This window comes from Streptomyces yaizuensis, from assembly GCF_034961445.1.
Taxonomy (GTDB): domain Bacteria; phylum Actinomycetota; class Actinomycetes; order Streptomycetales; family Streptomycetaceae; genus Streptomyces; species Streptomyces yaizuensis.
Window position 1 is genome coordinate 169112 of record NZ_BSBI01000012.1, and the last position, 115343, is coordinate 284454.

The following is a 115343-nucleotide window of genomic DNA, read 5'->3' on the forward strand; positions in this document are numbered from 1 at the left end:
ACGCCCGGGGCGTCCATGTCGTCGGCGGCACGATCGCCCCCTACGCGGGCCACCCCGGCTACACCGAGGCCCGCGAAGCCGTCCGTCAGGCGGTGAACCGCTTCATCCGGACGAGTCCGCTCTTCGACGGGGTCGCCGACTTCGACGCCGCCGTCCGCGACCCCGCCCGGCCGAACCGGATCCTGCCCGCCTACGACCCCGGCGACCACCTCCACTTCAACGACGCCGGACTCCAGGCCATGGCCGACGCCGTGGACCTCGCCGACCTCCGCCTGCACACCTCGGCACTCCGCACGCCGGCCCTCCGCGCCGCAGTCCTCCGCGCCGCGCGCTGAGCCCCGCCCGGGGCCCGTGCGCGAACCCGGGCCCCGGAACGCCGGGGGAGTACTCAGCCGGGCAGCCCCCAGGGCGCGGCGGGCCCGTTCGGCCGCACCGGCGCGATCCGCAGCGCCGGCCGGTCGCCCGCCCGGGTGATCAGCGCCGTGTCCCCGCGGCCGAGCCGCAGCCGGATCGCGCCGTCGCCCGTCCCCGCGTCCTCGTGCCGCAGCGGCCGCCCGCGCCGGTCCCGCACTTCGACGGGGCCCTCGATCCCGTGCCGTACGACACAAGGCGCCCCGGCCTCGCTCCGCAGCCGCACCCAGCGGGTGCGCCCCTCCTCCCGTACCGCGCTGAGCAGGAACGCCCCCTGCGTACGGAAGTCGTGGACGGTCACCTCCCGCCAGGCGGCGGGCAGCGCGGGGAACACCCGGACGACCCCGCCCCAGGACTGGCAGACCATGTCGTGCAGCGACTGGGACGCCGACAGCGGCGTCTCGATCACCGGACCCGACTCCTGGTAGAGCGTGTTGGGCCGGATGAACCGGCTCAGCAGCCGCTCCAGGTGGCGCAGCGCGTCCTCGCCCTTCCCCAGCAGTGCGGAGATCGAGGCCGCCCCGGTGAAGGTGTAGCCCTGGAGGGCGCCCTCGAAGGCCACCCAGTGCCTCAGGGAGCGTTCGATCAGCGCCCGTTCGTCGGGGGTGCGGCCGGTGATCTCGTACAGCGGATACACCGCGAGCAGATGGGAGTAGTGCCGGTGCGACCTGGCGAAGGGCACCCCCGCGCCGATCATGAAGCCGCCGGCGTCCACCGGATACGGGGTCAGCCGGGCCAGGACCTCCCGCCAGCGGTCCGCCAGCGGGTCCACGACCCCCAGCTCGGCGGCCGACTCCAGCAGGGTGCGGCAGCCCCAGCGCAGCAGCATCAGATCGTAGTTGCAGTCCGGCGCGTCGACGCCGTACTCCGGTGAGAACGTCCTCGGCAGGTGCAGCTTCCCGTCCGGGCCCGGCGCGAGGAAGTGCAGGTAGTAGCTGACGGCCCGGCGCAGCAGCGGGAAGAGGGTGTCCCGCAGGATCGACGCGTCCATGGTGTGGCGGTACGAGAGCCAGACGTTGTGCAGCGCCCAGGTGAGGTTGCCGACTTCGGGGGTGGGAGGGTTCTGTCCGGGTATGCCCACCCCGTAGCCCTGGCCGGAGGGCGTGGCTCCGCCGTTGACCAGCCGGGTGTCGGTGGTTCTGGGGATGCCCGCCGAGTCGGCGCGGTACGCGGGCGCCACCTCGGCCGTCAGCTGGTCCCGGAACTCGCCCAGCGCGCGGGTGACGGCGTCGAGTTCCAGGTGGTTGGAGCCGTGGATCAGCCAGTACGCCAGCTGGACGTTGAGGTTCCACCAGGTGGCGGGCCAGGGCGTGGGCTCCAGCCACGGCCCGCACGTCGCCATCACGGGCGCGTCGCGCCGGGCCGCCGACGCGGCCTTGTAGAGCTGGATCCAGTGGAAGCGCTGGAGCCGGGCGTCGGGCAGCGAGAGGAAACTCCTGCGGTAGTAGCGGTCCCACCAGGCCCGGTGGGGGGCCATCAGCACGTCGTACGGGACCGCCGACGCACGGCGCACCGTTCGCAGCGCGCGCTGTCTCGCCGTCGTCCGGGGGAAGGAATGCGCCACCGTGACCTGAAGGGTACGGGTACGGATATGGCCGTCCGGGCCGGGGCGACGCGTGGTCCGCTCCCGCCAGGCCGTGACGTGCTCACCACCGGCGAGCAGTGGCTGCACGGCGGCGGTGACCTCGCCGTGCCGCTCCACGACGGCCGGGGGGTTCGCCCGGTAGCCCTCCGGCAGGGGGCGGAAGGCGGCCCGCGGGCTGACGGCCACCGCCGGGTGGAAGACCCAGCGGGCGGCGCGCTCGCCGTCGTCCGGGGTCAGCTCGACGGTCAGCACCGGCGTGGTGGAGTGGACGAAGGCCCGCAGCCGCAGGGTGCCGGCGGTGGTGGTCAGGGTGCCGGTCAGCTCGGCGCCGCGCAGCCGCAGCCGCCAGTCGACCGCGGTGACGGTGCCGACCGGCTCCAGGGTGAAGTGCCCGACGGGGAGCCGGGCCAGACCGAAGAGGGAGCCGAACTCGGGGCGGTGGTCCTGCACCTCGGAGTGCTGGACGGTGAAGCGGACCGCCGTGCCGCCGGGCTCGGCGTAGACACCCGTACCGAGGAATCCGTTGCCCAGGAACGGGCCCTCGAACCAGGCCGTCGGCAGCCGCCGCCAGACGAGGTCCGCGTCGTCCAGGACGGTACGCCAGCTGTCGGCGTACGCCGTGACCTCCGTGTCCGCGGTGTCGGTGCCGTCAGTGGGGGAGGGGTGGGCCGGTGCGGCGGTCCCGAGCGCCAGGGCGCCCCCGAGCGCACTCCCGAGCGCGGTTCCGGTGGCGAGCACCCGTCTCCTGGTCGGGTCGGGCTGCGAAGGCTGGGGGGACGGCCCCGATGGCTGGGACGGCTCGGACGGCTGGGGTGGGGGTGATGGTGCGGGTGCCATGGCGCCTCCCGGGTGGCTCACGGAATTCATCCGAGCTCTCACCTGACGGAAGGTAAGAAGGCGGCTTCCATCCGTCAATACGGGCCAAGAGATCCGAGGGGTATCCGGGTATCTAAACCGGATTCAGGGAGGAAGGCGAGCGGGAGCCTCCCGGCGGCACCCCCGGGGTACGGGCGGCTCAGCCCTTGACGACCACCACCAGCCACGCCGCCGCCACCAGCAGACAGGCCAGCAGCTCCACCAGCGCGCCGGTGCCGCCCTCGCGCATCACCGCCCGGGTCGCGGCGGCCGCCCGCCCGTGGCCGCCGAGCCGCCGCCGCTCCGCCACGTACACACCCCCGACGAACCCCGGTACCGCACCCACCACCGGCAGCAGCAGAAAACCGGCCACCGCGCCGAATCCGGCCCAAGGCGCGATCCGCCGCGTCATTCCCCCGCCGCGGCCGCCCTCCGAGGGCAGCAGCCACACCACCACCTGGTCGACCAGCAGCAGCACGGTGGCGGCGACGAGCAGCACCCAGGCCACGCCGGTGCGTTCGGCCAGCGACCACCACAGCAGCGCCGCCCAGACCAGCCACCGCCCGGGAACGCCCGGGACCACCGCCCCGACCAGGCCCAGGGCCATCACCAGGCCGACGAGCAGGAGCTGCCACACGCCCATCTGCCCAGGGTGCCGGACGGGGACGGCTCCCGCAGCCCGGCGCGGCCGCGCCGGATCCCCGGGAGGGGGCGGACAGGCGGTCGGCTACGGAAGCGGCGCGCCCGGTTCCCGCGACACCCAGCCCCGTGCGTACGCGTGCCAGCCGAGCTGGAGCCGGGTCGTCACCCCCGCCAGCTCCATCAGCCCCTTCACCCGCCGCTGCACCGTCCGCAGCCCCAGGTCGAGACGTTTCGCGACCCGGGCGTCCGTCATCCCCGCGAGCAGCAGCGACAGGATCTCCAGATCGGTGGCGTCCGGCCCGTTCGCCAGCTCCTCGAACCCCCCGGTCGCCGACCGCAGCGGCAACGCCTCCCGCCACACCGCGTCGAACAGCCCGACCAGCGCGTCCAGCAGTCCGCAGCCGTGCACGACGAGCGCGGCGGGCTCACTGCTCCGCGCGGTCAGGGGCACCATCCCGAGACTCCGGTCGGCGACCACCAGACCGCCCGGCACCCGGTCCACCACCCGCAGCTGCGCGTCGCGCTGCGACAGCACGGAGGACGGCGTGGCGGCCAGCGTCTCCCGTTCGATGACCACCCGGAGCGCCACCCCCGGGCGGGTCCGCACCGCATCCGGGTGCGGCGGCTCGGTCAGCAGGGCGCACACCTCGTCGACCGCGCCCAGCTGGAGCTGCGCGAACCGGTGGGCCACCGCGCCCGCGCCGGTCACCAGCTCCACCAGGTCGTGCACGGCGGGCTCGGCCGCCTCCGCCCGGTACTCCTGCGCCAGGGATGCCGCCGCCAGCTCCGCCCGCTCCAGCTCCTGGCGCTGCTGGGTGAGCAGGGCCCCCAGCGCGACCCCGGGCGGGGCCGCGACCCACCGCCCCCGCCGGGCCGACGAGCGCGAGGCCAGCCCCTGCTGCTCCAGCCGGCGCAGGGCGCGTTCCGTGTCGGTCTCCGGCAGGGCCAGCCGATGCGCCAGATCCGCGACCTCCGCCGCGCCGAGCGCGACCAGCGCGCGGTACGCGGACTCCTGACCCGCGTCGAGACCAATCGCTCCCAGCACCCCAAGACCCTCCCATTCACGCCTCGCACATCATCCCCCGGCCCGGGCACGGCTCCCCGCCGGGGGACGTCCGGTGACGGGCGCGGGCCCCGGGCCGGGGGTGTACGCGTCCGGCCCGCTGACTCTTTCGGGTAACGATGGAGCGGTCCGTGGGGATTCGTCGTCCCCCTCCGGTGTGCGCCGGAGCGGAACCCCCGGGCGGAGCGCACGCCGGTGACACTTTCCCAGAGTCCGCTTCCCGCCGGGTGACAGGGCGATTTCCGGCGGTGGCGCGAACGCGCGCCTGAGTGTGTTTCATCCGATCGTCACACTGATGGGGCGCTTATCGCTTTTCGGCGCGATCTGTTTCCCGGAGGGGAGCGCGGTGGACAATACGCGCATGACGCAGCAGGCCGAAGACAACTGGTGGAACCGGCTGTACGAGGAGCCCGCCCAGGACCCCGCCCCGCCAGGGGCGCCGGACGCCACCCTGGACACCCACTTCGACTCGGCTGTCTCGGCCATCCACGAGCCGGCGCCTTTGCCACCGGATCCACCGACTGCCCCCGCCGCGTCCTTAACATCGGCGGTCCCGGCCGCGTGGGAACTCCCCCTGCTGCGCTCCGAATCGGCCACCCGGGCCCGGCCCGCGCCCCAGGAGCCGGCCCGCACGGCACCCGTCTCCCGGGTCCGCCCCTGGGCGGTCCCCCACCCGGGCACCCCCACGCCGGAGCGCGCTCCGGTCGGCACGGGGCGCCCCGGCGCCCCCCTGCTGACGACCCTCACGGGCGTCACGGAGGCCGCCGAACCGGTCTCGCCGTCGGCGGCGTGGGAAGGCTCCGGCTCCGACGGTGAACGGGACGGCGGGGCGCCGACGGTTCGCAAGGACGCGGCCGAGCCCGCGGCGCCGCGCTCCATCCGTGCCCCGGAACCGGCCGGCGGCGCGGATGCCGGAAGAACTCCGGCAGGGCACCCCTCCGGTGGCCCCGGCGGCTCGGGCCGCCCGTCGGACCCGGTGGACGCCGAGGGCGTACGGGATTCCCGGCACGCCACGCGGGGCGACACGGAGCCCGCCGCCCGTACGGAGGAGGCGACCGGGCCCGCGTCGCCTCGCACATCGGGCCGCCCCACGGCACGGGATTCCCGGCGCCCGGCCCCTGCCCCGGCCGACCCCGACCCCGACGCCGGGGACGGACGGCATACCGGCAGCGCCACGCCGGCGCCGCCCGGGGCAGGGCGTGCCCCGCGCGGCCCCAGCCTGTCGGACCGGCTGGAGGCGGGCGCGGGCGCAGACGCCGTCGATCCGGCGGAGTCGGCCGTGCCGGTACGTGGTGCTGATTCCCGGGGCCGGGCCGGTGTGTGCGAGTCCTCGGGGTCGGGTGCCGGTGGGGCGGGGGTGTCGCCTGTGAGCGGTGTACCGGGGGTCCCTCCGCAGGGTCCGAGTGTGTCCGACCGGGCCGGGGCAGGTACGGATGCCGTCGATCCGGCGGAGTCGGCCGTACCGGTACGTGGTCCCGATCCCCGGATCCGGGCCGGCGCAGACGAGTCCTCCGGGCCGGACCAGGGCGGCGCGATCGCGCCACCCGTCACCGGTCTACCCGGGCGCTCGCCCGATGGCCCCCGGGCTTCGGGCCGGGTCGACCCCGGATCCGGCCGTCGCGCGGACGACGGCTTCGGCGGCGGAGGCGCACGCGGCCCGGCGGAGCGCCGGACCGGGGCCCCGCCCCCGCCCCTGCCCCCGGACGGCTCCGGCGATCCCGCCGTCCCGGACGCAGCCAGCACGCGTCCCCGTACGGAAGAGGACCGCGCCGACGCCCGCCGGGGCACGGTCGGCGTACCGGGACCCCGCGTACCGGAGGCCCCCGCTCCGGGCCGCTCCGGACCGCCGGTGATGCCGCTGGCGCGCGCCCCCTGGGAGCCGCCCGAGGAGCTGCCGCGGCCCGTGCCGCCCGCGCACCCCGCCGTACCGCTGGACCAGGCCGTACCGCCGCCGGACCCGGGCGGCCGTACGGGAGCCGTGCGGGCCGCCGCGCACCCCGGCCACATCGGGGACCGGCCGCCGACCTACGACCCGGAGCCCACCGCGCTGCCCGCCGCCACCCCGGAGAACCTGGCCCGGCACACCCCGGACACCGTGCTCGACGGCGCCCGCTGCGGCACCGCCGTGCTCCGCGCCGCCTCCGTCCGCGGCGACTCCGCGCGCTACCGGGGCGAGCCCCGGCACGACGCGCTGCTCACCGCCCGGTTCGGGAAGGGCTCCGCCGCGCTGGTGCTGGTGGCCGTCGCCAGCGGGGCGCGTGCCGCCGAGGGGTCCCGGCTCGCCGCGGCCGACGTCTGCCGGTGGATCGGCGGTGCCGTGGGCCGCAGCCACGCCCGGCTCGCCGACGACATCCGCGCCGAACGCAGGGGAGACCTCCGCTCCGGGCTCCACCGGCTCACCGACCGGGGCTTCGGCAGGCTCCGTGCCACCGCCGCCGACCTGGGTGTGGCGCCGGAGGAGTACACCGCCGGGCTGCGCTGCCTCCTGATCCCCGCCGACCCCCGGTGCCGCGTCCGGGTCTTCTTCGGCGCGGGCCCCGGCGGGCTCTTCCGGCTCCGGGACGGCGCCTGGCAGGACCTGGAACCCGCCGGGACGACGCTGCCCAAGCCCACCGAACCGTCCGCTGATGCGGACGCGCCGCCGGGCGAGCCGTTCCGCTTCCGCGCGCTGACGGCCCGTACCGGCGACACGCTCCTGCTGAGCGGCGCGGGCTTCGCCGAACCGCTGCGCGGCGAACCCGCGCTCGCCGCCGAGCTGGCCGCCCGCTGGGCGGACCCCGCCGGACCCCCGGGCCTCGCGGCCTTCCTCACCGATCTGGGCCTGCGGGTCAAGGGCTACGCGGACGACCGCACCGCCGCCGCCCTCTGGGAGGGCTGACCCGCCGGACGCACCCGGGCTGCGGTACGGCGCTCCCCATGGGTTGATGGACCTGCGAGCCGCCGTGTCACCGAGGCGCGTGCCGCCGTGCCACCGCGTCGGTGACACGGCGCACCGGCGCCGCCGTGCGCCCGCCCGCGCCCGTGCCCGCGCACAGAAAGGGTGTCCGATCCATGGCCAGACAGAACGTCGCGGAGCAATTCGTCGATCTGCTCGTCCGCGCCGGTGTCGAGCGGATGTACGGAGTCGTCGGCGACAGCCTCAACCCCGTCGTGGACGCGATCCGCCGCACCTCCGCCATCGACTGGATCCAGGTCCGCCACGAGGAGACCGCCGCCTTCGCCGCCGGGGCCGAGGCCCAGATCACCGGGAGGCTCGCGGCCTGCGCCGGCTCCTGCGGCCCCGGCAACCTCCATCTGATCAACGGGCTGTACGACGCCCACCGCTCCATGGCCCCGGTCCTCGCCCTCGCGTCCCAGATCCCGTCCGGCGAGATCGGACTCGGCTACTTCCAGGAGACCCACCCCGACCAGCTCTTCCGGGAGTGCTCCCACTACAGCGAGCTGATCTCGAACCCCCGGCAGATGCCCCGGCTGCTCCAGACCGCGATCCAGCACGCGATCGGCCTCGGCGGGGTGAGCGTGGTCTCGCTCCCCGGCGATGTCGCCTCCCAGCCCGCGCCCGTGAAGGCGGCGGAGAACGCGCTGGTCACCAGTCGGCCGTCGGTACGCCCCGGGGACGCCGAGATCGACCGGCTGGTGCGGCTGATCGACGACGCCGACCGGGTGACCCTCTTCTGCGGCAGCGGCACGGCGGGCGCCCACGCCGAGGTGATGGCCTTCGCCGAACGGCTCAAGGCCCCCGTGGGCCACGCCCTGCGCGGCAAGGAGTGGATCCAGTACGACAACCCGTACGACGTGGGGATGAGCGGACTGCTCGGTTACGGCGCGGCCTACGAGGCGACCCATGAATGCGATCTGCTGATTCTGCTGGGCACGGACTTTCCGTACAACGCCTTTCTCCCGGACGATGTGAAAATCGTGCAGGTGGACATCCGGCCGGAGCGGCTGGGCCGCCGGTCCCGGCTCGACCTCGCGGTCTGGGGCGATGTCCGGGAGACCCTGCGCTGTGTCACGCCCCGGGTGCGGGCGAAGGCCGGCCGGAAATTCCTCGACCGGATGCTGAAGAAACACGCCGACGCCCTGGAAGGCGTCATCAAGGCGTACACCCGAAAAGTGGACAAACACGTTCCGCTGCACCCGGAATATGTCGCCTCCGTCCTGGACGACCTCGCCGCCGACGATGCCGTTTTCGCCGTCGACACCGGGATGTGCAATGTCTGGGCGGCCCGATATCTCTCGCCCAACGGGCGCCGCCGGATCATCGGGTCCTTCAGCCACGGCTCGATGGCGAACGCGCTGCCGCAGGCCATCGGCGCACAGTTCGCGGACCGGGGACGGCAGGTCGTGTCGATGTCGGGCGACGGCGGCTTCGCCATGCTCATGGGGGACTTCCTCACCCTGGTCCAGTACGACCTCCCGGTGAAGGTGGTCCTCTTCAACAACTCGGCTCTCAGCATGGTCGAGCTGGAGATGCTGGTCGCCGGGCTGCCCTCGTTCGGGACGACCAACGTCAACCCGGACTTCGCCGCCGTCGCACGGGCCTGCGGCGCCTACGGCGTACGGGTCGAGAAGCCCCGACAGCTGGCGGGAGCCCTGAAGGACGCCTTCCGGCACCGGGGCCCCGCCCTCGTGGACGTGGTCACGGACCCGAACGCGCTCTCCATCCCGCCGAAGATCAGCGCCGAGATGGTGACCGGCTTCGCGCTCTCCGCCAGCAAGATCGTGCTGGACGGCGGGGTCGGACGAATGGTGCAGATGGCGCGTTCCAATCTGCGCAATGTGCCCAGACCCTGAGACGGCCCCTCCTGCCCGGGGCGGGTCGGCACTGCGGCGAAGTACGTAGCCGCCGTCCGCGCCCCGTACCAAAGCAGTCGCTTTCCCGGAGGGTTGACGGAGTGATAGGTATGCGTTCCGCGCGCGCCGGGCAATCCTGTCCTTGACAGCTTTCGACACACGGGGTCAACGGATTCGGCCGGGCCGGTTCCCGGCGTACGGGTGGGGATGATGACTGGGCGTCAGGTCGGGGCCGGCAGCGGAGGCCACGGGGGCCACCATGGCGGACACGGTACGGCCGTGGGACACGCGGCACAGCGCGAGCGGCGGATGTGTCAGGAGGGGCCCGTCGAGCACACGGCCGCCAGGGTCCCGGCGAGAGCGCCCGGCACGGTCGCCGGCCGTCGCCGCTTCCATCGCCGATTAGGCCGCGCGGATCTGCACGCGGTCCCCGAAATACGCCGTGAGCTGCGGGAATTACTGGGGCAGTGGGGCCGGTGCGACAGCACCGACGTGGCGCAGCTGCTCGCCAGCGAGCTGGTGACCAACGCGCTCGTCCACACCGAGCAGGGGGCCGTGGTCACCGCGGTGGTCGCCTCGTCCACCCTGCGGGTGGAGGTGCGGGACTTCATCACCGGGCTCCCGGCGCCCGGACCGCCGGGCCACCTGCGGCAGGATTCCCTCGACACCAACGGCAGGGGACTGTTCCTCGTCCAGAGCCTCGCCGACTCCTGGGGCATACGCACCCAGGGCATGGGCAAGGTCGTCTGGTTTGAACTCCACCGGCCGGGCCGGGAGCACGGCGAAAGGCCGGTCTGATCATCTCGGACCGGCCTTTCGCCGTGTGCCGGTGCATGTGCACCGGGCCGTGCGTCCTCATGCCGTACGCGTTGCGCGGCCGCAGAGGGATCCTCAGCCGAACTGCTTCTCCAGGTCGGTCAGTTTGCGCTCCAGGGAGTCCAGGCGCGGCAGGGTCTGGGTGTCGTCCTCGGCGGTCAGATCGACCATGATCGGTTCACGGTCGAAGGCGGTCGAGTCGGCGGACGGGAGCGAGGCCCGGGACGGAAGAGGCTGCCGCTCCTTTTCTATGGCAGGCTCCACTACGGGCGCCGACCCCTCGGGCAGCGCCTGGGCGGAGCCGCTCTGGCCCCCACCACCCCCGGGGGGGACGGACCCCGCGCCGGCCAGCGCGGGCAGCTGGGGATCGCGCAGCACCCGGCCCCGGCCCCAGGCGCGGTGCTGCCGGTTGAGCGCCTTGATCCGCGCCCGGTCCAGCTTCGCCTGCTCGCGGGAGCGCAGCTGCGCCTCCTTCTTCGCCTGCCGGTCCTCGCGGACCTCCTCGACCGCCTCGTCCAGGGTGCGCACGTTCTCCAGGAGCATCAGCGACCAGGCGTTGAAGGTCTCACGGGGCGCGCGCAGCCAGCGCACCACCCGGATCTGCGGCAGCGGGCGGGGCACGAGACCCTGCTCGCGCAGTGCGGCCCTGCGGGTCTGCTTCAGCGCGCGGTCGAAGAGCACGGCCGCCGAGAGCGACATGCCGGCGAAGAAGTGCGGGGCGCCCGCGTGGTCCACGCCGCGCGGCGCGTGCACCCAGTTGAACCAGGCCGCCGCGCCCGCGAAGGTCCACACCAGCAGCCGCGAGCCGAGCGCCGCGTCGCCGTGGCTGGCCTCACGGACGGCGAGCACCGAGCAGAACATCGCCGCGCCGTCGAGTCCGAACGGGACGAGGTACTCCCAGCCGCCGGAAAGCCCGAGATTCTGCCGGCCGAAGCCGACGAGACCGTGGAAGGAAAGCGCGGCGGCGACGGCCGCACAGCAGAACAGCAGCACATAGGAGGCCGTACCGTATATGGCTTCCTTCCGTCTGCGCCGCTCCTCGCTGCGTTCCCAGGTGTCCTCCTGCTTGGCCGCCTCGGCGCCGGCCTTCTTGCCGCGCGTGAGGACCACGACCGCCACCAGGATTCCCACAACCATGACGCCGCCGGGAAGCAGCCAACTCAGCGGTATGTCTCTCATCTTGGTGTCCCTTGCGTCTGCACCGCGGTAAGGCGTTCGGCCGCCATAGTGACCGAAGTCCGGGCGATCCCAGGCGGGTTTGTGGCAAGAGAACGCCAATGGGGCCATTACGGCACGCGGATAGGTGGGTTTCACTCGGACTGCCGTACGGGCAGCGGGAGTTGCGTACGATTTATATCACCCGCACGCGGGGCGTGACATCCACAGCGGCGCAATCGTAGCGGGTCGACGGCAGGGTCGTGACCGGGCAGGGTCAACGGCCGTACCGTACACGGGTGGAAGCGGGCGGAAGCCCGTCCCGGAAGCCCGAGGGCGCCCGGGGAAGCCGGGGGAATCCGGGGCGGGGGCCGGTCAGGCGCCGGGCAGCAGGCGTGCGACCCGGTCGGCGTCGGGCGTGCGCGGGCACGTGACGCAGGTGTCCTCCGGCCGCAGCGTGTAGAAGAGGCAGCAGCTCGCCCGGTCCCTGGTGGGCAGTTGCTCGCCCTGGGGGCCCGTCAGCTTCCGGAAGCCCGGCAGGCCGACGAAGGGCCGCAGGGCGCCGGGCAGCAGGCGCTCCAACTCGGCGACGGCCCGGTCCTCCTCGCCGAGCAGACTGCCGATGTACCACAGGCCCTCGACGAAGTCGTCCGTCGCCATGCCCCACAGCGCCCGCTTGCCGCGCCGCATCCGGGTGGCGAAACCGTCGAGCAGCGGCCCGGCCAGAGCGGCGACGGCCGCCCGCACCTCCGCCCGCAGGGCCTCCTCGCCGTCGACGACCCGGGCGCCCGGGAGGGCGGCCGCGGGGTCGCCCGGCAGACAGGCGAAGCCCGTCACCCGTACCGTCATCCGCCCCAGGGCCCGCTGGAAGGAGACGTCCTCCGGCAGGATCGCGGGCACCCGGTGGCTCAGGAACCAGGGCACGGTGATCAGCAGACAGGCGGGCCAGGCGAACCGGTGCAGCCCGAAGCCGGCGATCACGTCGGGCCGGGCGCCCTCGCCGTAGTCGCGCCGGACCTGGGCGCGGTCCCAGTCGAGGAAGGCGTCCAGCGCCGGGCCGCCCGCCGCCAGTTCGTCGGCGCGCACCCAGCCGTCGCCCGAGGGCAGCGGCTCGCCCGGAGCCGTCTCCCGCACGGTCAGGTGCGGGAAGACCTCGGTCAGACGGGCGTAGGCACCCGTCACCGGGGACGCCGGGGACGCCGGGGACACCGGGGCGGGCAGGAGTGCGGGAAGGGTCATGCCGGACCACCGTATCGCGATCGTTAGCAGGTTAGCCTTACCTTATCCGACGGCCCCGGTGTTTGACCTCGTCCCCCGTCCGCCTATCGTGCAGTCAGGCCCCGGGAGCAGCCGGCCGGCCCCGGCATCCGGCCCCGGACCGGCCCGAGGAGGACCCGAGTGGACCAGGCACGACCGTGTACGACGGCTTCGTCGCCGCAGTCGTACCGGCCCCCGGCCGCCGCGCCGGGTTCCGAGCCGCAGCCGGAGCCGGATCGCGTGCCGGCGCGCATCCCCGGACAGACCCGTGGCACCTCCGCGCCCGACGCCGGACCGCGCCCGGTGCGCCGCCACTCCGTCCGCGAGCAAGTGCTGCGGGAGCTGCGGGCCGCCCTGATGGACGGCTCGCTCGCCCCCGGCGGGGTCTACTCCGCCCCCGCCATCGGTGAACGGCTCGGCGTCTCCGCCACCCCGGTCCGCGAGGCCATGCAGCAGCTCGCGACCGAGGGCACGGTCGAGGTCGTACCCAACCGGGGCTTCCGGGTCGTCGTCCGGGGCCCCCGGGAACGCGCCGAACTCGCCGAGGTCCGCGCCCTGGTCGAGATCCCCGTGGTGCTCCGGCTTGCCGGGACCCTCCCCGCCGCCCGCTGGGACGAGCTGCGGCCCCTCGCCGAAGCGACCGTCACGGCGGCGGCCGGGGGCGACCACGCCTGCTACGCCGAGGCGGACCGTGCCTTCCACCGCGCGCTGCTGTCCCTCGGGGGCAACGAACAACTGGTGGCCGTCGCGGGGGACCTGCACCGCCGCGCCCAGCGGCCGCGCACCGGCTCACCCTCCCTCGCCGCCGACGCCGCCGAACACCTCGCCCTCCTGGACGCGCTCGCCGCGGGCGACCTCCAGGCCCTCCCGGCCCTGCTCCAGTCCCACTTCGCCGCCCCGGACTCCTGACGGCACGGCGGCCGGCGCGCCCCGGGGCGAGGGTGGCTGTTCAGCCGGGTGCAGGGCCGCCGGGGCGCCGGGCTACGGCCACAGCAGGTGGCGCTGCCACGGGCCGGCAGGGCCGGGGCGTTCGTAGCGCAGCCGCTTGTGGAGGCGGTCCCTGTCCGCCTGCCAGAACTCGACATGGACCGGGACGAGGGTGCAGAGCGTCCACTCGGGGTTGACCAGGGCGGGATCCGACTCGACGCGGGCCAGCGCCTCCCGAAGGGCCCGCTCCCGTTCCCCGGTGTCCTCCAGATGATCGCTCTGGCGGCCCAGCTCCACTTCGGCCCGGGCGGAGGCGGACCGGGCCAGCAGGTCCGCGGCGCTCCGCTCGGGGGACGCCGGCTCGACGGTGCCGCGCACCCGCACCTGGCGGCCGTGGAGCGGCCAGTAGAAGGTGAGGGCCGCGCGGGGCAGGCCGGCCAGCTGGCGCCCCTTGGGGCTGCGCGCGTGCAGGGCGAACTGCCAGCCGTCGCCGTCGACGTTCTTGAGCACGAGGACCCGTGCGTCGGGGCCCCCGTCCCCGGCCACGGTCGACAGCGTCATCGCGTGCGCGTCGGGCACGCCGGCCGCGACCGCCTCCCGCAGCCACTCCAGGAACAGGTCGACCGGATCGGCGGGGGCGGCCCCGGGGTCGAAATCCGCCAGGGGGCCCGCGAACACCTCCAGCCCGCGCAGCCACGCCCGTACGTTCCCGACCTGCCCCGCACCGTCCCTGCCGTCCACCGAGCCCCCCTCGACCGGATCTCTGCTCCGACCTTATCCAAGCCGGCCCGAGTAGGTCCCGCGACGGCGCCAGGACGCGGAACCGCCCGGCGAGCCGGGCCGGGAGCGGCGGTTCAGGCCGCCGGCCCGGGGTGGGCCGGGAAGGCCAGGGCGGGGGCCAGCCAGACCGGGACGCCGCCGAGGAGGCGGAAGATCCGGGCCGCCTCGGCCCGCAGCCGTCCGGCCTCCGGTTCGGGTTCGCAGTCGGCGAGCGCCGCCAGCACCGCCGGTGTGCCGATCAGATGCCCCAGCTCGACCCGGATGCGCAGCGCCTCCGAGAAGCCGTGGCGCGCGTCCGTCAACGCCCCCTCCAGCAGGGAGAGCCGTGCCTGGTGGTACCACGTGGCGGAGAGCAGCAGCACATCGCCCCGCTCCTGCGCGCCCTGGTGCGCCCTGCTGTAGGCGGCGCGGGCCGCCTGCGGGGCCTCGCCGATGTACTCCGCGACCAGGCCCCGTTGGAAGTCCAGCAGCGGTCTCCCGGCGGAGCCGGGGGCGAGCAGGGCCGCCGCCCGCCCCAGGGCCGAACGGGCCTCGTCCGCCCGGTCGCGGACCCCGAGCCGGGTCGCCGCGTACGCCAGCCGCCCGCGTTCGCACGCCGCCGCGCCGCGCTCCTCGTCGCTGCCCGCCGCGGCCTCCGCCGCCCGCAGGGCCTCCTCGGCGTCCGCCCAGCCCTCGCCGGTGAACAGGCACCGCTCCACCAGGAGTCCGGCACGCTCCAGCGTGATCGCCGGGTCCTCCGTACCGGGGGTGAGCAGTGCCGCCGCTTCGGTCCAGCAGCCGCGTGAACGCAACCGCCGTACCGCGCTCCGGAGGGGATCGTCACCTGCTGTGGTTCCCGAACCAGACACGGCGGTATGCGCCACTACGGCCTCCCCGAGCACGCCATCGAGCTGATGAGTAGAGGGCATCTCAGCATGGAACGACCCACCGGGCCAAGAGGTTTGGTGAATTGTTTCACAATCTCTTGTGGCCGACCGGGGCCGTGATCCACCCGCCGCCGGGGGTCTCATGTGCCGTCAGGCGCCGGTTGCCGGGGCTCGCCCGGTGGCCGGAACGCCGACGCGCGGAACCAGCTGTTTCCAGTCAATCCCGTACGGCGGCCGTCCCCCTGGCGCATGAGGTACGGGGGCGCACTCCTTCCGGGCTCCGGCCGCCGCGCGCGCTCCCGCCCGCGACGGCCCGGCGCGTACCTCCCGCACGCCCCGGCGCACCGGTCCGGCCGTCCCGCACACCCCCGGCGCGACGGTCCGGCCGGGGATCAGCGCTTCTTGCGGCGCCGTTGCTGCACGGGCGTCCACGGGCCCCGGTGCAGCTGGCAGCGGGAGTAGCCGATCATCGCCTTGTTGCGGCAGCGCCCACCCTCCTTGGTCGGCGCGCCGCACAGCATCTGCCGGCCCATGGAGCCTCCCCGGTCCGTCGCGGATGTCCGGGAGAATCCCTGACCGCCCCCGTGCCGGGGCATGCCCCGGGGGCGCGGCATGTCCGGTTCCCTGCCCGGAACGGCGGAAAGTCGTGGAGAGTCAAGGAAAGCCGGGGAACAGGGGCGGCGGGAACCGGACACCCGGTCAGCCGGGCGGACGGCGTGCGCGGCGGCCCGGAAGGGCACGGTCCGCCCGCCGCGTACTCCCGCGTACCGGCCGTACTCCCGCGTACCGGCCGCCCCTTCCGTACATCCGTCTTCAGTTCATCCGCGTTCAGCTCATCCGCAGCGCCAGGAAGAAGTCCAGCTTGTCCTCCAGCCGGGACAGGTCCCGCCCGGTCAGCTGCTCGATCCTCCCCACCCGGTACCGCAGCGTGTTCACATGCAGATGGAGCCGCTGCGCGCACCGGGTCCACGAACCGTCGCTCTCCAGGAACGCGTCGAGGGTCGGGATCAGCTCCGCCCGGTGCCGCCGGTCGTACTCGCGCAGCGGGTCGAGCAGCCGCGCCGTGAACGCCCGCCGCACGTCGTCCGGGACGAACGGCAGCAGCAGCACGTGCGACGCCAGTTCGTCATGGCCCGCCGCGCAGACCCGGCCGGGTCGCGCCGCCGCCACCCGGCGGGCGTGCCGGGCCTCCTCCAGCGCCCCGCGCAGCCCCTCGGCGGAGCTGACGGGCGCGCTCACGCCGACCGTCAGCCGGCCGTCGTCGCCGAGGCCCGCCGCGAGCGGGTCGCCGACCGCGCTCAGCAGCGTCGCCGCGTCCAGTCCCGCACCGGTGGCGGGAGCGGCCCCGGCGGTGTCCGCCGGCGCCCCGGCCACCGGTGCCGGGAGCGGTACCAGGGCGACCGCCTCGCCGCCGGTGTGGGCGACCGCGATCCGGTCGCCGATGTCCGTGCCGGCGCCCGCCGGGTCGGCGAGGATCTCCTCCAGCAGCGACTGGGCGATCCGCCCGGCGCCCGGGGCGTCCCGGGGGGTGTCCTCCGCCGCGTCCTCGCCCCAGGCGACCCGGGCCACCACGACCTGCCAGTGCGGCGCGGCCCCGAGCCCCGGCAGCAGCACCGGCGCGGCGACCCGCAGCCGGGCCGCGATCTCCGCCGGGGCGGCGCCCGTCTGCACCAGTTCCAGCACCTCCTGGGCCAGCCGGCGCCGTACCGTGCGCGCCGCCTCCCGCCGGTCCCGCTCCACCGCGATCAGCTGGGTGACGCCCTGGAGCAGGTCGAGCCGTTCGGCGGGCCAGTCGCCCGCGTCCGCCTCGACCGCGAGCAGCCAGTCGGAGAGCACATCGGCGCGGACGTCCGCCGCTTCCCCGGCAGCGGCGGAACCCACCGGGAAGAGGGAGTACGTGGTGGTGCCGGCCGTCACCCGGTAGGGCGCCCGCCGCCCGGCCCGGGTCGCCGCCAGATGCTCGCGCGCCAGGTCGGCGCCCGCGCCCGGGGGCAGGTCGCCGGCCGAGCCCGCGATCAGCCGGCCGGTGGGGGAGAGCACCCAGGCCGGCAGGTCGAGATCGGAGCTGAGCAGATCGAGCACCGCGTCCGGGCCGCCGCCCGCCGGACCGGGGGTCATCAGCCGCCGGTGCCGGTCCACGACCGCCGCGAGATCGCCCGCCCGCTCGCCCGAGACCTGGCGCACCACGTACTCGGTGATCGTCGCGAACGCGACCGACTCGTGCACCGCGAGCAGCGGCATCCGGTGGCGGGCGCACGCCTCGACCAGATCGTCCGGCACGGCTCCCAGCTCCGCCTCGCCGGCGGCCAGCGCGGCCACCTTCGCGGCCGCGAGGATCCGGACGAAGGGCTCCGAGTCCTCGGGCGAATGCCGCCACGCCAGCCCCGTGAGCACCAGCTCCCCGCCCGACAGATACCGGCTGGGGTCGCGCAGATCGGTGGTCATCACGCCGCGTACACCACGGTCCAGCTCGTCCCCGCCACCGAGCAGCCGCAGCCCCAGCGCGTCGTTCTCCAGCAGTGCGCGCAGCCGCATCTCGTCCTCGCCGATCCGTCTCGTCGTACTCGTCGTACTCGTGGTTCTTGTCGCTCACCGGGGCCCCTGGCCGCGGTGTCCTGGGCGAACGGTGCCATGACCGCGTCCCACTTTTCGTTCGAATCTACAAGATGACCCGGACGACCAGCCAACTCTTTCATGTCATCAGTGACTGCACTGCGGCGCGGACCGGCTTGTGTACTGGCCGGGAGGGCCCGGTCGGGTCCGGGAAGGAGCCCGGGAAGGAGCCCGGGAAGGCGCTGTCGTACGACTTCGCGGGACCCGCGTGCGCCTGCCGCGACGCACCACCGCACAGCGCCTAACGTGACCCACGGCACCATCAGGACCACTGCCGCCCCGCGCATCCGCGGCGAAGCAGCAGGCACCCGGCGGCGGACCACGCCGCCGACGGGCCCGGCCCCCCCCGGAGCCCGTCCCTCACGACGGCCGGAGGAGAACGCTCATGGACTTCCTTCGGCCCGCGAGCTGGGCGGAGGCACTGGCCGCCAAGGCCGAGCACCCCGCCGCCGTCCCCCTCGCCGGCGGCACCGACGTCATGGTCGAGATCAACTTCGACCACCGCCGCCCCGACCACCTGCTCGACCTCGGCCGGATCGGCGAACTCGCCGACTGGGAGACCGACGGCGGCACCGTGCGCCTCGGCGCCTCGGTCCCGTACACCCGGATCATCGCGGAACTCTCCGGTCCGCTGCCCGGTCTCGCCGTCGCCGCCCGTACCGTCGCCTCCCCGCAGATCCGCAACCGGGCCGGTGTCGGGGGCAACCTCGGCACCGCGTCGCCCGCCGGGGACGCCCACCCCGCCCTCCTCGCCGCCGGCGCCGAGGTGGAGGCCGAATCCGTACGAGGGGTCCGGCTGATCCCCATCGACGCCTTCTACACCGGGGTCAAACGCAACGCCCTCGCCCCCGACGAACTGATCCGCGCGATCCGGATCGACCGCGCCGACGGGCCCCAGCAGTACGCCAAGGTCGGCACCCGCAACGCCATGGTGATCGCGGTCTGTGCCTTCGGGATCGCCCTGCACCCGCGCCGAGGGACCGTGCGGACGGGGATCGGATCCGCGGCCCCCACCCCGCTGCGCGCCACGGTCGCCGAGGAGTTCCTGACCGCCGCGCTCGCCGACGGCGGCCTCTGGGAGAGCCGGGCCCCGCTCGACCCGGGGCTGACCGCCGAGTTCGGCCGGCTCGCCGCCGCGGGCTGCCGCCCCATCGACGACGTCCGGGGCACCGCCGCCTACCGCCGCCACGCCGTCGGCGTCCTGGCCCGCCGCACGCTCACCTGGACCTGGGAGTCGTACCGTGAGGAGAGGAGTGCCCCGTGCGCGTGAAGGTCACGGTCAACGGCCGCCGACACCAGGCCGACGATGTGTGGGAGGGCGAGAGCCTGCTCTACCTGCTGCGGGAGAGGCTGGGCCTGCCCGGCTCGAAGAACGCCTGTGAGCAGGGCGAATGCGGATCGTGCACGGTCCGTCTCGACGGGGTTCCAGTCTGTGCCTGCCTGGTCGCCGCCGGTCAGGCCGAGGGCCGGGACGTCGTCACCGTCGAAGGGCTCGCCGACCACGCGCGGCGGCGGGACGGCGCCACGCCTTCCGACCCCGGCGGCACCCCGCTCGCACAGGCCCGGCGCTGGACCCCCCGCGAGGCCGGGCTCTCCCCCGTACAGCAGGCGTTCATCGACGCCGGGGCCGTCCAGTGCGGATTCTGCACCCCGGGTCTCCTCGTCGCCGCAGACGAACTCCTGGAACGGCTCCCGGAGCCCTCCGACGCCGATATCCGGGAGGCCCTGGCCGGCAACCTGTGCCGCTGTACGGGGTACGAGAAGATCCTCGACGCCGTCCGGCTCGCGGCGGCCCGCCGACCCGCCCCGGCCTCCGCCCCGGCCCCCATACGGGGCGGCGGCCCGGGTGGCGGAACGACCGGCGGTACGGGTGGCGGAACGACCGGCGGCACGGGCGGCGGAACCGGCCCGCGCGGGGACGGCGGTGCCCGATGACCGTCCCCCGCGTGACCGTCCCCCGTGCCGCCGCCGCACTCACCCAGACCTCCCCCACCCGGGGCGGCATCGGCGAGTCCACCCTCCGCCCCGACGGCGTCCTCAAGGTCACCGGCGAGTTCGCCTACTCCTCCGACCTGTGGCACGAGGACATGCTCTGGGGCCACACCCTGCGCTCCACCACCGCCCACGCCCTCATCCACTCCATCGACATCTCCGCCGCGCTCGCCACCCCCGGCGTCCACGCCGTCCTCACCTACGAGGACCTGCCCGCCCGGCAGAAGACCTACGGCCTGGAGATCAAGGACACCCCCGCCCTCGCCCACGGCAAGGTGCGCCACCACGGCGAACCCGTCGCCCTCGTCGCCGCCGACCACCCCGAGACCGCCCGCCGCGCCGCCGCCCGCATCCGCGTCGACTACGGGGAACTGCCCGTCGTCACCGACGAGGCGTCGGCCACCGCACCCGGCGCACCCCTCGTCCACGAACACCGCACCGACCACCACGCCGCCCACGTGCCGCACCCGAACATCGTCCACCGGCAGCCCGTCGTCCGCGGCGACGCGACGGCCGCCGCCGCCCGCGCCGATGTCGTCGTCCGGGGCGAGTACGTCTTCGGCATGCAGGACCAGGCGTTCCTCGGGCCCGAGTCGGGGCTCGCGATCCCCGCCCCCGACGGCGGCGTCGACCTGCACGTCGCCACCCAGTGGCTGCACTCCGACCTCGGCCAGATCGCCCCCGTCCTCGGCCTGCCCGAGGAGAAGGTACGGATGGCGCTCGCCGGCGTCGGCGGTGCCTTCGGCGGCCGCGAGGACCTGTCGATGCAGATCCACGCCTGTCTGCTCGCGCTGCGCACCGGACGCCCGGTGAAGATGGTCTACAACCGCTTCGAGTCGTTCTTCGGCCATGTCCACCGCCACCCCGCCCGCCTGAGCTACGAGCACGGCGCCACCCGCGACGGCCGCCTCACCCACGTCCGCTGCCGGATCGTCCTCGACGGCGGGGCGTACGCCTCCTCCTCGCCGGCCGTCGTCGGCAACGCGGCCTCCCTCGCCGTCGGCCCCTACGCCGTCGACCACGTCGACCTGGAGGCCCTGGCGCTCTACACCAACAACCCGCCCTGCGGGGCGATGCGCGGCTTCGGCGCCGTCCAGGCGTGCTTCGCGTACGAGGCCCAGATGGACAGGGTCGCGGCCCGGCTCGGACTCGACCCGGTGGAGTTCCGCCGCCGCAACGCCATGGAACAGGGCACCCTGATGCCCACCGGGCAGCGCGTCGACTCACCCGCCCCCGTCGCCGAACTGCTCCGCCGGGTCAAGGCCAGGCCGCTGCCCCCGGAGCGCCAGTGGGAGAGCGCGGACGGCACCGTCGACCCGCGCGCGCTGCCCGGCGGGGTCTCCAACACCACCCGGGGCGAAGGCGTCGTCCGGGGTATCGGCTACGCCGTCGGCATCAAGAACGTGGGCTTCTCCGAGGGCTTCGACGACTACTCCACGGCCCGGGTCCGCCTGGAGACCGTCGGCGGCGTCCCGGCCGCCACCGTCTACACCGCGATGGCCGAGGTCGGCCAGGGCGGCATCACCGTCCACGCCCAGATCGCCCGTACCGAACTGGGCGTCGGCCAGGTCACCATCCGGCCCGCCGACACCGGCATCGGCTCGGCGGGCGGCACCTCCGCGTCCCGCCAGACGTACGTCACCGGAGGCGCGGTGCGCCACGCCTGCGAGGTGGTCCGCGAGAAGGTGCTCGACCTGGGCCGGGTGCGCTTCGGCCCGTACCACCCCGCCTGGGCCACCGCCGAACTGCGCCTGGAGGACGGCCGGGTGGTCACCGAGGGCGGCGAGGTGCTGGCGCCGCTCACGGAGGTGCTGGACGGCGAGGCGGTGGAGGCCGAGGTGGAGTGGCGGCACCGGCCGACGCGGCCCCTGGACCGGGTCAGCGGCCAGGGCGACGGCCATGTGCAGTACTCGTTCGCCGCCCACCGGGCCGTGGTGGAGGTCGACACCGAACTCGGCCTGGTGAAGGTGGTCGAACTGGCCTGTGCCCAGGACGTCGGCAAGGCCCTCAACCCGCTCTCCGTCGAGGGCCAGATCCAGGGCGGCACCACCCAGGGCCTCGGGATCGCGGTCATGGAGGAGATCGTGGTCGACCCGGTGACGGCCCGGGTCCGCAACCCGTCCTTCACGGACTATCTGATCCCCACCATCCTCGACACCCCCGCCATCCCCGTCGAGATGCTGGAACTCGCCGACGACCACGCCCCGTACGGGCTCCGGGGCGTCGGGGAGGCCCCCACCCTCTCCGCGACGCCCGCCGTCCTCGCCGCGATCCGGTCCGCCACCGGGCTGCCGCTCGACCGGGTGCCCGTCCGCCCCGAACACCTCACCGGCGGCTGACCCCGTCGCCGTGCCGGCCCTCGTGCCGGCCCTCGTACCGGCCCTCTGCGGCAGGAGAGGAAGCAGGAGAGGAGACGCACATGCTGGAACTCGCGGGCGCGCTGCGCGACTGGCTCCGGCAGGGGCGTGCCTTCGCCGTCGCCACGGTGGTGGCCGTCGACGGCAGTGCCCCCCGGCAGCCGGGCGCGGCCCTCGCGGTGGCGGGGGACGGCACCGCCGTCGGCTCCGTCTCCGGGGGCTGTGTGGAGGGCACGGTGTACGAGCTGTGCCTGCGGGCGCTCGCGGACGGCCGGGTCCTGCGGGAGCGGTTCCGAGCCGGTGACGAGGACGCCTTCGCGGTGGGGCTGATGTGCGGCGGGACGATGGAGGTGCTGATCACACCGGTCGCCGCCGGGCCGGGCCGCGGACCGGGCGCCGGGCCGGAACCGGTGGGCGATGCGACGGTCATGGGGCAGGACGCCGTGCTCGCCGCCGCGCTGGAGATCGCCGCGGAGGGTGGGACCGCCGCTCTCGCCCGGGTCGCCGACGGGCCCGGGGAACTGATCGGCCGGGCCCTGCTGGTCCACCCCGACGGCCGCCGCGACGGCACCCTCGGCGGCCCGCCCGCCCTCGACCGCACGGCCGCCGCCGAGGCCCGCGCCCTCCTCGCGGCGGGCCGCACCGGCACCGTCACCGTCGGCGCGGACGGCGGCCGCTGCGGCACGCCGCTGACCCTGCTGGTCGAGTGCAGCGCGCCCGCCCCCCGGATGATCGTGTTCGGGGCCATCGACTTCGCCGCCGCGCTGGTGACCGTGGGCAAGTTCCTCGGCTACCACGTCACCGTCTGCGACGCCCGGCCCGTCTTCGCGACCGCCGCCCGCTTCCCGGGCGCCGACGAGGTGGTGGTGGAGTGGCCGCACCGCTATCTCGCCGCCACCCGCACCGACCCCCGTACCGTGCTCTGCGTCCTCACCCACGACGCCAAGTTCGACGTCCCGCTGCTGACGTACGCCCTCACCCTGCCCGTCGCCTACATCGGCGCCATGGGGTCCCGCCGCACCCACGCCGACCGCGAACGGCGCCTGCGCGAGGCCGGTGTCGGCCCGGCCGCCCTCGCCCGGCTGCGCAGCCCCATCGGGCTGGACCTCGGGGCCCGTACCCCCCAGGAGACGGCCCTGTCGATCGCGGCGGAGATCGTGGCCACCCGGCACGGCGGCAGCGGCGCGGCGCTGACGGGCGCGCACATCCCCATCCACCACGACATCCGCCACGACGACCTCCCGCGCCCCGTGCGCCCCGCCGTCCACCGGGGGCCCGCGGCCTGAGGGCCCGTACGGCGCCGGGCCGCCGACGGTCAGCCGGGGCGCCGGGCCAGCACCAGGCGGCAGCGCGGCGCCCCGTCCGGGCGGCGGCCCGCCGCAGCCAGCGCCCGGGTCTCCACCGCGAAGCCCGCCGCGCGCAGCCGCGCCGTCACGGGGGCGAGCCGGAAGGTGCGGTAGTACATGACGAACGGCGGCCGCCACACCGAGTTCCGGACGCGCATCGCCGCGTCGAACGCCCATAGCCGCGCGTACTCCCGGGAGCCGACCGGCGGCGGCGCGGGCAGCGGGAAGGCGAAGAGGCCGCCGGGGCGCAGCGCCCGGTGGATCCCGGCGAAGAGCGCGGGATGCTCGGCGGGCAGGAAGTGCCCGAACGCCCCGAAGCTCACGGCCAGGTCGAAGGCGGCGGCGAAGGGGAGGGCACGGGCGTCCGCGCGGACGAACGAGAGCCGGGGCGGGGCGGGTTCGGCGCCCGGGGGTCCGGTGGGCGACGGTTCGGTGGGTGACGGCGTGGGGGACAGCTCGGGGGGCAGCGCGGCGCGGGCCCGCGCCAGCATCCCCGTACTGAGGTCCACGCCGGTGACGCGCTCCGTGCACAGCTCCCGCAGGACGGCGGTCGCGGCACCGGTGCCGCAGCAGACGTCGAGGCCGGCCCGGAAGGGCCCGAGGGACGACAACTCCCGGCCGACCGCGTCGAGCAGCGGTGCCGGGGTGCGGTAGGGGGTGTGGTCGAACTTCGGCGCCAGCAGATCGTAGCCGCGCTCCACGGAGGAGAGGGCCTGGACGGCGAGTTCGCGGAATGTGGGGCCAGAGGAAGTGAACATCACCTTCACGGTACCGGCACAGTCGAATACGGGTCGCTCGCCTGAATGCCGAGCCGCTCGCCGGAGCGCTTGCCGGATCGTTTGCCTGCCGAAATCGGCGTGCCCCGGGAGAAATGCGACGTGCGGTCTTGAGGGCGACTGGAGTGGAGAATTCATTCCCGTTCGTATCAGTCCGGTGGGTCCCGCTGCCCGTAAGCTGGTCGTACGAGATGCTTTCCCCGGCCGGTCGGCCGTACGGCGGCGGCCGGGGCGGCGGACGTGGCGGACGGGCGGGTACGCCGGGACCACTCCCGGGGCACGGGGCGCGAGTGCGCCGGAGGCGCCCCCCCGTGCAGCTGCCGTGCCGCCGCCGTGCCGAGCGGGGCGGACGACCCTCGAAGCCGTCCCCGGGCCGGTCCGGTGGCGAGCGGTGCGCCGCGTCCGGAAGGTCGGCGCACGGCATCGACGCAGAGGGCGGCACTGATGAGAGAAGATCGCATCGGCACAGCTTTTCCCCGCGGCCTGAGGCGGCCCCCCGCCGTCGTCCGCACGTGCGGTGGCGAACCACGGCCACGCACCGCCGACATGGGGCCCGACCGCCCTCGGTCCCCCCGGGCCCGGCCTGTTCTGCCGCGATGTCGATCAACTGTTCGTCGCCCAGGGCGGCGAGAGGGTCCAGATCCGGCCAGAAATGGGATGAAGACTCGGTAAACGATAAGCAAATGCGAACATCAAGTCGGGCCCTGGGGTTACCGTTCAGCCCCATGAGTCCGACTGAGGTTCGCCACCCCGGCGCGGGCCGGGACGGCCCCCGTCCGGGCGCCGCCCGCCGGCCGTGTCACCGGCTCCGCCCCCCGGCGGCCGGGCCGGCTCCCGGAGGCCGCCGGAACCCGAGGGGGCGCGCGGCCGTCTGACCCGTACGCCCCCGGGCGGCACCACCCGGGAATTCCCTTCAATTGCCCAGGGGAGAACTGACGCCTTCGGTGAAGCGCATACCTTTCCAGAAGACCGAATCAAGTCGACTCCGGCCGCCGGGCGGTGTGTTGGACACCACGCGCCGGCGGACGGCACCGGCTCCGGTTCAGGTGACCCCGGCGGGCACCGCATTGGCGCGGTCGCTCCGTCCGGCCTTATGGTTCGGTAGCGCTGAAAAGTTCGGTCAGCAACACGTAGCGTTGACAGCAGGGGCAGAAATGACCAACGAGCCGGCAATTCCAGTACAGCTGGGCAGGCCCGAGCGCATGTGGGAGCGCGCCGTCGTACTCGTACTGATCGCGGTCACCAGAATTGCGAGGCCCGGATTCCGGTTAAGTGACTGCGAGCTGTCCTGCTCCCATTCCAATGGTGGCTGGACCCTGGCCCTCCGGCCGGAGGGGAAAGCGATCTTCTACGGCCAGGACGCGGATTGCAGTGACACCACCTACCAGGGCGACAAGCCCGTGGATCTCCTCGTCAACGCACCCCACTGGCTCCCGCTGGACCGGCTGAGGGAAATGAACGACGGCTATGAGCTGGGCTATGTGTACTGGTGGGAGGAGGGGCGCTGGCAGCGCGCCCCGTACCCGGACTACGTCGGCGACGACGGCCTGGCCGCCTCCTGCGACGGCTATGCCGGGATCTTCGACGACCGCTCCCTCGCGGACAGCTTCGCCGACGCGGGCTACCGCGACCGGGCCGCCGCCGAGCGGTTCATCGCCCGGGTCGCGGCCGGCACCGTCAACGAGTCGGCGTTCAAGGACCTGATGGACTCCGCGACCGAGCCCGGCCCGGTGCCGCGCGAGTCCCGGCTGCCCACCGCCATGGAGTGGGCGATCCGGCTCGGGGTGGCCGAACGGGTCCCGGCGGGGCGGGCGTTCTAGACGGTCCGCGGGTCCGGGGCCCGTCGCCGCGGTGCGGAATCTGTGGCCGAACGGTGGCGCGGTCGTTGCCCCGTGGTGTCCGGCGGGGTGTGCCATGGCCGCAGCGGTGCCACGGAAACCCGGCGCCGGACAGCGGGGCGCGCGGACGGGCCCGTACCCGCCGAGCGGGAGTCCGGGGGAGGACGGCATGGACGACGGCAGAGACGACGCCGGCGGGGACGACGGCGGGAGCGGTGGGACGGGCGCGAGGGGCGGGAGCGGCGAGGGGGTCCCCGGTGGTGCGGACGGCCCGGGTACGGGTGGCGGCGCGGACACCCCCGGTCACAGACCCGCCGTGGAGGAACCCCGGCTGGCCGTCCGCCGCCGGCCGACCACCGCCTGGTCCCGGCGCGGATTCCTGCTGGTGTTCTGCCCGCTGCTCGCGGCGGTGCTCACGGGTGTCACCGTGCTCGGCACCTCGGGCCACGCCCTGCTGCCCTTCGAGCGGGTCGTCACCCTCGAAGGCAAGATGGCGTCCAAACGCGACTTCTTCGAGGACGAGAAGGTCCGCCGCATTCTGCTCAAGCACCATATCCGGATCCATATCACCAGTACCGGATCGCGTGAGGTCGCCATTCGCGATCTCTCCTCCTACGACTTCGTCTTTCCCTCGGGGCAGCCCGCCGGTGACCTGATCACCCAGGAGCGCGCCCGGACCAATGAGTTCACGACCGTCCACCGCCCGTTCGTCAGCCCCATCGTGCTCGCCACCTACCGCGCGTACGCCGAGGCGCTCCAGGGCGCCGGAATGGCCACCGCGCACCCCGCGCCCGACGGCGGAAAGCCCCTCTACTACTCCCTGAGAACACGCGAGTTCCTGAAATCCATCCACTCCGGCCGGCAGTGGAGCGACATCGGCATCCAGCGGTACGGAATCACCAACACCAACCGTATCCTCGCGCAGAGCCCCGATGTCTGCACCGCGAACTCGGCGGGCACCTATCTCGCACTGGTCGCCTTCACCTGGCGCGACGGCGGCCGGGAGGTTCCGCGGACCGAGCGGGAGGCGGAGGAGCGGGCCCGCACCGTCAAACCACTTATGGAACAAGGGCTTCCGCATGCGGATGTCTTCCGTACCTACGTCTCCCCGGAGGGCAAGGGGGTCGCGCCCGTGGTCGTCGCCTACGAGCACCAGTACCTCACCTACCAGGCGCGGTTCCTGGCCAAATCCGGGACGCCGGACGAGGACCGCGTCCTCCTCTACCCGGACAGCCAGTTCGTCACCCAGCCGCAGTTCATCGCGCTCAACAAGGACGGCGACCGGCTGGGCGAACTGATCACCCGGGACCCGGAGTTACGGCGCCGCGCCATGGAGCTGGGATTCCGCATCCTGGACCCGACGGGCGAGGTCGCGGGGGACCAGCTCACCCGGTTCCTGGAACGCAACGGCATCCCCGTACCCCCCGCCACCGACGGCACCCGGACCGCGATGCCCCGGCTCCGGCTCCTGGAGCGCATGATCTCCATCGTCGGGGACTGCCCGCCCCAGGAAGCCGGATGAGCCCGCGGCGCGGCCGCCCGGTCCGCCCGCCGGCGCCCGCCCCCACCAGCACCCGCCGCCCCGCCCTCGCCGGGGCCCTCCGCCCCGCCCTCCGCCCCGCCCTCCGCCTCGCCCTCGCGGGGGCCCTGCTCGCCACCCTCCTCGCCTGCACCTCCGACCGCCCCGCCCCCCTCACCCTGCGCGTCCTCGCCGGCTCCGAACTCGCCGACATGGGCCCCCTCCTCGACGACCTGCGCGAGGAGACCGGCATCCGACTGCGCATGGAGTACCGGGGCACCGTCGACGCCAGCCGGGAGCTGGTGCCCGGCACCTACCGCCACGACCTGGCCTGGCTCGCATCCGACCGCTATCTCCAGCTCCGCCAACGGGCCGCCGGAGCCACCACCGAACCACCCCTCACCACCAGCATCATGCGCTCCCCCGTGGTCATCGGCATGAAGCCCCGGGCCGCCGCGCTGCTGCGCGCCCGCTCGCCCGACCGCCAGATCTCCTGGGCCGACGTCGCGGACGCGGCGGCCGACGGCAGCATCGCCTTCGCCATGGCCGACCCCCGCCACACCAACAGCGGCCTCGCCGCCCTCATCGGCGTCGCCACCGCGGCCGCCGGCACCGGCGGTGTGCTGCGCCCCGCCGACGTCTCCTGCGACCGGCTGCGCGGCTTCTTCAGCGGACACGCCCTCAGCGGCACCTCATCCGAGCGGCTGGCCGAGTCCTTCGTCCGCGCGCAGGACGGCCTCGACGCCCTCGTCACCTACGAGGCGGAGCTGCTGTCCCTCAACCGCTCGGGCGTGCTCCGCACCCCGCTGGAGATCGTCCACCCCCGCGACGGCATGCTCCTCGCCGAATATCCGCTGCTCCTGCTCGACCCGGGCAAGCGGGCCGCCTACGACCGGGTCGTGGCCTGGCTGAAGACCCCCCGCGTCCAGAAGAAGATCATGGAACGGACGCTGCGGCGGCCCGTCGACCCCACCGTCGCGCGCGCCCCCGTGCTCAGCGCACCCATCGGCAACGCGCTCTACTTCCCCGACCAGCAGGCCGTGGTCGACCGGCTGCTCGCCGACTACGGCGCCGCCCGGCGCGGCGGGCCCGCCCAGGTCCTGTTCCTGCTCGACTTCTCCACGTCGATGGCCGGCCGCCGGATCGGGGAACTGCGCGCCACCTTCGCCGGGCTGAGCGGGGCGGACGACTCCCGCTCGGGCCGCTTCGTCCGCTTCCACCGGGGCGAGAGCCTGACCGTGCTGCGGTTCGGCGGCCGGATCCTGGCGGAGCGGACCGTCACCTACCGCGGCGAACGGGACCTGGCCCGGCTGCGCGCGTTCGTGGCGTCCGACGACTTCGACGGCAGCACCGCCCTCTGGTCCGGGCTGGACGCCGCGTACCGCAGGGCCGCCGGGATCCTGCGGGAGCACCCCGGACGGCCGCTGTCCATCGTCCTGATGACCGACGGGCGGAGCAACGCGGGCATCGGCCTCGACGCGTTCCTGAGCGCCCAGCGGCAGCGGACCGGCCCGGTCCGGGACGTCCGTACCTACGTCATCCGCTACGGCGACGCCGACGCGGGCCCGCTCCGCAGGGCGGCACGGGCCACCGGCGGCCGGCTGGTCGACGCGGCGGCCCGGCCCCTGCTCGACGCGTTCAAGGAGATCCGCGGCTGTGTTCACTGAGGAGTGGTGGAACGTCTGGTGGCCCTGGATGCTGCTGTGGCTGCTCACGGCGGCGGGCCTGGCCGCCCTGGTGGCGCTGGCCGCGGTCTTCCTGCTCACCCGGGGGCGGCGCGGCCGGGACCGGACGCTCACGTACAGCATCTGCTTCTACCTCCACGACCGTTCGGTCATGGACCACTACCAGATGCGCAACCACACCGCCGCCCTGCGCAAGGAGGTGGAGCAGCGCACCAGCGACAGTTCGGACGGCACCATCCGGGCGAAGGTCTTCGGGGTGAGCGCGGGGAGCGGCAAGAAGGACAACAAGGAGATCGTCAGCCGGTATCTGGAGGTCGCCGAGCCGATCACGGTGATCGGCGTGATCATGGACGTGCTGGAGGCGGGCGACGCCATCGTCCATGTCGACCTGGTGAACCAGTCGGTCCGGCGCAACGCGGCGCTCGCGAACGCCCAGGCGGCGACCGGGCGCCCGGGTCCGGCACCGGGTCTGGTGCGGCTGCGGGACATCGAGGACTTCGTCCTGATCCGGGGCCGCTTCCGCAAGATCAGCGAGTCGGCGGACTCCACGGTCCTCCTCGCTCCCTACGGCGATCCGGAGGACCCGTCGAGCGGGCCCCGGGTCCGGGTCACCTGCGCGACGGAGGGGCTGCGCAACGAGGTGCCCCGGGGGACGTTCTCCGCGCGCTGCCTGGGCAAGGTCCAGGACTGGAACGCGGCGGACGCGGTCCTTGAGGTGCAGGCCATGGCCATCTTCCGCTGAGGGCGGGGATCGTGGGGTCGGCCCTCCGGCGCGCACCCGTGCTTGCGCTGCATACCCCTAGGGGGTATAAATATCTCCATCGGATACCCCCATGGGGTATAAGAATCAGGGAGGTTCACCATGGCGTCCTACAGCACCGTCTACCGCGTCGGCGGCGTCCACAGCGGCCACTGCAAGGCCATCGTCAGCGAGGCCCTGCGCGGACTGGACTCCGTACGGACCGTGCGGATGGAGGTCTCCACCGGTCTGCTGACCCTCGACACGGTCACCGAACCCGATGACGCGCTCGTCTCGGAAACGGTCGAGGAAGCCGGCTACGACTACCTCGGCCGGGCCGGCTGACCGCGCCCCGGGGCCGTGATACTGCCGCCCGAACACCCCGGTGACCAGGGCTCCCGCCGCTGCCACCGGGTCCGGGCGGCCGGGGCGCCGTCCCGCCGCCGTCCCGCCCGGAGCACAATCGGCGCACCCGGCGGGGACGCGTCCGTGCGCCTCCGCACCGACGGAGGAGGCACGACGACCGTGACGGCATCCGCGAGCACGCCGCTGACGGACCGCGACGACACCCCGGGCCGGCCCCGGGTCCTGGTGATCCAGCACGAGGACGGCACCGGCCCCGGACTGGTCGGGGCCGAACTCACCGCCGCAGGACTCGAACTGGACCTGGTCCACCCCTGGGCGGGCGGCCGGCTCCCCGCCTCACCGGCCGGCCACGCCGGGCTGCTCGTCCTGGGCGGCAGTCCCGGCTGCGACGACGACACGGCGGCGCCCTGGCTCCCCGAGGTGCGCGCCCTCATACGGCGGGCGGTCGCCGGCGGCGTACCGCTCCTCGGTATATGCCTGGGCGGCCAGCTCACCGCCGCCGCGCTGGGCGGCCGGGTCGCGCGGGGGCGCCGGGGCCCGGAGACGGGCGTGGTCCCGCTGCGCCGGCTGCCCGCCGCCGACGCCGACGCGCTGTTCGCGGCGGTGCCCGACGGCGCCCCGGCCGCCCAGTGGCACTGGGACGAGATCGTCGAACTCCCGCCGGGGGCGGTCGCCCTGTTCACCGGCGACGACTGCCGGCACCAGGCCTTCCGGGTGGGGCCGAGAGCCTGGGGCGTGCAGTTCCACCCGGAGGTGACGGCCGCCGACGTCGCGGGCTGGGCCCGGCTGGACGGCCCCGCCGTGGCCCGCGCGGGAGGCGACCCGGAGGCGGCCGTGGCCTCGGTCCGGGCCGCCGAACCCGTGCTCAGGGAGGTGTGGGGCCGTACCACGCGTGCCTGGGCCCGGGTCGTGCACGCCCATCACGGCCGGGGCGGACCCGCCGTGAACCCCTGAACGAGGGGGTCCTCTTGACAGCCGGCCGATGGTGCGGGCCCAAAGGTCAGCCGGGCCGCCGGAGCGGTTTGCGGGGTACGGGACCCCGGTCGCGGCTGTGCTTCCCGCACAGCGGAACACAGTGCTCCGGCGTGCGCGGCGCATGAGATCCGCACACCCGGGCGCATGCCCGAGTGATGACGGCGGCGACTGTCTCGCCTCCGGTCCGGTGTGGCACCTTTCCCAACGTCAGCCCACCGGACCGAGCGAGGGGAATGCGGGTGAATCCCGAGTACGCCGCGTACTGCCAGGCGGATCGCGACTTCTACGACGCGCCCTACCGCCCCTCCGCGGCCGGCGGCACCCGGGACGGCTCCGCGGCCGGCGACGCGGCCGACGGCCTGTACGCCACGGCCCGCACCCCCCTGCCCGAAGGGTGGGAGAGCGCCCGCAACGGCGGCTGGTTCAGCTGTCACCCCAGCGGCCTCGACCTCCCGCCCCAGGGCTGGAAGATCCATGTCTCCGCCGCGCTCGACAACGCGGAATCGGTTCTCCGGCGGGTGGCCGACCACTGTTTCGCCCACCGGCTGTCCTTCAAGTTCGTCCCCTCGCCGGGCCTGCTCAAGCTCCGCAACGGCAAGTACGCGGACCGCGGCGCCAGCGGCAAGTTCATCACCGTCTACCCGCCGTCCGAGGACGCGTTCCCCGCGATCTGCACCGACCTGATGGAGCTGCTGGAGGGCGAGCACGGCCCGTACATCCTCAGCGACCTGCGCTGCGGCGACGGACCCGTGCACGTCCGCTACGGAGGCTTCAGCGCCCGGTTCTGCGTCGGCCCCGACGGCCGCCCGGTGCCCGCCGTCAGCGACCCCTCCGGCACCCTCGTACCCGACCCGCGCGGCCCGGTGCTCAGCATTCCCGAGTGGGTCACCCCGCCCGCGTTCCTCGCCCCCCACATCGAGGCCCGCAACGCCGCCGGCACGGGAGAGCTGCCGTACGAGATCCAGGGCGCCCTGCACTTCTCCAACGGCGGCGGCGTCTACCGCGCCCGGCACACCGGGACCGGCGAGAGCGCCGTCCTCAAGGAGGGCCGCCCGTACGCCGGGCTCGCCGGCGACGGCGCCGACGCCATCGCCCGGCTGGAGCGCGAGCGCGCCGCACTGGAGCAGCTGGCCGGACTCGACTGCGTCCCCCGCGTCCTGGGCTTCCACGCCGTCGGGGACCACCGCTTCCTCGCCCTGGAACACATCCCCGGCCTCCAGCTCAACACCGTCTTCGCCCGCCGCTTCCCGCTCTCGTCCGCCGCGCCCGGCCCCGAACGGCTCGCCGAGCACACCGCCTGGGCCCACCGGATGTACGCGATGGTGGAGCGCGCGGTGGCGAAGGTGCACGAGCGCGGCCTCGTCTTCGGCGATCTCCACCTGGGCAACATCGTCGTCTCCGAGGACGGGTCCCGGATCGTCCTGATCGACTTCGAGGCCGCGACCCCGGTGGACGGGAACCACCAGCAGATCGTGGCCAATCCGGGCTTCGTTGCCCCCGCCGACCGCCGGGGCGCCGACATCGACCGCTACGCCCTCGCCTGTCTGCGCCTCGCCCTCTTCTTCCCGCTGACCGCGCTGTTCACCATCGACCGGGGACGGGTCGAACGCATCGCCCGGGACATCGTCCGGATCTTCCCCGTCACCGAGGACGAACTCGCCCCCGCCGTAAGGGAGATCCTGCGGCACACGCCCCAGCCGGGTGATCCGGCCGTCACGGAGCCCCGCCCGTCCGCGACCGCCGTCACGGAGCCCGGGTTACCGGTGACCGCTGTCACGGAGCCCCGTCCGTCCGCGACCGCTGTCACGGAGCCCGGGTTACCGGTGACCGCCGTCACGGAGCCCCGGCCGTCCGCGAACGCCGTCCCGGCGGCCCGCGTCCCCGCGAACGCCGTCCCCGAGCCGCACGAATGGCCGGACAGCCGCGACTCCATGGCACGGGCCATCCTCGCCTCCTTCACCCCCGAACGCGACGACCGATGTTTCCCGGGCGACATCGCCCAGTTCGCGGGACCGGCCGGCGGCCAGTCCTTCGGCTACGGCGCCGCGGGCGTCCTGTACGCCCTGCGCGAGACGGGGGCGCCCCCGTGCCCCGAGGCCGTCGAATGGCTCCTCGCCCGCTCCAAGCAGCCCGGATCCGGCTCCTCGCCCGGCTTCTACGACGGACTCGCCGGCATCGCCTGGACCCTGCACCGCCTCGGCCACCCCGCACAGGCCGCCGAACTCGCCCGGATCGTCACCGAGCAGCAGCTCGAAGCCCTCGCCCCCGACCTCCACGGCGGACAGGCCGGCATCGCCCTCGCCCTCGACGACCTCGCCCGTGACGCCACCGGAGCGGAGGCCGCCCGCCTGCGGGACGCCGCCGACCGCTGCACCGCCGCCGCCGCGCGCTCCCTCACCGAGGGACGCCCCTCGTCCCACACCGGCCTGCTGCACGGCGCCACCGGCCTCGCGCTGCTCTTCGTACGCCGCTACGAGACCACCGGCGACCCCGCCCTGCTCGATCTGGCCGCCCTCGCGCTCCGGCGCGACCTGGACCGCTGCAAGCCCGCCGCCGACGGGGCCCTCCATGTCCTCGACGGCAAACGGACCATGCCCTACCTCGGCAGCGGCAGCGCCGGTATCGCCCTGGTCCTCGACGACTACCTCGCCCACCGCGACGACGACGGCTTCGCCGCCGCACGGGCGGCGATCGAACCCGCGCTGCGCTCCTCGTTCTACATCCAGCCGGGGCTCTTCCGGGGCATCGCCGGACTCGTCCTCCAACTCGCGCGCACCCCGCTCGGCGACCGGTCCGAACGCGAACGGGCGATCCGCCGCCACTGCGACCTCCTCGGCACCGAGGCCACCCCCTACGCGGGCGGTCTCGCCTTCCCCGGCGAGCAGTTGATGCGCAGGTCCATGGACCTCGTCACCGGCACCGCCGGTGTTCTGCTCGCCCTCGGCGGCGCACACCACTCCACTCCGGTGTCCCTGCCGTTCCTCCCGCCGCTGAAGCGGCCCACGAACCGGCCCCACCCAGGGGCCGCACACCAATGAAGTACCCGTCCCCAAGGAAGGAAGCCATCATGGCTCTGCTCGACCTCCAGGCCCTTGAGACCCCCGCCGACGAGAGCTTCGGCGACGTCGAGGCCGGCAGCACCGTCAGCCTGATCCTCTGCAACCCGCACAGCAACGTGAGCCTGACCGTCTGCTGACGCCTGGCCGGGGCACCCGCCGGTGAGACCACCGGCGGACCCCGGCGCCCCGTCCGGCCCCGGGCCCCGAGCCCGGGGCCGGACGCACTCTGCCCGGTTCCCGGACCGGACCGGAAGGAGCCCCGCGTGACAAGGAGCCCCGTGTGACGTGGAGCAGGCCCGCGGCGCAGTCCTCCCGGCCGCCGGCGGCCTCCGTCCGGACCCCGGGCGCCGGGCGGGCGCGGCTGCTCGTCCTCGCCCTCTGCGCCACCGGCGGCACACTCGCCGCGCTCGCCCTGCCCGCCGTCCTCGGCTCGACCGTCGACGACCTGGTGGCCCGGGGCGACATCGTCTGGACCGGACTCCTCTGGTGCACCGCCCTGACCGCCGCCGAGGTCGCGTTCGACGCGGTCGTCGCCGTCGTCGGCGGCACCACCACCGCGCAGCTCACCGCCAGGCTCCGCACCGCCGCCGTCGACCGCGTCGTCCGCTGCGACCCGCGCCACGGCGAGAACGTCACCGCCGGCGACCTCACCACGCGGGTGACCGCCAACGCGGCCGAGTCGGCGACGGTCCCGGTCGCCGCCGCCACCGCCGTCCCCGCCGTCCTGCTGCCCGTCGGCGGCGCCGTGGGACTCCTGCTCATCGATCCCTGGCCCGCGCTCGCCCTGCTGGTCGCCGCGCCCGTCCTCGTCGTCCTGCTGCGCACCCTGGTCAGCGACACCGCCCGCGCCTCCGCCGACTACCAGGGCGAACAGGCCGAGATCGCCGGCCGTCTCACCGAGGTGCTCGACGGCGCCGCGACCGTCCGCGCCGCCCACACCGCCACCCGCGAACACGCCCGCATCACCGCACCACTCGCCGCACTCACCGCCCACGGACACGACACCTGGCGCGCCCAGGGCCGCGCGGCCGCCGGTGCCGCCGCGCTGCTGCCGCTGCTGACCGCCGTGGTGCTCGCCGTCGCCGGAATCCGCACGGCCGCCGGGGCGCTCAGCATCGGCGACCTGCTCGCCGTGACCCAGTACGCGGTACTGGCCCTCGGCTTCGGCCCGCTGACGGGGACGCTCAGCACCATCGCCCGGGGCCGCGCCGCCACCCGCCGCCTCGAACCGATGCTCGCCCTGGAGCCGGTGCCGCACCGTTCGCTCACCCTGCCGGCCGGCGGCAGCGGCACGCTGGAACTGCGCGGAGTCGACGTCGTACGGGACGGGAAACGCCTCCTGCACGGGGTGGACCTCACCGTCCCCGGCGGCACCTGCGCCGCCGTCGTCGGCCGCTCCGGATCGGGGAAGTCCCTCCTCGCCGCGGTCGCGGGCCGGCTCACCGACCCCGACGCGGGAAGCGTCACCCTGGACGGCGTACCGCTCGACGGCGTCGACCCGGTCCGGCTGCGGGACCACGTCGCCTACGCCTTCGCCCGGCCCGCCCTGCTGGGGACGACGGTCGCGGACGCCGTCGGGTACGGCATGGACCGGCCGTCCGGGGAACGGATCGAGGCGGCCGTACGCGACGCCGGCGCCGACGCGTTCGTCGCCCTCCTGCCGCACGGCGCGCGCACCGCGCTGGACCGGGCCCCGCTCTCCGGGGGCGAGTACCAGCGCCTCGGCCTCGCCCGCGCCTTCGCCCGCCCGGCCCGGCTGCTGATCCTGGACGACGCCACCTCCAGCCTGGACACGGTCACCGAACGCCAGGTCCAGCGGGCCCTGGCCCACCGGGCGGGCACCGTCACCCGGCTGCTGGTCGCCCACCGGGTCTCCACCGCCGCCGCGGCCGACCGGGTCGTCTGGCTCGACGGGGGCACGGTCCGCGCGGTGGCCCCGCACGCCGTCCTCTGGCGCGACCCGGCCTACCGCGCGGTCTTCCTCGCCGACCCCACCGACCCGGACCCGGACCCCGACCGCGACCCCGGCCCGGGCCCCGACGACCCCGGCCCGGGCTCCCCGGACACCCCCGGACCACGCCCCGCCGCGAACACGGCTCCCCCCTGCGGCGAGTGGGCGACGACCCCGACGACTCCCGCGGCCCCGGCCGCCCGTGCCGTCCCTCCGCAGGCCCTCGCGGGCTTCCCCGGAGCGGAGAGCGGCGTTACGGGGGAGGGCGCCCGCCGGCCGCGTACGGCTGCCGGGGGGAGTGGTGTCAGGGGCGGCGCGGGGCTCCGGTGGTCGCGTTCGGCCGGGAGTTCCGGGGCGGCTGCGGTAGCGGTGGGTGGGGCCGTGTTGGGTGGTCACGGTGTCGCGGCGGGTGCGGGGGTGTCGGCGGACGGCCGTGGGGTGGCGGAGCCGGTGGCCGGGGTCCCGTCCGCTCACGGGGGTGAAGGGGTCGGTGAGCGCGGCGAGTGGTGCGGTGATACGGGCGTGCTCCCGGGCGGCGGTGTGGGCGGCGCGGGCGGTGTCGCTGACCAGGGTGCGCAGCAGGACGACGAGGACGGGCGCGACGACCAGCAGGGCGAGCGCGGGCCAGGGATCGATGAGCAGAAGTCCCACAGCGCCGCCGACGGGCAACAGGACGGCGGGGACGGCGGTCGCGGCCGCGACCGGGACCGTCGCCGACTCGGCCGCGTTGGCGGTCAGCCGCGTGGTGAGGTCGCCGGCGGTGACACTCCCGCCGTGGCGACCGCCGTCCCGCACGGCGGTTCGGGGAAGCCGCCGGCGCCGTCCACCGGGTTGGGCGGGCGCGCGGTGGCCCGGTACGCGGACGCGGGCCGTCATGCGGAGGACCGGCCCGGGATGTTCCCCGGCCCGAGCCCGGCGTGCGGCGAGGGGGAGCCGTCCACCGGTCCCCGGCGGGCCCTTCGGGATCGGCAGGGGCAGGGGTACGGGTCCGAGCCGCCGCGTGCCGAGGCCCGCCGGGGCCCGGTGCCGCCCGGCGACCCCTTCGGGGACACCACGAGCCGGGGTGGTCCGGGCGGCCCTGGCAGCCCGGAGTCCCGGGCGCGGAGGGACGCGGACAGCCGGTGGCCCGCGCCCCCGGGGGATCCGGACGAGTGGTGGACCGGGGAGTGCGCGTGACAGCGGAAGCGGACCGTGACGTGGGCGTGGCGGCGGAAGCGGATCGGCACGTGCGCGGGACGGCGGAAGCGGACCGGGAAGGGCCCGTGCCGGCGGAACGGGAGCCCCGCACCGCGCTGGGGCGGGTCACCAGGGAGGCACGGCCCTTCCTGCGGGCCCGCACCGGTGCGATCGTGCGGCTCGGCGGCTGGTCGCTGCTGGAGTTCGCGCAGACCTTCGTCGGCGGGTTCGCGGTCGCCCGCGCCCTCGACGACGGGTTCCTCGCCGGCTCCACCCCTACCGGCCTGGCCTGGCTGGCGCTGGCCGCCTCCGCCGCGCTGCCCGCCGCGCTCGCCACCCGGGGCGTCTTCGCCCGCCTCGCCGACCTGGTCGAGCCGTTGCGGGACGGACTCGTGCGCCGGGCGTCGGCCCGCGCCCTGCACACCGCGCTCACCGGCACCCGCACCGGGGGCGGCGCGTCCACCGGGTCCGTCTCCCAGGTCACCCACCAGAGCGAGATCGCCCGCGACGGCTGGGCCGGACTGGTGCTGGCCCTGCGGTCGTTCGTGTTCACGGCGGCCGGCGCGCTCGCCGGACTCGCCGCTCTCTCCCCGCTGCTGCTGCTCGTCGTGGTGCCGCCGCTGGTGCTCGGTATCGGGCTCTTCCTCGCCACCCTGCCGCCGATGGCCGCGCGTCAGCGCGACTACCTCGGCGCGGACGAGGACTTCGCCGCCCACGCCGGGCGGACCGCCGCCGCGCTGCGGGACATCGCGGCGGCCGGGGCGGCGGACCGTACCGTCGCCGAGGCGGAGGCACACGCCCGGCGGCAGGCGGCGGCGGCCCGCTCCCTGGCCCGCTGGGCGGCCGTACGGATCGTCGCCCTCGCCGTCTGCGGGCGGCTGCCCGCGCTGCTGCTGCTCCTCGCCACCCCGTGGCTGATGCGCAACGGACTCACCGGCGGCGCGCTGGTGGGCGCCTTCACCTACCTCGGGCACTCGCTGGGGCCCGCGCTACACGCCCTGCTGACCCTCGTGGGTACGGCGGGCGGGCGCCTGGTGGTGGTCCTGGACCGGTTCACCGGCCCCGTACGGCTCCCCGTGCCCCCGGTACCTGCCGCAGCGGCCGGGGCACGGGAGGACGGACCGGCGGGCACCCTCGACGGGCTCCCCGGCCGTTCCCCGAAGGCCGGCCGTCCGCAGGCGCCGGGCCGCCGTCCCGCCCCGGCCACCGCCGAACTGCGGTCCGTCAGCTTCGCGTACGGCCCCGCCGCCCGCCCGGTGCTCGACCGGCTCGACCTCACCCTCCGGCCGGGCGACCGGCTCGCCGTCGTCGGCCCCAGCGGCAGCGGGAAGTCCACCCTCGCGGCCGTGCTCGCCGGGGTGGAGACCCCGACCGGGGGAGAGGTGCGCTGGCTGGGCCGCCCCGCCCGGGAGCTGGCGCCCACCGCCGTACGGACCCTCCTCCCGCAGACGCCCTACGTGTTCAGCGGGACGCTGCGGGAGAATCTGCGCTATCTGCGCCCGGAGGCCCGGGACCGGGAACTCGCGGCGACCGTCGCGGCGATCGGGCTCGACCCCGTGGTGGAACGGCTCGGCGGGCTCGACGCGCCGCTCGACCCCCGCCGGCTCTCCCCGGGCGAACGCCAGCTCGTGGCCCTCGGCCGGGCCCATCTCACCACGGCTCCGCTGCTGATCCTGGACGAGGCGACCAGCGAGCTGGACCCGGCGGCCGAGGCACGGGCCGAGCGGGCGCTCGCCGGACGCGCGGGCGCCGTCCTGATCATCGCCCATCGGATCGGATCGGCGGACCGGGCCGCGCGGGTCCTCGTCATGGACGGTACCCGCACCGTCGAAGGGACTCCGGCCGAACTCCTCGACCGTTCGGCGCTCTTCCGCGACCTCGCCGGCCGCTGGTCCCGCACCCCGGGCTGAATCCGGCCGCACCCGACGGCTCCGGCCGTCGTCCCTGTCCCCCCGTCCCCGCTGCCGCTCCCGGTGGGGTCGGTGGGGTCGGTGGGCTCGGTGGGCCGGCCGCTACAGCCAGCCGAACTCCCTGGAGAGTCTGATGGCGTCCAGGCGGTTTCTCGCGCCCGTCTTCCGGATCGCCGCCGCCAGATAGTTCCGTACGGTCCCGCTCGCCAGATGCAGCGCGTTCGCTATGGACGACACCGACTCGCCCTCCGCCGCCAGCGCCAGCACCCGTAACTCCCGTGCCGACAGCGGCACCTCACTGGCCTGGAGCAGACCGAAGGCCAGGGACTGGTCGATATGACGGCCCCCGGCCGCGACCTTCCGGACCACCTCGCTCAGGTTGTCCACCGGGCCGAACTTGTCTATGTAGCCGCGTGCTCCCGAGTCCGACGCCCGGCGCAGATCACCGGCCCGGTCGCCCCGGGCGAGCACCACCAGGGCGGTCTTCCGGGCGGCGCGGCCCGTTAAGGACTCCACATAGGTCAGGACCTCCACGGAATCCGGACAGTCCAGATCGGTGACGAGTATGTCGGCGGGACACCGCTCCATCGCCGAGCGCACCCCGCCCTTGTCGGTGGTCCGTACCGTCAGACCTTGGTCCTTGCTCAGCAGACATGCCAATGAGGCCCGCCATAGGGACACCGCGTGTACCAAGAGAACCGACGTCATGGGCTGCTCCTTCTGGCTCATGTCAAACAGCTGGCTCATTCGAGCCGTGTCACCGGGCGTACACGTGCCGTTCGTTTCCGTGTGCAACAGACACCAGTTCACCGCAGTCGGGCCGGGTATCACTGACGATCTGCCTAATACCCGGGACATGCCGTCGCGAGAGGGGCGCGCGAGGGCACAAAATGTGCGCCTGTGCGCCCCTCTTGGCCAACTTCACTGGTGTTTCACAGGTTTGAATCGCCGAGCAGCCGGAAACGGAGGCCCCTCGCGTGTGCCCCGCCCTACCGGCCCGGTGTCTTCTTCCCCCAGGCCGAAAGGGCAGTCGTGGCTGTCGGCGTCCACCGCGCGCGGCCGGCGGCGGGTCGGGGCGGCTCGGTCACGTCGGCGGCACCGTGCGGCAACGGGGACGTTGCGCGGGCACCTGTTCGCGGGAATTCCGGTCCGCCGGATCGTGCCGCCCCTCTCCCGCCCCACCGGCGGGCGGCATGCTGCTGGGCATGCAGGATCCGTTCACGTACGCAGTGGCCTTCCCCCCGCCGGGTCCCCGGTACGGCCCGGGTGCCGTACCGCGGCCCCGGCGCGGTTCAGCCGAGTCCGTCCGCCCGGCCGAGGAGCCGGGCGGCGGCCGGGTACCGCAGGTGGGGCCGCAGCCGGCGGCGCATGGCACCGAGCCGGCGGGTGGCGCGCACGGAGTCCAGTGACGGATAGGCGTCCAGGAAGGCGTCCCAGTGGGGGAGCGCCTCGTCCAGGTGCCCCATGCCCCACTGGGCCTCCGCCAGCCGCGCGTGCGTGAGCACCCGGGCATGCCGCTCGCCGGGCGCGCGGGCGCGCAACGACGCCGTCAGGGCCCGTACCGCGCCGCTGCGGTCGCCGAGTGCCGACAGAGTCTGGGCGCGCTGGTAGTGGAGCGCCCCCAGCGAGTACGCGGCGAACGGCCCCGATGTCCCGGCCTCGGCCCCGGCCCCGTTGTCGTCCCCTCGCAGCCGCTCCGCCCGGTCCAGCGCGGCCAGCGCGGCACGCCGGTCGTGCCGGGCCTGGAGCACCGCGAGATGGGCGTGGGTGTACGCCTGGACCACGGGCGGCGCGTGCCGGGCGTGCTCGCAGGCCCGTTCGGCGAGCCGCAGCACCACCGGCCCGTGGTGGCCGAGGTCGTGGGCGTGGGTGGCCATCGTGCGCAGCGCTATCGCGAGGGTGGCGTGGTCTCCGGCGTCCGCCGACAGCCGGGCGGCGACGAGCTGGTAGTGCTGGGCCACCGCGTCGTCGCCGCCGTCGGCACAGATCCGGCCGAGCAACAGCGTGAGCTGGGCGGCCCGGGAGAGCAGCGGTGCGCGGACGGCGTCGGACGACGGCGCGTGCAGCCGCGCGGTGACGTCGTGGGCGAGGTAGGCGGCGAGGGGTGCCCGCACGGGTCCGCCGCCCAGCCGGTCGGCGGTGGTGGCGAAGACCTCGGCCATGGCGTCCATGCGGGCCGCGTCGGCGGCGCCGGTCCGGTCCCTGCCCGGGGCCCGGCGCTGCGGGCCCGGCGGGCCGACGGGCAGCAGCTCCGGCACGGCGAGGGTGAGCGGGCTGAAGAGCGCGGACGTGAGCAGGGTCCGCCGCGCGGGGTCCAGTTCGGCCCCGGTGAGCAGGGTGAGCGCCCGCAGCGGGGCCGCCTCCCAGGAGACCGGCGGCATCCGCTCGGGTGCCCGGGTCAGCCCCGCCTGCCCGGCGGTGACGGGCCGGTCCAGCCGCCGGGACAGGGCCTCCAGCAGGAACTCCGGCGCGGGCGGCCGGGGTCGTGCCCCGGCCAGCCAGCGGGAGACCGAGGAGCGGTCGCAGGCCAGGGTGGAGCCGTGCTCGGCCGCCACCTGCCCGATGGCGCGGGCGAGTTGTGCGGCGCTCCAGCCGGCGGTCTCCAGGAGCAGCCGCAGCCGGAGGTTGGGGGTGGCGGGCACGGCTTCCTCCTCAGGGGGCGCGGGGTCCCTCCTCGGGGGACGCGGGACCGGCCGCCGACACCTGGTGAGCGGATTCACAACCGGGCAAAGTCGCACGGTGTGCTCCGCCGCCGCCCTCCCCGGTCCCTTGTGCGGGCCATGGAGCGGACGGTCCAATGTGATGACCCGGCAGTCGTCCCGGTGCACAGGATAGGAGCCGGGCGGCGTTCCCGGGGGCAGGTGTGAAAGGTGGGCCCCATGGCGGCGATGCCGGTGGTGACAGCGGCGACTGCGGCGACTGCGACGACCGTGGTGAGCGCGACGGCGGCGGTGGCGGCGGCGAAGACGGTGGCGACGGTGGTGACAGCGGCGCGTACGTTCCCCGCGTGCTCGTCCGCGCCGGGCCGCCGGGTGCGCTGGACGCCGCCCGCAGCGCGGCCCTCCTGAGCCGCCCCGTGGTGGAAGGACGGGATCGGGTGGAACCGGGCGGGGCCCGGAGTCAGGGGGAGTTCCATGCACCAGCACACGGATCGCGGACGCCGGGGGGACGCCCCGTGCGCCCGTGACACGGGTCACCGCCCACCGGGGGCACCGGCGATTTCCGGACACCTGTCCGAGGGAACAGGCGGCATCCCCCCGGCCGGTGGGCCGGACGGCACGGGTGTGCCTCCGGGAGCGGCCGCAGCGGCAAGCGCCGCTCCGGGAACCGCCGCTCCGGTAAGCGCCGTTTCCGGAACCGTTGCCCCGGTAACCGCCGCACCGGAGACGACCGTTCCGGGCGCTTCCCCGGGGACGAGAACCCCGCACACCTCCCTGCCCGACGGTGACCCGCCGCCGGCCGCCGGCCCCGGCGCGACCCCCGGCAGCGAACCCTGGGTACGTGCCCTGCTCGCCCGCCACTGGGGCCTCGACCCCCGAACCACCGGCGTGCGCCCCCTCGTCGTCGACGGCGCAGCGCCCCTCAGCCACACCGCCGGACTCTGGCAGATCCTGGAACCCGGATCCCGCCGGGTGCTCAAGGTGCGGCGATTCCCGGAGGCACTGCGCCCGCCCGCGTTCCACGAGGTCAAGGAGCGCGTCGCCGCGCACTGCCGCCGCCACGGCGTCCCGGCGGGTGCGGCGGTCCCCGCGCTCGACGGCCGCACCGGAGTCCGGTGCGACGGCACCGTCAGTGAACTCGCCCCCTGGTACGAGGGCGCCCTCGCGGCCCCCGCCGACCCCGCCCAGGCCACCGCCCTCGTCCACTGCGGCCTGCGGCTGCGGCGCGCACTCGACTCCGTCCCCGGGGAGCTGCGAGCCGAGCTGGCCGCCGCGACCGCGCAGCCGGCCGGCGGCGATGAGGACTGGTCCACGGCGCTCGTCGACGCCGCGCGGCTGCTCGAACGGGCCGGCCGGCGGGACGACCCCTGGTCCCGGCTGGTGGCCGACACCCTGCGGCCAGCCGTCGCCGCCGGGCCGCTGCTGTACGACCGGCTCACCGCCCCCGGCCGTCCGACCCGCCCCCCGGCGGTGATCCACAGCGACCTCCATCCGCACCACTTCGTGGTCTCGCCCCGCGCCGGCGACCCGTCCGCCACCGGCACCGCCTACGCCGTCAGCGCCGTCCTGGACTTCGACCACCTCCATGTCGGGGACCCCCTGCTGGACCTCGCGTGGCTGGCGGAGGCCGCCGGGCGGGTGACCGGATCCGTCGCCCGGCGGCGCGCCCTGGCCGCCTTCCTCAAGGACGCGGTCCGCCTCGGTCTGCTCCGCCCCGGCGAGGAGGTCCTGCTGATGCCGCTGCTGCTCGCGCACTCGCTGCCCGTGATCGTCCGCATCGCCCGGGACATCCTGGAGAACGGCGTCCGCAGCCCGCAGTGGCCCGGCTACTTCGCGCTGCTCTCCCCGGAGCGCAGACTCGCCGTCCACCGCCGCCTCGCCGTCGCCGGACGATCCCTCTGACGAAGACAGCCGAGCGCAGCCGAACACAGCCGAACACAGCCGAGCACCGCCGAGCGCATCCCGCGCCCGGCCCGCCGCCTGCCGCCCGTACCCGCGTCCGCGCCCCGCCCCCGTACCCGGCACTGTGCCCCCGTACGGATACGGCCCCGGCGCGGTTCAGCCAAGCCCGTCCACCCGTCCACCCGTCCGCCCGCCCACCGACTCCCTCGACTCCCGCTCGGTCCACGGCATCCGGCCCGGCGGCCTCCGTGAACACGACTGCTAACGGGCTCATTTCGGCCACCACCCCCGTGCCGGAATCAGACGTGGCGGACATCCGGGTGCTGTCGCCGAGGTGCCGGGTCCCGTGGTGCCCCGCCCGTACAAGTCGCCCCACAGCCAACCCCGTTGGAAGCCGACCCCGCCGACCCGCCCCTTTGCGCGGGATGACGCGTACCGGCCAGAATCGGCGTGTGACAGCCCTTCCGCCGAACACGGCCACCACCCGGGTCTGGGACCAGCAGAGCGTCTGGTCGCAGACCGCCAACCACCTCAAGGTGTCCGTCGAACGGGCCCGGAGCGGTGCCCTCGGGCTGGTGCTCGTGGCGGCCGTGCTCGGCACCGCCGCCAGTCAGACCATGGACGTCACCTCCTGGCTCGGCCCGCTGCTCGCGTTCGCCGCCGCCTGCGCCGCCGGTGCCGCGCCCTTCGCCGCCCAGCGCGGCGGCCCCGCCCGGCTCAGCGACTGGATCCGGGCGCGGGCCGTGTCCGAGGCGCTCAAGGCGGAGGTGTACCAGTCCCTCACCGGCGTCGGCGACTACCAGGACCGGGACGGCGCGGGCGCGCTCCTCGCCGAGCGGGCCGCCCGCTACCGCACGGACGCCACCGACCTCGTCCGCCACACCACCGGCGTCGAGCCCGTCACGCGGCCGCTGCCCGCAGTCACCGGCATCGACTCCTACGTGGAGCAGCGGCTGCGCCGCCAGATCGACACCTACTACCGCCCCAAGTCGGCCTTCATGCTCCGCCGGTTCGAACAGATCTCCCGCGCGGAACTCGCCCTGGGTGTCCTCGGCGCCGTGCTCGCGGCCGCCGCCGGTGCCTTCGCCGTCGACCGGATCGCCGCCTGGGTCGCCGTGGCCGCGTCCCTCGCCATCGCCGTCACCGCCCACGGCATCGCCCAGCGCTACGCCTACCAGCACCTGGAGTTCCTGCGCACCGCCGAACAGCTCGAACGACTCCTGGAGGAGTGGACGGACCGGCCCGTGCGGACCCCGGAGGCCGCCGCCGACCTGGTCACCGCGTGCGAACACGCCATCTCCATCCAGAACGAGTCCTGGATGATCCGCTGGGTCGTGAGCTGAGTGGACGGTGGGGGAACGGCCCGCGCACAGCTGGCGGAGCTGCTCCGGTCCCTCCGCCCCGGTTCCCGGCAGGCCACCGCCCCGCGCCGGGCCGCCGAACTCGCCGCCTACGAGAGCGGTGAGCGGATCCCCGGCCCCGACGCCATCCGCCTCTACGCGTACCTCCCCGGCGCCGACCGGGACCACCTCTTCGAGCTGTGGGAGCGCGCGGTCGCGGAGGAACGCCTACAGGAACAGCAACAGGAACAGGAACGGGAACGGGACCAGGACTTCGCCCGGCGGTACGCGGCCGAATGCGCCGCGTCGCACCCCCTGACGGGACCCGACGGCCCACCCGCCGGGTACGTCCACGTCGGCCTGCGCGCGATCCCCGACCCGAGCGGCCACCCGGAGGAGCCCCCCAAGGAGACCGCCGAGGAGCCCGCCGAGGAACTGCACGAGCGGCACCGGCGGGTGCTGCTGCGCGGGGCACCCGGCTCCGGCAAGACCACGACGCTCCGCCACGTCCTCCACCGGGAGCTGGCACGGCCCGGGGGACGACTGCCCTTCCTCCTCCCGGTCCGCGCGCTGCTCGCCGGACCCCGGCCGCCCGGCGCGGAGGATCTGCTGAGCGCGTGCGGCTCCGCCCTCGCCGGCGAGGCACCCCCGGGCTGGACGGAACGGATCCTGCGGGCGGGCGGCGCGCTGCTGCTCGTCGACGGGCTCGACGACGCCGGCGAGACACGACGGGAGGACCTGCGTCCCTGGCTGCGGTCCCTGCTCGCGCTCCACCCCGGCAACAGGGCCCTGCTGACGGCGCGTTCCAGCGCCCGCCACCTGGACTGGCCGGCCGAGGAGGGCTTCGCCGCGTACCGGCTCGCCCCCCTGGACCGGGAGGGCGTCCGGGCGTTCACCGAGCAGTGGCACCGGACCGGCGGGCCGCCGGGGCAGCGGGCGCGGCGGGCACTCGACACGGTGCTGGAAACCGCCCCCGGTATCCGCCGGCTGGCGTCGACACCCCTGCTGGCCGCCGCGTTCTGCACCTTGTCCGTCAACGGGGAGTGGGTGCCCCCGCTGCACCACACCGCCTTCCTCCGGGCCGCGCTGACGCGACTGGCCACCGGTGAACCGGATACCCACGACCCGGGGGAGCCCCTGGGATCGCGCGAGACCGTGGACCTGGCGCAGTCCCTCGCCGTGTGGCTCCAGCGCAACGCCCTCACCGAAGCCACTCGCGAGCAGGCCGTCCGGCAGTTCGAACGCGCCCTGCCCCCGTCGGCCCTGCTGGACGTCAACGCCGAGTTCCGGCTGTACCGGCTGCTCGACCGGGGCGACCTCCTCGTGGAGGACGCCCCGGACCGGATCACCTTCGCCGACCCCGAACTCCAGGCCTATCTCGCGGCACGGGAGCTGGTGGAGTCGGACGCGCTGGCCGAGGTGGTCCGGCACGCCCACGAGGACCGCTGGCGACAGGTCGCGGTCTACGCCGCCGGCCACGCACGGCAGTGGGAGGCGACCACCCTCGTCGGCGATCTGCTGGACCGCGCCGACGCGGAGTCCGGCGGCGGGCCGAGGGCCGCGCGGCTGCGGCTGCTGGCCGTACGGGCCCACTGGGAGGCGGCGGTGCGCCAGCCCGTACGGGACCGGGTGACGGAGGCACAGGCCCGGTTCATCCCGCCCCGGAGCGCCGAGGAGGGCGCCGCTCTCACGGCCGCCGGCCCCTGGATCCTGGAACTGCTGCCGGACCCGGCGGGGCTCGACCCCGCCGACCCCACCACCGCGCTGCTGCGCCTCGCCGTCGGAACGATCGGCGGCGAGCGGGCCGAGCGGTACGTCCGCGACATCCCCGACCGGCCCGCCCCGCCCCCGCCGGACACCGCACGTCCGCGCCCGCTGCCGGACCGCCCGGTCGCCTCCCCGCTCCTCGTGACGAGCCGGCCGTACGAGGAGAGCGGCCCCGAATCCGACGGCCCCCGGACCGTCACCCTCGGCGGCGGCGAACACGCCCGGGACCTCGCCCCGCTGGCGCCGACCGTGCGCCGCGCCGTCTGCCGGGGACCCGTGGACCTGGCCCTGCTGCGGGCGCTGCCCCTGCTGCACAGCGTCACCGTCGAGAACCATCCCGGACTCGACCGCCTGGACGACCTCACCGGACTGCCCCGGCTGCGCTCCCTCGCCCTCTTCGGCTGCCCCCGCCTGGACGACCTCACCGCGCTGAACGGAACCGGGGTGATGTTCCTCGAAATCTCCCCGGCCCCCCGCCTGTCCGTCCTCGCGGACCTCGCCCCGATGCCACGGCTGCGGGCACTCTTCCTGCCGACGGCGGACGTCCGGTACCTGGAACTGCTGGAGCCGCGCCTGCCGGGCGTCACCCTGCTGCCCGGTACCGCGCTGAGCGCGTGAAGCGGAGTGCCTGAGACAGAGCGCCTGAAGCAGAGCACCTGAAGCCGTCCGCCGAAGATCTGGAACAGGGCCGCGACGCGGCCCGCGCAGGGCACAATGAGCGCCGGGCCGGACACGTGGGCGCGCGGGTGCCCGGGTGCGCCGGTCCGTGGAGGAGAGCCGTGGAACTGGAGTACACCAAGGAGTTCGACCCCCTGAGGCCCCGGGTGACCGCCGCCGCTCCACAGGGCGCCGGACCTGCGGGTGACGGATCTGCGAGTGACGGACCTGCGGGCGACGGCGGACGGACGAGCGCGAACGACGACGAGTGCGCCACCGACGACGGGTACGCCACCGACGACGAGGTCTACGTCTTCGACGACGAGAACGTGGTCCTCGCGGTCAACGTGGCCCTCAAGACCGGCCGCCCGCTGCTGCTGTTCGGACCGCCGGGATCGGGGAAGTCCTCCCTCGCGCCCAATGTGGCCCGCGTCCTCGGCTGGGAACACCACGCGCACGTCGTCACCGCCCGCACCGAACCCGAGGACCTGCTCTGGCGGTTCGACGCCCTCAGGCGCCTCAACGACGCCCAGGCGCAGCGCCTGGACGAGAACATCGAGCGCTACTACACCAAGGGGCCGCTGTGGCGGGCCTTCGCCGCCGCCACCGGCCGCCGCTCCGTCGTCCTCATCGACGAGATCGACAAGGCCGACCCCGATCTGCCCAACAGCCTGCTTGGGCCGCTGGGTTCGCTCTCCTTCCCCGTCCCGTGGGACGAGCGGAAGCACGTCTCCGCCCGCCCCGACCTGGCCCCCTTCGTCGTCATCACCACCAACGACGAGCGCGAGCTGCCCCGGCCGTTCCTCCGCCGCTGCGTCGTCTTCGAACTCGCCCCGCCCACCCGGGCCCATCTGCTGCGGGTCGCCCGCACCCATCTGCGCGGCGAGTACGACGACGACCTCGCCGGCCGGGTCGCCGACCACATCCTCGCGGTACGGGAGCAGATGACCGACCCCGCGACCGGGCCCAGCACCGCCGAGTTCCTGGACGCCCTCAAGGCGTGTCTCCAGCTCGGTGTGGTGCCCGGTTCGGCGGCCTGGCGGCAGCTGGAGGCGATCACCCTGCGCAAGCGGCGCGGCGGCGGGCCGGAGTCCGCGCGGTGAGCCCACGGGGGGAGGTCTGTCTCGGGGACCTGGCGCGCGCGGTTGCGGTGCTGCGGCCCGCAGACGCCCGGTCCACCGCCGCTGTGGCCCGGTTGCTCGGCTTCGCGCCACGGACTACCGACGGGCCGGGGACACGCGAGCCCGAACCGGTGGGCACCCGGGCCGTCCCCCCGTCCCCGGCAACGGAGTTCGACGGGCCGACGGCGCCCGACGGGCCCGCGCCCGTCGCGCTCCCCCGCGACCCGGTGCCGGTGCCGGCCCTCGCCGGGGCCCGGCCCCCGGTGCCGGTCCCCGCCCCCGGGCCGGAGCGCACCGACACCACCCCCGGGGAGCGTGCCGCCCGGCTCGCCGAACGGCCCCTGGACTTCTCCCTCACCCCCGTCGACGGCCTCCTCGGCACCACCCTCACCACGGCAGCCCGGGACGGCGACGACGGCGGTGACGACGGCGGTGACGGCCCGTCCGCGTCCGGACTGCTGCGGCGCACCGGCACCACCACGACCGCGCTGCCCCACGAACCGCCGTGGAACCGGGACTGGGCACGCGGCGTGACGGTCGCGGCCGTCTCCACCCCCGTCGAGAGCCGCGAGTTCGACGAACGCGCCCTGCTGCGCTCGGTGGCCCGGCAGAACGCCCTCGTCTCCGTACCGCGCAGGGCCCGGCTCACCGCCCGGCGGGGCGTCCAGCTGCTCCTGGACCACGGCCCGGGGATGGCGCCCTTCCAGGACGACCGCGACTGGCTGCGGGAGCTGGTCGCCAGCGTCGCCGGCCGGGACCGGGTCGAGGTGCTGCGCTTCCGGGGCACCCCGGCGCGGGGCGTGGTCCGCGACGACCCGCTCACCCGGGAGCCGTACCGGCCGCCGCAGCCCGGTACCCCTGTGGTCCTCTTCTCCGACCTGGGGCGGCTGCGGCCGCCGTTCACCGGCCGCACGGCCGCCCGCCCCGGCGAGTGGGAGCGGTTCACCGACTCCGTGACGCACTCCGGCTGTCCGGTGGTCTGCCTCACCCCGTACCCGGACACCGACTACCCGGCCGCCCTCCGCCGTACCGTGGCCCTCGTACCGCTCGACCGCTCCCTCTCGCTGGGACACGCACGCGAGATCACCGCCCGGGTGCGCCGGGCCCGGGAGCGGGCGTGAGCGAAGACCCCCCGGACCCGGAGCAGGAGCTGGGCCCGTACTCCGATCTGTCGCCGGACTTCGTGCGGGACTTCGTGCGGGAGTTCGCGCGGGACTTCGCGCCGGACTTCGTGCGGGAGTTCGCGCCGGACTTCGTGCGGGAGTTCGCGCGGGACCTCGCGCCGGACCTCGCGCGGGACTTCGCGGCGGACTTCGCGCCGGACCTCGCGCCGGCCCCCGTCCTGCACCCCGTCCCGTACCCTGATCCGTCGCCGGACTCCGCGCCGGCCCCCGTGTCGGACTCCGCTGCGGACCACCCACCCCCGTACAGCGCCGCTGCCGTCCTCGTCGCCGAACTCGCCCGCGAGCGCCCCGACATCGTCGCCCTCGCCGAGTGCCTGTGCCTGGCCGCCGGAGTCGAACGCCCCTTCCTCCGCCGGGCCCGGCTCCGCTTCCTCCCCCGGAGCACCGCCGGACTGGAGGCGGATCTGTGGTTCTCCCCGCTCGTCGAGGCGGCCGGCGACCATCTGCTCCTGGACCCCGGCGCCGCGACGGTGCTCCGCGAACGCCTGGCGCGCGGGCCGAGGGAACGCGCCGAGGCGGTCCGGGCGTTCACCGAGGAGACCCACAGCGGAGCCGCCCCCCTGGTGCGCTGGTTCGAACAGCTGCTGTGGGCCGGTCTCTTCCCCACCGCCGACAGCGGCGCGCTGGTCGGCCGCGAACTGCGGCGGGTGCTGACCGCCGTCACCGCGTCCGGCCCCGACGCCGACGACATCGGCCGCTGGGCCCTGCACTATCTGCCCCGGCTGCCCGCCGGAGTCCTGCGCCACGACGACGCCTGGCGCATCCAGGTCGCCTCCTCCGAACGCCTCGGCCTGGAGCCGCCCCCCGACCCGGGCGGCGACCGGCGGCCCCCCGGAGCCACCGCCGAGGCCCGCGCCCTCGTCCACCGGGAGCGGCTGATCGGCGTCGAGGCCCGCTCCGGCGGGGTGGTGCTCACCCGCCCGCCCGCTCCCACCGCGCGCCCGCTGCGCGCCCGGGGCCTGTGGCGGGTCCGCCTGGACGCGGTGAGTGCCCTCACCCCCCGGCCCGTTTCGGCCATACCTGTACGGCTGGAAATCGGTGAACGGGAGCGCCTGGAACTCCCCTTCACCGTCCTCCAGCGCCTCGATGCGGCGGGCCGCCCCGTACTGAGCGTCGCCCACCCCGGAACCGCGCTCGCCACCGTGATCGCGGGCGGTGACCCGGACGGGCCGGGCGTCCGGTACGCGGTGCTCCTGCCGGACGGCGCGATCGCCCTGCACGACCGGGCCGGCCGGGTCACGGGCACCCTGCCCGCGTCCGGTACCCGCCGGGACTCCCTGACCCTGTCCGGCGACGGCACCCGGCTGGTGTGGATCGAGGGCGACGCGGTCCACGAGTACTCCCTGGCCGAGCAGACCGGCTCCAGCACCCGTATGCCCGCGGACGCGGGCCTGCGGATGTGGTTCGCCGGGGACACTGACACCGAGCTGGTGTGGGTGTTCATCAGCGGCGACGGACTGGTCCTCGGCCCCGCCGCCGGATCGGTCAGCCTCCTTCCCGCCGCCCCCGACGCCCGGGACCTGTGGCCGGTCCGTGACGGGAGCGGTCTCACCGCCCCCACCGCCCTCGTCGCCCTCGGAGCCGCCGGAGAGCTGAGCTACCACGCCCGTGGCCGGAACCGTGCGCGCCGGCTCTCCCGGCACATCACCGCCGCCCACGCCCGCCCCACCCGGACCGTCGCCGGGGCCCGCGAGGACGGCACCGTCCTGCTGTGGATCCGGGCCGGTGGCCGGAGCCGGAAACACCGGGTCATCGGCACCGCCCCCTGGCAGGTCACCGGAGTCGCCCTCAGCGACGACGAGCGGTGGCTCGCCGCCGTCGGCGGCGACACCCGGCTCCTGGTCTGGCCCACCGGCCGGGACCTGGGCCCGCCCCGGGAGATCCCCCTCGCTTTTTGCGCCGACCGGGTCCACGCACTCCCCGACGGCGGCTGGGCCGTCTCAGGCAGCGGCGGCCCCACCGAGCTGACCTGCGAGGACGGCCGCCGCCACCAGGTGACCCCGGCCCGGGAGCCCGCCCCCGACGACCTGGTGCCCGACTGGATCCGCGAAGGCGTCCTCGCGGAGGTCGACCGCTCCGAGATCCCCTCCCTGTTCGCCGGAGACCCCGGTGGGGACGAGGGCCGGGACCAGGGCGAGAACCAGGGCGAGGACAAGGGCCGGGGCCAGGGCCGGGGCCGGGGAGCGCTGCCCCGTCTCGCCGCCGCCGGAGTCCGCGTCCTCGTCGTCGGCCCCTACACCCCGCCCCCACTGGACGAGGCCGGCCTCACGGCGGACCACGACGAGGTCACCGCCCTGCGGACCGAGGCCCACCGGCACGGCGTCCGGGTCGTGGTGGACCTGCACCCCGGCGACCACGGCACGGGCACCGCCGACCCCGCCCGGCAGGCCCGGCTCCTCGACTGCGTACGCCGCTGGCTCGACCACGACGCCGACGGCATCCGCGTCAGCGCCGCGAGCGACATCGGCGCACGGGAACTCGGCGACCTGCGCCACCTCCTCGACGGCTACGACGGACGGATCCTCGTCCGCAAGAGCCTCCAGGCCCCCCACGCCGTGCTCCTCTTCGACCTGGAGGACATGGGCGCCCGGGGCGACGACTGCGACATGGTCGTGCCGTCCTCCCTGGCCACCGCGCTCGCCGGCGCCGTCCGCGACGCCGACCTCCACTTCTACGGCGCCCAGTTCATGGACGCCCAGTCCTCCCTGGACTCCACCGGGCTGCGCGCCCGCTGGGGCCACTGCCTGCCCGAGCTGATGGCCGGGACACAGCGCCGGCTCGCCGCCGCCGTCCTGCTCGGCCTGCCCGGCTCCCCCTGCCTCCCGCTCGACCTGCTGCGCGAACCCGGGATCGCCGCCCTCCTCGAACTCCGCCGGGGCCACCTCGCCCTCTCCCGGGGCGACTGCCGGATCCTCCTGTACGACCGGCCGGAACTCCTCGGCGTCCTGCGCGGCCACGGCGACGAGACGGTCCTGTGCCTCACCAACTCCGCCACCCGGCCCGCGACCGTCCCCCTCACCCCCGCCGCACTGCACACCGCAGGACCCCTGCGCCTGCTCGACCTGCTCGACGGCACCACGGTCGGCTGCGCCGACACCGCCCCCGCCGAACCCGCCGTCCCCGGCCTCGGCGTCCGCTGGTTCCTGCTGCTGCCCGGCCACGGCGCCGACGGGCCCGGGGAGTGAACGGTGAACCGCCCCCGGATCTTCCTCAGCCACAGCTCGTCCCCGTGCGCCCAGGCCGGCTGCGACTGCCGGGACTACCTGCTGGCGCTGGAGGACCATCTGCGCGACCGGGGCTGCGAACCCGTCGTCGACCGGCACGTCCTCGCGGGCGGCCACGAGTGGAACCCCACCGTCCTGCGGCACGTCAAGAACTGCCACGGGCTGATCCTGCTGCTGTCGCCGCACGCCCTCGGCTCCTTCTACGTCCTCCAGGAGGTGACCGTCGCCATCGCCGAACACGCCGCGAACGGGCACTACCTGGTCCTCCCGGTGCTGCTGCCCGGCGTCCGGCGGCGCCACCTCGACGGCAGCATGCTGGAGAAGCTGAACCTCGGCCGCTTCGACATGGTCGACTGGCCCGCCGACGCCGGGCCCACCGCACCGCCCGCCCGGCTCGACCGGACCATCGGCCCCCTGGTGGAACGCCTCGGCGGGGTCCGCCACCCCGAGGTCACCGACTACGTCGCCGGCCGGCTCACCGAGGTCTCCGACGCCGCCCTCGCCCGTACCGCCGGCATACTCGGCCTCGCGACCCTCGCGTACGCCACCGACCACACCCGCCATCTCGTCGCCCAGGGGCTCCTCACCGAACGCCCGGTGGACTCCTTCGGCGACCCCTGCGCCCTGCGCCTGGCCCTCGCCCACGTCCTGCCGCAGGTACGGACCCCGGAACACCGCGCCGACATCGTGGACCTCGTCGTCCCCTTCGCCCGCGTCCCCCGCGACGACGCCGAACTCCTGCGCCGGCTCGTCCACGACGGCGGCGACCGGGTCGTCCTCCTGCGGGCCGCCCTCAGCGAGACCCCGCACCTGTACATACGCAGGGCCGGCGAGACCCCCGACTCCTGGGTGGTCCGCACGGCGGCGCCCCGCCCCGACGGAACAGGCTTCGCCGAGAGCCTCGTGGCCGCCGTCCGCGACCTCCTGTACGAGGAGATCGCCATGGGGATGCCCTGCGACGCCGAGACCCTGCGCAGGCTCCTCGCCCGGCACGAGAGCGAGTCCGGGCCCTTCACCGTCGTCCTGCACCAGCGGCCCGACCCGTCCCTGGTACGGGCGCTGCTCACCGAATTCCCCCGGCTGCTCTTCCTCTTCGCCCATCAGGCGCAGCCCGCCGCCGACATCTCCGGCGGGCCGCTCGCGCTCCGGGGAATGACCCACGAGCAGGAGCTGGACATGGTCGGCACCCACCGGCGGTTCCGCGCCTGACGACCCGCCCGGCCCCTCCGCCGGGGCACCGGCCCGTCCGCCGGGCGACCGGGCCGCGCGCACTGTCCGACCGGTCTCGTAAGCTCCCGCCATGAGCGGCGGGGAGAACGCACAACAACGGGTCGTCGACGGACGTTTCGCGCTTGAGGCGCGTCTCGGCGGTGGCGGCATGGGAACGGTATGGCGCGCCCGGGACCTGGTCCTGGACCGGGCGGTGGCGCTGAAGGAGGTCCGGCCGCCCGATCCGCTGCTGGCCGAGGAGGACCCGGAGGGCGCGCGCACCCTGCGGGAGCGCGTGCTGCGGGAGGCGCGGGCCCTCGCCCGCGTCGAGCACCCCAACGTGGTCACGATCCACCACGTCGTCGAGAGCGGGGACAGCGGCTACCCCTGGCTGGTGATGGAGCTGGTGACGGGCGGCTCGCTCCAGGACCGCCTGGCCCGGGGCCCGCTGGCCCCCGTCGAAGCGGCCCGCCTCGGCCGGGAGGTGCTGGCGGCCCTGCGGGCCGCGCACGCCGCCGGGATCCAGCACCGCGATGTGAAGCCGGCCAATGTGCTGCTGCGGCCCGACGGGCGGCCCGTCCTCACCGACTTCGGGATCGCCGCGATCCGCGAGTCGACCGCGCTGACCACCACCGGATCGCTGATCGGCACCCCCGACTACATGGCCCCCGAGCGCATCACCGGCGACGACGGCGGCCCCGGGGCCGACCTGTGGTCGCTGGCGATGATGCTGTACGTCGCCGTCGAAGGACACCACCCGCTGCGCCGGGCCACCACGATGGCCACACTCGCCGCCGTGCTCAGCGAGGACCTGCCGGCCCCGGCGAACGCCGGGCCGCTGACGGGACTCCTCGCCGCCCTGCTGGTCAGGGACCCGGCCGCGCGGCCCGGCGCGGAGGCCGTGGACGGGATGCTCGCCGCCGTGCTGCGCGGCGAGGAGAGCACGCCCCCGCCGCGCGCACCGGAGGCCACCTCCTACCGGCTGACCCCGCCGCCCGTGCGACCGCCGGTGTCGCCCGCACCGCCGGCGTACGAGCCCTTCACCGGCCCGGACCCGTACCCGCCGTACGACGCGGTACCGCAGGACGCCTCCCGGCACCTGGGCCCCCGGGCGGGCGCTGCCGACCCCCGGACCGCCCATCCGCAGCCTCAGCAGCAGCAGTCCGGTGGGCGGCGGCGGGCCGGTGCCACGGTCGCGGCCTCGGTGCTCGGTACGGTTCTCGTCGGCGTGCTGGTGTGGTCGCTGCTGCCCGAAGACGGCGCGAACCAGGCGGCCGAAAAGCCCTCCGCCTCCGCATCCACCCCGGCCCCGGGCTCCGGCTCCACCCGCCCGGAACGGAAGACCACCCCGCCCGCCGCACCGGCCGCGGACGCCCCGCAGACAGCGAACACGGGGGACACGGCGGATTCCGGCAGCGGCGGCACGGAGACCGGCGCACCGCCGCAGACACTGCTCAGCCCGGCCGGCATCCGGCTGGCCATCCGCGAGGTGACCGCGAAGGCGGGCACCGACCTGGTGGCGGACTTCAGCGTGTACCCGGAGTACGCGAACGTCCAGACCATCGTCAAGGGCAGCACCAACCGGTACGACTCCTACACCTACCGGATCGGTCAGGGCGTCAGCGAGAACGAGATGATGAGCGGCACCATGATGTCGATGCACAAGGCCGTACGGCTCTCGGAGTACGACTGGGACGCGCTTCCCGGGCTGATGCGCCGGGCCGAGAAGGAGCTGAAGGTGGAGAACCCGACCTCCCGCTACCTCTCCGTCGACAACCCCAACACCCTCCTCGGATCGGGGCCGGGACTCTCCCTCTATCTGTCGGACAAGTACGGCAGCGGCTATCTGAAGGCCGACCCGCAGGGCAAGGTGACCGATATCTACCCCGCCGGCTGAGCGCGCCCGGCCCTCTGAGCCCCGCGTACGTCGTTCAGCGGCGGAGCGACACCTCCCGCAGATACGCGTCGAGGGTGTGCGGGGCCCGCCAGCCCCGCCCCCGGGCCCTGGACACGTCCAGGACGACCCCCCGGGCGAGCTGGGCGACGGCGTAGCGGGTCAGCCACGGCTCACGGCCGGGCCGCAGCCGGGCCGCCGTCTCGGCCGCCCGCGCCACCGCACGGGCCACCGGCTCCGGCAGCGACCCGATCCGCGCCCGTACCCCATGGGCGTCGAGTACCGCCCGTATCGCCTGGTCGCGGCGGTACGGGACGGGGTCGGCGATGTTGTACGCGCCCGGCGGCCAGCCGGCCGCCGCCAGCGCGGCATCGGCGAGGTTCGCCACCGACGTCAGGCTCAACTCGCCGTCCCGGCCCGGGAGCAGCAGCCGTCCGGCACGTACCCGGGAGAGCAGCCGGGGCACCAGATGCGGGTCCCCGTCGCCGTAGACGGCACGCGGCCGCAGCACCACCGCGCCCGCCGCGAGCGCCAGGGCCTCACCGGCGGCCTTGGTCCGCCCGTACGCGTTCACCTGGTCCCGCACCGGGTGGTCCTCGCCGATCCGGGACCCCGGCCCGGCGGGCGCGTACACGCTGGCGCTGCTCACCCAGACGACGGGCCGCCCGGCGGCGGCGGTCAGCAGCCGGGCCGTGCCGCCGACGTTCACCGTGTGCATCGCGGCCTCCGCCGACGACCCGGGCACGGGGTCACCGACCGCCGCCGCGCAGTGCACCACCACATCGGCCCGCCCGAGATCGGGCACACCGTCGGAGGCGTCCCAGAACACCTGCCGCCCGACGGGCCCCGGCCGCCGGCCCACGCAGACGACGTCCATCCCCCGGGCGGCCGCCAGGGCGGCGATGTGGGAACCACAGAACCCGGCGGCCCCGGTGACGGCCACGGTGGTCATCGGCTCTCTCCGCTGCGGCACGGGACGCATGCCGCCGGCGGTCCGGCGCGCCGCGCCGGTCGCGGGCCGTGCGGTACGGAGGGGAACGCGGGCGGTGGTCCATGGGGTGCGGTCGGGGCCGGGATAGTCATCCGGTTCCTCCGGTGTGGTCGGTGCGGGCGGGGGGTCCCGTGGACGGGGTGGTGGTTCCGGCCACCGTTGTCTCCGGGCGGCCGGATGGTGCCGCTGCCGGTGCGGACGGGGGGCCAGTGGGCGAGGTGGTTCGGTCCGCCGGTCCTCGCGGTGGTGGCCACGGGTGCTCGGTGAGGGTCGGTGCGGCGGCTGGCCCCGCTCGGGGACGGCCGGCCGGTGGACCTGGTGGCGCCGGCCCGCGAGGTGTCGGGGGCGACGGTCCGCGCACTGCTGGGTGCCGGCGCGGCACCCGGCGTCGGCCGCCGTTCGGCTGACGGAACTGCTCGTACCGGGCGGCCGGGGCGGGGTTGCGGGCAATGCTCGCGGTCGCCACCGTCAACACCACGGTCGCGGCGCTGCCGAGGGCCGCCGCCTGGTGCGCCGACGCGGGGGTTGGGCAGGGGGCTCGTGTGCGGGGCGGTGGTTCCGGCCATCGCTGTCTCCGGACGGCCGGATGGTGCCGGTGTCCCTGCCGGTGCGGACGAGGGGTCGGTGGGGGCCAGTGGACGGGGTGGTTCGGTCCGCCGGTTCTCGCGGTGGCGGCCACGGGTGCTCCGTGAGGGTCGGTGCGGGGCGGCGGTCCGGTGACCGGATCCCCGGGCGGCCGGATACTGCCGGTACCGCTGCGGTCCGGCGGATCACCGGTGTCCACGGGCCCGGGTGGGCGGCCGTCACCGGGCCCCCGGTGCGCGCGGTGTGAACGGCACGAGCGGCACGAGCGGCACGAGCGGCATGAACGGTGTGTGCCGGTCGGCGGGGGAGTTCCGGGGGGTCACCGGGGCCCGCCCGCGCGGATCGTGAGGGTGCGCCAGCCCGGGAGGGCGGCGCGGCGGTCCACGCGGGAGCGGACCACCGTCGGGCGGTACGGGGCCAGGGCCGCCAGCAGGTCGTCCAGCTGGGCGTGGGCCAGGCGGGCGCCGGGGCAGGTGTGGGGGCCCGCGCCGAACACGAGACGGGCGACGCCGGGCCGCGCCGGGCCATGGGCGTCGGGGGCGTCCCGGTGCGCCCGTGCGGCGTGCCGGGCCACCAGGAGCAGCCGGTCCCCGGCCCGTACCCGGCGGCCGCAGACCACGGCGTCCGCGGCGGCCACGCGCGGCAGCACCGGAGAGGCGGCGGTCACCCGCAGCAGCTCGCCGACGAGCGCGGGCCGCAGCCGTTCGTCGGCGGCCTGCTCCCACAGCTCCGCGTCGGCGCACCAGGCGGCGGCCCTCGGCAGCGCCGCGACCGTGGTGTTGACGGTGGCGACCGCCAACATCGCCCGCAGCCCCGCGTCCGGATCCTCCCCGTCCCCGCCACCCGGTGCGAGCAGTTCCGTCAGCCGGGCGGCGGCCGACGCCGCCGCCCGCGCGGCGCCGGGGCGACGGGGGCCCGGCAGATGGTCGCGTACGGCCGTCGCGGCGGCACGGGCGGCGGCGTCGGCCACGGCGCCGGGCTCCGCGCCGACACCCAGCAGTGCGCGGACCGTCGCCCCCGACACCTCGCGGGCCAGCGCCACCAGATCCACCGGCCGGCCGTCCCCGAGCGGGGCCAGCCGCCGCACCAGCACCTCCTGCCAGACGGGGCGCAACCGCTCCACCCCGGCCGCCCCGAGACCTTCGAGTACCGCCCTGCGGGACTCCCGGTGCCCGGCGCCCTCCTGGTCGAACAGCCCTCCGCCGCCGGACAGTTCACGCACGGCGCCACCGGTCGTCCCCGCCGCCTCCCGGTCCAGCGGCACCCGGGTCAGCACCTCCCGGTACGCGTCCGTCCCGTGCACCAGCACGGTGCGCCCCACCCGCACCACGGGCCGTCGTCGCCCGGCGGCGAGCAGGGCGAAGAGCAGCGGGTGCGCATGGGTGTAGACGCGGCGGTCACGCCGCCGAGCGGCCCGGACGGGATCGGTACGGTTCATGGAGGGGCGCCTTGTGCTCTCGTGGATCTGGTGAACGGATGCGGAAACCGGAGTGGGACGGACGGCGGCGACCGGTGGGTCACCGGATGTGGACCTCACGGACGTCGGCGGGCCGGTAGCGCCGGTCCCAGGACCACAGCAGCGTCCGCCGCGCGCCCCACGTCCGCAGCCGCCGCAGGCTCGCCTGGACGACCAGCCCCTCGGCCCGCACGACGCGGTCGCTGTGCTCGCGGGCCCGGTTGAGCAGGACCACGTCCTCCGGCGGCCCCTGGAGGGGCACCCGGGGCGTGCCGCCGCAGCGCTCGTACAGGCCGGCGGTGATGGCGATGTTGTGCCCGTGGCAGAGGACGTACGGGGCCCGGTAGCGCGGATCCCGGTGGGCCCGCCGGTAGCGCCCGTACAGCGCGGTCGCCCGGATCACGGCGGGCAGGAGGTACCGCTGGGCGGCGGTGGGGTGTTCGTCCCGGCGCGGGACGCTCCGCCCGCAGGCCATCTCGGTGCCCCGGGCGAACTCGGCCTTCGCGGCGGCGATCCAGCCGGGGTGCGGCAGGCAGTCGGCGTCGGTGCGGACGAGGAGGGCCGCGCCCCGCGCGATGGCGTACCGGAATCCGGTGTCGGCCGCGCAGCCGGTGCCCCGTTCGGGCTCGTGGACCACGTGGACGGGGAAGGGGGCGCCGGCGGCGAAGGCGCGGGCGATGTCGGCGGTGGCGTCGGTGGAGGCGTTGTCCACGACGACCAGGGTGAAGCCGGTGTCGGTCTGCGCGGCGAGGGCGGCGAGCGTCGCGGGCAGCCCCCGTTCCTCGTCGTACGCGGGGACCACCGCCCACAGCGGCCGGGTGTCCGTCATCGGAGCCGCGCCCCCAGCCGGTCGGCGGCGAGCCGGGCGGCCGCCGCGCGGTCCGGTTTGCGGGACCGGCCGGCGAGGGGGACCTCGGCCAGCAGCACCGCGTCGGGGCGGGCGGTCCCCATCCGCTCCAGGGGCGCGGCGAGCGCGGCCCGTACCCGGCGGGGGTCGGCGCCCGGGCCCGGCTGCACGACGGCGACCAGGCGTTCGTCCCCGTCGCCTGTGTCCACGCCCACCAGCAGGGCGAGGTCGACGCCCGCGACGTGCAGGGCGGGTTCGTACAGCCCCGGGTAGATGTTCTCCGCGCGCCGCAGCACCATGTCCTTGCAGCGGCCCGCGAGCACGATCCGTCCGTCGCCGTCGAGGCGGGCCCGGTCGCCGGTGGACACCCACGGTTCGGGGGCGTCGCCCAGGTAGCGGTGGCGGGCGGCGGGCCCGGACAGCAGGAGTTCGCCGGAGGGCGCGGTACGGGCCGTGACCCCGGGCAGTGGGCGGCCGACCAGATCCCCCGCGCCGGTGAACGCGGCCTTCTCCGCCTGCTCGACGGCGGCCGCCGGGAACAGCTCGGTCAGCGCGTACACGCCCCACGCCTCCGCGGCGCCCGCCGCCCGTACCCGGGTGAGCAGATCGGCGCCCGCGGGGGCGGACCCGGTCCACACGCGTCCGGTGAACCGGGCCCCCGCCGACAGCGCGGCCCGCAGCTGCGGCGGTGTCAGATAGGTCGCCTGCGGCTGGAGCCGGCGCAGCTGTCGCGCCAGGGCCCGGGGCGTACGGGCGGGCAGCGCCACGGGGGCGCCGTTCGCCAGCGACGGCAGCAGGACGAAGAAGGTGCCGCCGAGCACGGGGTGTCCGGCGGCGGGCCGCACCAGATCGGCGACGGAGGCCAGGCCGGCCGCGAGGGAGGAGCGGGTGTGCACCACGGCCCGGGGCCGGGCGGTGGTCCCGGAGGTGAAGACGACGACCGCGTCGCCGTCCTCGTCGACCCGGCGCGGCGGCGCCCCGGCGACGCGTTCCAGCGCGGGAGCGCAGCCGGGCAGCCGGGGGCCGACCGTGGCCACGGGCCCCAGCTCCGCCAGGTCGGGCAGGGCGAGCCGGGCCCGGCGGGCGAGCGGCCGGGCCCAGCCGGCGGCGGCCTGCGCGGTGGCGTCGGCGAGGACCAGCGAGGGGCGGGCCAGCGCGAGACGGGCCCGCAGCACCTCGGGGCCCGCGCCAGGATCGAGGACGGCGGCCCGTACCCCCAGCCGGTCGAGGGCGAGCATGAGGGCCAGGGCGCGGGGGCCGGGCCGGACGGCGACACCGGCCGTGTCCCCGGGCCGAAGGCCCCGGGCGTGCAGCGCGGCGGCCCAGCCGTCGGCGAGCGCCACGAGGTCGGCGCAGGTCGCCCGGGTGCGCGGGGCCCCGGTGCGGGTGGTGCCGAGCACGGCGGGCCGGCCTTTGCCGCGCCGCAGCGCGTGGTCGAGTGCGTCGAACATCAGCGGGGGTCCTCCCCGTGGCGGCCGGGACCCCGGTCGAGGTACCAGCGGGCGGTGCCGACGATCCCGTACACGGACAGCCGCCGGGTCGAGTTCTCCACGACCATGTCGCGGACCCGGACGATCGCGGTGGTGCGGCGGCGCACCCGGTTGAGGAAGAGCCGGTCGGTGGGGGAGGGGCGGCGCGGCATGCCGCCGACGGCGTCGTAGAGCCGCGCGGTGATGGCCATGTTGTTGCCCGCGTGCATCCGGTACGGGGCGAGATAGCCGTGGGCGCGCCGGTGCGCGGGGCGGATGCGGCCGAAGAACGCGGCGGTGGACACCAGCGCGTGGAACCCGGCCCGGCCCAGCGGTCCGTGCTCGTCGCGGCGGGCGGCGATCCGCCCGCAGGCCAGGCCCGCGCCCCCGCTCAGCGCGGCGCGCGCGGCGGCGGTCCAGCCGGGGCGCGGCAGGCAGTCGGCGTCGGTCCTGGCGAGCAGCCGCGCCCCGTGGCGCATCGCGTACCGGAATCCGGTGTCGACGGCGCAGCCGACGCCCTTGTCGGGTTCGTGCAGTACGTGGACGGGGAAGGGGGCGCCGGCGGCGAAGGCGCGGGCGATGTCGGCGGTGGCGTCGGTGGAGGCGTTGTCGACGACGACGAGGGTGAAGTCGGTGTCGTGCTGGGCGGCCAGCGCGGTGAGGGTGTCGCCGATGCGCGCGGCCTCCTGGTGGGCGGGGACCACGACCCACAGCCGGCCGGCGGCCGCGGCGTCGCTCGCCGGGCCGGATCCGGGCCGGGAGCCGGGGCCGGTCATGAGACCTCCCACAGCAGGGTCATGATGCTGACGCCGCCGCCGAGTCCGACGAACAGGACCTTGTCGCCGGGGTCCAGTTCGCCCCGGATCCGGTCGAGTTGCACCCCGAGGGTGGCGCTGGCGACGTTGCCCAGCTCGGGGACGGTGACCACGAGCCGTTCCGCGGGTACGCCGGTCAGCTCGGTGAACCGTTCCAGATAGGGCATGGTCACCTGGTGGACCAGGACCCGGCGCAGATCGGTCCACTCCAGGCGGTTGCGCCGCCGGACCCGGTCCAGGACGGCGGTCCCGACCTTCTCGAAGACGTCCCGCAGCTCGCGGCCGTCGCCGTGGAAGTAGGTGTGCTCGTCGCCGCGCGGCAGCCGGGAGCCGCCGCCGGGTATCCCGCCGACCCGCCAGTGCCCGGAGTGGGTCTCGGTGTCGATGTCGAGGACGCCGCCCCGGTCCACGGGCTCCAGGACCACGGCGGCGCCCGCGTCGCCGAAGGTGTAGCCCGCGAAACCGGCCCGGAACGCGGCGAGGTCCGCCGGGTCGTGGCGGACGGCCCGGCTCGGGGTCTCGCCGGTGACGACGAGGGCCCGGCGGGCCCGCCCGGCGAGGATCATGGCGCGGGCCAGGTCGACGCCGTTGACGAAGCTGTTGCAGGCGTTGGAGACGTCCAGCGCGTGCGCCCGGCTGCCGAGCGCGTCCTGCACGATGTGCGCGGTGGCCGGTTCGACGAGGTCGCGGCTGGCGGAGGCGAACACCAGCAGGTCGATGTCGAGGGGGTCGAGTCCGGCGTCCGCGAGCGCGGCCCGTCCCGCCCCGGTGGCCAGGGTCGACGCGTACTCGCCGGCCGCCGCGACCCGGCGGCTGCGGATGCCGGTCGCCCGCTCGAAGATCCCCCGCGGCAGCGGCAGTCCGCTGCCCGCGGCCACCCGCTGCCGCAGCCGCTCCGAGTCCATCACCCCGCCGGGAAGGCAGGAGCCGACCCCCGTGATACCGACGCGGACCGGGCCGCCGTCGGCACTGCTCTGTCTGTGCATGTCCCGGAGGCTATGGCCGCGTTCGTGGCCGCGGCGTGAGCACGGATACTCAAGTACGGCTGAGCAAAAGGCGAAGACGCTGGTCGGGGCGGGGTACTCGGGGAGTGTGGCGGTACGGGGTACTCAGGGCCCGTGGCAGTACGCGGTACTCGGACCGGCCGCACGGGGTACCCGGTCCGGCTGTACGGGGTTACGCGGGCCTGCTGCGCCGCCGACCCGTCCGGGAACGGCGACGGCGCCGGAAGCGGCCTGCCCCCGCAGGGGATTCCGCTTCCGGCGCCGTGCGCGGACCGCCCGTTCAGGGGGTCCGGGTGCCCGGTGGGGCTGTCGCTCAGGGGGCGAGCGGGGACATCGCGTTGCAGCCCGTGGCGCCGATGCCCTTGCCCGACTTCTCGTCGAGGGCCTTGCCCTTGTAGACGATCTTGCAGGTGACCTCGGCGGCACCGGTGAGGTCCACGGCGACCGGCGTCACCACCGGGGCCATGATGCCCTTGAGCTTGACGGTCTTCGTCCACGGCAGCGTGGGGTTGTCCACCGTCTCGATCTTCGGGGAGGCGGCCGTGCCACCGCCGCCCGTGAAGGTGATGGCCTCGACGCTCTTGCCGGTCACCTCGTACGTGACCTCGTACTCCTCGTTGACGGTCTTGTCGACCGCGTCGACGGCCTTCTTCTCGACCTCGGAACAGGCGGAGAGCCCGAAGACCAGACCGACGGCAGAGACCGCGACGGCGGCGGTACGGATGGAACGGCGCATGGTGCGACCCCCGATGTGCTGGAACAGTGATCCGCACATAACCGTAAAGACTTGATAAAAGTCAAACCGCATTCGGGCTGGTGGACGGGGTTCCGCTTCCTGCTCCGCCTCCCCTGTTCCGCCACCCGCGTTCCGTCCCCCGCGCTCCGCCTCCGACGCGGGCCGGGCGTCACTCCACGGCCCGGACCGCTCCCTCCGCCCGGCGGCCCAACTCCGTCAGCAGCAGCGCCACCGAGGTGCCGGAGGGGCCGAGCGCGTCGTGGTAGCGCCGCAGGACCTCGTTCTCCCGGGCCAGCTCGATGGCCGGCCCTCCTTCGGCGCGGCGCAGCGCGGCGAGTTCGAGGCAGATCTCGGTGCGCTGCCGGATGAGGGCGATGATGGAGTGGTCCAGATGGGCCAGGTGCGCCCGCTGACTGCGGGCGCCGGCCGGTGACGGTCGGGACATGGGGGTTCACCTTCTCACTCGGGGCCGGTGTACGGGCGGACGCTCACGGCCGGTCCCCGGCGCGGCGCCGTCCCGGCGGGCACGGCGGCCGGGGAGCCGCGAGCGGCCATCAGGAGAGTGTCACCCCCACGGGGCCCCGGCGCGCGGGACCGGCCGGTGGTCTGTCAGGTAGCCGCGCCCCGGGCCGTGTCCCGCGGATCCCGCCGGGCACGTTCCCCGTCTTGTGGCCGCCGGTCCCGGACCACCGGAATGCCCGGCGGCCGTCCGCTCGCGCGTGCGGACCGGTCCGGTGTCGGAGCCGGGTGGCGCGGGCGCGGGTCCCACCCGGGGGCGGCGGTCCGGTGCCGCGTGCACCCGGAGGGCGTCGGCGGCCTCGGCGTACCCCTCCGCGCGGGCGCGCCCTCCCCGGGCGCGGTGGACCACCGCCCACCGCCTGGTGCCCGGTGCCCGGTGCCCTGGTGTCAGTGGTCCGTCTGCGCGAGCCCGGCCGGGTCCGTGTTGGCGCCGCAGAGGATCACCGCGACCTTCTCGCCCCCGCCGGGCAGGGCCACCGGGCCCGGCGACGCGGTCAGGGCGGCCAGGGCCGTGGCCGCGGCGTGCTCCACGACCACCCGGTGGTCGTCCCACAGCGCCTGGCGGGCGGCGACGATCGCGGCGTCCGGCACCAGGACCGAGCGCACCAGGTCCCGCTGGGCCGCGTGCAGGGCCATGGCGGAGGCCCGGCGGGCGCCGAGGGAGTCGGCGGCGACCGAGTCGACGGGGACGTCCACGGGACGGCCCGCCGCGAGCGCCGCGTTCAGCGCGCGGCAGTTCTCCGGTTCGACGGCCACCGTACGGATCCCGTGGTGCGCCGCCGCCGTGGCCACCCCCGCGAACAGCCCGCCGCCCCCGACCGAGACGACGACGGTGTCCAGGCCGGGGACCTGCCGCAGGATCTCCTCCACGAGCGTCCCGGCGCCGGCCGCGATGAGCGGATGGTCGTAGGCGTGCGACGCGAGCGCCCCCGTCTCGGCGGCGAAGTCCTCGCACGCGGCCAGCGCCTCGGCGTACTCGGTGCCGGTCAGCCGCACCTGTGCGCCGTACGCGCGCAGCCGGGCGACCTTCACCGCCGGAGCGGTGGTGGGCAGGAAGACGGTGGCGGTGGTGCCCAGCCGCCGGGCGGCCCAGGCACAGGCCAGACCGGCGTTGCCGCCGGAGGCGATGGTCACCCCCGCCGCGGGGAGGGTGCCGGCGTCACGGTGCGCCCGGAGGAAGTTCTGCGCGCCGCGCGCCTTGAAGCTGCCGGTGTGCTGCATGTACTCCAGCGCGAGCCAGACCTCGCCGGCCGCCCGGGACCGAGGGTCGGCCGGTGCCCCGTCCCCGCCGGTGGGGCCGGGGTCGGAGCCGGGGTCCAGCCGGGCGAGGGCGACGGGCCGGACGTGCCCGTCGATCCGGTGGGCCGCGGTCTTGATGTCGCCGTAGGTCAGGTCGTGCACGTGGTCGCTCCTGTGCGGTGGTCGGGACCGGGCGGTGGCCGGCCGGCGGCGGGCGGGCCGGGGCCCGTGCTGCGGACGGTACCCGGAACGGGTGCCTCCGGGGCAGGCCGGAGGCCGTGACCCTGCTCTCCCCCTTCTCCCTTCCCGCTGCCTTCCTCTCCTCCCCCCCTCCTTTCCCCTCATTTCCCGAGGCGTGGATTCGGGCGGGACCGGGCCGTGCCGCTCCCGCCCCGGTCCCACCCGGCCGCGTCGACTTTGTTCGGCCTTCTGACCTGGGTTTCCGAACAACCCGGCCACTGGTGAAGTCGGTGACGAACGGGGGAGCGCCCCACCGGCCGCCGCTCGAAAGGCGGCCGGTGGGGGACCGGCGCCCGGCGTGCGTTCCGCGATGGACGCCCCGGTACACCACCGCGCCGCGCGGCCCCGTCCCGCTCCCGTACCTCCGTCGCCCTTTCCCGGCACAGAAAGCAGGGCACCCTCATGAAGAACACCAGGCTCCTCGCCGCCACCGCCGTCCTCACCGCGTCGCTCATCACCGGAGCCACCCTGCCCCCGTCGGCCGATGGACCGGCCGATGGACCGGCCAACGGACCAGGTGGCGCGTCGGCCGATGGACCGACCGGCGTGTCGGCCGACGCGTGGGACCCCGGTCGGGCCACCGCCCCCGCCGAGGTCCCCCCGGCGAAGTCCCCGGCGGAGAAGATCCTCGCGAACGACGGCATCAGCCTGCCGAACGTCCATGCGAGCGCCTCCCAGGACAAGGGGTCCACCGCGCAGGCCGGCATCAAGCACTCGGCGACGGACAAGGCCGCGAACACCAGCAGGTTCGCCCCTGCGCGCGCCAAGAAGGACCGGCTGAACCGCGTGAGGCTGAACGCCCTGCACAAGCTCAACGCCTCCAAGGGCTTCACCTTCCGGGTCACCTTGATCGCCGGCAGCACCCACTCACCCGACCCGGCCCACGACGAGGGGCGGGCGCTCGATGCCGACGCCATCGACGGCTCGCGGGTCTCCCCCTCGGGCCAGGGCCTCGCCAGGGCGAGAAAGTTCCTGCGGACCTGCACCCGGCTCGGCGGGCGGATGGTGCTCGGGCCGACGATCGACAGCGCACACCGCGTCGACGTCCACTGCCAGTGGTGACAGGAGCGCGGTGGCCGCCCCGACGGCGGCCCTCCGCACCCCCGTCCCCCCGGGCCCCACCCATCCCTGCGGGCCCCACCCGTCCCCCGGCCATCTCCCTCCAACACGCCCGTCATCCACAGGAGTTGCGGCGCCTCGCCGCCCGCTTCTAGCGTGATCGGGCCACAGCGGAGGAGAGGCCAGCCGATGGGACGTCCCGAGTTACCCGTCGACCCCACCGGGGGTCCCGTACAGCGGTTCGCCTTCGAACTGCGGAAGCTGCGCCGCGAAGCGGGCGGCCCCACGTACCGGCAGATGTCCCGGCGGGTCCCCTTCTCCCTGACCACGCTCTCCCAGGCCGCGGCCGGAGAGCGGTTCCCGAGCCTCGCGGTGGCCCTGGCCTACGCCGAGGCGTGCGGGGGCGACCGCGCCGAATGGAAGAGCCGGTGGCAGCAGGTGCGTGAGGAACTGGCCGCCCAGGCGGCCGACGACAGCGGGGAGGAATCCCCCTACCAGGGGCTCGCCCGGTTCGAACCGACCGACAGCGAACGCTTCTTCGGGCGCGGCCCCCTGGTGACAGCGGCCGGCGGGCTCGTCCGGGAACACCGGTTCGCCGCCGTCTTCGGCCCCTCCGGCAGCGGCAAGTCCTCCCTCCTGCGCGCCGGACTCGTACCCCTGCTGCGCGCCCCCGGCAGCGGCCTCGTCACGCTGCGCGTCCTCACCCCCGGGGCCCACCCCCTGCGGGACCGCGGACGCGCGCTCGTCCCCGCCGAAGGCGACGGCGACACCTTCCTCGTCGTCGACCAGTTCGAGGAGGTCTTCACCCTCTGCCGGGACACCGCCGAGCGGGCCGCGTTCATCGACCGGCTCGTCGCCGCCCGCGACCCGGACAGCCGACTGCGGGTCGTCATCGCCGTCCGCGCCGACTTCTACGCCCGCTGCGCGGAGCACCGGGCGCTCGCCGACGCCCTGTCCGACGCGGCGCTCCTCGTGGGCCCCATGACCCCGGCCGAACTCCGCCAGGCCGTCGTCGGCCCCGCCCAGGGAGCCGGGCTGATCGTGGAACGGGAGCTGACCGCCCGCCTGGTCGCCGATGTGGCGGACGAGCCGGGCGGCCTCCCCCTGCTCTCCCACGCCCTGCGCGAGACCTGGCGCCGCCGCGAGGGCCGTACGCTCACGGTCGCCGCGTACGAGGCGGCCGGCGGCGCGCACGGCGCCATCGCGCGGACCGCGGAGGACATCCTCGCCCGCTGGCCCGAGGAGCGGCGGGAGCTGGCCCGGCTGGTGCTGCTGCGGTTGATCGCCCCGGGCGAGGGCTCGGACGACACCCGCCGGCCCGTCAGACGCGCCGAACTCGGCTTCGGCGACCCCGACGAGATCGCACTCGTCGTGGACGACCTGGCCCGCGCCCGGCTGCTCACCCTCGACGACGACACCGTCGACCTCGCCCACGAGGCCCTGATCACCGCGTGGCCCCGGCTCACCGGCTGGGTCCGGGCCGACCGCGACCGGCTCCGGGCCCACCGGCTGCTCACCGAGGCCGCCCGCACCTGGCAGGAGCTGGGGCGGGACCCGGGCGCCCTCTACCGCGGCGCCCGCCTCGCCACCGCCGAGGAGTACTTCACCGAACCGGCCCACCTCACCGGCGAGGAGAACGCCTTCCTCACCGCCGGCCGGGAAGCCCGCACCACCGAGCGCCGCCGCCGCCACGCCCTGTTCGCGCTCCTCGCCACCGTGGCCGTCCTCGCGCTCCTCGCGGGCACCGTCGCCTGGCAGGAGAGCCGCACCGGCGACCGGCGGCACACCGAGGCCGAGGCCCGCCGGGTCGCGAAGGTCGCCGAGGGCCTGCGCCACAGCGATCCACGCCTGGCGGTACGGCTGTCCATCGCCGCCTGGCGGCTCGCCGACACCACCGAGACCCGCTCCGCGCTGCTGGGCGCCGTGGCCCAGCCCGAGCGGGACGCCCTGGAGATACCCGGGATCGGATCCGACGAGGGCTCGCGCCATCTGACGGCCGACGGGCGGAGCCTGGTGGTCGTGGAGCCCGACCGCATCGAACGCTGGGACCTGCGCACCTCCCGCCGGACCCACTCCCGGCCCGGCCCGGGGGAGTTACTGGACGCGGTGGATCCCGTGCTCAGCCCCGACGGCCGGCTCCTCGCCCTCCCGGGCGGCCCGGAGGCGGAGGTGTGGGACGTCGAAGCGGGACGGACGATCCACCGGATCCGTGACGCCCTGGCCGTCACTTTCGCCCCCGACAGCCGCCGGGCAGTGGTGGAGACAGGGGAGGCGGAGGGGAACGTCTCCCTGCGGATCATGGACCTGCGGACCGGCGCGCCGCTGGGGAAGCTGACGGCCGCGGACTCGGAGTCCCCGCCGAGTGCGGTCTTCAGCGGCGACGGCCGGCGGCTGGGGCTCTGCTTCACCGACACCCGCCCGCTGGAGATCTGGGACGTCGCCTCGCGGACCAGGCTCCACACACCCTGGGTGAAGCGGCTGAAGCGTACGGGGCACTGCGCCGCGGACGGCCTCTCCCTCACCCCGGACGGGCGGGTCGCCCTGCTCACCACCCGCTCCGGTGTCCGCCGCTTCGACCTCGGATCGCACCGTGAACTGCCCCAGCTGTCGGCGGGCTCGGTGATCCAGGCCCGGGTCAGCCCGGACGGGGCCTTCCTCACCACCGTCAGCTCCGACGAGATGCTGCTGTGGCGGCTGTCGCTGCCCGAAGCGCCGGTCTTCCGCCACGCTCTCGTGAACGAGCTGGCGAGCGACGTCACCCTCGACCCGGGCGCGCGGGCGGTGCGATACCTCAACAGCTCAGGGACACACGTCCGTTCGCTGGGGCTGGGGGAGGCCCTCACCGCACGCTGGACCGAGGACCCCTTGGTCGTCGGACAGCTCTCCCCCGACGGACGGACCTTCGCCCAGCTCAGGCTCACCGGCGCGGAACGAGGGCTGGTCCTGCGCGACACCCGGACCGCCCGGGTCACCGCCCGCCCGCCCGGGCCGCCGTGCGTACCGCGCATGGTGGAGGAGGAGGACAGCGTCAGCGACCCGGAGCTGTGGGGGCCGACGGCCGGGGAGACCAGGTACAACGCCTCCGACTGTGTCGACTTCCTCCGCTTCAGCGGGAACGGCCGGTTCCTGGCGTACGGCAGAGCCTGGCCCTTCGACGGGGGCGACGAGAGCGACGGCGAGGAGCGGCCCGAGCGGCAGCGCATCACCGTCTGGGACGTGGCCGGGCGCCGGATCCACACCACGGTGGAGATCCCGCCGGAGGCACAGGGCGGGACCTGGGGGATCGTCGGCTACGCGCTCAGCACCGACGGCCGCCGGCTGTTCGTCGCCATGGGCGCGGACACCACGGAGATCTGGGACGTGAGCCGGCCCGGGCGGGCCCGCAGGACGGGGGCACTGCGCGTGCCCCAGGGAGACCTGATCGTCCGGCCCGACGGGGCGACTCTCGTCACCGACCGCGGCCTCGTCGTCGACACCCGCTCGGGCCGGGTCTCCTACCGCGCGCTGAGCGACGACTCCCTCTACACCATGGCCTTCAGCCGGCGGGGGGAGTACCTGGCCGTCGGCGGCGACCGGATCGTCATCTGGGACGGGGACTTGCGCGAACGGGTCGCCGCGCTCCCGGGCATCCGGATCGGCGCCGCGCTTCCGGACGCCTTCGCCGGGGTGACCGTGATGGCGTTCTCCCCGGACGCGGACGTCCTGGCGGTGGCGGGCATGTCCGGGATCGTGCAGCTGTGGGACATCGCGTCCGGCACCCCGCTGGGCACCCCCCTCGCCACCCCGGGCGACCCGGTCGTCTCCCTCGCCTTCTCCCCGGACGGCCGCACCCTGCACACGGCCGGTCGCCACACGGGCCCGCGCCGCCACGACGTCCACCCCGGCCCGCTGGCGGCGGCCGCCTGCGCGCGGGCGGGTACGCCGCTGTCCCGCGCCGAGTGGCGGCGGCACCTGCCGGGCCTGCCCTACCGCGACACCTGCTGAGCCCCGGTCCGGGGCGGCTCGCGGTGCGCGGTCAGACCAGCGGCTCCCCGCGGACCTGCCGGACGGAGAGCGGCGAGTCCCAGTCCGTGCGCCCGGCGGCGAGGAGCGCGTCGAGCTGGGCGCGGGAGCGCTCCAGCAGATCCGTGGAGACACCGGCCTCCCGCGCGGCGGCGATCAGGTTGAGCGCCCCGGCCCGCTGTACGTCCAGCCCCTGGGAGAGGGCGGGCGCGGCACCGGTGGCGCGGTGGGCGTCGACCTCTCCCGCGAAGGCGGGCAGGACGCGGGCCATGTTCGTCAGCCAGGGCACCAGATGGCCGGTGACCCCGGCGGCGCTGCCGCCCTCGCGGGAGAGGGCCATGGCCACGGCGTGGTGGAAGCCCGCGAACATCATGTCCATGGCGGTCAGCAGCGCGAGATCGTAGAGCGGGGCGAGGCCGGTGTCGCGGCCCAGATAGTGCGGGGTGCCCAGCACCTCCAGGGCGGCCCGGTGCCCGGTGAGGACGCTCTCGTCGCCGCTGTAGAAGATGAACGCCTCCTCGGTGGCCAGCGTGCTCGGGATCGCCATCATCCCGCCGTCCAGGTACTTCGCGCCGCGCCCGGCGGCCCACGCGGCGAACTCCGCGGCCTGACCGGGCGTCCCGTTGGTCAGATTGACCAGCGCCCGGCCCTCCAGCTCCCCGGCCGCGGGCTCCAGGACGTCCCGTACGGTGCCGTAGTCCAACAGACAGACCAGCACCAGGGCGCCGCCCCGCACGGCCTCCGCCGCCGAACCCGCCCGGACGGCCCCGCGTTCCACCAGGGCGTCGGCCCTGGCGGCCGTACGGTTCCAGACCGTCACCTCCCAGCCCGCGTCGAGCAGGGACGACGCCAGCACCCGGCCCATCTCGCCGAGTCCGATCACACTCACGCGTCCCTCGCCCATGACCCGCACTCCCGTTCCGTTCGTCCCGCCGATGTCCTCTCCACCCTCGTTTCCGAGGCCGCGCGGCGACAAGTACGCACAAAAAAGTGGGTTGCCCACGTCCTGACCGGCGCTGCGACGCCCGTACCGTCAACTCGTGCACCAGTACAGCGAGTTCCCCCTTATGGCGGCGCACTGTCCATCTGCAATGGCTATGGCGGGCGACCTCGGGCAGCAACCGTGTCAACGCCCATGTCCGGATCGAGGACACCAGCCGGAACGCCGTCTACCCGGACAGCCCCCACGGGGTGGTCCACTCCGGGGCGGGCGCCTACCCGCCGGGCGGCACGGAGCAGCCGCAGTGGCGGGAGACCCCGATCATGGCCGACCTGGTCCCCGGACGGGCCTACGAGGTGGGCATCGCCATCCGGCTGCCCGAGGCCGCCAACCCGCCGAACGTCAAGAACCCCGACGTGACCGGCACCCAGGTCTCCTTCGTCTACTGACCGGCTGCCGACCGGCTGCCGACCGGCCCCGGATGCACGGCGGCACGGCGGCACCGGGGCGTCAGCGGAAGTCGTCCACGTGGTCGCGGGCCCACCCGGCATAGGTACGGGCGGGCCCGCCCGTGATGTCGGCGCAGGTCAGCCAGGGGATGTCCGGCTCCACCCAGGCCTGTTCCGGGGTGTCGCCGGCGCCCTCCCCCTGCCCGCCGGGCGCGGCTTCCCCGCCTTCCCCACCGTGTCCGCCTTCCTCGGCTTCCCCGCCCTCCTCCGTCCCACCGTGGCCGGTGGCCGCGCCCGAGTAGTCCTCGAAGCCGAAGAGGAAGTCGGCGTTGTCCGCCGCCCAGCCGCCCTGCGCGCGGTAGAAGTCCCTGGCCTCCCCGGGCCCGACCTCGTCCAACCGCAGCGGTACGCCGATGGCAGCGGCGATCGCGGCGACCCGGTCGCGGTGGGTCAGCTCCTCGGGGCCCGCGAGGTCGTACGCCTTCCCGGCGTGCCGGTCGTCCAGCAGCGCGGCCGCGGCGACATCGGCGATGTCCGCCTCGTGGACGGGGGTGCCGGGCGTGTCCGGGAAGACGTCCACCACCCGGCGTTCCGCGCGGATCGAAGGACCCCACAGATAGAGGGAGTTGAGTGCGAACTCGCCGGGCCGCACATGGGTCCACTCCAGTCCGGACCGCTCGACGGCCTGCTCGACCGGGTAGTGGTGGTCGGTGTCGTACCCCGCTGTGACGGCGGCGGACGAGAGGACCACGATCCGGCGCACTCCCGCCTCCGCCGCCCGGGCGACCACCTCGTCCACGGCCTCCCCGACCGGGAAGAGCAGCATGGTCCGCACACCCGCCAGCGCGGGCACCAGCGTTCCGGGGCGGGTGAGGTCGCCCTCGAAGACACGCACCCGCCCGGGCAGTGCGGCGGCCCCCGGGCGGCGGGTCAGCGCGCGGACCTCCTGCCCCGCGCCGACGAGCCGTGCGACCACATGCCTGCCGACGTTCCCTGTCGCTCCGGCCACCAGTACGGTCATGATGTCGTGCCCCTCCCGCCCGTTGTGGAGGAGCGAGGGTACCCGGTGCTCCGGGGCGGGGTCGTCCGGTTTCGCGCGCGGCCGTTACGGGCCGGCGGTCAGGAGGCCGGCAGGAGCAGGGCGGTGCCGATCTCGGCCAGCCGGTCGCCGAGATCCCGGCGGTGCCGGGCCCGGCCGGTCCGTACCGCGTTGTCGACCACGGTGAGCACGGCACTCACGGTGATCTTCGCCTCCGCCGGGTCGAGCCCCGGCCGGACCTGGTCGAGTACGTGCAGCCACAGCGCGAGATAGTCGCGCTGCGCCTGCCGTGCCGCCCGCTGTTCCTTCTCGGGAAGCTGGTCGATCTCCCCGATGAGCATGCCGATGAGATGGCTGTGGTCGCTCGCGAACCCCACATAGGAGCGCAGCAGGAGGGCGAGGCCGTCGGCCGGGCCCGTGGCCTCGGCCAGGGCGGTGGTGGTACGGGCGCGGCGCTGTTCGCCGGCGCGGACGACGGCGGCCACGAGCAGGTCGTTCTTGCTGGGGAAGTGCCGGTAGAGGCTGGGTCCTGTGACGTCGGCGGCCTGCCCGATGTCGTCGGTGCTCACCGACTGGAATCCGCGCTCGTCGAAGAGCCGGACCGCCTCGTCCAGGAGCCGTTCGCGGCGGGAGACGGCCAGTTCGGGCGGAAGCCCGGCGGCGGTGCGCCGGACCGGCGGGTCCCCGGCGGCTTCGATGACTTCGGCGGCTTCGGCGGCCGTACCGGGGGCGGTGCCCAGAGCGGTGCCGGCCGCCGTGCCGGCGAGGGAGCGGAGCAGTGCCTCGAACCGGCGCCGGGGCAGCGCGAACCGGTGCCCCGACACGCTGCCGAAGACCGACAGGACCGCCCAGGCGAGGAGTTCGGCGTCGGCCCGCGCGAGTCCGGGCCGTTCCCGGGTGATCAGGGCGGCGATGCCGTCGGCGATGTCCGCCAGGGCCCGGCGCAGTTCGGCCCGCCGCTCCTCGGGCAGATGGCGGGCCTCCCGCTGCCAGAGGGTCGCCGCGTCGCGCCGTTCCAGGGTGCCGCTCGCGGTGTCCCGGAGGTACGAGGCCAGATCCGTGGCGTCGGCGACGCGTCGGGCGATGGTGTCGATGACGGTGGTCACCACCTGGAGCAGCAGATCCTGCTTGTTGCGGAAGTGGCGGTAGAGGGCCGACGCCGTGATCCCGACGGCGGAGGCGACATCGGCCATGGAGACGTTGTGGAAGCCGTGCCTGCCGAAGAGTTCGCCCGCGGCGGCGACGATCCTCTCCCGCCGGTCCGCCGGCCTGCGGCGGGTGGCCCGGCCGGTGACTGCCGCGTTCGTCATCCCACACCCCGTTGTCTCGGTTGCCTCGGTCCGGCGTCGGCGGCCGGGCCCGGTCCGACGTCCGGACCGGCCCAGGCTAACGCATCGACCAGCGGTGGATCCGGGTCCGGGAGGAATCACATCGGGCCGAGACACATCGGGGAATACGGAGATCGAACCCTCCCCGGGGTGAACCCCCCGAGTTATCCATTATTTACTTGATGGTCCGGCCCCGGAGAGCGGGACCGGGCCGGAGGCGGCCCGTCAGGCCCGTGCCGCCAGCTTCGCGATGTCGCGGCCGGGGTTGATCAGCGGCAGCGCCACGGCCGCGCCGACGATGGTCGTGATCCCCAGGACGAGGAAGCCGCTCCCGTACCCGGCCGCCACGGAGGCGCTGGAGTCGATGAAGTTGCCGATGACGATCGGGGCGACGACGGCGCCGAGGCTGTAGATCGCGGTGATGATCCCGAAGACGACGCCGCGCTGTGCGGCGGGGGCGACATCGGCGAGCCCGGCGAAGAGCACCCCGTACCCGGCGGAGTTGAGGCAGGAGCCGAGGACGAGCAGCACCATCTGCGGCACACCCCGGTCGAGTGAGGAGAAGGCGATGGTGCACACGCCGGAGGAGAGGACGAGCACGGCGGGGAGCAGGCCCCGGGTGACGCGGCCGGAGATGCCCCTGCGGGTCATGACGGTGGAGACCGCCCCGACGACGAGGACCGCGATCGCGGCGAACAGATAGGGCAGCGCGACCAGCCTGCCCGCCGTGGTCGCGTCGTAGCCGAGTCCTTCCCGGAGATAGAGGGGGAGCCAGCTGACCTTGACGGAGGTGTTGGCGTACGCGACGAAGAAGAGCACCGCCATGCCGATGATCGTCCCGGTGGAGAACAGCCGCCGCAGCGGCACCCGTTCGGGCAGGGCGGGCGCGGTGGAGCCGGCGCCGTGGTCGTGGCCGGCGGCGCGGCCGTGGCCCGCCGTCGTGTCCTCCGGTCCCGAGTCGCCGCCGATCAGCCACATCGCCGTGACGACCACTCCGGTGACGGCCAGCACCCCGAAGGCCGCGCGCCACGAGTACTCCAGGATCACCCAGGTCAGGACCGGGGAGGCGATCAGCGGGCCGATGCCGGCGCCCGCGACGACGATCGAGCTGGGCAGGGCCCTGCGGTGGGCCGGGAACCAGGAGTGGGTCACCTGCATCGCGATCGCGGTGGTCGGCCCCTCGGCGAAGCCCAGCAGCACCCGGCAGGCCACGATGGTGGTGAAGCCCGCCTGCGCCGCCACGGGGGCCAGGCTGATCGCCCACAGGGCGCCGAGCCCCGCGAGCAGCCAGCGGGCCCTGACCTTGCCGCCGAGCCAGCCGCCGACGACGGAGCCGAGCGCGAAGAGCCAGAAGAAACTGCTCTGGATGACCCCGAACTCGGCGTCGCTCAGGCCGAGATCCTCCTTCATGTCGACACCGGCGAGGCCGACGACGACCTTGTCGGCGTAGTTGACGATCACCAGACAGACGAGCAGCGCGAGCACGGTCCATGCCCTGCGCCGGGCGGGATCCCGACGGGCCCCGGTCGTCCTCTCCGGCACGGAGCCGGGCACTTCCTGCGGTTCAACAGCCATGGTGGCACTCCCTGATCCAGCGGGCTGATCTCGGGAAGTGAATCAGTCATAACGTCCATCAACAAGATTCCGTGCTCAAATTTCTTGCTTTGTGCGGGGGGTAGTAATTTTTCGATAACAGTATTTTGATACGCATCCGGACCGTGTGGCGGGTCGTGTGGCGGGCCGTGTGCGCGTACGGGGCCCGGCGTGACTCGACGGGGCCCGTCTCAGAGCCCCCGCGTCAGCGCCTCCACCTGCTCCTCGGCGAGCCCGGCCTCGGTGAGGACGTCGCGGGTGTGGCTGCCGATCACGGGCGCCGGCGCGGGGACGGCCGCCGGGGTGCCCAGATACCGGGGCGCGGGCGCGGGCTGGAGCAGGCCGTCGCGGGTGTAGTAGGTGCCGCGGGCGGCGTTGTGCGGATGGGCCGCCGCCTCCGTGAGGCCGTGGACGGGGGTGACACAGGACTCGCTGCCGTCGAAGACCGCCTCCCACTCGGCGCGGGTACGGCCGGCGAAGACGGCCGCCAGCCGGGCGCCCATGGCGGGCCAGGCGTCACGGTCGTGCTGGGCGGCGAACAGCGGATCGCCGGTCAGGCCCAGGGCCTTCAGCAGCGCCGCGTAGAACTGCGGCTCGACACAGCCCACCGCGAGATGGCCCCCGTCCGAGGTGCGGTAGGTGCGGTAGAAGGGCGCCCCGCCGTCGAAGAGGTTGGCGGCCCGCCGGTCGGTCCACCGCCCGGTCGCCATCAACCCGTGGATCAGGGCGAGCTGGACGGCGGTCCCGTCGGTCATGGCGGCGTCCACGACCTGCCCCCGACCCGTGCGGCGGGCGTGCAGCAGGGCGCTGGTGATGCCGAGGGCGAGCAGCATGCCGCCGCCTCCCATGTCGCCGATGAGGTTCAGCGGCACGGGCGGGTTCTCGCCGGCGCCGCCGATCGCGCCGAGCGCCCCGGCGACGGCGATGTAGTTGATGTCGTGACCGGGTGTCTGCGCGAGCGGCCCGTCCTGGCCCCAGCCGGTCATCCGGCCGTAGACCAGCCGGGGGTTGCGCTCCAGACAGACGTCGGGACCGAGCCCGAGGCGTTCGGTGACGCCGGGGCGGAAGCCCTCGATCAGCGCGTCGGCGGTGTCGGTGAGCGCGAGGACGGCGGCGGCGCCGGCCGGGTCCTTGAGATCCAGGGCGACCGAGCGGCGCCCCCGGTGCAGCACCGGATGGGCGGAGGCCCGCCCGGCCTCGGCGGGGCGGTCGACCCGGATGACGTCGGCTCCCTGGTCGGCCAGGAGCATGCCCGCGAAGGGGCCCGGTCCTATGCCGCCGAGTTCGACGACGCGCAGGCCGGTCAGGGGGCCCGCCGGGGGGCGGGGTGCGGTGCTCACGGACGTGGCTCCTCGGCTTTGATTCGGCTTGAGCGGTACGGATGGGGCGCGGCAGGGCGTACGGGACGGCCCCGCCGCTCCGTTCGTGGCGGGTGCGGCGGGTGCGGCGGGTGCGGCGGGTGCGGCGGGTGCGGCGGGTGCGGCGGGTGCGGCGGGCGACAGGAGTCGGCCGTGCCGCGGCTACAGCCCGAGGTCCTTGGCGATGATCGTCTTCATGACCTCGCTGGTACCGCCGTAGATCCGCGAGACGCGGGTGTCGGCGTACAGCCGGGCTATGGGGTACTCCAGCATGTAGCCGTAACCGCCGTGCAGCTGAAGACACTTGTCGATGACACGGGCCGCGACCTCGGTGCCGAACAGTTTGATCTTCGCCGCGTCGACCGCCGTGAGCACGCCCTCGTCGTCCAGCGCGATGCCCTTGTCGACCATCGCCTGGAGCGCTTCGACCTCGGCCGAGCACTCGGCGAGTACGAACTTGGTGTTCTGGAAGGCCGCCACCGGCTTGCCGAAGACCGTCCGTTCCAGGACGTACGCGCGGGCGAAGGCGATGGCGGCGGTGGCGGACGCCGCCGATGCGACACCGATCGCGAGACGCTCACGGGCCAGGTTCCGGCCGAGGTAGGAGAAGCCCCTGTCCTGCTCCCCGAGCAGATTGGCGACCGGGACCCTGACATCGGTGAAGGACAGTTCGGACGTGTCCGACGACCGCAGCCCGATCTTGTCCAGCTTGCGCCCGTACGCGAAGCCCTCGCTGTCGGTCGGTACGAGCAGCAGGCTCAGGCCGTGGCGCCGGTCGTCCGCGGTGGCGGGCGAGGTGCGGGCGGCCACGAGGCACAGCTCGGAGTTGCGGGCGCCGGTGATGAAGGTCTTGGCGCCGTTGAGGACGTAGTGGGTGCCGTCCTCGGACAGCTTCGCGGTGGTACGGATCCCGGCCAGGTCGGAGCCGGTGCCCGGCTCGGTCATCGCGACGCAGAGCATCGTGTCGCCGGAGGCGATGCCGGGGAACCAGCGCTCCTTCTGCCCGGGGTCGGCGAGGTCGAGCAGATAGGGCAGGACGATGCCGGTGGACACCGTGTAGTGGCCGAAGGAGACCGCCGCGCGGGCGCACTCCTCCGCGATGACGGTCTGGAACCGGTAGCTGCTCGGGCCCGTGCCGCCGTACTCCTCGGGGATGCCGAAGCCCATCACGCCCAGCGCGCCGAGCTTGCGGAACAGGTCCCGGTCGACCAGGTTCTCCCGCTCCCACCGGTCGAAGTGCGGGACCACCTCCTTCCCGATGAAACTCCGGATCACCGCCCGGAACGCCTCGTGCTCCTCGTTGTAGATCGTGCGCTTCATGAAGGGTCCCTGCGCTCTCGGTGGGGGTGGGCACCGCCGTACGACGGCGGTGCCGGGGGGACGGCGGCGGAGGTCAGCGGGAGCCGCCGTCGACGGTGACGACCTGGGCGGTGATGTAGTCGGCGTCGGGCGTGCACAGCAGATAGATCGCGCCGGCGGCCTCCGCCGGTGTGCCGGGCCGGCCCAGCGGGTTGACGGACACCACCCGGTCGAGCACGGCCCGGCTGACGCCGACCTTGATCTTCCGGCCCTCGATCTCGACGAACGTGTCGTCGTCGGCGGTCGCCTCGGTCATCCGGGTCAGGATGAACCCGTAGGCGACGGCGTTGACGTTGACCTTGTAGCGGCCCCACTCCTTGGCCATGGTCTTGGTCAGCCCGATGACCCCGGCCTTGGCGGCGGAGTAGTTGGCCTGGCCCGGGTTGCCGTACTGGCCGGAGACCGAGGAGACGTTGACGACCTTGCGGTGGTGGTCGGTCGGGTTGGCCCTGATGTACGGCTGCGCCGCCCGCAGGATGCGGAAGGGCGCCTTGAGGTGCACGTCCAGGATCGCGTCCCACTGTTCGTCCGTCATCTTCTGGATGACGGTGTCCCAGGTGTAACCGGCGTTGTTGACGATGATGTCCAACCCGCCGAACGTGTCGACGGCGGTGTTGACGAAGCGTTCGGCGAAGCCCTCGTCGGTGACCGAGCCGACGCAGGCGACGGCCCTGCCGCCGGCGGCGACGACGTCCGCCACAGTCTCCTCGGCGGGCTGCCCGTCGAGGTCGTTGACGACGACGGACGCGCCCTCGGACGCGAGCCTGAGGGCGACCTCGCGCCCGATGCCGCGGCCGGAGCCGGAGACGATGGCGACCTTGCCGTCCAGAGTTCCCATGGTGTGCGACTTCCTTGTCGTGTGAGGCGATCGGCTCAGTCGGTGGTGACGGTGGCGGATCCCCGGAGGGTCACGGTGCCGTCGGGAAGGGTCACGGTCAGGTCGATGCGGGCGAGCCCGTCCGTCACGCCGGTGACGGTGCCGTGGCAGACGGGCTCCGCGTTGACCGGGGTGATCGCGGAAAACCGCACCTCGTAGGAGCGGATGCGCTCCTGCGGCACCCAGTCGGTGAGCAGCCGGCCCAGAGTGGCCATCGAGAGCATGCCGTGCCCGAACACGTCGGGGATGCCGACGGCACGGCAGGCGTCGATGTCGATGTGGACGGGGTTGTGGTCGCCGGAGGCACCCGCGTAGAGGGCGAGCACCGTACGGGTGACCTTCGGCGCCTTGAGGGTGAAGCGGTCGCCGGCGGTCAGGGTCGGGGGCCTCATCGGGCCGCCTTCGGGTCGCGCACGACGATCGTGCTGGTGAGCGTGGCGACCGGGGCGCCGTCACGGGAGACATGGGTGGCGCGGACGATGAACTCCAGCGCGCCGCCCTTCTTGCTGAGGACGTCGGTGACCTCGGTCCACAGCGTCAGGGGCTCGTTGGCGCAGACGGTGTCGTGGTATTCGAACCGCTGCCCGCCGTGCAGGACGGTGCGCACGTCGATCCCCAGGTCGGCGAGGAACCGGCCGCGGTCGGGGTTGTCCATTTCCAGACAGAAGAGGAACGTCGGCGGGACGGGCAGATCGCGGTGGCCGGCGGCCCGCGCGGCCGCCAGGTCGGTGTAGACGGGGTCCTGCTGGCCGGTGGCCCGCGCGAAGAACCGCAGCCGGCTCCGCTCGGCCACGGCGGTGAACGCGTCGGTACGGGTACCGATGATGCCGCGGTCGACGGGCACGGCTCAGCCCACCTTCTCGAAGAGGGTGACGACCCCGGCGGTGCCCAGGCCCAGATTGTGCTGGAGCCCGAGCGTGGCGCCCTCGACCTGACGGGCCCCGGCCTCGCCGCGCAGCTGCCAGGTGATCTCGGCGGTCTGCGCCAGTCCGGTCGCGCCCAGCGGATGCCCCTTGGAGAGCAGCCCGCCCGACGGGTTGGTCACCACCCGGCCGCCGTAGGTGTTCTCCCCGTTGCGGATGAACTCCTCGGCGCCGCCCTCCTCGCACAGGCCCAGGGCCTCGTAGGTGAGGACCTCGTTGACGGTGAAGCAGTCGTGGAGTTCGACCACCGGGATGTCCCGGGGATCGACGCCGGCCCGCTCGTAGACCTCGCGGGCGGCGGCGCGGGTGACGTCCGCGCCCACCAGCGAGATGGCGCTCTTCCGGTCGAACAGGTCGTCGGCGTCGGAGTGGAGCGCCTGGGCGGCGACCGCGACCTCCGGCGTGAGGCCGTGGGCGCGGGCGAACTCCTCGGAGCAGACGACCGCCGCGGCGGCGCCGCAGGTCGGCGGGCAGCACTGGAGCCGGGTCAGGGGGCCCGCGATCGCCGGACTCGCCAGCACGTCGTCCAGGGTGATCGGGTCGCGGAAGACGGCGTACGGGTTGTTCGCCGCGTGGGCGCGGGCCTTCACCGAGACCCTGGCGAAGGTGTCGGGGCGGATCCCGTACTTCCGTGCGTACTCGATGCCCGCGGCGGCGAAGTACTGCGGGGTCATCGGCAGAGCGGGGTCGATGTCGTGGAGATCGCCGAGCGTGGCGGTGAAGTCGGCCAGCGGGGTGGGCCGGTCCGTCCACTTCGCGCCCAGCGCGCCCGGCGGCATCTGCTCGAAGCCGACCGCGAGCGCGCACTCGACGGCCCCGCTCTCCACGGCCTGCCGCGCGAGCCAGAGCGCCGACGACCCCGACGCGCAGTTGTTGTTCACGTTCAGTACCGGGATCCGGGTCCTGCCCAGCTGATACACCACGCGCTGACCGCAGGTGGAGTCCCCGTACACATAACCGGCGTACACCTGCTGGATCCGGTCGTATCCCACCCCCGCGTCCGCCAGAGCGGCCCGGACCGTTCCCACCCCCATGACGTCGTACGGATCGGCTGTACTCGGCTTGGCGAACGGGATCATCCCGACCCCGGCGACCAGGACTCGACGCCCCATCGAACCTCCCCAGTTGCAGTTAGTCGAAATTCACTTTCCTGTCATGGGAGGGCTGCTGTCAAGCATCGGTGGGCACATCGCGGCGGGAAGTGGCGGTCAGGGCGGGTTCCGTGGCGAGGGCAGGGCCGCGGTACGCGGGGCGCGCGCGAATGCCCCCGGGGCGGCCGTGCGAAGGCTTACCGCTGCTCCGCGGGGCGGATGTTCCCGGAGCTGGCTCAGAGCCAGTCGCGGCGCTTGAACACGACGTACAGGCTGGTGCAGACCACAGCCATCAGGGCGATGGCGAAGGGGTAGCCGCCCACCCAGTGCAGCTCCGGCATATGGTCAAAGTTCATCCCGTACACCGTCCCCACCAGCGTCGGCGCGAAGAGGATGGCCGCCCAGGACGAGATCTTCTTGATCTCCTCGTTCTGTTCGAAACCGGCTTCCGCCAGCGCCCGCATCTCCGCGTTCTGCTGCTGCGTCACCAGCGTCGCGTTCACGGTGAGGATGTCCGCGAGCGCCTGGCGGAAGCCGTCCACGCGTTCGCTGGTGTGGGTGACGTGGTCGGCGACGTCCCGGAGGTGGCTCTGGAGTTCCTCGTCGATGCCGTACTTGGTGAAGCCCGCCATCAGGCCCTGCAACATGCCGAGCAGCGGGCTGGTCGCCCGCTGGAACTCGACCATCTCGCGGGCCAGTTCGTAGATGCGGCGGGAGACCGCCGGGTCGCCGCCGAAGACCTCGGTCTCGATCTCGTCGATGTCGTTCTGGACGCCGGCGACCACCGGGGCGTAGCCGTCGACCACCGCGTCCAGGATCGCGTACAGCACCGCCTCCGGGCCCAGCGCCAGCAGCTCGGGGGTCTCCTCCATGCGGCGGCGGACGGCGGAGAGGTCGGGGGCCGCGCTGTGGCGGACGGTGATCAGGAAGTCCTTGCCCAGGAAGACATGGAGTTCGCCGAAGTCGACCTCCTCCTGCGCGTCGAGGTAGCGGGCCGCGCGCAGCACCACGAAGAGGGTGTCGCCGTACCGCTCCAGCTTGGGGCGCTGGTGGGCTTCGAGGGCGTCCTCGACCGCGAGTTCGTGCAGGTCGAATTCGGCCGCCAGGGAGAGCAGCTCCTCCGCCGTGGGGCGGTGCAGGCCGATCCAGGCCATGCCGTCCGGATACGCGCGCAGCCGGCGGTAGGTCTCCGCGAGCGAGTCCGGTTCCGCGACCCGGTGGCCGTCCCGGTAGACCACCGCTTCCACGACACTGGCCCGGTCCTGCGGTACGGGACAGTCCGCCCCCGGTGCCGCCGGGGTGGGCGGCCCGGGCGGGGACCCCGGTGCGGGGTCGGGGGAGCGGCGCCACGGGTGGCGTCTGGGGTACAGCGACATCGCGGTCTCCACCTCCCTGCGGCTGCCTGGGGACGACCGGCTGCGCGGGCAGGATATCCGGAGCGTCCCGCCCGGGCAGGACGGGGGAGGGGCACACCGTGCACACGGCGCACACCGTGCACACGGCGCACACAGGGTGTACGGCGTACACGGGGCAGAAAGGGGCAGAACGGGAGGACACGGGTCGGCCAGAGGCCTTCTTGAGGACAGAAGGTGTCCGCAAGGCTCGTTACCGTGGGGCCATGGTCACCAGGACGACGACGCACCCCGTACTCGGCACCCGCGCCCTCAACCGGGCCACCCTCGCCCGGCAGCTGCTGCTGCGCCGGGTGCCCCGGGCCGAGCTGTCGGTCACGGACGCCGTCGGGCAGCTGGTCGGGCTCCAGGCGCAGAACGTCCGCCCGCCCTACGTCGCGCTGGCCGCCCGGCTCGCGGACTTCGCTCCCGGGGAGCTGTCCGCGCCGATGGCCTCCCGCGCGGTCGCCCGCATGGTCACCCTCCGCTCCACCCTCCACACCCACACCGCCGACGACTGTCTCGCGCTGCGGCCCCTCGTCCAGAGCGGCGGACCCGACCGGGAGCTGAGGATGTTCCGCACGGGACTGACCGGCGTGGACCTCGACCGGCTCGCGGCCGTGGCCCGGGAGCTGGTCGAGGAGGAGCCCCGCACGATGAAGCAGCTCCGCGAGGCCCTGGCCGTCCACTGGCCCGACGCCGACCCCTTCGCGCTCTCCGTCGCCGCCCGCTGTCTGCTGCCGCTGGTGCAGGTCACCCCGCGCGGGCTGTGGGGCGCCGGCGGACAGGTCGCCCTGACCACCACGGAGCGCTGGTTCGGCCGGCCCGCCGGGCCGGCGGCCACCGCCGAGGACACCGTCCTGCGCTATCTCGCCGCGTTCGGCCCGGCCTCGGTCAAGGACATGCAGACCTGGTCCGGGCTGACCCGGATGCGGGCCGTCTTCGACGGGCTGCGGCCCCGGCTGGCCGTCTTCCGGGACGAGGCCGGGACCGAGCTGTTCGACCTGCCCGACGCGCCCCGGCCCGACCCCGGCACCCCCGCCCCGCCGCGCTTCCTGCCCGAGTTCGACAATCTGCTCCTCTCGCACGCCGACCGCTCCCGCGTCATCGCCCGCGACGAGCACAGGAACCTCACCTGGCGCGGCAACCAGTCCTGCCCCGCCTTCCTCCTCGACGGCTTCCTCGCCGGGACCTGGCGGCTCACCGAGGACGCCGGGCGGGCGACCCTCACCGTCCAGCCCTTCGAGGAACCCGGCCGGGCCGCCCGCGGCGAACTGACCGCCGAGGCGGAACGCACCCTGCGCACCCTGTCGGCGGCCACCTCGTACGACGTGCGGTTCGAGGCCGTCGACGCCTGAGAGCGGGCCCCTACAGGCCGATGTCCCGGCTGCGGTGGTCCTCGAACGTCTCCCGCCGCATCAGCGGCCGTGACCGGCCCGCGCGCACCGCCACCACCGGCGGCCGGCCCGTCAGGTTGTACCCCGACGCCATCGACACGTGGTACGCCCCCGAGGCCGGCACCGCCAGGACATCGCCGGGCCGCAGATCGTCCGGCAGTTCCACCGACTCGGCGAGCACGTCCCCCGCCTCGCAGTGCCGGCCGACCACCGTCGTCGCCCGCATCGGCGCCGCCGTCGACCGCCCCACCCGGCGGACGGTGTACCGCGCTCCGTACAGCGCCGGCCGGGGGTTGTCGCTCATCCCGCCGTCGACAGCGGCGAACACCCGGCCGCCCGTGCGCTTCACCGCCAGCACGCGGTAGAGCGCCACCCCCGCCGGCGCCATGATCGAACGACCGGGCTCCACCGTCAGCCGGGGCACCGGGAAATCGGCCGCCGCACAGGAGCGGATCAGCTCGTCGTGGATCCGCCGCCCGTACGCGGCCGGCGCGGGCGCCGGGTCCCCGGGCCGGTGGGCCACCGCGAAACCGCCGCCGAGATCCAGCTCGGGCAGGGTGATCCCGTGCCGGTCCCGGATCCGGGCCAGCAGCGGTACGAGCCGCCGCACCGCGCGGGCGTAGGGCTCCGGAGAGGAGATCTGGGAGCCCAGATGGCAGTGGAGACCGACGAGTTCGAGACAGGGCTGACCGACCACCCGGGCGATGGCGTCCTCGGCGTCCCCGTTCGCGAGGGAGAGCCCGAACTTCTGCCCCTCGCCACCGGTGCGGATCTTCCGATGGCCCCCGGCCTCGATCCCGGGCAGCACCCGCACCATCACCTGCTGCGGCCCGGGGCCCGGCACCCGCGCGGCCAGCGAGGCGATCTCGCCGGCCGAGTCGATGACGATCCGGCCCACCCCGAGCCGCAGCGCGGTCCGCAGATCCGCCGGCGACTTGGCGTTGCCGTGCAGGACGATCCGCTCCGCCGGGAAGCCCCGGGTGGCGGCGAGTTCCAGCTCGCCCGCCGAGCAGACGTCGAGCCCCAGACCCTCCTGCTCCATCCAGTCCACCACCGCCCGGCACAGGAACGCCTTCGCCGCGTACACCACGTCGGCGTCCGGCAGCGCCCGCCGCCAGGCCCGCGCACGGGCGCGCACCTCGTCCTCGTCCAGGACGTAGACGGGCGTGCCGTACCGTTCCGCCAGCTCCAGCAGCGGAACGCCGCCGACCGTCACGTCCCCGCCGGGCGCCAGTGTCGCGGAGGCGGGCCACACCGAGGGGGCCATCAGCCGCTCCGGCAGGGTCGTGGGGAGCGCGGGTACCGTCGTCATCCGTCCACCTCTGTCCACGTCGCTGTCTCTGCTTCGTTCGTCACGGTCGTCACGGGGCCGCCGGCGGGTTCAGTCGAGGAAGGGGTGGACCGTGCCGGCCGTGGTCCGCAGAAAGCCGATGGAGCCGAGCACCCCCCACGCGTCGGGACCGCCGGCCGCCCGCCGTCCGCACACCGGGGCCGGGGCGCCACGCCCGGCGCCCCGCCGGGTCACGGGCGCGGTGGGCCGGGGGTCCACCGCCACCGCGGTCACCCCGAGCGGTTCGGCGAGCACCCGCAGCGCGGGCTCCGCCAGCCTGATCCACCGATGCCCCTCGCCGAAGACGGCGGCGAGCCGTTCCGGGGTGGTGAAACCGACCGCCGTGCGCGTGCCCGGCGGCGTCCGCAGGAAGCACAGCTGGCGGCCACCGGCGGAGCCGAGCCTGACCGGCACGTACAGGGGCGCCGCCGGGTGGGTTTCGTCGGGTTCGTCCGGCTCACCGGCCCCGTCCGGCCCGGCGGCCGTGCCCACGGTGCCGACAACAGCGGTGGTGTGCGTGGTGTGCGTGGTGTGCGCGGTGTGCGCGGTTTCCGCCGCGCCGATGAGCGTGTCCATGGTTCCTCGGTCCTCCGCGGTGAGCTGTCCGGCCACCGGCCCGCGCCCGGCCGCCGTACCCGATGGGCACGGCGGGTCCGGCCGGGCGGACCGGCGCTGAGGCCGGCGAGGAACCACTGGGGAGAGCGCGTCCCCGCCGACTCTTCGAAGCTATGCCCGCCGGCGCGCCCACCGGGGCCGCCATGACGCACCACTGACTGTCCGGGCCCGCACTTTGACATGCCCCTAGCGCGCCCCGCCCGCGCGCCCCGGACACGACCGGCCGACGGGCCCTTGCGCGTACGGACACGAGCGGCCCCGCGCGCACGACACGGCGGGCCTTGCGAGTACCGGCGCGGAGGGCCCCTTCGCGCACGGGCCCCTTCACCCACCGACACCCGCCGGCCGCCCAAGCCCCCCCCTACGGCAACAGCCCCGCCCGGCGGGCCGCCACCACCGCCTCCAGCCGGGTGTGCGCCCCCAGCTTCCGCATCGCCGCCCGCAGATACCCCTTCACCGTCTCCGGCCGCAGCCCCAGCCGCTCCGCCGCCGCCGCGTTCGTCGACCCCGCCGCCACACACGCGAGCACGTCCACCTCCCGGGGCGCCAGCGCCACCCCCGCCCGCGCGCTCTCCGGATCCACCAGCACCCGGGTCGGCGCCCCCGCCAGGGCCAGCCGGCCGCACACCGCCAGCAACTGGCCGCGCAGCACCGGATCGCTCACCCGGGGCGCCAGCGCCCGCAGTTCGCCGTGGACCTCGCGGACCTCCTCCCACACCGCCGGACCCATCCGCGGATCCCGCGCCATCGACAGCAGCCCCTGCACCTCGTCCCGTACCACCAGCGCCTGTTCCACGTCCCGGGCCGCCGCCACCGCCTCGTCGAACGTCCGGTCACCCAGCGGCACGGGCCGCCGCAGCGCCCCGTACAACACCCCCCGCACCTTGCGCCGCACCACCACCGGAACCGCCAGGACCGAGCGGAGCCCCTCCGCCAGCACGGGCCCGTCGTACTCATGGCTGATGTGCCGGGCCTCGTGGTAATCGGTCACCGCGCAGGGCCGGGAGAGCGCGATCGACTTCCCCCCCAGACCATTGCCCGCACAGATCGACAGGCCCTGGAGCGCACTCGTCTGCGCCCCGCTCAGCTGGGCGATCCGCAGCCGCTGGGCGTCGTGCAGCAGCCCCCCGAACGCGATCGGGATCCCCGTGGCCCGGCGCAGCCGCAGCAGCGCCGCCCGCATCTCCACCGCCTCGGCCGGCTCGGACACCGTTCCACTCCCTCCGGTCTCCCGCCGCCAGGCGCCGCGGGGGGCCACCCCCCGATCGGGGGTGGTGAGACGTACGTCACTGATTACACGATGCTACTGAGTGTCGAGGCAATGAGGAGGGCGCATGACGGATGGCGGCGCGACCGAGGAGTTCCGGGCGGCCCGGGACTTCCTGCTGCGGCACCGGGAGGACTACCGGCGCGCGTACGACGGGTTCGTCTGGCCCCGGCCCGCGCGCTTCAACTGGGCCCTCGACTGGTTCGACGCCATCGCACGGGACAACGACCGCACCGCCCTGCACATCGTCGAGGAGGACGGCTCCGAGGTCCGGCTCTCGTTCGCCGAGCTGTCACAGCGCTCCGACAAGGTCGCGAACTGGCTCAGCGCCCAGGGCGTCGCGGCAGGTGACCGCATGATCGTCATGCTGGGGAACCAGCGCGAGCTGTGGGAGACCGCGCTCGCGGCGATGAAGCTGCGCGCCGTCGTCATCCCCGCCACCCCGCTGCTCGGACCGACGGACCTCAGGGACCGGGTGGAGCGCGGCCGGGCCGCGCACGTCCTGGTACGCGCCGGCGACACGGCCAAGTTCGACGGCGTGCCCGGCGACTACACCCGGATCTCGGTCGGCCCCCGCACCCCCGCCGGATGGATCCCGTACGAGGAGGCGGCCACCGCCGACGCCGGATTCCGCCCCGACGGGATCACCCGATCCGATGACCCCCTGATGCTCTACTTCACCTCGGGAACCACTGACCGCCCCAAGCTCGTGGAGCACACCCACACCTCCTACCCCATCGGTCATCTCGCCACGATGTACTGGATCGGGCTGCGCCCCGGCGATGTGCACCTCAACATCTCCTCGCCCGGCTGGGCCAAGCACGCCTGGTCCAACCTCTTCGCCCCGTGGAACGCCGAGGCGACCGTCTTCATCCACAACTACCGCCGCTTCGATGCGGCCCGGCTGATGGCCGAGATGGACCGGGCCGGTGTGACGTCCTTCTGCGCACCCCCGACGGTGTGGCGGATGCTGATCCAGGCCGACCTGACCCAGCTGCGCACCCCGCCGCGCGAGGCGGTCGCCGCCGGGGAGCCGCTGAACCCCGAGGTCATCGAGACCGTACGGCGGGAGTGGGGGGTGACCGTCCGGGACGGCTTCGGCCAGACGGAGACCGCCGTCCAGGTCGCCAACACCCCCGCCCAGCTGCTGAAGGCCGGCTCCATGGGCCGCCCCAGCCCCGGCTACCGGGTGGAGCTGCTGGACCCCCTGACCGGTGCGCGCGGAGCCCCCGGCGCGGCGGAGGGCGAGATCGCCCTCGACCTGTCCGCCCGCCCGGTGGGCCTGATGACCGGATACCACGGCGACCCCGCCCGCACCGCCGACGCGATGGCCGGCGGCTACTACCGCACCGGCGACATCGCCGCCCGCGACGGCGACGGCTATCTCACCTACATCGGCCGCGCCGACGACGTGTTCAAGGCGTCCGACTACAAGATCTCGCCGTTCGAGCTGGAGAGCGCGCTGCTGGAGCACGAGGCGGTGGCCGAGGCGGCGGTGGTGCCCGCGCCCGACCCGGTCCGGCTCGCCGTCCCCAAGGCGTACATCGTGCTCGCGGAGGGATGGGAGCCCGGCCCGGAGACGGCCCGGACCCTCTTCGCCCACTCCCGCGCCGTCCTCGCCCCCTACCAGCGGCTGCGCCGTATCGAGTTCGCCGAACTGCCCAAGACCGTCTCCGGGAAGATCCGCAGGATCGAGCTGCGCGAGCGCACGGCCCGGGGCTCGACCGCCGAGTACGACGAGGGAGACCTGGCATGAACGCTCCACCGAGCGAGGGCCCCGGCACGGGAGCGCTCTCGTACGACCACGGCACCGGCACCGCGCCCCTCCTCGGGGACACCATCGGACGGAACCTGGACCGGGCCGTCGCCGCCCACCCCGGCCGGGACGCCCTGGTGGTCGCGGGCGGACCCCGCTGGACGTACGCCGAGTTCGGTGCAGCCGTCGACGAACTGGCCCGCGCCTTCCTGGGCATCGGCGTCGCCCGCGGCGACCGGGTCGGGATCTGGGCGGTCAACTGCCCCGAGTGGGTGCTCGTCCAGTACGCCACCGCCCGGATCGGCGCCGTCCTCGTGAACATCAACCCCGCCTACCGGGCGCACGAACTGGCGTACGTCCTGCGCCAGGCCGGGGTCTCGGTGCTGTGCGCGTCCCTCTCCCACCGCACCAGCGACTACCGCGCCCTGGTGGACAGCGTCCGGGCCGACTGTCCGGAGCTGCGCGCCGTGCACTACATCCAGGACACCAGCTGGGACACCCTGCTGGCCGCCGCCGCGCCGGTGACCGGGGCCGAGCTGGCCGCCCGCGAGGCCACCCTCTCCTGCGACGACCCGGTCAACATCCAGTACACCTCGGGCACCACCGGCTTCCCCAAGGGCGCCACCCTCACCCACCACAACATCCTCAACAACGGCTACTTCGTGGGCGAGACCCTCGGCTACACGGAACGGGACCGCATATGCATACCCGTCCCCTTCTACCACTGCTTCGGCATGGTGATGGGCAACCTCGCCGCCACCTCCCACGGCGCCTGCGTGGTGATCCCCGCCCCGGCCTTCGACCCGGCGGCCACCCTGCGCGCCGTCGCCGACGAGCGCTGCACCTCGCTGTACGGGGTGCCGACGATGTTCATCGCCGAGCTGAACCTGCCGGACTTCGCCGCCTACGACCTCACCTCGCTGCGCACCGGCATCATGGCGGGCTCCCCGTGCCCGGAGGAGGTGATGAAACGGGTCGTCACCGAGATGCACATGGCGGAGGTGTCGATCTGCTACGGGATGACCGAGACATCGCCGGTCTCCACCCAGACCCGCCGCGACGACGACCTGGAGCGCCGTACCGCGACGGTCGGCCGGGTGCTGCCCCATGTCGAGATCAAGGTGATCGACCCGGACAGCGGGGTGACCCTGCCCCGGGGCCGGGCCGGTGAGCTGTGCACCCGTGGCTACGGGGTGATGGCCGGCTACTGGGGCGAGCCGGAGCTGACCGCCGAGGCCGTCGACCCCGGGCGGTGGATGCACACCGGAGATCTGGCCGTCATGCGCGAGGACGGCTGCGTCCGGATCGTCGGCCGGATCAAGGACATGATCATCCGGGGTGGGGAGAACGTCTATCCCCGGGAGATCGAGGAGTTCCTGTACGCGCATCCGAAGGTGTCCGACGTCCAGGTGGTGGGGGTCCCCGACGAGCGGTACGGGGAGGAGATCCTGGCCTGCGTCATCCCGCGCGACCCCGCCGACCCGCCGGGCCTGGACGAGATCGCCGCCTTCTGCCGGGACCGGCTCGCCCACTACAAGATCCCGCGCCGACTGGCGGTCCTGGACGCGTTCCCGATGACCGTCAGCGGCAAGGTGCGGAAGGTGGAGCTGAGGGAGCGGTATGCGGGGGAGGGCAACGGCTGATCCCCGCCCGCCCCGGGCCCGGCCGCCGTTCCCCGGACGCGCGGCCGGGCCCGGGACAGGCAGCTCACCCGGGCAGGTCACCGCCTCAGGGGCGCGGCAGCTCCCGGCGCATGCAGACCCGGGGCCACCGGTCCAGCCCGATCTCCCGCTCCGTGCGGCGGATCGCCCGCAGCCCCTCGGTCTCCTCCGCCTCCGGCAGCACCCGGAACCCCAGCCGGGCGTAGTACGGGGCGTTCCACGGCACCTCGGAGAACGTGGTCAGGGTGAGGGCGCCGAGCCCGCCGGCCGCCGCCCGGTCGCCGAGGTGGTCGATCAGGGCGCCGCCCAGGCCGCGCCGGGCGCCGTCCGGGTGGACCGAGACCTGTTCGATGTGGGCGGCACCGTCGACATCCTCGTGGATCAGATAGGCGAGCGGACGGTCGTCCCCGTCCGCGAGGACCCAGGCGCGCCCGGCCGCGCGGAACTCCTCCAGCAGGGCGAGGGCCGGGGGCTCGTCGTCGGCGATCGCCGCCATGCCGAGGGCGCGGAACGGCTCGCCGGCCGCTCGCTCGATCTCCTGGAGCAGGGGAAGGTCGGCCGGGGTGGCCGGTCGGATGGGCATGGGGAAAGTATCGCCCGTCCGTGTCGCCGCAGGCCGGGCGGGTGCCGGGAGGGGTCGAGCGGGTGCCGGGAGAGGCCGAGCGGGTGCCGGGGCGGGCGCGGCGGGTGCCGGGCCCGCCCCGGGGCACGGGCCGTCAGCCGCCCGAGGCGGAGACCAGATCCGCCGCCGGCCCGTTCACCGGCCGGGGCCCGCCGGCGCGGTCGAGGACGAAGAGCGGTACGCCCAGCTCGTCCGCCCGGTCCCGGGCGTCGTCGGCGTACCCGCCGAGCGCGAAACAGGCCGTGGCGGCCGGGGCCGTCAGCCCGTTCAGCCACAGGCACTCCACGGCCCGCAGATCGACGGGGTCCGGCGCCGGGTCGACCCGGGCGATCAGACCGGGGCCGCGCAGCCCCACGGCCTCGCCGTCGAACGGCCCGCCGGGGCCGCCCACCCCGGCGGCCTGACTCTGCCGCCGGACCTCGGAGAAGCCCAGCCACCGCAGATACCGTTCGGTGACGGCGACGGCGTCCCGCGCGGTGTGGATGGCGACCGGCCGGAAGGACGGGCGTCCCGCGCGGGCCGTACGCGGCAGGGGGATGTGCGACGGCGGCACCGGCGGCACGTCCGGCTCCGGGGCGGTGGCACGCGGGACCTCGCGCGGGGCGGGCGGCACGGCCTCGTCCGGCGGCGCCGGTTCCACCGGGCGGACCGGTATCCGCAGCAGCGCCCCGCACGGGCAGCCGAGTTCGGGCTGCGGCCAGTAGTCCTGCCGGCCGCAGCCGTGGCAGCGCACCAGCACCCATTCCTCGTCCCAGGTGCGGCTGACCACGGGCTCCGGCCGGGCCCCGGGCAGCAGCGGCGGCGCCACCGGCGCTCCGCACGCGCAGGGGTAGCCCGGCGGGGCGAAGAGATGCTCGTACCGACAGGACGGGCAGCACACCGGGACGGCATCGGCCATGGCACTTCCCCATCCGCTCTCGCCCGTCACGGCGTCCATCGTCCACCAACCGCGCCGCCGGAGCGAGCGGGTTGGGCCAAGGCTTGACGCGATCGGGACCACCCTCCTCGATTCGTTCCATGTATCAGAAGATGTATTCCGTAATGCGGAAATCGAGGGGGAGTGGGGGGCGTTGTTTCCGTGCGCCCCCCGGGGCCGGCGGCCCCGCGTTAGGTTGACCGGGTGCGATTGAGAGTGGAGTTCACGACCGAGCCCTTCGACCTGGACGAGCCGCCCGCCCACGCGGTCGCCGCCCGGGAGGTGATCCAGACGGGCGAGCTGGAAGCGGTGGACGTCGGGCCGTTCGGCAATACCGCCGAGGGCGGCGCGGACGCCGTGCTCGCGGCCGTCGGCGCGCTGCTGCGCCGCAGTCTGGACGCGGGGGCCACCCGGGTCTCGCTCCAGCTCAACGTGGTGGGGGAGGCGGAGCGCCGATGACCCGGCCCAAGGCCCGGCCCGGAGAACACCCGCTGACGAGCGCCGTGCGCCCGCTGGCCGACGCGCTCGGCGCGGAGCTGCTTCCCCCCGACCGCGCGGGCCCGGACGACGTCGTCCTCGCCTGGGAGGGGGAGAACGTGGTCGCGGTGCGGCTGCCCCAGCTCTCCGAGTCGCTGGACCGGATACTGGCCGGGCTGGAGCGCCGCCACGGCATGCCCCTGTCCGAACTGGACCGCAGGACCAAGCAGATGGTCGTACGGACCCTGGAGGCCCGGGGTGCCTTCGCCGTACGGCACGGGGTGGAGACCGTCGCCGGTGCCCTCGGGGTCAGCCGCTTCACCGTCTACAACTATCTGAACAGGGAGAACGCGGCCGGTCAGGGGTGAGCCGCCCGCCTTCCGCCGTGGGCGGCGGCTTCGCCTTCCGTGCCGCCGTCCGCACCCGCCGTCCGTATTTTTTCAACAAAGCGTTGACGTTGCTGTGGTGAAGGCGTTAGCTGTGCGCAGCTTGTTCGACGCACAGCGAAAACAGCCACGGAGGCTCCTGTGACGACGAGTTCGCCGACTCCGCAGCGTTCGCCGAGTTCACCGCCGGCCGCCCCGACCGTCCCGGCCGCCCCCGGTCCGCCCGCCGGGCTCCTGCGGTTCAACGCGGCCGCCGACGCCGACGCCCTGACCACCCTGCACGCGGTGTGCGCCAGCCGGGCCTGGGCGAAACGGGTCCTCGCCGGCCGCCCCTACCCCCGTACCGGGGAACTGCTCACCGCGTCCGACGACGCCCTCGCGCGGCTGACCGCCGACGACCTGGCCGAGGCGATGGCGGGCCACCCCCCGATCGGCCGCCCCACCCCCGGCGACGCCACCTCCGCCCGCGAACAGAGCGGCATGGCCACGGCCGGCGACCGCGTCACCGCCGACATGCTCGCGCTCAACGACGCGTACCAGCGCAGATTCGGCCATGTCTTCCTGATCTGTGCCACCGGGCTGACAGGGGAGCAGCTGAGGGACGCGCTCCGCGCCCGCCTCGGCAACCCGCCCGAGCGCGAACGCGAGATCGTCCGCACCGAGCTGCGCGGCATCAACCGCATCCGGCTCACCCGGCTCGCCGCACCCCCCGCCACGGTCTCCACCCACATCCTGGACACCAGCGCCGGCCGCCCCGCCCCGGGCGTCACCGTCACCCTCGCCGCCCGCGCCCAGGACACCGGCGACTGGACGGCCCTCGGCGGCGGCACGACCGACGCGGACGGACGGTGCACGGGCCTGCCGGAACTGCCGCCGGACACCGCCGAGGCCCGCCTCACCTTCCGCACCGGCGACCACCTCGCCGGCCGCACCCCGGGCGGCCGCGCCTTCTTCCCCGAGGCGACGATCGTCTTCGCCCCCGCCCCCGGGGAACACCACCATCTCCCGCTCCTGCTCAACCCGTTCGGCTACTCCGTCTACCGAGGGAGCTAGTACGCACATGCCAACGATTCTCGGACAGAACCAGTACGGCAAGGCGGAAAATCGCCTCGTCAGGATCACCCGGGACGGCACCACCCACCACATCAAGGACCTCAACGTCTCCATCGCCCTCTCCGGCGACATGGACGACGTCCACCACTGCGGTTCCAACGCCCATGTGCTGCCGACCGACACCACCAAGAACACGGTGTACGCGTTCGCCAAGGAGCACGGCGTCGCCTCCGCCGAGCAGTTCGGCATCCACCTCGCCCGCCACTTCGTGACCTCGCAGGAGACGATCCACCGGGCGCGCGTGCGGATCGAGGAGTACGCCTGGGAACGCATCCCGCGGGGCGGGGACGGCCGCGAGCACTCCTTCGTCCGCAGCGGGCGCGAGAGGCGGGTCTGCGAGATCACCTACGACGGCGGACGCTGGCAGGTCATAGCGGGCCTGACGGATCTCACCGTGCTGAACTCCACCGACTCCGAGTTCTGGGGGTACGTCAAGGACAGGTACACGACCCTCAAGGAGGCGTACGACCGGATCCTCGCCACCGACGTCTCCGCCCGCTGGCGCTACCGCTGGAGCGCGGACGCGGCGCCGATGCCCGACTGGGACGCCGCCTACGCGCGGGCCAGGGCCGAGATCCTGGCGGCGTTCGCCGGGACGTACTCGCTCTCCCTCCAGCAGACGCTGCACCGGATGGGGACGGCGGTCATCGAGAGCGGCGACCTCGTCGACGAGATCCGTTTCTCGCTCCCCAACAACCACCACTTCCTGGTGGACCTCGAACCCTTCGGCCTCAAGAACGACAACGAGGTCTACTTCGCGGCGGACCGCCCCTACGGCTTGATCGAGGCCACCGTGCTCCGGGAGGGCGCCGAAGCGCTGATCCCGGTCGATCTCACCCTGGTCTGACCTCCCTCCCCCCGGTCCGACCCCCGCCGCCACCGCCCTGCACGGCACCCCGCCGGACCCGGAGAAACGAGGACCGTCATGGCGGTATCCCGCATCGTCATCGAGCACTGTGCCATCGCCACCGTCGACGCCGACGACACCGAGTACGCCGACGGCCATGTCGTCGTCGCGGACGGGCTGATCGAGTCCGTCGGACCGGGCCCGGCCCCCGCGGGCCTGGAGCACGTCGTCCGCCGCGTCGACGGCACCGGCCATCTCGTCACCCCCGGCCTGGTCAACACCCACCACCACTTCTACCAGTGGCTCACCCGGGGCCTCGCCACCGACCACAACCTCTTCGACTGGCTGGTCGCGCTCTACCCCACCTGGGCCAGGATCGACCAGCCGATGGTCCGCGCGGCCGCCGAGGGCTCCCTCGCCATGATGGCCCTCGGCGGGGTCACCACCGCGATGGACCACCACTACGTCCACCCCCGGGGCGCGGGCGACCTCTCCGCAGCCGTCATCGGCGCCGCCCGCGACCTCGGCCTCCGCTTCACCCTGGCCCGGGGCTCCATGGACCGGGGCGAGTCCGACGGCGGACTGCCGCCCGACTTCGCCGTCGAGACCCTCGACGGCGCGCTCGCCGCCACCGAGGAGACCATCGACCGCCACCACGACCCCTCCTTCGCGGCGATGACCCAGATCGCCGTCGCGCCCTGCTCCCCCTTCTCCGTCAGCACCGACCTCATGCGCCGGGGCGCCGAACTCGCCCGCCGCCGGGGCGTACGGCTGCACACCCACGGCTCGGAGACGGTCGAGGAGGAGCGGTTCTGCCATGAGCTGTTCGGCTGCGGCCCCACCGACTACTTCGCCGAGACGGGCTGGCTCGGACCGGACGTCTGGATGGCGCACTGCGTCCATCTGCACGCCACCGACATCGCCGCCTTCGCCCGCACCGGCACCGGCGTCGCCCACTGCCCCTCCTCCAACGCCCGGCTCGCCGCCGGGATCGCCCCCGTCCCCGACCTGCTCGCGGCCGGCGTCCCCGTCGGCCTCGGCGTCGACGGGACGGCCTCCAACGAAGCCGGCGACCTGCGGACCGAACTGCGCAACGCCCTGCTCGTCAGCCGGCTCGGCCCCCACCGCGAGGCCGCCCTCACGGCCCGCGGGGCGCTGCGTCTCGGCACCCACGGCGGGGCCCGCGTCCTGGGCCGGGCGGACGCCATCGGCTCGCTGGAGGCGGGCAAGCTCGCCGATCTGGTCCTGTGGCGCCTGGACACCCTCGCCCACTCCTCCATCGCCGATCCGGTGGCGGCGCTGGTGCTCGGCGCCCCCGCGCCCGTCACCCTCTCCCTCGTCGGCGGCCGGCCCGTGGTCGAGGACAACCACCTCGTCACCGTGGACGAGGACGCCGTCGCCCGCGCCACCCGCGCCGAGGCCCGGCGCCTGGCCCGGATCGCCGCCGGGGACTGACGCCTTCCGGCCGGCCGGGCCCGTACCGCACCACCGTCGTACGGGCGGGCCCGCGCGCCGTACCGCCACCACCTGCCGTGCCGTCACCGCCGCGCCGCCGTACCGCCTCCTCGCCGCCCCCACCCTCCCGGCCTCCCCCGCCGGACGCGCACCCACCGGAGGAACCGCCGTGCCCCGAGCGCCCAGGTACCGCAAGGACGCCCCCGCCGGACCCGAACCCACCGGACCCGCCCCCGGCCCCCCGCCGCAGGTCGCGCCCCGCCACCCCGTCGACCAGGTCCTCCCCCCGGCCCGCCTCGTCACCAGCGGATTCCAGCACGTCGCCGCGATGTACGCGGGCGTCGTCGCCCCGCCCATGATCGTGGGGCCCGCCGTCGGCCTCGGCGCGCGGGACACCGCGTTCCTGATGGGCGCGAGCCTCTTCACGGCGGGCATCGCCACCCTCCTTCAGACCCTGGGCGTCCGGCGGATCGGCGCCCGCCTCCCCTTCGTCAACGGGGTCTCCTTCGCCGGGGTGACGCCGATGGTCGCCATCGGACGGGACCGCGGCGAGGAGGGCATCGCCGTCATCCTCGGCGCCGTCATCGTCGCCGGGCTGCTGGGGCTGCTGCTCACCCCGTACTTCTCCCGCCTCGTCCGCTTCTTCCCCCCGGTCGTCACCGGCACGGTGATCACCCTGATCGGCCTCTCCCTGCTGCCCGTCGCCTTCGGCTGGGCCCAGGGCGGACAGCCGGGCGCCCCCGGCCACGGCTCGGCGCGGAACATCGGGACGGCCGCCCTCACCCTGGCCGTCGTGCTCGTCCTGCGCCGGGCGCTGACCGGGTTCCCGCGGCAGATGGCGATCCTGCTGGGACTGGTCGTGGGCACCCTCGTCGCGCTGCCCCTGGGCATGGCCGACCTCGGCGCCGTCCGGGACGCGGACGTGGTCGGCTTCCCGACGCCGTTCCACTTCGGCGCGCCCCAGTTCGAGATCGCCGCGATCGTCTCCCTGTGCGTCGTCATGCTGGTCTGCATGACGGAGTCCACCGCCGACATGCTCGCCCTCGGCAGGATCGTCGACCGGCCCGCCGACCGGCGCGTCATCGAGGCCGGGCTGCGCGCCGACACCCTCGGCAGCGCGCTGAGCCCCCTCTTCAACGGGTTCATGTGCAGCGCCTTCGCCCAGAACGTGGGGCTGGTCGCGATGACCGGGATCCGCAGCAGGTTCGCGGTCGCCGCCGGCGGCGGCATCCTCGTCGTCCTGGGGCTGTTCCCGGTGGCCGCCTCCGTGATCGCGCTCGTCCCGCTGCCGGTGCTCGGCGGCGCGGGCGTCGTCCTCTTCGGCACCGTCGCCGCGAGCGGGATCCAGACCCTCGCCGGGGCCGCCCTGGAGAAGGGCGAGAACTGCCTGATCGTGGCGGTGTCCCTGGGCATCGGACTGATCCCCGTCGCGGCACCGGCCTTCTACCACGACCTCCCGAAGGACGCGCTGGTCGTCCTGGACTCGGGCATCTCCACCGGCTGTGTCGTGGCCATCGTGCTCAATCTGGCCTTCAACCACCTCGGCCGCCGCACCCGGGCGGAGCGGCCCGTACCCGGGGCGGCCCGCTGACCCCGCCGGGAAGGATGACGGCGGCGGGCCGGGCCCGCCGCCGTACGCTCACTTGACCTCGGTCAGCAGCCCTGTCGCCACATCGAAGACGAAGCCGCGCACCGCGTCGGTGTGCGGCAGGAAGGGGCTGCTCCGGATCCGGCGCGTCGACTGGCGTACGTCCTCGTCCAGATCGGGGAACGCCTCCGGCGCCCACCAGGGCCGCAGCCCGGTGTCCTCCTCGATCTCCCGTTTGAAGACGTCGTCGGTGAAGGTGAGCATCCCGCAGTCGGTGTGGTGGATCAGCATGATCTTCCGGGTCCCCAGCAGCCGCTGGCTGATGGCGAGGGAGCGGATGGTGTCCTCGCTGACCACACCCCCCGCGTTGCGCAGGACATGGGCGTCGCCGGCCCGCAGGCCCAGGATGGAGTAGATGTCCATCCGGGCGTCCATGCAGGCGACGACCGCGAGTTTGCGGGCGGGCGGCAGGGCCAGCGGCCCGCTGAAGGTGGTCGCGTAGGCCTCGTTGTTGACCAGGTACTCATCGGTCGCGGACATGGCGTTCCCCAAGCTCTCTGGAATCATCCGGACGGTTGTGGGGAAAGGTAGCGATCCGGAAATCGAACGCGGGGGAAAAGGGTCCGATACGCGCCGCCGTGCCGTCGAGAATGCCCGGATCCCGTCGTTTCCGCCGGAGCGGCGTACGGGAGCCGCCCGTATGCGCCATACGGACGCCCATGGACCGGGCCCGCGTGCACAGTGCCGTGCCCTGTGCTCTGGTGAGGGCAGACCGCCGCGCCCCGGACGCGCCGGCGGGCGACCGGGAAGAGGGGTTCGGCGATGGAACCGGTGTCCGGCGGCGCCGCCCCCGGCACGGACGACACCGGGCGGCGGTTCGTCTTCCCCAGCGCGCCGACCGTGCTCGTCGCCGTCACCCTCGCGGTCTGGGCGCTCGCCTTCCTGATTCCGCCGGGGGAGTACGAACGCGACGCCGACGGAGCGCCCGTCGAGGGCACCTACCACCGGGTCGACACCGGACAGGGCTTCGCCGACCGGCTGAACGACCTCTTCCTCGCCCCGGTCAACGGCCTGTACGGGATCCGCTCCCCGGTCACCGGGGAAGTCGGCCCCTCGCTCACCGGGGAGCTGTACGGCAGCGCGGGCGTCTTCCTCTTCGTCCTCGCCATCGGCGCCTTCATCGCGGTCGTCTTCGCCACCGGCGCCCTGGACCTGGGCATCGCCCGCCTCGCCCACCGGCTGCGGACCCGGGGCGCGCTCCTGATCGCCGGGGTGATGCTGGTCTTCTCCCTCCTCGGCACGGTGGAGGGCTTCGCGGAGGAGACCCTCGGCTTCTACGGTCTGATCGTGCCGCTGATGCTCGCCCTCGGCTACGACCGGATGGTCGCCGTCGGCGCCATCATCCTGGGCGCCGGGATCGGGGTGCTCTGCTCCACCGTCAACCCCTTCTCCACCGGCGTCGCCTCCGCCGCCGCCGGTGTCCCGCTCGGCGACGGCATCGTGCTCCGGGCCGCCATGTGGATCGTGCTGACGGCCGTGACCATCGGCTATGTGATCCGCTACGCCCGGCGGGTACGCGCCGACCCGGCCCGCTCCCTGTCCGGCTTCCGCCCCGGCGACCGCGAACACGCCAGGGCCGAGGCCGTCGAACCGCCCCCGCTGACCCGCCTCCACCAGGGCGTGCTGATCGCGGTCGGGCTGGTCTTCGCCTTCATGATCTTCTCGGTGGTGCCCTGGTCGAGCGCGCTGACGGGGGACGCCGACGCGGTCCCCTACGCCTTCGAACTGGGCTGGTCCTTCCCCGAGCTGGCGGCCCTCTTCCTGGTGGCGGCGGTGCTGGTGGGCCTGTTCGCCCGCCTCGGCGAGCAGCGGCTGAGCGCCACCGTCGTCCAGGGCGCGGCCGACTTCCTCTCCCCGGCGCTGGTGATCGTGCTGGCCCGGGGCGTCACCGTCATCATGAACAACGCGCGGATCACCGACACCGTGCTGCACTCCATCGAGGGCGTGGTCCGGGGCACCTCGTCGGGGGTCTTCGCCGTCCTGGTCTTCGTGGTCAATCTGCCGCTGGCCTTCTTGATCCCCTCCACCTCGGGCCATGCGACCCTGGCCATGCCGATCCTGGCGCCGCTGGCGGACTTCGCGGGGGTCTCCCGGGCCCTGGTGGTGACGGCGTGGCAATCGGCGAGCGGCTGGATGAACCTCTGGGTCCCCACCACGGCCGTCACGATCGGCGGGGTCGCCCTGGCCAAGGTGGGCTATGACCGCTATCTCCGTTTCGTCTGGCCGCTGTTGGCCCTGCTCGCCGTTCTGATCTGCGGCTTCCTCGTGGTGGGCGCGGCCCTGGGGTGAGCCCGCCCCGGCTGCCTGTGCTGCCCCGGCGGCGGGATGAATCGGATCGGAAGGGGCGAACACTCCGTCAATCCCCGGTGAAGGCTTGCCGTGCCCGCCCACCTGTGTCATATAGGTCTGGACCATTCCAGTTCCTTGGCGGAGGTCCCACCCGTGCAGCGTCCCCCCACTCTTCCCGCGCTGGTCGCTCTGGGCGCACTCGTCCTCACCGGCTGCTCCGGCACCGGCGACAACGACAAGAAGGACGGCAAGGCCCCCACCACGCCGTCCAACGTCACCGCCCAGGCGGGCAGCGCCACCTCGGTCCATGTCATGTGGCAGGCGTCGACCGACGACAAGGCCGTCACCGGCTATGAGGTGTTCCAGAAGGACACCAAGGTCAAGGCCCTCCCGGCCGGCAAGACCATGGTCGACGTCGACGGCCTCAAGCCCCGTACCGCGTACAGCTTCACCGTCCGCGCCCGGGACGCGGCCGGCAATCTCTCCGAACCCAGCCCGGCCGTCGCCGTCACCACCCCCGAGCCGGCCCCCGAGGACCACCGGCCCCCCACCGTCCCCGGCAAGCTCACCGGAGCGCTCGACGGCTCCCGCGCGGTACGCCTCGCCTGGCGCCCCGCCACCGACAACACCAAGGTGACCTCGTACGACATCTACCAGGAGGACTCCAGGATCCACAGCGTCGCCGGCACCGAGACCGGCGCCAGGGTCACCGGACTGCGCCCCGGCACCGTCTACACCTTCACCGTCCGGGCCCGCGACGCCGCCGAGAACTCCTCGGCCGACAGCAACGCCGTCGACCTCACCACCCCGGCCGCCGACGGCGAGGGCCCCAGCACCGCGCCCACCGATCTGGTGGCCACCGCCGCCAAGGGCAGCATCGAGCTGAGCTGGAAGCCGCCCCAGGCCGACGGAGCCATCGAATCCCACGAGCTGTACCTCAACGGCAAGCTCGCGACCACCATCGTCTGGGGCGCCATGCCGACCGGCGACACCGCCACGTACACGATGACCGTCACCGACCCGCCCGGCACCCGCTACAGCGTCAAGCTGCGCGCCAAGCTGCCCGACGGCAAGTGGGGCGACTTCTCCGCCCAGCGGACGGTCGTCGCCCGCTGAGCCCAAAGATGTGCGGCGGCCGGGCGGGGTCAGCGCGCCCGGCCGCCGAAGAGGCCGGAGGCGTCCGCGTGCCGCCAGACGTCCGCGAGACCCGCCGCGTCGATCGAGGACCAGTCCCTCGCCTCCTCCACCAGGGCCCGGCCCAGCCGCCGGCCGAGGTCGACCAGCTCCCGGCCCCGGGCGGCACGGGCCGCGTCGTACCGCAGGAGCGCCCCGCCCGGATCGGTGGGCGACGCGGCCAGGGCGGCCCCCAGACCGGCCGCGTCCTGAAGGGCCTTGACCGCGCCCGCGCCGGTGTGCGGACGGGCCACCGACGCGGCGTCGCCGAGGAGGGCGACCCGGCCGCTGACCCCGGGGTCGGCCCAGAAGTCGTACAGCGGCTGCGTGAACAGCTCACCGGGGGCGGTCAGGGCGATCATCCGGGCCCAGAACGGCGGCAGCCGGTCCGCCGCGAGACCGGTGACGTACGTGTGCAGGGCCCCGCTCAGGGTCCCCGGCGGCAGACTGCCCGGCTCCGCGTCGACGACCGGGGCATCCGGCGGCGGGGCCGCGTACAGCACCCAGTTGACATGGGTGCCGCCCGCCGGGCCCGGGATCCGGTAGACCACCAGATGGCCGCCGTCGAAGACGGCGTAGACGACGGTCGTCCGCCCCCACAGCCCGGCGTCGGGCAGCCGGTCCTCCGGGAAGGCGCCGCGCCACGCCCAGTACCCCGCGTACCGGGGCCGTATCCCCGCATGCACGGCCTCGCGGACCACCGAGCGGTAGCCGTCCGCGCCGATCACCAGATCGTGGCGGTCCGCCCGTGCCTCCCGGCCGGGCGCCGCCGCCGGACGGACCTCCGCGCCGCCGGGAAGGACGGTCACGGAGGCCACCGGTGTCCCGGCGCGGAAGTCGGCCCGGTCCGCGACCGCTGTGCGCAGCCCGCGCCAGAGCGCGCCCCAGGTACAGGTGCGGACGGGACCGAAGTGCTCCTCGGTGTGGATCAGCCGGCCCAGCGGCGCGGTGCCGCCCCGGACGTACCACTCCCGCCGGGTCACCGGGGCCCAGGGCATGGCCGGATCCAGCAGGCCCGCCGCCGCCAGCTCCGCGTACCGGGGTTCGATGACGGCGACCCCCACACCCCGCTCGGCGAGATCGCCGCCGGTGCGCTCGTACACGGTGATGTCCCGCCACCCCGCCCGGTGCAGGGCGAGCACGGCCGCGCACCCCCCGATGCTCCCGCCGACGACGGCCGCCCGCAGGCTCCTCGGGTCCGCCGGGTCGCTCATGACGGCGCCTTCTCGATGTCCATGGGCGCATGGTCGCAGCCGGGAGCCGCCGGAGCCCGGTCCCGGCGGTGGGATTCAGCCGGTCGGCCCGCCCGTCGCCTCGCCCGCTGCCCCGCCTGTCGTCCCGCCCGCTGCCCCACCGGTTGTCCCGTCCTCGCCGCCGGTCAGCAGCTCGTACGCGGGCAGGGTGAGGAAGTCCTCGTACCGCTCGTCCAGCGCCACCCGGAGCAGCAGGTCGTGCGCCTGCTGCCAGCGGCCGGCGGCGAAGGCGTCCGCGCCCAGTTCGGTACGGAGATCGCCGAGTTCGGCGGCGGCGATCCCCCGGACCAGGGCGGCGGTGACGCGTTCGCCGTTCTCCAGGACCACCCCGGCGTCGGTCCACTGCCAGATCTGCGAACGGGAGATCTCGGCGGTGGCGACGTCCTCCATCAGGTTGAAGACGGCGACGGCGCCGAGCCCCCGCAGCCATGCCTCGATGTAGCGGATGCCGACCCGCACGGCGCTCCGCAGCCCGGCGGAGGTCGGCCGGGCGTCCAGCGTGTCGACGGCGATCAGATCGCCCGCCGTCACCCGGACGTCCTCGCGGAGCCGGTCCTTCTGGTGCGGACGGTCCCCGAGGACGGCGTCGAAGGAGGCCAGGGCGATGGGGACCAGGTCCGGATGGGCGACCCAGGAGCCGTCGAAGCCGTCGGCGGCCTCCCGGTCCTTGTCGGCGCGGACCTTCTCGAACGCGACCCGGTTGACCTCGGGGTCGCGCCGCGAGGGGATGAACGCGGCCATGCCCCCGATGGCGTGCGCGCCCCGCCGGTGGCAGGTGCGGACGAGCAGTTCCGTGTACGCGCGCATGAACGGCGCCGTCATGGTGATCGCGTCCCGGTCGGGGAGGACGAACGCGGGCCCCGCGTCCCGGAAGTTCTTGATGAGGGAGAAGAGGTAGTCCCAGCGGCCCGCGTTCAGCCCGGAGGCGTGCTCGCGCAGCTCGTACAGGATCTCCTCCATCTCGTACGCGGCGGTGATCGTCTCGATCAGCACGGTGGCGCGGATCGTGCCCCGGGGGATGGCCAGATACTCCTGGGCGAAGACGAAGACGTCGTTCCAGAGCCGGGCCTCGTGGTGGGACTCGGTCTTGGGCAGATAGAAGTAGGGGCCCTTGCCGAGGTCGAGCAGGCGCCGGGCGTTGTGGAAGAAGTAGAGGCCGAAGTCGACCAGCGCGCCGGGGACGGATCCGCCGTCCGGTCCCTCGACATGGCGCTCCGGCAGATGCCAGCCGCGCGGCCGCATCACCACGGTGGCCAGCTCCGCGTCCGGGCGCAGCGCGTACGCCTTCCCGGTCCGTCCGTCGGTGAAGTCGATCCTCCGGTGGTACGCGTCGTGCAGATTCAGCTGGCCGTTGATGACGTTCTCCCAGGTGGGAGCGGAGGCGTCCTCGAAGTCGGCGAGCCAGATCCGGGCGCCCGAGTTCAGCGCGTTGATCGTCATCCCGCGGTCGGCGGGGCCGGTGATCTCGACCCTGCGGTCCTGGAGCGCGGGGGGCGCGGGGGCGACCCGCCAGGAGTCGTCGGCGCGGACGGCGGCGGTCTCCGGGAGGAAGTCGAGGCGCGCGGTACGGGCGATCTCCGCGCGGCGCTCCGTGCGCCGGGCGAGCAGTGCGTCGCGGCGGGGGGTGAACCGCCGGTGCAGCTCGGCGAGGAAGACGAGGGCCGCCTCGGTCAGGACCTCGTCCTGCCGGGGGAGGGGCGCGGCGGTGACGGCGGCCGGCCGGGACGGCGCTGGTGCGGACATGGGCGGTCACTTCCTTCGGCGGGCGGGGCAGCCGGCCGGGATCCCCGGTGGGCGCGGGGAGCCCAGGGCTTCTGGTCAGTGGATAGTAGTTTCCTCATTGTGGAACTACAAGGGTGCGAAGTGGCCGCAGGGGAAGGGGAGATGACCCCGGGGAGCGGGAGATCCGGGAGATGGTCACGGGGACAGGAGGCCGAGGTCCGCCGGGGTGTCGATGTCACGGGGGTCCGCGATGTCCCCGCACTCGACGAGGAGCAGGGAGCCGGTGTGCTCCCGCAGATAGGCGCGGGCGCCCCGGTCGCCCCGGGCCGCCGCCGCGACCCCGGCCCAGCGGTCGGCGCCGATCAGCACCGGATGGCCGCGCCGCCCGCCGTACCCGGCCGCAGCGAGCACGGAGGGGGAGGTGTACGCGGAACGGAGCCGGGCCACGGCCGCCGCGCCCACGCCCGGCTGGTCCACCAGCGTCACCAGCACGGCACCGGCGGCGGTGGGGGAGAGCGAGGCCAGCCCGGCGCGGAGCGAGGTGCCCATGCCCCGGGTCCACGCGGGATTCTCCAGGACGACGCAGCCGGTGAGGTCGGCCGCCGCCCGCACCCGGTCGGCGGCGGCGCCCAGCACCACGTGCACCGGGTCGCAGCCGCCGTCCCTCAGGGCGCGGACGGCGTGCTCGACCAGGGGGCGGCCGTGGTGGGTCAGCAGCGCCTTGGGGTGGTCGCCGAGCCGGTGCCCGCCGCCGGCCGCGAGCAGCAACCCGGCCACGACGCCGGCGCCGCCGCCGCTGACGCCGGGGGCCGGGTCCGCCGCCGCCGTCCCGGGGCTCCTGGTGGGTGCCGGCTCCGTCATGGGCGCTCCTCTTCTCATGTCCCCGAACTCCCGTACGACTGGCTCTGCCGGGTCCGGACCCGGCTGCGGGTCCGCCCGCTCGGCCCATGAAGTGACTCTCGGTCACGGGTCTGTCAAGTCCGACGCCCCGTGTTCACCCGGTGATAGCCCGCGCGCCGGGATTTCAGGACGGGAACCGGTCGGGTCGGACCGGCCCGATTCCGACAGGTGGTGGCCGGAACCGCAATCCCCCGTAAGTCTCAGGGATACCGGGCGTCCCATATGCTCGTGCGCTGGTCCGGACCTTTTGGGAGGCCGTCCGGCGGACCGGTCGATCGGAGCACGTGGGCGGGGTGCGGGCCGGGGGCGCACCCCCTGTGCCGACCGTGCGCCCCTCGTGCCCCTCGCCGATGACCGTTTGGCGCAATGCGACCGAACCCGTACAGCCATCGGCCTGAATTCGTTCCTCGGAGTGGCGCGTACCGCGCGTCATGGCGTTAACTTGCCCGCAACTCTGGGTGGTTGACCGTCGACTGACGGTCGTGCGGACCGTCCCCGGAGGTGTGCGAGGGGGAGAACTTGTTGCGCAGCGTGGGGCAGACGCAGGTGACGAGCAGTGGTACGGATCCCCAGGATCCGCGGGTGACGGCGCTGGGGGTCGCTGTGCGGCGGCTGCGCCGCGAACTGGCCGGGCACCCCGGCAGGTTCCCCGACCGGGACATCGCCGACCGGGAGCTGGTCGTGCTGGCCGCCCTGGCGGCCTCCGGGCAGCCGGACATCTGTCTGATGCGGCGCTCGCTGCTGCTGGTCGCGGGGGCGATCGGCTCGGTGAGCGCGCTGACGCCCGCGCTGTTCCAGGTGCGGAGCGCGGTGGAGCTGTTCGGGGAGGTGCCCCGGTAGGCACCCGGCACCCGGCGGTCGGCCCGGGGTCGGCCACCCGCCCGCCGGGAGGGCCCCGAGGGGCCGGGAAGGACCGGGAGCGCCAGGGGAAGACGCAGGTGGCGGCGGGTGTCGTCGGCTGCGGTGGCAGGGCTGTCGAGGCTGTCCTAGCGTGGGGGCGAAAAGTGTGATTTCGCCCACTGACGTCCAGAGGAAGCTGATATGGCTGACAAGCCGGCAATCGTCCTGGTGCACGGGTTCTGGGGAGGCGCGGCCCACTGGGGGAAGGAAATCCTCGAACTGCGGCGGCGGGGCTACGGCGACCTGCACGCCGTGGAGAATCCGCTGACCTCGCTCGCGGAGGACGCCGAGCGGACCCGGAAGATGGTCAAGCAGGTCGACGGCCCCGTGGTGCTGGTCGGGCACTCCTACGGCGGCGCGGTCATCACCGAGGCCGGTGACCTGCCGAACGTCATCGGGCTGGTCTACGTCGCCGCGTTCGCGCCCGACCGGGGCGAGAGCCCGGGGCAGATCAGCCAGGAGAAGCCGCCGGCGGCGTTCGAGAACCTCGTCCCCGACTCCGACGGCTATCTCTGGGTCAAGCAGGACAAGTACCACTGGAGCTTCGGCGCGGACCTGCCGGAGGAGGAGGCGTACGTCATGGCGGTGACCCAGAAGGCGCCGCTCGCCTCGACCTTCGGCGACAACATCACCGACCCCGCGTGGCGGAAGAAGCCCACGTGGTACCAGGTGTCCACCAACGACCGGATGATCCACCCGGACAACGAGCGCCGGATGGCGGAGCGGATGTCCCCGCGCAAGATCATCGAACTGGAGGCGAGCCACGCCTCGCTGGCCTCGCACCCCAAGGACATCGCCGATCTGATCGACGAGGCGGCGGCCGAGAGCTGAGCGGCCCGCGTCGGACGAACGGACCGCCGGACGTACGGACCGCCGGACGTACGGAAGAGCAGGCGAGCAGGCGAGCGGACGAGCGCAGGGCGCGGGCCCCGGGAGTCACCCGGGACCCGCGCCCCTGCCGTACCGCCATAGATCAGATGCCCGCCGTGCCCGTGCTCTTCAGCTCCGCCGCCAGCGCCAGCGCGACCTCCTGGAGCACGGGCACGATCGAGGCCGTGGCCGCCTCCGTGACCCGCCCGGCCGGCCCCGAGATGGAGACGGCCGCCGCCGTGGGCGACTCGGGCACCGGGACGGCCAGGCAGCGCACCCCGATCTCCTGCTCGTTGTCGTCCACCGCGTACCCCTGGTGACGCACTTCCTCCAGCGCCCGCAGAAAGGCGTCGGGCGTGGTGATGGTCCGGTCGGTGGCGGCGGGCATCCCCGTGCGGGCCAGCAGCGCGCGGACGTCGTCGGGGCGCGCGCCGGCCAGCAGGGCCTTGCCGACGCCGGTGGAGTGGGGCAGGACCCGCCGCCCCACCTCGGTGAACATCCGCATGGAGTGCTTGGACGGCACCTGGGCCACATAGACGACCTCGTCGCCGTCGAGCAGTGCCATGTTCGCCGTCTCGCCGGTCTCCTCGACCAGCCGGGCCAGATGGGGGCGGGCCCAGGTGCCCAGCAGCCGGGACGCCGACTCGCCGAGCCGGATCAGCCGGGGGCCCAGCGCGTAGCGGCGGTTGGGCTGCTGACGTACGTATCCGCAGGCCACCAGGGTGCGCATGAGCCGGTGGATGGTGGGCAGGGGGAGCCCGCTGCTGGCGGAGAGTTCGCTGAGTCCGACCTCGCCGCCGGCGTCGGCCATTCTTTCGAGCAGATCGAAGGCGCGCTCCAGCGACTGCACGCCGCCGCCGGGGGACTTGACGGCGGCGTCGGGGGTGCTGGCGCTGGCGCTGGACGTCGGCACGGGTGGCGGTCCTTTCGGGCGGACGGGCAAGTGAGCAGCCTACCGGCCCGGGTGGCGCACGGGCGATCCATCCTTCTGTTCCATGGAAAATTTATTCCATTAAGTGGAAGGTGTGTGCGCCGGACGCTTGACGGGTTCCCGGGGGCGGGTGAGACTCCCTCAACAGTTCGTTGAATTCGCCTGTGCGTTCGTCGTATGCGGGGGAGGGGAACGGATGACCGGCAACGGCGTGCGCCTGGTGGTGCGTTCGAGGCGCGTGATCACACCGGAGGGGGAACGCCCTGCCTCCGTCGCGGTCTCCGGCGGAGCCATCACGGCGGTGCTGCCGTACGACGCCCCCGTCCCCGAGGGGGCCCGCCTCGAAGACGCCGGCGACCATGCCGTGCTGCCCGGCCTGGTCGACACCCACGTCCATGTGAACGACCCCGGCCGCACCGCGTGGGAGGGCTTCCGGTCCGCCACCCGCGCCGCCGCGGCCGGCGGCGTCACCACCCTGATCGACATGCCGCTCAACTCCCTGCCCCCGACCACCACCGTCGCCCATCTGGGCGTCAAGCGGGCCACCGCCCGGCCGAAGGTCCATGTCGACACCGGCTTCTGGGGCGGGGCGGTCCCCGGCAACACCGCCGACCTGCGGCCCCTGCACGACGCCGGCGTCTTCGGCTTCAAGTGCTTCCTGTCGCCGTCGGGCGTGGAGGAGTTCCCGGAGCTGGACCCCGCCGCGCTGGAGCGGGCGGCGGCCGCGGTCGCCGCCTTCGGCGGACTGCTGATCGTGCACGCCGAGGACCCCGGCGAGCTGGCGGCACAGCAACCGGGCCCCCGCTACCCCGACTTCCTCGCCTCCCGCCCCCACCGGGCCGAGGACAGCGCCGTCGCCCGCCTGGTCGATGTCGCCCGGCGGCTGGACGCCCGGGTCCATGTGCTGCACGTGTCCTCCGCGGGCGCGCTGCCCCTGATCGCCCGCGCACGGGCCGAAGGCGTACGGATCACCGCCGAGACCTGCCCGCACTTCCTCACCCTGACCGCCGAGGAAATACCCGACGGCGCGACCGAGTTCAAGTGCTGCCCGCCCATACGGGAGGCGGCCAACCGGGACGCGCTCTGGGCCGCGCTCGCCGACGGCACCCTCGACTGCGTGGTCTCCGACCACTCGCCGTGCACCGGCGAACTGAAGACCGGCGACTTCGCCTCCGCGTGGGGCGGGATCTCCTCGCTCCAACTCGGACTGCCCGTCGTGTGGACCGAGGCCCGGCGGCGCGGACACACCCTCGCCGACGTCGCCCGCTGGATGGCGACGGGGCCCGCAGCCCTCGTCGGCCTCGCCCGCAAGGGCGCCATCGCGCCCGGACGCGACGCCGACTTCGCCGTCGTCGCCCCCGACGAGACCTTCACCGTCGACCCCGCCCGGCTGCACCACCGCAACCAGGTCACCGCGTACGCCGGGAGAACCCTGTACGGAGTCGTCCGCTCCACCTGGCTGCGCGGTGAGCGCATCGCGGTGGACGGCACCCCGGCCGCACCCACCGGCCGGCTGATCGAAAGGACCGACCGCCCATGACGTGCCCTTCCTTCACCGGCGACGCCGAGCCCTACCGGGGCGGCGACCCGTACGCCGACTACCGCGTCCCGACCGGCGGATTCCCCTTCGCCGACCGCGTCGACCTCGCCGACCGCCGTCTCGGCGCCGGGGTCGTCGCCGCCAACGACGAGTTCTTCGCGGAGCGCGAGAATCTGCTGAGCCCGGGGCCCGCCGTCTTCGACCCCGGGCACTTCGGCCACAAGGGCAAGATCATGGACGGCTGGGAGACCCGCCGCCGCCGGGGCACCGGCGCGGACCGGCCCCACCCCGGGGACACCGACCACGACTGGGCCCTGATCCGCCTCGGCACACCCGGCGTCGTCCGGGGCATCGTCGTGGACACCGCCCACTTCCGGGGCAACCACCCGCAGTCGGTCTCCGTCGAGGCGACCCGCCTCCCCGGCACCCCCTCCCCCGGGGAACTGCTCGCCGACAGCGTCACCTGGACGACGCTCGTCCCCCGTACCCCCGTCGGCGGGCACGCGGCCAACGGCTTCACCGTCACCGCCGAGGAGCGCTTCACCCATCTGCGGCTGAAGCAGCACCCCGACGGCGGGATCGCTAGGCTGCGCGTCCACGGGGACGTCGTGCCCGACCCCGACTGGCTCGCCGCGCTCGGCACCTTCGACCTGGCGGCCCTGGAGAACGGCGGACAGGTCGAGGACGCCTCCGACCGTTTCTACTCCTCGCCCACCAACACCATCCGGCCGGGGCGCTCCCGGAAGATGGACGACGGCTGGGAGACCCGGCGCCGCCGCGACAGGGGCCACGACTGGATCCGCTACCGGCTGGTGGAGCGGGCGCGGATCCGGGCGGTCGAGATCGACACCGCGTATCTCAAGGGGAACAGCGCCGGCTGGGCCTCGCTGCGGCTGCGCGACGGCGCGGACGGCGACTGGACCGAGATCCTGCCCCCGGCCCGGCTCCAGCCCGACACCAACCACCGCTTCGTCCTGGAGCGGCCGGTCACGGGCGACGGGCTCCGGCTCGGCATCCACCCCGACGGCGGCATCTCCCGGCTGCGGGTCCTCGGGTCGCTCACCGACGACGGGATCACCCGGCTGCGGGCCCGCCTCCGCGCCCTGGGCGGCTGACCGGCGGACCGTGCCCCCCTGCCCGTACGACCTGTGCGTACGGGCAGCGGAGAGGACACGCGGGGTCCCGGTTCCCCGGAAACCGCCGGGACGCGCAGCACCCTGGGAGCCGCACGCACCCCCCCACGCACTGGCGCTCCCGGACGGAGAACAGGCACCATGACCCGACCGACCCGGCTCTCGCTCACCACGTTCGTCACCCTCGACGGCGTCCTCCAGGCCCCCGGCGCCCCCGACGAGGACACCACCGGCGGCTTCCCCCACGGCGGCTGGTCCGTCCCCTACGGCGACGAGGAGTTCGGCGGCTATATGGCCGAGGTCTTCGCCGGGGCCGGGGCCTTCCTCCTCGGCCGCCGGACCTACGACATCTTCGCCGCCTACTGGCCCGCGTTCACCGACCCCGCCCACCCGATCGCCGCCCCCCTCAACTCCCTCCCCAAGTACGTCGCCTCCACCACCCTCACCGACCCGGGCTGGGCGGGCACCACCGTCATCGGCCGCGACGACCTCGCCGCCGACGTCCGCGCGCTCAAGGAAGGGGACACCGACGGCGAACTCCAGGTCCACGGCAGCGGCCGGCTCGCCCGGAGCCTGCTCGCCGCCGATCTCGTGGACACCCTGCGGCTGCTCGTCTTCCCGGTGGTCCTCGGCACGGGGCTGCGCCTGTTCCCCGAGGGATCCCGGCCCACCGCCTTCCGGCACACCGGCGCCCGCACCACGCCAGGGGGCATCGCCATCAACACCTACGCCTGGGACGGCCGCCCCCGGTACGGAAGCTACGCCTGACCCCCGCCCGCCCCGGGTCGGTCCTTCAGCCGCTCCCCGGTCATCACCAGCGCGAACCCCACCACCGCGATCACCACATTGGTGAAGACGGCGCGCTCCCCGAAGAACGTCACGTTCTCCGTCAGGAAACGGGTCGCCCCCATGACGGGGAACCACCCCGTCAGCTCACGGACGACCCCGCACACACCGAGGACCAGCAGGACCCCGCCGACCCACCCCAGGACTCTGTTCATGACACCGAGCCTCGGGCGTCCCCCCGGCCCCGCGCATCCGCCCCCGGTACCCGCCACCGCCGTCCAAAGTCTCCGGTCCCGCGACTTTGGTAGCCCCTGCCCTCTCCCCGGCGTTCGCCGCCCCGCCCGCCGCCTAGGTTGTTCTCATGACGCGTACGGAATACCCCTGGCTGCTGCCCTCCGCCATGGTGGGCCCGCCCGACGCCGGGGACGGGACCGGCACCCCCGCCGGCGGCGGCCGGCGGCCCCGGCGGACCGTGCGCGACTGGATCGTGGACACCGTCGCCTTCCTCTTCGCCGCCCTCCTCGGCCTGACGGCACTCGACGTCAGCGAACAGATCAACGGCGACTCGCCGATCGTCCTCGTCGACCAGCTGCTGGGCGCCGCCGCCTGCTGCGCCCTCTGGCCCCGGCGCCGCTGGCCGGTGCGGATCGCCCTCGTCCTCACCGTCGTGAGCGTCATCACCCCGGCGGCGGGCGGCGCCTATCTCGTCGCCCTGTTCAGCCTCGCGGTGCACCGGCCCTTCCGGCAGCTCGCGGCCGTCGGCGCCCTGGCGCTGGTGAGCGCCGCCGTCCAGCCGCTGGCCCGCCCCGACCCCTCGCTCCACACAGCGGCCTCGATCGCCATCGGCATCGTCCTCGTCCTGCTGATGACCGGCTGGGGCATGCTCGTCCGCTCCCGGCGGCAGCTCGTCGTCGTCCTGCGGGAGCGGGCCCACCGCGCGGAGGCCGAGGCCGCGCTCCGCGCCGAGCAGGCCCAGCGGCTCGCCCGCGAGGCCATCGCCCGGGAGATGCACGACGTCCTCGCCCACCGGCTCACCCTGCTGAGCGTGCACGCCGGGGCGCTGGAGTTCCGGCCCGACGCCCCGCCCGCCGAGGTCGCCCGCGCCGCCGGGGTGATCCGGGACAGCGCCCACGAGGCCCTTCAGGACCTGCGCCAGATCATCGGGGTGCTGCGAACCCCTGACGACGCTGAGGAGACCGGGGCCGCCGACCGGCCCCAGCCCACCCTCGCCACCCTCGACGCGCTGGTCGCCGAGTCCCGCGCGGCCGGCGCGACCGTGCTCCTCCACAACCGGATCGCGGACCCCGCCGCCGTCCCCGCCGCGACCGGCCGCACCGTCTACCGCATCGCCCAGGAGGCCCTGACCAACGCCCGCAAGCACGCGCCCGGCGCCGAGGTCACCGTCACCGTCGTGGGCGCCCCCGGCCAGGGCGTCACCGTGACCGTCGACAACCCGGCACCCCCCGGGGAGAGCGCCCGGGTGCCCGGCTCCGGCCAGGGCCTGATCGGACTCACCGAGCGCGCCACCCTCGCCGGGGGGACCTTCCAGCACGGCCGCACCGGGGACGGCGGATTCCACCTCCGGGCCTGGCTACCGTGGTCGGTATGACGATCCGTTTGCTCGTGGTGGACGACGACCCCCTGGTACGGGCGGGACTGGCGCTGATGCTCGGCGGCGCCGAAGGACTGGAGATCGTGGGGGAGGGGTCGGACGGCTCCGAGGTGCCCGCGCTGGTCGACCGGCTCGCCCCCGACGTGGTGCTGATGGACATCCGGATGCCCGCCGTGGACGGGCTCACCGCCACGGAGGAGCTGCGGGCCCGGCCCGGAGCCCCCGAGGTGCTGGTGCTGACGACCTTCCACGCGGAGGAGCAGGTGCTGCGGGCGCTGCGGGCCGGTGCGGCGGGCTTTGTCCTGAAGGACACCCCGCCCGCCGAGATCGTCACCGCCGTGCGCCGGGTCGCGGCGGGCGAGCCGGTGCTCTCCCCGGCGGTGACCCGGCAGCTGATGGCCCATGTCGCCGGCGCGGACCACGGCCGTACGGGCGAGCCGCGCCGCGCCGCCGCCCTGGGACGGCTGGCATCGCTCGCCGAGCGGGAGCGCGAGGTGGCCGTCGCCGTCGGCCGGGGCGGTTCCAACGCGGAGATCTCCGCCGCGCTGTACCTCAGCGTCCCGACGGTGAAGACGCAGGTCTCACGGATCCTCGCCAAACTCGGGCTCAACAACCGGGTCCAGATCGCCCTCCTCGTCCACGATGCCGGGCTCCTCGACGACGACGGCCCCTGACGCCGGCCCGCACCGGACGAAGGCAGGCGGAGGCCGCCTCCTCCCCACGGTGTAGCCACGCGTCGACGGACAGGACCGGCGGATGATGCCCCACCCCGGGGCCGATCCTACGGTGGTGCCATGGAGCCCATTCACCTCGCCGAGCTGCCCGACTTCAACGACAACCCCTATGCGTACTATGCCCGTTGGCGCAAAGAAGGCCCGGTCCACTGGCTGCGCGACCCCGGTGGGTTCGACTTCTGGCTGATCGTCGGATACGAGGAGGGGCGCGCCGCGCTCGCCGACCCCCGGCTCGCCAAGTCGCCGGACGTGGCGCCCGATCCGGTCTTCGAGGTCCACCCGATCGGGC

The 115343-nt window shown here is 74.6% G+C and carries 91 protein-coding genes and 2 pseudogenes (2 of these 93 running past the window's edge); 50 read left to right on the forward strand and 43 right to left on the reverse strand.

Translation table 11 applies throughout. The features are described 5' to 3' along the window. Nucleotides 1–335, forward strand: partial view of an SGNH/GDSL hydrolase family protein gene (locus SYYSPA8_RS26660; RefSeq protein ID WP_323449869.1) — the 3' end only. Its footprint begins 982 nt before the window's first position; 335 of the gene's 1317 nt are visible here — the last part of the coding sequence; its start codon lies off the left edge, out of view; it ends in the stop codon at nucleotides 333–335. Nucleotides 336–388: 53 nt separating this feature from the next. Here SYYSPA8_RS26660 and SYYSPA8_RS26665 read toward each other — a convergent pair whose 3' ends face one another. From SYYSPA8_RS26665 to SYYSPA8_RS26675, 3 genes are all read right to left on the reverse strand, one after another. Further along, the gene (locus SYYSPA8_RS26665) at nucleotides 389–2734 is read right to left on the reverse strand and encodes a glycosyl hydrolase family 95 catalytic domain-containing protein (RefSeq protein WP_323449870.1); all 2346 of its coding nucleotides are present in this window, start codon (nucleotides 2732–2734) and stop codon (nucleotides 389–391) included. A 277-nt stretch (nucleotides 2735–3011) separates the two neighbouring features. Next, nucleotides 3012–3494: a DUF456 domain-containing protein gene (locus SYYSPA8_RS26670; protein WP_323449871.1), complete on the reverse strand. Its 483-nt coding sequence runs from the start codon at nucleotides 3492–3494 to the stop codon at nucleotides 3012–3014. An 84-nt stretch (nucleotides 3495–3578) separates the two neighbouring features. Further along, nucleotides 3579–4538 carry a helix-turn-helix domain-containing protein gene (locus SYYSPA8_RS26675; protein ID WP_323449872.1) on the reverse strand — a complete coding sequence of 320 codons (960 nt, stop codon included), beginning with the start codon at nucleotides 4536–4538 and terminating at the stop codon, nucleotides 3579–3581. Nucleotides 4539–6408: 1870 nt separating this feature from the next. Here SYYSPA8_RS26675 and SYYSPA8_RS26680 point away from each other — a divergent pair. From SYYSPA8_RS26680 to SYYSPA8_RS26690, 3 genes are all read left to right on the forward strand, one after another. Then, nucleotides 6409–7434, forward strand: coding sequence for a protein phosphatase 2C domain-containing protein (locus SYYSPA8_RS26680; protein WP_407706098.1), 1026 nt, complete (start codon nucleotides 6409–6411; stop codon nucleotides 7432–7434). 173 nt (nucleotides 7435–7607) lie between these two features. Continuing rightward, nucleotides 7608–9350 carry a pyruvate dehydrogenase gene (locus tag SYYSPA8_RS26685; protein WP_323449874.1) on the forward strand — a complete coding sequence of 581 codons (1743 nt, stop codon included), beginning with the start codon at nucleotides 7608–7610 and terminating at the stop codon, nucleotides 9348–9350. A 279-nt stretch (nucleotides 9351–9629) separates the two neighbouring features. Further along, on the forward strand, nucleotides 9630–10148 hold the full coding sequence (locus SYYSPA8_RS26690; protein ID WP_323449875.1) for an ATP-binding protein: 519 nt from the start codon (nucleotides 9630–9632) through the stop codon (nucleotides 10146–10148). Between the two features lie 93 nt (nucleotides 10149–10241). Here the strand turns inward: SYYSPA8_RS26690 and SYYSPA8_RS26695 are convergent, their stop codons facing one another. Both SYYSPA8_RS26695 and SYYSPA8_RS26700 read right to left on the reverse strand, forming a co-directional pair. Continuing rightward, nucleotides 10242–11345: a DUF2637 domain-containing protein gene (locus SYYSPA8_RS26695; RefSeq protein WP_323449876.1), complete on the reverse strand. Its 1104-nt coding sequence runs from the start codon at nucleotides 11343–11345 to the stop codon at nucleotides 10242–10244. Nucleotides 11346–11696: 351 nt separating this feature from the next. After that, nucleotides 11697–12560 carry a (2Fe-2S)-binding protein gene (locus tag SYYSPA8_RS26700; protein WP_323449877.1) on the reverse strand — a complete coding sequence of 288 codons (864 nt, stop codon included), beginning with the start codon at nucleotides 12558–12560 and terminating at the stop codon, nucleotides 11697–11699. Nucleotides 12561–12719: 159 nt separating this feature from the next. On the opposite strand from SYYSPA8_RS26700, the gene SYYSPA8_RS26705 reads away from it, so the two are divergent. Next, nucleotides 12720–13487: a GntR family transcriptional regulator gene (locus SYYSPA8_RS26705; protein ID WP_323449878.1), complete on the forward strand. Its 768-nt coding sequence runs from the start codon at nucleotides 12720–12722 to the stop codon at nucleotides 13485–13487. Nucleotides 13488–13559: 72 nt separating this feature from the next. Here SYYSPA8_RS26705 and SYYSPA8_RS26710 read toward each other — a convergent pair whose 3' ends face one another. The 4 genes from SYYSPA8_RS26710 to SYYSPA8_RS26725 form a co-directional block, all read right to left on the reverse strand. Beyond that, nucleotides 13560–14246 carry a pyridoxine/pyridoxamine 5'-phosphate oxidase gene (locus SYYSPA8_RS26710; protein ID WP_323449879.1) on the reverse strand — a complete coding sequence of 229 codons (687 nt, stop codon included), beginning with the start codon at nucleotides 14244–14246 and terminating at the stop codon, nucleotides 13560–13562. A gap of 113 nt (nucleotides 14247–14359) precedes the next feature. Next, the gene (locus SYYSPA8_RS26715; RefSeq protein WP_323449880.1) at nucleotides 14360–15193 is read right to left on the reverse strand and encodes a hypothetical protein; all 834 of its coding nucleotides are present in this window, start codon (nucleotides 15191–15193) and stop codon (nucleotides 14360–14362) included. Between the two features lie 350 nt (nucleotides 15194–15543). Beyond that, nucleotides 15544–15765, reverse strand: a complete 222-nt coding sequence (locus SYYSPA8_RS26720) for a hypothetical protein (protein ID WP_323449881.1) — start codon at nucleotides 15763–15765, stop codon at nucleotides 15544–15546. A gap of 214 nt (nucleotides 15766–15979) precedes the next feature. Beyond that, nucleotides 15980–17686 (reverse strand): helix-turn-helix domain-containing protein, encoded by a 1707-nt coding sequence (locus SYYSPA8_RS26725; RefSeq protein WP_323449882.1) that lies wholly within the window; start codon nucleotides 17684–17686, stop codon nucleotides 15980–15982. A 463-nt stretch (nucleotides 17687–18149) separates the two neighbouring features. Here SYYSPA8_RS26725 and SYYSPA8_RS26730 point away from each other — a divergent pair, with 463 nt between their 5' ends. The 4 genes and pseudogenes from SYYSPA8_RS26730 (at nucleotide 18150) to SYYSPA8_RS26745 (ending at nucleotide 23399) form a co-directional block, all read left to right on the forward strand. Further along, on the forward strand, nucleotides 18150–19034 hold the full coding sequence (locus SYYSPA8_RS26730; protein ID WP_323449883.1) for an FAD binding domain-containing protein: 885 nt from the start codon (nucleotides 18150–18152) through the stop codon (nucleotides 19032–19034). Further along, nucleotides 19025–19564: pseudogene (locus SYYSPA8_RS26735) on the forward strand ((2Fe-2S)-binding protein); the annotation flags it as partial. The gene SYYSPA8_RS26730 and the pseudogene SYYSPA8_RS26735, both read left to right, overlap by 10 nt. Before the next feature lie 131 nt (nucleotides 19565–19695). Continuing rightward, nucleotides 19696–22095: a xanthine dehydrogenase family protein molybdopterin-binding subunit gene (locus tag SYYSPA8_RS26740; protein ID WP_323449884.1), complete on the forward strand. Its 2400-nt coding sequence runs from the start codon at nucleotides 19696–19698 to the stop codon at nucleotides 22093–22095. Between the two features lie 80 nt (nucleotides 22096–22175). After that, the gene (locus SYYSPA8_RS26745) at nucleotides 22176–23399 is read left to right on the forward strand and encodes an XdhC family protein (RefSeq protein ID WP_323449885.1); all 1224 of its coding nucleotides are present in this window, start codon (nucleotides 22176–22178) and stop codon (nucleotides 23397–23399) included. 29 nt (nucleotides 23400–23428) lie between these two features. Here the strand turns inward: SYYSPA8_RS26745 and SYYSPA8_RS26750 are convergent, their stop codons facing one another. Then, entirely contained in the window at nucleotides 23429–24217 is a 789-nt protein-coding gene (locus tag SYYSPA8_RS26750; protein ID WP_323449886.1) for a class I SAM-dependent methyltransferase, read from the reverse strand. A 1172-nt stretch (nucleotides 24218–25389) separates the two neighbouring features. Between SYYSPA8_RS26750 and SYYSPA8_RS26755 the strand changes: the two genes are divergently transcribed. The 10 genes from SYYSPA8_RS26755 to SYYSPA8_RS26800 all read left to right on the forward strand — a co-directional run bounded on the left by SYYSPA8_RS26755 (nucleotide 25390) and on the right by SYYSPA8_RS26800 (nucleotide 39453). Continuing rightward, on the forward strand, nucleotides 25390–26055 hold the full coding sequence (locus SYYSPA8_RS26755) for a hypothetical protein (protein ID WP_323449887.1): 666 nt from the start codon (nucleotides 25390–25392) through the stop codon (nucleotides 26053–26055). A gap of 187 nt (nucleotides 26056–26242) precedes the next feature. Then, nucleotides 26243–27595 (forward strand): hypothetical protein, encoded by a 1353-nt coding sequence (locus tag SYYSPA8_RS26760; protein ID WP_323449888.1) that lies wholly within the window; start codon nucleotides 26243–26245, stop codon nucleotides 27593–27595. After that, the gene (locus SYYSPA8_RS26765; protein ID WP_323449889.1) at nucleotides 27592–29259 is read left to right on the forward strand and encodes a vWA domain-containing protein; all 1668 of its coding nucleotides are present in this window, start codon (nucleotides 27592–27594) and stop codon (nucleotides 29257–29259) included. Before SYYSPA8_RS26760 ends, SYYSPA8_RS26765 begins: the two co-directional genes overlap by 4 nt. Further along, the gene (locus tag SYYSPA8_RS26770; protein ID WP_323449890.1) at nucleotides 29249–30019 is read left to right on the forward strand and encodes a hypothetical protein; all 771 of its coding nucleotides are present in this window, start codon (nucleotides 29249–29251) and stop codon (nucleotides 30017–30019) included. The genes SYYSPA8_RS26765 and SYYSPA8_RS26770 overlap by 11 nt, the downstream gene beginning before the upstream one ends. 120 nt (nucleotides 30020–30139) lie before the next feature. Then, nucleotides 30140–30361, forward strand: a complete 222-nt coding sequence (locus SYYSPA8_RS26775; protein WP_323449891.1) for a heavy-metal-associated domain-containing protein — start codon at nucleotides 30140–30142, stop codon at nucleotides 30359–30361. A gap of 180 nt (nucleotides 30362–30541) precedes the next feature. Continuing rightward, on the forward strand, nucleotides 30542–31336 hold the full coding sequence (locus SYYSPA8_RS26780) for a type 1 glutamine amidotransferase (RefSeq protein WP_323449892.1): 795 nt from the start codon (nucleotides 30542–30544) through the stop codon (nucleotides 31334–31336). Between the two features lie 260 nt (nucleotides 31337–31596). Continuing rightward, nucleotides 31597–34395, forward strand: coding sequence for a class III lanthionine synthetase LanKC (gene lanKC / locus SYYSPA8_RS26785; protein WP_323449893.1), 2799 nt, complete (start codon nucleotides 31597–31599; stop codon nucleotides 34393–34395). Between the two features lie 29 nt (nucleotides 34396–34424). Next, nucleotides 34425–34553 (forward strand): SapB/AmfS family lanthipeptide, encoded by a 129-nt coding sequence (locus SYYSPA8_RS26790; RefSeq protein ID WP_323449894.1) that lies wholly within the window; start codon nucleotides 34425–34427, stop codon nucleotides 34551–34553. A gap of 143 nt (nucleotides 34554–34696) precedes the next feature. Next, entirely contained in the window at nucleotides 34697–37543 is a 2847-nt protein-coding gene (locus SYYSPA8_RS26795; RefSeq protein ID WP_323449895.1) for an ABC transporter ATP-binding protein, read from the forward strand. Between the two features lie 86 nt (nucleotides 37544–37629). After that, nucleotides 37630–39453 carry an ABC transporter ATP-binding protein gene (locus SYYSPA8_RS26800; protein WP_323450005.1) on the forward strand — a complete coding sequence of 608 codons (1824 nt, stop codon included), beginning with the start codon at nucleotides 37630–37632 and terminating at the stop codon, nucleotides 39451–39453. A 102-nt stretch (nucleotides 39454–39555) separates the two neighbouring features. Here the strand turns inward: SYYSPA8_RS26800 and SYYSPA8_RS26805 are convergent, their stop codons facing one another. Both SYYSPA8_RS26805 and SYYSPA8_RS26810 read right to left on the reverse strand, forming a co-directional pair. Further along, complete coding sequence (locus SYYSPA8_RS26805; protein WP_323449896.1) at nucleotides 39556–40161, reverse strand: response regulator transcription factor; 606 nt, start codon at nucleotides 40159–40161, stop codon at nucleotides 39556–39558. Nucleotides 40162–40745: 584 nt separating this feature from the next. Further along, a complete protein-coding gene (locus tag SYYSPA8_RS26810) occupies nucleotides 40746–42095 on the reverse strand; it encodes a helix-turn-helix transcriptional regulator (RefSeq protein WP_323449897.1) in 1350 nt (449 codons plus the stop codon). Nucleotides 42096–42332: 237 nt separating this feature from the next. Here SYYSPA8_RS26810 and SYYSPA8_RS26815 point away from each other — a divergent pair, with 237 nt between their 5' ends. From SYYSPA8_RS26815 to SYYSPA8_RS26855, 9 genes are all read left to right on the forward strand, one after another. Then, nucleotides 42333–42521 carry a hypothetical protein gene (locus tag SYYSPA8_RS26815; protein WP_323449898.1) on the forward strand — a complete coding sequence of 63 codons (189 nt, stop codon included), beginning with the start codon at nucleotides 42333–42335 and terminating at the stop codon, nucleotides 42519–42521. Nucleotides 42522–43001: 480 nt separating this feature from the next. After that, nucleotides 43002–44015, forward strand: coding sequence for an aminoglycoside phosphotransferase family protein (locus SYYSPA8_RS26820; RefSeq protein WP_323449899.1), 1014 nt, complete (start codon nucleotides 43002–43004; stop codon nucleotides 44013–44015). Nucleotides 44016–44467: 452 nt separating this feature from the next. Next, a complete protein-coding gene (locus SYYSPA8_RS26825; protein ID WP_323449900.1) occupies nucleotides 44468–45358 on the forward strand; it encodes a DUF4231 domain-containing protein in 891 nt (296 codons plus the stop codon). Continuing rightward, nucleotides 45359–47740, forward strand: a complete 2382-nt coding sequence (locus SYYSPA8_RS26830) for an NACHT domain-containing protein (protein ID WP_323449901.1) — start codon at nucleotides 45359–45361, stop codon at nucleotides 47738–47740. It begins immediately after the preceding gene. 161 nt (nucleotides 47741–47901) lie between these two features. After that, nucleotides 47902–48882, forward strand: coding sequence for an AAA family ATPase (locus SYYSPA8_RS26835; protein WP_323449902.1), 981 nt, complete (start codon nucleotides 47902–47904; stop codon nucleotides 48880–48882). Continuing rightward, on the forward strand, nucleotides 48879–50021 hold the full coding sequence (locus tag SYYSPA8_RS26840; RefSeq protein ID WP_323449903.1) for a hypothetical protein: 1143 nt from the start codon (nucleotides 48879–48881) through the stop codon (nucleotides 50019–50021). Before SYYSPA8_RS26835 ends, SYYSPA8_RS26840 begins: the two co-directional genes overlap by 4 nt. Further along, entirely contained in the window at nucleotides 50018–53269 is a 3252-nt protein-coding gene (locus SYYSPA8_RS26845; protein ID WP_323449904.1) for a hypothetical protein, read from the forward strand. The genes SYYSPA8_RS26840 and SYYSPA8_RS26845 overlap by 4 nt, the downstream gene beginning before the upstream one ends. 3 nt (nucleotides 53270–53272) lie before the next feature. Then, a complete protein-coding gene (locus SYYSPA8_RS26850) occupies nucleotides 53273–54517 on the forward strand; it encodes a toll/interleukin-1 receptor domain-containing protein (RefSeq protein ID WP_323449905.1) in 1245 nt (414 codons plus the stop codon). Between the two features lie 91 nt (nucleotides 54518–54608). After that, nucleotides 54609–56414 carry a serine/threonine-protein kinase gene (locus SYYSPA8_RS26855; RefSeq protein ID WP_323449906.1) on the forward strand — a complete coding sequence of 602 codons (1806 nt, stop codon included), beginning with the start codon at nucleotides 54609–54611 and terminating at the stop codon, nucleotides 56412–56414. 34 nt (nucleotides 56415–56448) lie between these two features. Here the strand turns inward: SYYSPA8_RS26855 and SYYSPA8_RS26860 are convergent, their stop codons facing one another. The 9 genes from SYYSPA8_RS26860 to SYYSPA8_RS26900 all read right to left on the reverse strand — a co-directional run bounded on the left by SYYSPA8_RS26860 (nucleotide 56449) and on the right by SYYSPA8_RS26900 (nucleotide 66234). After that, nucleotides 56449–57363, reverse strand: a complete 915-nt coding sequence (locus tag SYYSPA8_RS26860; protein WP_323449907.1) for an NAD-dependent epimerase/dehydratase family protein — start codon at nucleotides 57361–57363, stop codon at nucleotides 56449–56451. A 943-nt stretch (nucleotides 57364–58306) separates the two neighbouring features. Next, on the reverse strand, nucleotides 58307–59425 hold the full coding sequence (locus tag SYYSPA8_RS26865; RefSeq protein WP_323449908.1) for a cytochrome P450: 1119 nt from the start codon (nucleotides 59423–59425) through the stop codon (nucleotides 58307–58309). A gap of 79 nt (nucleotides 59426–59504) precedes the next feature. Then, complete coding sequence (locus tag SYYSPA8_RS26870) at nucleotides 59505–60272, reverse strand: glycosyltransferase (RefSeq protein ID WP_323449909.1); 768 nt, start codon at nucleotides 60270–60272, stop codon at nucleotides 59505–59507. Then, nucleotides 60269–61741: a class I adenylate-forming enzyme family protein gene (locus tag SYYSPA8_RS26875; protein WP_323449910.1), complete on the reverse strand. Its 1473-nt coding sequence runs from the start codon at nucleotides 61739–61741 to the stop codon at nucleotides 60269–60271. The genes SYYSPA8_RS26870 and SYYSPA8_RS26875 overlap by 4 nt, the downstream gene beginning before the upstream one ends. Next, nucleotides 61741–62535 (reverse strand): glycosyltransferase family 2 protein, encoded by a 795-nt coding sequence (locus SYYSPA8_RS26880; RefSeq protein WP_323449911.1) that lies wholly within the window; start codon nucleotides 62533–62535, stop codon nucleotides 61741–61743. Before SYYSPA8_RS26880 ends, SYYSPA8_RS26875 begins: the two co-directional genes overlap by 1 nt. Then, the gene (locus SYYSPA8_RS26885) at nucleotides 62532–63560 is read right to left on the reverse strand and encodes a 3-oxoacyl-ACP synthase III family protein (protein ID WP_323449912.1); all 1029 of its coding nucleotides are present in this window, start codon (nucleotides 63558–63560) and stop codon (nucleotides 62532–62534) included. Before SYYSPA8_RS26885 ends, SYYSPA8_RS26880 begins: the two co-directional genes overlap by 4 nt. A 331-nt stretch (nucleotides 63561–63891) precedes the next feature. Then, nucleotides 63892–64314: an MmpS family transport accessory protein gene (locus tag SYYSPA8_RS26890; RefSeq protein ID WP_323449913.1), complete on the reverse strand. Its 423-nt coding sequence runs from the start codon at nucleotides 64312–64314 to the stop codon at nucleotides 63892–63894. A gap of 169 nt (nucleotides 64315–64483) precedes the next feature. Then, nucleotides 64484–64759 carry a chorismate mutase gene (locus SYYSPA8_RS26895; protein ID WP_323449914.1) on the reverse strand — a complete coding sequence of 92 codons (276 nt, stop codon included), beginning with the start codon at nucleotides 64757–64759 and terminating at the stop codon, nucleotides 64484–64486. A gap of 461 nt (nucleotides 64760–65220) precedes the next feature. Next, nucleotides 65221–66234 (reverse strand): threonine/serine dehydratase, encoded by a 1014-nt coding sequence (locus tag SYYSPA8_RS26900; protein ID WP_323449915.1) that lies wholly within the window; start codon nucleotides 66232–66234, stop codon nucleotides 65221–65223. Between the two features lie 480 nt (nucleotides 66235–66714). Between SYYSPA8_RS26900 and SYYSPA8_RS26905 the strand changes: the two genes are divergently transcribed. Further along, entirely contained in the window at nucleotides 66715–67374 is a 660-nt protein-coding gene (locus tag SYYSPA8_RS26905; RefSeq protein ID WP_323449916.1) for a hypothetical protein, read from the forward strand. A gap of 186 nt (nucleotides 67375–67560) precedes the next feature. Then, nucleotides 67561–71355, forward strand: a complete 3795-nt coding sequence (locus SYYSPA8_RS26910; protein ID WP_323449917.1) for an nSTAND1 domain-containing NTPase — start codon at nucleotides 67561–67563, stop codon at nucleotides 71353–71355. A gap of 31 nt (nucleotides 71356–71386) precedes the next feature. On the opposite strand, the gene SYYSPA8_RS26915 is transcribed toward SYYSPA8_RS26910, so the two are convergent. Then, nucleotides 71387–72277 carry an NAD(P)-dependent oxidoreductase gene (locus tag SYYSPA8_RS26915; protein ID WP_323449918.1) on the reverse strand — a complete coding sequence of 297 codons (891 nt, stop codon included), beginning with the start codon at nucleotides 72275–72277 and terminating at the stop codon, nucleotides 71387–71389. Between the two features lie 86 nt (nucleotides 72278–72363). Here SYYSPA8_RS26915 and SYYSPA8_RS26920 point away from each other — a divergent pair, with 86 nt between their 5' ends. Beyond that, nucleotides 72364–72762 carry a hypothetical protein gene (locus SYYSPA8_RS26920; protein ID WP_323449919.1) on the forward strand — a complete coding sequence of 133 codons (399 nt, stop codon included), beginning with the start codon at nucleotides 72364–72366 and terminating at the stop codon, nucleotides 72760–72762. A 61-nt stretch (nucleotides 72763–72823) separates the two neighbouring features. Here the strand turns inward: SYYSPA8_RS26920 and SYYSPA8_RS26925 are convergent, their stop codons facing one another. The 10 genes from SYYSPA8_RS26925 to SYYSPA8_RS26970 form a co-directional block, all read right to left on the reverse strand. Further along, nucleotides 72824–73783 carry an SDR family oxidoreductase gene (locus SYYSPA8_RS26925; protein WP_323449920.1) on the reverse strand — a complete coding sequence of 320 codons (960 nt, stop codon included), beginning with the start codon at nucleotides 73781–73783 and terminating at the stop codon, nucleotides 72824–72826. 98 nt (nucleotides 73784–73881) lie between these two features. Continuing rightward, nucleotides 73882–75111: a TetR/AcrR family transcriptional regulator gene (locus SYYSPA8_RS26930; RefSeq protein ID WP_323449921.1), complete on the reverse strand. Its 1230-nt coding sequence runs from the start codon at nucleotides 75109–75111 to the stop codon at nucleotides 73882–73884. Nucleotides 75112–75354: 243 nt separating this feature from the next. Beyond that, complete coding sequence (locus SYYSPA8_RS26935) at nucleotides 75355–76704, reverse strand: MFS transporter (RefSeq protein ID WP_323449922.1); 1350 nt, start codon at nucleotides 76702–76704, stop codon at nucleotides 75355–75357. 209 nt (nucleotides 76705–76913) lie between these two features. Then, nucleotides 76914–78062: a CaiB/BaiF CoA transferase family protein gene (locus SYYSPA8_RS26940; protein WP_323449923.1), complete on the reverse strand. Its 1149-nt coding sequence runs from the start codon at nucleotides 78060–78062 to the stop codon at nucleotides 76914–76916. A 180-nt stretch (nucleotides 78063–78242) separates the two neighbouring features. Then, the gene (locus tag SYYSPA8_RS26945) at nucleotides 78243–79400 is read right to left on the reverse strand and encodes an acyl-CoA dehydrogenase family protein (protein ID WP_323449924.1); all 1158 of its coding nucleotides are present in this window, start codon (nucleotides 79398–79400) and stop codon (nucleotides 78243–78245) included. A 73-nt stretch (nucleotides 79401–79473) separates the two neighbouring features. After that, nucleotides 79474–80277, reverse strand: a complete 804-nt coding sequence (locus SYYSPA8_RS26950) for an SDR family NAD(P)-dependent oxidoreductase (protein ID WP_323449925.1) — start codon at nucleotides 80275–80277, stop codon at nucleotides 79474–79476. Nucleotides 80278–80312: 35 nt separating this feature from the next. Continuing rightward, nucleotides 80313–80708, reverse strand: coding sequence for a MaoC/PaaZ C-terminal domain-containing protein (locus tag SYYSPA8_RS26955; RefSeq protein WP_323449926.1), 396 nt, complete (start codon nucleotides 80706–80708; stop codon nucleotides 80313–80315). Then, complete coding sequence (locus SYYSPA8_RS26960; protein ID WP_323449927.1) at nucleotides 80705–81160, reverse strand: MaoC family dehydratase N-terminal domain-containing protein; 456 nt, start codon at nucleotides 81158–81160, stop codon at nucleotides 80705–80707. The genes SYYSPA8_RS26955 and SYYSPA8_RS26960 overlap by 4 nt, the downstream gene beginning before the upstream one ends. A gap of 3 nt (nucleotides 81161–81163) precedes the next feature. Continuing rightward, nucleotides 81164–82351, reverse strand: coding sequence for a lipid-transfer protein (locus tag SYYSPA8_RS26965; protein ID WP_323449928.1), 1188 nt, complete (start codon nucleotides 82349–82351; stop codon nucleotides 81164–81166). 215 nt (nucleotides 82352–82566) lie between these two features. After that, complete coding sequence (locus SYYSPA8_RS26970) at nucleotides 82567–83706, reverse strand: magnesium and cobalt transport protein CorA (protein WP_323449929.1); 1140 nt, start codon at nucleotides 83704–83706, stop codon at nucleotides 82567–82569. 242 nt (nucleotides 83707–83948) lie between these two features. Between SYYSPA8_RS26970 and SYYSPA8_RS26975 the strand changes: the two genes are divergently transcribed. Beyond that, nucleotides 83949–85079, forward strand: a complete 1131-nt coding sequence (locus SYYSPA8_RS26975) for a winged helix DNA-binding domain-containing protein (RefSeq protein ID WP_323449930.1) — start codon at nucleotides 83949–83951, stop codon at nucleotides 85077–85079. A 10-nt stretch (nucleotides 85080–85089) separates the two neighbouring features. Here SYYSPA8_RS26975 and lysA read toward each other — a convergent pair whose 3' ends face one another. The 3 genes from lysA to SYYSPA8_RS26990 form a co-directional block, all read right to left on the reverse strand. Continuing rightward, entirely contained in the window at nucleotides 85090–86430 is a 1341-nt protein-coding gene (lysA, locus tag SYYSPA8_RS26980) for a diaminopimelate decarboxylase (protein ID WP_323449931.1), read from the reverse strand. 69 nt (nucleotides 86431–86499) lie between these two features. Continuing rightward, entirely contained in the window at nucleotides 86500–87024 is a 525-nt protein-coding gene (locus tag SYYSPA8_RS26985; protein ID WP_323449932.1) for an SAV_915 family protein, read from the reverse strand. 400 nt (nucleotides 87025–87424) lie between these two features. Further along, nucleotides 87425–88273 carry a helix-turn-helix transcriptional regulator gene (locus SYYSPA8_RS26990; protein ID WP_323449933.1) on the reverse strand — a complete coding sequence of 283 codons (849 nt, stop codon included), beginning with the start codon at nucleotides 88271–88273 and terminating at the stop codon, nucleotides 87425–87427. 124 nt (nucleotides 88274–88397) lie between these two features. Between SYYSPA8_RS26990 and SYYSPA8_RS26995 the strand changes: the two genes are divergently transcribed. Together SYYSPA8_RS26995 and SYYSPA8_RS27000 are read left to right on the forward strand one after the other, a co-directional pair. Next, nucleotides 88398–90086, forward strand: a complete 1689-nt coding sequence (locus SYYSPA8_RS26995; RefSeq protein ID WP_323449934.1) for an AMP-binding protein — start codon at nucleotides 88398–88400, stop codon at nucleotides 90084–90086. Continuing rightward, a complete protein-coding gene (locus SYYSPA8_RS27000) occupies nucleotides 90083–91729 on the forward strand; it encodes an AMP-binding protein (protein WP_323449935.1) in 1647 nt (548 codons plus the stop codon). Before SYYSPA8_RS26995 ends, SYYSPA8_RS27000 begins: the two co-directional genes overlap by 4 nt. Nucleotides 91730–91814: 85 nt before the next feature. Here SYYSPA8_RS27000 and SYYSPA8_RS27005 read toward each other — a convergent pair whose 3' ends face one another. Together SYYSPA8_RS27005 and SYYSPA8_RS27010 are read right to left on the reverse strand one after the other, a co-directional pair. Further along, complete coding sequence (locus SYYSPA8_RS27005) at nucleotides 91815–92330, reverse strand: GNAT family N-acetyltransferase (RefSeq protein ID WP_323449936.1); 516 nt, start codon at nucleotides 92328–92330, stop codon at nucleotides 91815–91817. Between the two features lie 133 nt (nucleotides 92331–92463). After that, nucleotides 92464–93267 carry a hypothetical protein gene (locus SYYSPA8_RS27010; protein WP_323449937.1) on the reverse strand — a complete coding sequence of 268 codons (804 nt, stop codon included), beginning with the start codon at nucleotides 93265–93267 and terminating at the stop codon, nucleotides 92464–92466. Nucleotides 93268–93489: 222 nt separating this feature from the next. Here SYYSPA8_RS27010 and SYYSPA8_RS27015 point away from each other — a divergent pair, with 222 nt between their 5' ends. From SYYSPA8_RS27015 to SYYSPA8_RS27040, 6 genes are all read left to right on the forward strand, one after another. Then, complete coding sequence (locus SYYSPA8_RS27015; RefSeq protein ID WP_323449938.1) at nucleotides 93490–93744, forward strand: hypothetical protein; 255 nt, start codon at nucleotides 93490–93492, stop codon at nucleotides 93742–93744. Beyond that, nucleotides 93741–94130 (forward strand): helix-turn-helix domain-containing protein, encoded by a 390-nt coding sequence (locus SYYSPA8_RS27020; RefSeq protein WP_323449939.1) that lies wholly within the window; start codon nucleotides 93741–93743, stop codon nucleotides 94128–94130. The genes SYYSPA8_RS27015 and SYYSPA8_RS27020 overlap by 4 nt, the downstream gene beginning before the upstream one ends. Before the next feature lie 159 nt (nucleotides 94131–94289). Then, nucleotides 94290–95201 carry a 2-oxo-4-hydroxy-4-carboxy-5-ureidoimidazoline decarboxylase gene (uraD, locus tag SYYSPA8_RS27025; RefSeq protein WP_323449940.1) on the forward strand — a complete coding sequence of 304 codons (912 nt, stop codon included), beginning with the start codon at nucleotides 94290–94292 and terminating at the stop codon, nucleotides 95199–95201. Nucleotides 95202–95208: 7 nt separating this feature from the next. Further along, nucleotides 95209–96108, forward strand: a complete 900-nt coding sequence (pucL, locus tag SYYSPA8_RS27030; protein ID WP_323449941.1) for a factor-independent urate hydroxylase — start codon at nucleotides 95209–95211, stop codon at nucleotides 96106–96108. A gap of 78 nt (nucleotides 96109–96186) precedes the next feature. After that, nucleotides 96187–97563 (forward strand): 8-oxoguanine deaminase, encoded by a 1377-nt coding sequence (locus SYYSPA8_RS27035; protein ID WP_323449942.1) that lies wholly within the window; start codon nucleotides 96187–96189, stop codon nucleotides 97561–97563. A 169-nt stretch (nucleotides 97564–97732) separates the two neighbouring features. Then, entirely contained in the window at nucleotides 97733–99154 is a 1422-nt protein-coding gene (locus SYYSPA8_RS27040; RefSeq protein ID WP_323449943.1) for a nucleobase:cation symporter-2 family protein, read from the forward strand. A gap of 48 nt (nucleotides 99155–99202) precedes the next feature. Here SYYSPA8_RS27040 and SYYSPA8_RS27045 read toward each other — a convergent pair whose 3' ends face one another. Beyond that, a complete protein-coding gene (locus SYYSPA8_RS27045) occupies nucleotides 99203–99691 on the reverse strand; it encodes a beta-class carbonic anhydrase (RefSeq protein ID WP_323449944.1) in 489 nt (162 codons plus the stop codon). A 282-nt stretch (nucleotides 99692–99973) separates the two neighbouring features. Here SYYSPA8_RS27045 and SYYSPA8_RS27050 point away from each other — a divergent pair, with 282 nt between their 5' ends. Further along, a complete protein-coding gene (locus SYYSPA8_RS27050) occupies nucleotides 99974–101500 on the forward strand; it encodes a YfcC family protein (protein ID WP_323449945.1) in 1527 nt (508 codons plus the stop codon). A 153-nt stretch (nucleotides 101501–101653) separates the two neighbouring features. After that, the gene (locus tag SYYSPA8_RS27055; RefSeq protein WP_323449946.1) at nucleotides 101654–102616 is read left to right on the forward strand and encodes a fibronectin type III domain-containing protein; all 963 of its coding nucleotides are present in this window, start codon (nucleotides 101654–101656) and stop codon (nucleotides 102614–102616) included. Nucleotides 102617–102645: 29 nt separating this feature from the next. On the opposite strand, the gene SYYSPA8_RS27060 is transcribed toward SYYSPA8_RS27055, so the two are convergent. The 3 genes and pseudogenes from SYYSPA8_RS27060 to SYYSPA8_RS27070 form a co-directional block, all read right to left on the reverse strand. Continuing rightward, the gene (locus tag SYYSPA8_RS27060) at nucleotides 102646–103887 is read right to left on the reverse strand and encodes an FAD-dependent monooxygenase (RefSeq protein WP_323449947.1); all 1242 of its coding nucleotides are present in this window, start codon (nucleotides 103885–103887) and stop codon (nucleotides 102646–102648) included. Nucleotides 103888–104046: 159 nt separating this feature from the next. After that, nucleotides 104047–105669 (reverse strand): annotated as a pseudogene (gene aceB / locus SYYSPA8_RS27065) (malate synthase A); the annotation flags it as partial. A 174-nt stretch (nucleotides 105670–105843) separates the two neighbouring features. Then, nucleotides 105844–106509: a nucleotidyltransferase family protein gene (locus tag SYYSPA8_RS27070; protein ID WP_323449948.1), complete on the reverse strand. Its 666-nt coding sequence runs from the start codon at nucleotides 106507–106509 to the stop codon at nucleotides 105844–105846. A gap of 558 nt (nucleotides 106510–107067) precedes the next feature. On the opposite strand from SYYSPA8_RS27070, the gene SYYSPA8_RS27075 reads away from it, so the two are divergent. Both SYYSPA8_RS27075 and SYYSPA8_RS27080 read left to right on the forward strand, forming a co-directional pair. Further along, on the forward strand, nucleotides 107068–107388 hold the full coding sequence (locus tag SYYSPA8_RS27075; RefSeq protein ID WP_323449949.1) for a DUF5955 family protein: 321 nt from the start codon (nucleotides 107068–107070) through the stop codon (nucleotides 107386–107388). Between the two features lie 201 nt (nucleotides 107389–107589). Further along, nucleotides 107590–108279 (forward strand): alpha/beta hydrolase, encoded by a 690-nt coding sequence (locus SYYSPA8_RS27080; protein ID WP_323449950.1) that lies wholly within the window; start codon nucleotides 107590–107592, stop codon nucleotides 108277–108279. A 142-nt stretch (nucleotides 108280–108421) separates the two neighbouring features. Here the strand turns inward: SYYSPA8_RS27080 and SYYSPA8_RS27085 are convergent, their stop codons facing one another. Next, the gene (locus SYYSPA8_RS27085) at nucleotides 108422–109231 is read right to left on the reverse strand and encodes an IclR family transcriptional regulator (RefSeq protein ID WP_323449951.1); all 810 of its coding nucleotides are present in this window, start codon (nucleotides 109229–109231) and stop codon (nucleotides 108422–108424) included. 214 nt (nucleotides 109232–109445) lie between these two features. On the opposite strand from SYYSPA8_RS27085, the gene allB reads away from it, so the two are divergent. The 3 genes from allB to SYYSPA8_RS27100 all read left to right on the forward strand — a co-directional run bounded on the left by allB (nucleotide 109446) and on the right by SYYSPA8_RS27100 (nucleotide 112690). After that, on the forward strand, nucleotides 109446–110789 hold the full coding sequence (gene allB, locus SYYSPA8_RS27090; protein WP_323449952.1) for an allantoinase AllB: 1344 nt from the start codon (nucleotides 109446–109448) through the stop codon (nucleotides 110787–110789). Continuing rightward, on the forward strand, nucleotides 110786–111904 hold the full coding sequence (alc, locus tag SYYSPA8_RS27095; protein WP_323449953.1) for an allantoicase: 1119 nt from the start codon (nucleotides 110786–110788) through the stop codon (nucleotides 111902–111904). The genes allB and alc overlap by 4 nt, the downstream gene beginning before the upstream one ends. 159 nt (nucleotides 111905–112063) lie before the next feature. Then, entirely contained in the window at nucleotides 112064–112690 is a 627-nt protein-coding gene (locus SYYSPA8_RS27100; protein WP_323449954.1) for a dihydrofolate reductase family protein, read from the forward strand. Here SYYSPA8_RS27100 and SYYSPA8_RS27105 read toward each other — a convergent pair. Further along, the gene (locus SYYSPA8_RS27105) at nucleotides 112681–112923 is read right to left on the reverse strand and encodes a hypothetical protein (RefSeq protein WP_323449955.1); all 243 of its coding nucleotides are present in this window, start codon (nucleotides 112921–112923) and stop codon (nucleotides 112681–112683) included. The genes SYYSPA8_RS27100 and SYYSPA8_RS27105 overlap by 10 nt on opposite strands. 146 nt (nucleotides 112924–113069) lie before the next feature. Here SYYSPA8_RS27105 and SYYSPA8_RS27110 point away from each other — a divergent pair, with 146 nt between their 5' ends. The 3 genes from SYYSPA8_RS27110 to SYYSPA8_RS27120 all read left to right on the forward strand — a co-directional run. Then, nucleotides 113070–114317, forward strand: coding sequence for a sensor histidine kinase (locus SYYSPA8_RS27110; protein ID WP_323449956.1), 1248 nt, complete (start codon nucleotides 113070–113072; stop codon nucleotides 114315–114317). Further along, nucleotides 114314–114994: a response regulator transcription factor gene (locus SYYSPA8_RS27115; RefSeq protein WP_323449957.1), complete on the forward strand. Its 681-nt coding sequence runs from the start codon at nucleotides 114314–114316 to the stop codon at nucleotides 114992–114994. Before SYYSPA8_RS27110 ends, SYYSPA8_RS27115 begins: the two co-directional genes overlap by 4 nt. Nucleotides 114995–115114: 120 nt before the next feature. Then, on the forward strand, nucleotides 115115–115343 hold the 5' end (the start) of the coding sequence (locus SYYSPA8_RS27120; protein WP_323449958.1) for a cytochrome P450 family protein. The gene runs 947 nt beyond the window's last position; only the first 229 of its 1176 coding nucleotides appear in the window; the start codon lies at nucleotides 115115–115117; its stop codon lies beyond the right edge, outside the window.

What these genes read in the sequence shown, in the direction of transcription:
- SYYSPA8_RS26775 (WP_323449891.1), top strand. Translation starts at nt 30,140, where the DNA reads ATGGCGTCCTACAGCACCGTCTACCGCGTCGGCGGCGTCCACAGCGGC.
- SYYSPA8_RS27115 (WP_323449957.1), top strand. Translation starts at nt 114,314, where the DNA reads ATGACGATCCGTTTGCTCGTGGTGGACGACGACCCCCTGGTACGGGCG.
- SYYSPA8_RS27010 (WP_323449937.1), bottom strand. Translation starts at nt 93,267, where the DNA reads ATGGCCGATGCCGTCCCGGTGTGCTGCCCGTCCTGTCGGTACGAGCAT.
- SYYSPA8_RS26890 (WP_323449913.1), bottom strand. Translation starts at nt 64,314, where the DNA reads ATGCGCCGTTCCATCCGTACCGCCGCCGTCGCGGTCTCTGCCGTCGGT.
- SYYSPA8_RS26805 (WP_323449896.1), bottom strand. Translation starts at nt 40,161, where the DNA reads ATGACGTCGGTTCTCTTGGTACACGCGGTGTCCCTATGGCGGGCCTCA.
- SYYSPA8_RS27105 (WP_323449955.1), bottom strand. Translation starts at nt 112,923, where the DNA reads ATGAACAGAGTCCTGGGGTGGGTCGGCGGGGTCCTGCTGGTCCTCGGT.
- SYYSPA8_RS26860 (WP_323449907.1), bottom strand. Translation starts at nt 57,363, where the DNA reads ATGACCACCGTGGCCGTCACCGGGGCCGCCGGGTTCTGTGGTTCCCAC.
- SYYSPA8_RS27110 (WP_323449956.1), top strand. Translation starts at nt 113,070, where the DNA reads ATGACGCGTACGGAATACCCCTGGCTGCTGCCCTCCGCCATGGTGGGC.
- SYYSPA8_RS26680 (WP_407706098.1), top strand. Translation starts at nt 6,409, where the DNA reads ATGCCGCTGGCGCGCGCCCCCTGGGAGCCGCCCGAGGAGCTGCCGCGG.
- SYYSPA8_RS26750 (WP_323449886.1), bottom strand. Translation starts at nt 24,217, where the DNA reads ATGTTCACTTCCTCTGGCCCCACATTCCGCGAACTCGCCGTCCAGGCC.
- SYYSPA8_RS27000 (WP_323449935.1), top strand. Translation starts at nt 90,083, where the DNA reads ATGAACGCTCCACCGAGCGAGGGCCCCGGCACGGGAGCGCTCTCGTAC.
- SYYSPA8_RS26755 (WP_323449887.1), top strand. Translation starts at nt 25,390, where the DNA reads ATGACCAACGAGCCGGCAATTCCAGTACAGCTGGGCAGGCCCGAGCGC.
- SYYSPA8_RS26950 (WP_323449925.1), bottom strand. Translation starts at nt 80,277, where the DNA reads ATGGGAACTCTGGACGGCAAGGTCGCCATCGTCTCCGGCTCCGGCCGC.
- pucL (WP_323449941.1), top strand. Translation starts at nt 95,209, where the DNA reads ATGCCAACGATTCTCGGACAGAACCAGTACGGCAAGGCGGAAAATCGC.
- SYYSPA8_RS26910 (WP_323449917.1), top strand. Translation starts at nt 67,561, where the DNA reads ATGGGACGTCCCGAGTTACCCGTCGACCCCACCGGGGGTCCCGTACAG.
- SYYSPA8_RS26685 (WP_323449874.1), top strand. Translation starts at nt 7,608, where the DNA reads ATGGCCAGACAGAACGTCGCGGAGCAATTCGTCGATCTGCTCGTCCGC.
- alc (WP_323449953.1), top strand. Translation starts at nt 110,786, where the DNA reads ATGACGTGCCCTTCCTTCACCGGCGACGCCGAGCCCTACCGGGGCGGC.
- SYYSPA8_RS26885 (WP_323449912.1), bottom strand. Translation starts at nt 63,560, where the DNA reads ATGCACAGACAGAGCAGTGCCGACGGCGGCCCGGTCCGCGTCGGTATC.
- SYYSPA8_RS26935 (WP_323449922.1), bottom strand. Translation starts at nt 76,704, where the DNA reads ATGGCTGTTGAACCGCAGGAAGTGCCCGGCTCCGTGCCGGAGAGGACG.
- SYYSPA8_RS27020 (WP_323449939.1), top strand. Translation starts at nt 93,741, where the DNA reads ATGACCCGGCCCAAGGCCCGGCCCGGAGAACACCCGCTGACGAGCGCC.
- SYYSPA8_RS26855 (WP_323449906.1), top strand. Translation starts at nt 54,609, where the DNA reads ATGAGCGGCGGGGAGAACGCACAACAACGGGTCGTCGACGGACGTTTC.
- SYYSPA8_RS26725 (WP_323449882.1), bottom strand. Translation starts at nt 17,686, where the DNA reads ATGCGGCTGCGCGCACTGCTGGAGAACGACGCGCTGGGGCTGCGGCTG.
- SYYSPA8_RS26740 (WP_323449884.1), top strand. Translation starts at nt 19,696, where the DNA reads ATGACCGTCCCCCGCGTGACCGTCCCCCGTGCCGCCGCCGCACTCACC.
- allB (WP_323449952.1), top strand. Translation starts at nt 109,446, where the DNA reads ATGACCGGCAACGGCGTGCGCCTGGTGGTGCGTTCGAGGCGCGTGATC.
- SYYSPA8_RS27070 (WP_323449948.1), bottom strand. Translation starts at nt 106,509, where the DNA reads ATGACGGAGCCGGCACCCACCAGGAGCCCCGGGACGGCGGCGGCGGAC.
- SYYSPA8_RS26700 (WP_323449877.1), bottom strand. Translation starts at nt 12,560, where the DNA reads ATGACCCTTCCCGCACTCCTGCCCGCCCCGGTGTCCCCGGCGTCCCCG.
- lysA (WP_323449931.1), bottom strand. Translation starts at nt 86,430, where the DNA reads ATGACGACGGTACCCGCGCTCCCCACGACCCTGCCGGAGCGGCTGATG.
- SYYSPA8_RS27080 (WP_323449950.1), top strand. Translation starts at nt 107,590, where the DNA reads ATGGCTGACAAGCCGGCAATCGTCCTGGTGCACGGGTTCTGGGGAGGC.
- SYYSPA8_RS26895 (WP_323449914.1), bottom strand. Translation starts at nt 64,759, where the DNA reads ATGTCCCGACCGTCACCGGCCGGCGCCCGCAGTCAGCGGGCGCACCTG.
- SYYSPA8_RS26865 (WP_323449908.1), bottom strand. Translation starts at nt 59,425, where the DNA reads ATGAACCGTACCGATCCCGTCCGGGCCGCTCGGCGGCGTGACCGCCGC.
- SYYSPA8_RS26955 (WP_323449926.1), bottom strand. Translation starts at nt 80,708, where the DNA reads ATGAGGCCCCCGACCCTGACCGCCGGCGACCGCTTCACCCTCAAGGCG.
- SYYSPA8_RS26915 (WP_323449918.1), bottom strand. Translation starts at nt 72,277, where the DNA reads ATGGGCGAGGGACGCGTGAGTGTGATCGGACTCGGCGAGATGGGCCGG.
- SYYSPA8_RS27050 (WP_323449945.1), top strand. Translation starts at nt 99,974, where the DNA reads ATGGAACCGGTGTCCGGCGGCGCCGCCCCCGGCACGGACGACACCGGG.
- SYYSPA8_RS26975 (WP_323449930.1), top strand. Translation starts at nt 83,949, where the DNA reads ATGGTCACCAGGACGACGACGCACCCCGTACTCGGCACCCGCGCCCTC.
- SYYSPA8_RS26670 (WP_323449871.1), bottom strand. Translation starts at nt 3,494, where the DNA reads ATGGGCGTGTGGCAGCTCCTGCTCGTCGGCCTGGTGATGGCCCTGGGC.
- SYYSPA8_RS26965 (WP_323449928.1), bottom strand. Translation starts at nt 82,351, where the DNA reads ATGGGGCGTCGAGTCCTGGTCGCCGGGGTCGGGATGATCCCGTTCGCC.
- SYYSPA8_RS27060 (WP_323449947.1), bottom strand. Translation starts at nt 103,887, where the DNA reads ATGAGCGACCCGGCGGACCCGAGGAGCCTGCGGGCGGCCGTCGTCGGC.
- SYYSPA8_RS27005 (WP_323449936.1), bottom strand. Translation starts at nt 92,330, where the DNA reads ATGCCCATCCGACCGGCCACCCCGGCCGACCTTCCCCTGCTCCAGGAG.
- SYYSPA8_RS26760 (WP_323449888.1), top strand. Translation starts at nt 26,243, where the DNA reads ATGGACGACGGCAGAGACGACGCCGGCGGGGACGACGGCGGGAGCGGT.
- SYYSPA8_RS26765 (WP_323449889.1), top strand. Translation starts at nt 27,592, where the DNA reads ATGAGCCCGCGGCGCGGCCGCCCGGTCCGCCCGCCGGCGCCCGCCCCC.
- SYYSPA8_RS26695 (WP_323449876.1), bottom strand. Translation starts at nt 11,345, where the DNA reads ATGAGAGACATACCGCTGAGTTGGCTGCTTCCCGGCGGCGTCATGGTT.
- SYYSPA8_RS26925 (WP_323449920.1), bottom strand. Translation starts at nt 73,783, where the DNA reads ATGACCGTACTGGTGGCCGGAGCGACAGGGAACGTCGGCAGGCATGTG.
- SYYSPA8_RS26715 (WP_323449880.1), bottom strand. Translation starts at nt 15,193, where the DNA reads ATGCCCTCTACTCATCAGCTCGATGGCGTGCTCGGGGAGGCCGTAGTG.
- SYYSPA8_RS27100 (WP_323449954.1), top strand. Translation starts at nt 112,064, where the DNA reads ATGACCCGACCGACCCGGCTCTCGCTCACCACGTTCGTCACCCTCGAC.
- SYYSPA8_RS26995 (WP_323449934.1), top strand. Translation starts at nt 88,398, where the DNA reads ATGACGGATGGCGGCGCGACCGAGGAGTTCCGGGCGGCCCGGGACTTC.
- SYYSPA8_RS26930 (WP_323449921.1), bottom strand. Translation starts at nt 75,111, where the DNA reads ATGACGAACGCGGCAGTCACCGGCCGGGCCACCCGCCGCAGGCCGGCG.
- SYYSPA8_RS26815 (WP_323449898.1), top strand. Translation starts at nt 42,333, where the DNA reads ATGGCGGCGATGCCGGTGGTGACAGCGGCGACTGCGGCGACTGCGACG.
- SYYSPA8_RS26730 (WP_323449883.1), top strand. Translation starts at nt 18,150, where the DNA reads ATGGACTTCCTTCGGCCCGCGAGCTGGGCGGAGGCACTGGCCGCCAAG.
- SYYSPA8_RS26970 (WP_323449929.1), bottom strand. Translation starts at nt 83,706, where the DNA reads ATGTCGCTGTACCCCAGACGCCACCCGTGGCGCCGCTCCCCCGACCCC.
- SYYSPA8_RS26905 (WP_323449916.1), top strand. Translation starts at nt 66,715, where the DNA reads ATGAAGAACACCAGGCTCCTCGCCGCCACCGCCGTCCTCACCGCGTCG.
- SYYSPA8_RS26720 (WP_323449881.1), bottom strand. Translation starts at nt 15,765, where the DNA reads ATGCCGCGCCCCCGGGGCATGCCCCGGCACGGGGGCGGTCAGGGATTC.
- SYYSPA8_RS26790 (WP_323449894.1), top strand. Translation starts at nt 34,425, where the DNA reads ATGGCTCTGCTCGACCTCCAGGCCCTTGAGACCCCCGCCGACGAGAGC.
- SYYSPA8_RS26745 (WP_323449885.1), top strand. Translation starts at nt 22,176, where the DNA reads ATGCTGGAACTCGCGGGCGCGCTGCGCGACTGGCTCCGGCAGGGGCGT.
- SYYSPA8_RS26985 (WP_323449932.1), bottom strand. Translation starts at nt 87,024, where the DNA reads ATGGACACGCTCATCGGCGCGGCGGAAACCGCGCACACCGCGCACACC.
- SYYSPA8_RS26875 (WP_323449910.1), bottom strand. Translation starts at nt 61,741, where the DNA reads ATGTTCGACGCACTCGACCACGCGCTGCGGCGCGGCAAAGGCCGGCCC.
- SYYSPA8_RS26880 (WP_323449911.1), bottom strand. Translation starts at nt 62,535, where the DNA reads ATGACCGGCCCCGGCTCCCGGCCCGGATCCGGCCCGGCGAGCGACGCC.
- SYYSPA8_RS26870 (WP_323449909.1), bottom strand. Translation starts at nt 60,272, where the DNA reads ATGACGGACACCCGGCCGCTGTGGGCGGTGGTCCCCGCGTACGACGAG.
- SYYSPA8_RS27045 (WP_323449944.1), bottom strand. Translation starts at nt 99,691, where the DNA reads ATGTCCGCGACCGATGAGTACCTGGTCAACAACGAGGCCTACGCGACC.
- SYYSPA8_RS27035 (WP_323449942.1), top strand. Translation starts at nt 96,187, where the DNA reads ATGGCGGTATCCCGCATCGTCATCGAGCACTGTGCCATCGCCACCGTC.
- SYYSPA8_RS26945 (WP_323449924.1), bottom strand. Translation starts at nt 79,400, where the DNA reads ATGAAGCGCACGATCTACAACGAGGAGCACGAGGCGTTCCGGGCGGTG.